Genomic DNA, 104,476 nt, shown 5'->3' with positions numbered 1-104,476 from the left:
GCGCGAACGAACGAGCCGACCATTTCCTTGGTGCCGACAGCGGTCGTCGATTCGTTGTAGAGCCAGTTTTCGCCCGAGAACGAAGCCGATTCGGAGATCGAAGTCAGCTGCGCCTTGAGTTCCGTCAGTTCCTTGTTGATCTTTTCCTTGTCAACGCCCGGTTCGCGAGCAGCAACCAGCTTGGCCTTGATTTCGGTGACGACTTCGATCGCGGCTTCCATGCCGGTGTAGGCCGTGTCGGTCTTGGCAGCGCCGAGGCCGAGAGCGTCTTCGACAGCCGAGAGAGCCTTGTTGTCCGAACGCATGGTGGTGGCGATCGACCAGTAAGCAGCGTTGTCGGAAGCCGATTCGACGCGGTAACCGGAAGAGACGCGGCTCTGGGTTTCGTTGAGGCCGGCGTTGATCGAACGCAGGGTGTCAAGTGCTGCAATTGCAGCGGTGTTCGTCATGATACTCGTCATAGATACTGCCCCTCGTGAACAGGATATGGGAAAGGGACATTCCGGGTCTAACTACCGGCAACGACAGCCTGCGTCATGCAATTAACCTTTGTTTACAGTTGGTTAATCCGTCGTTTTAATGATCCTATTGAACCCGATTAAGGTTAATAGGTTCTGAAGTGGACGACGGAATTTGAAAATATCTGTTCAACTGCCCAAAAAGGCATCGGGCCGCGCACCTTCCGGTGCACGGCCCGACCTGTCTGCGGACGAAGAAAAGTCTTGGTTTGCCGGGCTTTACTTGAACAGCGAGAGCACGTTTTCGGAGTTGGTGTTGGCGATCGACAGCGCCTGGATGCCGAGCTGCTGCTGCGTCTGCAAAGCCTTGAGGCGGGTCGATTCCTCGTTCATGTCGGCATCGACGAGGCGGCCGACGCCGGTGTCGATCACGTCCATCAGGTCGGCGACGAAGTCGGCCTGCATCTCGACGCGCATGTTGATCGCACCAAGGGTGGCGGCCGCATCGGTAATATCCATAAGCATAGCTTCGACTGCGCTGATCATGCCTTCCACCTCGTCATCCGTGGTTGCGCTTGAAAGTTCCACGACGGAGCCGGAAGTGCCGGTGCCGCCGGCATTAACCAGGTAGTAGGTCATGGTGGTACCGGAGGCCGTGCCGTCGTCGACCGCGACCGAATAGTCTTTGGTCAGCAGGCCGCGGGTCGCATCGACGGTGTCGATCAGGACGGAGTCGGCAGTGTCGAAGGTCAGCGTCGAGACCGAGACCGTGCCATCGGCGGAGCGAACGAAGGAGCCGGACATTTCCTTGGTGCCGACGGCGCCGGCAGTCGCGTTGAAAAGCCAGTTCTCGCCGGAGAAGGATGCCGATTCAGAGATCGAGGCCAACTGCGCCTTGAGTTCCAACAGTTCCTTGTTGATCTTGTCCTTGTCGACGCCCGGCTCGCGGGCTGCCACGAGCTTGGCCTTGATCTCGGTGACCACATCGACGGTCGCCTCAAGACCGGTGTAGGCAGTATCGGTCTTTGCCGCGCCGAAGCCCAGAGCGTCCTCAACGGCGCCCAGAGCCATGTTGTCGGAGCGCATCGTGGTGGCGATCGACCAGTAGGCGGCGTTGTCGGAAGCGGTTTCGACCTTGTAGCCGGAGGAAACGCGCTTCTGGGTTTCCCCGAGGCTGGCGCTGATCGAGCGAAGGGTGTCGAGTGCCGCGATTGCTGCGGTGTTGGTCATCAGGCTGGTCATTGAATGCCCCTTAGGTTCCAGTATGGAGGGACATGCCGGTCAGTGCTTCCGGCCGCGGTGGGGCGACTTCATGCCAATTAATTCGTGTCTGAGTTAGAAATTAATCCACCGCTAATGACTGCACTTGACCGCATCAGAGTTAACAAAACCTAAATGCAGCGCGTGATTTTTATCAATCCGTTAACAAAGGTATCCGGCCGTTAACGAAAAGAAGGGGCCGCGCCATGGCTGGCGCGGCCCCTTCCGATCCCTGCCGGCCCAAGAAGGCCGGTGCCGTTGCTCCGATTAACGGAACAGCGAGAGGATGTTTTCCGAGTTGGAGTTGGCGATCGACAGCGCCTGGATGCCGAGCTGCTGCTGCGTCTGCAGAGCCTTGAGGCGGGTCGATTCCTCGTTCATGTCGGCATCGACGAGGCGGCCGACACCGGTGTCGATTACATCGCGAAGGTCGGCGACGAAGTCGGTCTGCATTTCCAGGCGGCTGTTGGTGGCGCCGAGGGTTGCAGCAGCGTCGGTCATGTCGGCGAGCATGGCGTCGACGGCCGAGATCATGCCTTCGACTTCGTCGTCGGTCGTGGCCGAGGACAGTTCGACGACCGAACCGGACGTGCCGGTGCCGCCGGCATCGATCAGGAAGTAGGTCGCGGTGGTCGCGGTGCCCGAGCCGTCATCGACGGAGACCGAGTAGTCCTTGGTCAGCAGGCCGCGGGTCGCGGTGTTGGTGTCGATCAGGACCGAGGTGGCGGCATCGAAGGACAGCAGTTCGACCGAGACGGTGCCGTCGGCAGCGCGAACGAACGAGCCGACCATTTCCTTGGTGCCGACAGCGGTCGTCGATTCGTTGTAGAGCCAGTTTTCGCCCGAGAACGAAGCCGATTCGGAAATCGAAGACAGCTGCGACTTGAGCTCGGTCAGTTCCTTGTTGATCTTGTCCTTGTCAACGCCCGGTTCGCGAGCAGCAACCAGCTTGGCCTTGATTTCGGTGACGACTTCGATCGCGGCTTCCATGCCGGTGTAGGCCGTGTCGGTCTTGGCAGCGCCGAGGCCGAGGGCGTCGGAAACGGCCGAGAGAGCCTTGTTGTCCGAACGCATGGTGGTGGCGATCGACCAGTAGGCAGCGTTGTCGGAAGCCGATTCGACGCGGTAACCGGAAGAAATACGGTTCTGGGTCTCGTTCAGGCCCTTGTTGATCGAGCGGAGCGTGTCGAGCGCTGCGATAGCAGCGTTGTTGGTCATGATGCTAGTCATTGGTGTGTCCCCTTGGAAACAGAATACGAGAGAGGGACATGCCGGGTTATAGATCCGGCAGAGGGGGTCGACGTCATGTCAATTAATTGGTCTGTGAATTAATCCGCCTCTGACCCCTAAAAGACAGCAGGGACTTTAACGTCGGCTGAAGCCAACTGGTTAAAAAATCGTTTTCAGCCGCATTTCCGTGAAAAAAATGCGAACTATTTTCAATCTATTGAAATATATGGGTTTTTTCTGACTTTTCGGAGGATTGGCCGAGCGGGATGGTTAATTCCGCCATCCAGAAACGGGACGAGACATGAGCTCCGACGCTCACCTGGCCATGCGCATCAGGTCAGGAGAAGGAGCGTACCAGGCTGCCGACGAGCAGGTTCCAGCCGTCGATCAGGACGAAGAACAGGATCTTGAACGGCAGCGAGATCGAGGTCGGCGGCAACATCATCATACCCATGGCCATGGTAATCGTCGCGACGATCATGTCGATGACCAGGAAGGGCAGAACGATCAGGAAGCCGATCTCGAAACCGCGGCGGATCTCCGAGAGCATGAAGGCCGGGACGAGTACGCGGTAGTCGACCTTGTCGCCGACCACCGGCGTCTGGCCGCGCTCATTGGCGATGTCGACGAAGAGCTTCAGGTCCTTGTCGCGGGTATTGGCCGTCATGAAGGTGCGGAAGGGCTCGGCAATGGCCGGGACCGCCTGGGCCTCGGTCATGCGGTTCTCCAGCAGCGGCTGGACGCCCTCCGTCCAGGCGCGGTCCATGGTCGGCGACATGACGTAGAAGGTCATGAACAGCGCCAGGCTCGTCAGGATCATGTTGGACGGCGTCGAGGAGAGCCCCATGCCGGATCGCAGGATGGAAAAGGCGATCACGAAGCGGGGAAAGCTCGTGACCATGATCAGGATACCGGGCGCGACGGACAGGACCGTCAGCAGGCCGAAAGTGCGGATGATCCAGGCGGCGACCGAGCCGTCGATCGGCGTGTTGAAGAGGTCCGTGGGCAATTGCTGCGCCGCGGCCAGTTCCGGCACCATCATCATGACGGCGGCAAGAAGGAGGAACCGAATCATTCGATTACAAAAGTCCTGAACATCACCTTCGATACGCGCCCTTCGGAGCGAAGGTCAACACGCTCCTGGATGTCATCCTTCAGATACTGGAAGCCGCGCGGCCCCTCGATCTGCTGCAGCGAAACGGTCCGCAGATAAGCCAGGATATCCTGGTGGACGTCCTCGGCGATCTTCACGTCCGTCGCGCCATTGAACATCAGCGCCACTTCGAGGCGTATCCAGTTCTCGGAAGGATAGGCGAGATTGGTGGTGATCGGCTCGAGCTGGACGATGCCGTTCGCCTCGGTGGCGACGTGGGGAAGCCCCTCCTCGGGTTTGCTCTCGCCATGGCCGCCGGCCTTGGCAGCCTTCTCGGCTTCAGCCGCCTTGTTCGCCTCCTCCACGGCCTGGATCTTCGGCGCGAGCATGGAGCCGATCACCCAGCCCCCTCCCCCGCCGACGAGCGTCAGGACGGCGATCGCCGCGATAAGCATCACGGTTGCCGACTTCTTCTTCTTCTCTGTGCCTTCGGCCTGTTCCATCTGCTCTGCCGTTCCTTCCAGCTTGCCGGGTTGCGTGCGTCAGATCGGCGAGAAGAGGTCGACGACCTGCTGGCCGACCGGTGGCTGCTGGACTTCCGTCAGGCGACCGCGGCCGCCATAGGAGATACGTGCTTCCGCGATCCGCTCGTAAGAGATCGTGTTGTCGGCATCGACATCCTGCGGACGGACGATACCGGCGACGTTGAGGATGCGGATCTCGTGGTTGACGCGCACTTCCTGCGAACCGCTGATCAAGAGGTTGCCGTTCTCGAGAATGCCGGTGACGACAGCTGCAACGAGAAGCGTCAGCTTTTCCGAACGCTCGGTCGAGCCCTTGCCCTGCGTGCTGGTGTCGGAGCCCGAACCGAGCTCGCCGGTCGTTTCCGGCGGCTTGTAGCCGAAGAAGTCCGCGCTCGTCGACCAGTTCATGCCGCTCTTGTTGGTGCGGCTGCGGTCGGTCTCGTTCTCGAAGGACGCCTTGTCGTTGATCTGGATGTTGACCGTCAGGATGTCGCCCACGTTCAACGCACGGGCGTCCTTGAACAGCGCCGACTGGCTGTCGCTCCACAGCGAATAGCCGCTTGCCATGGCGCGCGGCTGTTTCGGATAAAGCGCCATCTGCGGCGTCTGGCTGTAACGCAGGCCGCTGCCGATCGGGCTCATCGACGGTGCGTTGCCGATTTCCTTCAGGGTCTGGCTCTGGCATCCGGCGAGGAAGAGGACGGCCAGGACTGCCGGGGAACGCTTGATCATGACGGGTCCTTCGAAGTATTCGGGTCGGCGGCACTCGACATGATGGCCGCGACCATGGCCGCCTTTTGGGCTTCCATTTCGCTGAGGATGAGGCTCGACTGGCGGGCCGGAAGTTTCATGATGACGGCGGCGGCGAGGATCGGATCGATCTCCTCGAGCTGCGGTGCCGCCGCATCAGGCTTCATCTTCTTGTAGATCTCGACGAGATTGCCTTCCGCCTGCTTCATGAAAGCATTGCGGCGGGTCAGCCAGTCCTCGTATTCGGCGCGGCGCTGCTCGAGCACGGCGATGCGCTTGTCGACATCGGCCTGGAGCTTTTCCAGCTCCTGCTTCTGCAGCAGGTAGCGCTGGTCGCGCGCCGGGTCGGCGATGCTGGTGCAGAACTGCTGGATCTCGGCCTGCGATGCCGTATCCGGCGCCGGCTTCTGCTCCTGGGCGCTGCCGGAAGCCAGCGGCAGAAGCGCCATGCCGGCAACCAGCAAGAGATTGCGCGGGCGGAGGGAGAAAATGGTCGAGGTCATGGACGTCATTGCAGGACAAGCTCCGCTTGCAGGGCGCCGGCCGACTTGATGCCCTGCAGGATGGCGATGATGCCGTCTGGCTTCACGCCGATATTGTTGAGGCCGCTGACGAGAGTGCGCAGATCCGGCCCGTCGACGATGGCGACATTGCCGCCCTCTTTCTGGGCCAGGATGTCGGTCTGGTCCTGAACCGCGGTCTGGCCGCGGGAGAAGGGCTCCGGCTGGATGATCTGAGGGGTCTCGGTGACCTGGACGGTCAGGGTTCCGTAGCTGACGGCGACCTTCGAGACACGGACTTCGGCGCCGATGACGATCGTGCCGGTGCGCTCGTTGATCACGACCTTGGCCGGCGAATCGGTCTCGACCAGCAGGTTTTCGATGTCGGCCATCAGGCGGGCGAGGTCGGCGGTGCGCGGCTTCTGCACGATCACTTCCTGGCTGTCGCGCGCCTCGGCGATCGGCGCGCCAAAGGCCGCGCGTGCGAACGCGTTGACCGTGTCGGCGATGCGGATCGAGGTCGTGAAGTCGGGGTTGCGCAGTTGCAGGACGAGATTGACCGAATCCTTGAACTTCGACGGCAGCTCGCGTTCGATGATCGCGCCGTTCGGCACGCGGCCGGAGGTCGTGATGCCTTCCTGGAGATTGGCCGCCTGCCCCTGGGCATTGAAGCCCGAGACGATGACCGAGCCTTGGGCCACGGCATAGATCTGGCCGTCGGCGCCGGTGAGCGAGGTCATGACCAGCGTGCCGCCGCGCAGCGAGGTGGCGTCACCCAGCGAGCTGACGGTTGCGTCGATCCGGCTGCCGGGGCTCGAAAAAGGCGGCAGCGTCGCCGTCACCATGACGGCAGCGACGTTCTTCGCGTTCGACTGGCCACCCTGCGTCGAGATGCCGAGGTTCTGCAGCATGGCGCGCATCGACTGGTCGGTGAACGGCGATGAGCGCAGGCTGTCGCCCGAGCCCTGCAGGCCGACGATCAGGCCATAGCCGATCAGCTGGTTGTCGCGTCCCGACTGCAGCGAGGCGATGTCCTTGATGCGCGAGCCTGCGGCTTCGGCCCCGATGCCGGGCCAGAGCATCGCCGCGAGCACGACGAGTGCGATCCTGGACAAGCGGAAAGTCTTCATTTCGCCATCACCTGTACTGTTCCGTCCGCCAGCACCGTGCCGGTGACGATGACGCCGGAATCGAGATTGCGGACCTTGATGACGTCGCCCACCGACGCGTCGGAGAGCGGCGTGCCGGAGGCGGAGATCGTCATGCTGCCGAGCGTGAAGGTCAGCCGGATATTGGCGCCGCGGTTGATCGCATAGGGCGGTCTCAGGCTGGCAACGGGAATGGTCCGTCCCGGCAGCAGCGTGCGCTTGGAGATCATGCCTTCGACCTCGGCGATCGACTGCGCATAGCCGCCGGCGATGTTCGGATTGGTGACAGCGACTTCCTCGAGCTGCGATGCAGTCAAGGTTTCGCCGGGATAGACCGTCTGGGTCGGCACGACCGCGAAAGCCTGCGCGTACGCGGCTTGCGGCGCTGCCCACAGGGAAGCGGCGACGGTCGCTGCGACCGCCGCGCTGGCCAGGTATCTCGTGATCCGGCGAAACGTCATGTTTGCCTGCCTCCGTCCTTACTTCAGATTTTTGCTGACGATCTGAGCCATCTCGTCGGCGGTCTGGATGACCTTGGAGTTCATTTCATAGGCGCGCTGGGCCGAGATCATGTCGGTGATCTCCTTGACGGAATCGACGTTCGACGATTCCAGGTAGCCCTGCTTGATGTAGGCGAAACCCGGATCTTCCGGAGCCGCGACGATGGCCTCGCCCGAGGCGGCAGTCTGCGCGAACAGGTTGTCGCCGAGCGGCTTCAGGCCTGCCTCGTTGGCAAAGTTGGCGATCGTCAGCTGGCCGAGATCGGTGAAGTCAGAGCTGTTGCCGATGCGGGCCGAAACCTGGCCGGTCCGCGAGACGACGACTTCGCTGGCGTCCTGCGGCACGGTGATGCCGGGAACGACGGCATAGCCGTCGATCGTCACCAGCTGGCCGTCGGCATTGGTATTGAACGCACCGGAGCGGCTGTAGAGCGTCGTGCCATCCGGGGATTCGATCTGGAACCAGCCGCGACCGACGAGCGCCAGGTCGAGTTCGTTCGAGGTCTGGGCGAGTTCGCCCTGGGTGTGGATGTTGCGCACCGCTGCGGTCTGCACGCCGAGACCGATATTTGCGCCTTCCGGCACGATCGCCTGGTTGGCACGGTTCGGCACGCCCTGAGCGCGTTCGGTCTGGTAGAGCAGATCGGTGAACTCGGCGCGTGCGCGCTTGTAACCGGTCGTGTTGATGTTGGCGATGTTGTTCGCAATGACCTCAAGATTGGTCTGCTGGGCATCCATGCCCGTGGCTGCGATGGCGAGCGCTCTCATGTGTTCGTCCTCAAATTCGCTAAATCTGCATTTTCGTTATTTCGAGATAGGCCGAGACGATCTTGTCGCGGAGCGCAATCGCCGTCTGCAGGGACTGTTCCGCCGCAAGGACGGCATCGACGACTTCGCGGGTGTCGGCCTTGCCGGTCATGCCCTCGAAGGAGGCGACTTCCGCCTGCTTGATGTTGTGTACCGTCGAATTCGCCATGTCGCCGAGGACGCTGGCGAAGCTGACGCCGGTCGAACTGCCGGGCGTCGCGCCGACGCTGGTCGTCGTCGAGGAGATGGCATCGGTGGCAATGCTGTCGAGGCCAGTCACCTTGGAGAGCGAGCCGACGTTCTGGATTTGATCGATCATTGCGAGGCCTTCAGAAGTGAAATGGTCTGGGACAGCAGCTCACGGGTCTGCTTGATGGTCTGGAGATTGGCTTCGTAGGTGCGGTTCGCTTCCCGCATGTCGCCCATCTCGATCAGGATGTTGACGTTCGGCATCTTGACGACGCCGTTCTCGTCGGCAGCCGGATGGCCCGGTTCGTATTCCTCGATGTAGTCGGAATCATCGACGCCGATCGTCTTGACCTTCACAACGTCGGTGCCGCTTGCGCGGTCGAGTTCGGTGCCGAAGGTCACCGTCTTGCGGCGATAGGGATCGGCACCCGGCGTGTCGCCGGTCGAACGGGCGTTGGCGATGTTTTCGGAAACGATGCGCAGGCGGGTGGACTGGACTTCCAGTCCGCTGCCGGCGATCTTGAGGGCTGCACTCAGAGGATCTGTCATTTTATCTCTTCACCGTCATCAGCATCATGCGATGGAAGGAAGCGACGAGGTTCGTATTGAGCTCGTGCTGCCGCTTGATTTCGCCGGTCTTGGTCAGCTCCTCGGCAATCGAGACCGAATTGCCGGACTCCTGCATGCCGATCTCGTCGTTGAGCTCCGATTCCTTGACCGCAATGTCTTCGTCGCTAAGATCGCTCAGCGCCATGTGATTGGGATTGGTCCGCGCCATCTGCACCGTCGTCGTGGTATCGAGGACCGCGCTGAAGGGGGTAATGTCCTTGGCCAGGTATTTCGGGGTGTTGGCGTTGGCAATGTTGCTCGCCACAACCTCCTGACGTACAGCTAGCCAGTCGGCCTGTCTGGCTGCCAGTTGGAAAAGCTGGATGGGTTGCATGGACTTTTCTCCGCCATTTTCTGTCCCGAACCTAGAGCGGTAAACTTGCGTGGGACTTACGGAGGGGAAGATCGGATATTTCCGGCCAAAAACCGACGAGGAGGCATGCGGGACCCATGTCGTTCAACAACCGAAAAGAGGCCGGTGAACAGCTTGCCGACGCGCTGCAGCGCTTCCGCAAGGCCGACGCCGTGGTCATCGCCCTGCCGAGGGGTGGGGTCGAGGTGGCATTGCCGGTGGCCCGCCGCCTCAAGGCGCCGATGACGCTGCTGCTGGTGCGCAAGCTTGGCCTGCCCAGCCAGCCGGAACTTGCCATGGGAGCGATCGTCGACGGGGAGAAACCGTTCACCGTCCGCAACGACAACGTGATCGACTTTTCGGGCGTCGCTCCGGCCGCCTTCGAAGCGGTCGCAGCCCGTGAACTGGCGGAGATCCACCGGCGCAACAAGCTCTACTTCAGCGGCCGGGATCCCATAGCCATCGAAGGCCGGGTGGCGATCGTCGTCGACGACGGCATTGCCACGGGAGCGACGGTCAGGGCCGCCATCAAGGGCCTGAAGGCGCAGAAGCCGGCCAGGATCGTGCTCGCCGTGCCGGTCGCCTCGCAGGATGCGCTTGATATGCTGAGGGGCGACGTCGACGAGGTCGTCGTCCTCGAGGGCCTGAGCGCCCTCGGCGCGATCGGGTTCAGCTACCGGGATTTTCCGCAACTCACCGATGCCGACGTGATCGCGGCGCTCAACGAGGCGGAAGCGGCTCGAAGGAGACCATGACCGGCAAAGCTTCGCCGGGTTTTCCGGTCAGTCGTTCTGGTAGACTTCACCCGTGGATGTGACGATCACCCACTTGCCGTCGCGCTGTTCGAGCGTCGCTACCCGGCTGTTGTCCGGCAGGATGGAGCCGACGCGAACCATGTACATGCCCGAATTGTCTTCGATCAGCGCGCGCCCGTTGGCGACGTGGAGCAGGCGGAAGCCGCTGCGGCCCGGGAAAGGCTGGGCCTCGGGCATCTCGTCGCCCGCGAGCTTCTCCGCGCCGAGCTTCGAGACCGTGGCGGTTACCAGCGGATCGACCGCCGTGCCCGACGACTCTCCACCGCCCTCGTCGTCATTATCGACCATCGCCAGCGGCGAGACGCTGAAAACATTGCGGCCGGGGCCTTCGGGAAGGTCGCGGGTGTGCTTCCAGTCGGCCACCTGGATGCCGAATTTCTCCTCGTTGAAGAAGACATACCAGGGAAAGAAGGCCGCCGCGCAGGCAAGCGCCACGCCGGTCAAGCCAAGCACACGGTCAGTCGTTGAAATCCGGTTGCGCACCGAAGGCTTCGGCGGCGCTACAGGTTCGTCGGCGTCGAAATCGGTCACGGTCACCCTCTCGTTCTTGCAGCCGCGGCGGGCTGGTTGCCGCCCTGGGCGGCCTTCAGCGCATTCGCCAGATCGGCATAGGCATCGGCGGCCGGCCTCTCGCCGGGCGTCTGTTTCAGGACTTCATAGATCACCGGCACCTGCTTGATCGCCATATCGAGGTCAGCGTCGCTGCCGGGACGATAGCCGCCAATGAGGCGCAGGTCGCGGGTCTCCTCGAAGCGATGGATCAGCGCCTTGAGCCGCGAGACGAGCTTTTCCTGCTCGCCCGTCCAGGCCTTGCGCGCCAGTCGCGAGATCGAGGTGAGCGGATTGATCGGCGGATAGCGGCCCTCGTCGGCAAGGCTGCGGTCGAGCACGATGTGCCCGTCGAGAATGCCGCGGGTGGAGTCGGCGATCGGATCGTTGTGATTGTCGCCGTCGACCAGGATGGAGATGATCGCGGTGATCGTGCCTGTGCCTTCCTCTCCGGGGCCGGCGCGCTCGAGCAGGCGCGGCAGCTCGGTGAACACCGAGGCCGGGTAGCCGCGCGCGATCGGCGGTTCGCCGGCGGCGGTCGCCACCTCGCGAATGGCATGGGCGAAGCGGGTGACGCTGTCGACGATGAACAGCACGTTCTCGCCCTGGTCGCGAAAATGCTCGGCAATGGTGATCGCGGTCAGCGGCGCCATCTTGCGCAGCATCGGGCTTTCGTCGCTGGTGGCGACGACGGCCACGGACTTCGCCATGTTCGGCCCGAGCGTATCCTCGATGAATTCGCGCACTTCGCGGCCACGTTCGCCGACCAGCGAGATCACCACCTTGTCGAAGGCATCGGCGCGCGCCAGCATCGACAGAAGCGTGGACTTGCCGACGCCGGAGCCGGCGAAGATGCCGAGACGCTGGCCGAGGCACAGCGGAGAGAAGAGATCGATCGCCCTGACCCCGGTGCGGAAGCCCTTCTCGACGCGGCTGCGGGTCATCGAAGGCGGGGCGCTGTTCGAGATCGCGCGACGAACGGAGCCCGGCGAAAGCGGCGCACCGCCGTCGATCGGATCGCCGAGCGCGTTGATCGTGCGGCCGCACCAGCTGTCGTCGGGGGCGATGCGGAAGGCGCCCTTGCGGATCACCACGTCATGGATGCCGATCGGCTCGCCCGGCTCGATCGGGCAGACATAGGCGAGATCCGGTTCGACGCGGATGACCTCGCCCAGATGGATGCCGGTCCGGCTGCGATGAGCGACGAATTCGCCGAGCCGCAGGTGGCGCGACAGGCCCGATACCGTGTAGTGGCCGGCGGCGATCGTGCGGACGTGCCCGCCCTGGGTGACGGAGTATTCCGGATTGGCATAACGGGCGGCGAGCCCGGCCATCTGGGTCAGTTTTGGGGACAGCTCGGGCATCTGCGACATCTCTTCCGCCAGAAATTGAAGACTTCAGGTTCAGCTTGAGCCGCCGAGAACCTTGATGGCGTTGCTGAGCGAGGACTCGCTGTCGCGCATCAGCGAGCTGATGCTTTCGAAGGCGCGATTGACCTGGATGAGCTGGGTCATCTCGCCAATGCCGTTGACATTGGAATTCTCGACATAGCCCTGCATGACGGACACTTCCGGATTGTCCACGACCGGCTGCGGCTGGTCCACCATCGAGACACCGCTGTTGTCGTAGCGGACGAAGCCCTTGGTGATGTCGGCGGTGAAGAGACCGATGGTCGCCACCTGGCGGTCGTCCTGGATGACCTTGCCGTCGGCGCCGACCGTCGGCGGGCCACCCGCACGGTTCAGCTGGATTGGTGCGCCACCGGCGTCGAGTATGGGATAGCCACGCACGGAGACCAGTTCGCCGGTTTCCTTCATGGTAAAGCGGCCATCGCGGGTCAGCACCTGGCCGATCGGCGTATCGATGGCGAACCAGGCATCGCCCTTGATGGCGAAGTCGAGCGTATTGCCGGTATTCGCCAGTTCGCCGTTCTTGGTCGACAGGTAGTCGTTACCCTGGTTGACGAAGGCGATCTTGGCGTTGATGTCGTTCTGCGTCTTGCTCAGCACCTCGTCGAACTTGACCTCGGTGGAGCGGAAACCAACCGTGTTGAGGTTGGCCATGTTGTCGGCGATCGTCGTCAGACGGCGTTCGAGCGCCATCTGCGACGAAAGGGATACGTATAATCCGGATTGCACTTAGCTGCCTCCGAGCTTCAGGGAATTGATGGAAATGAGAAGGTCCGGCGAAATGCCGTAACCGGACGAGGAACCGAAGACCGCCAGCGGATCGTAGTTTTCCGAAGGGTTCTCCATTTCCCACATCGCGGTGAAGCGCTCCAGGAACTTGCCGGTCTTCTCGGTGTCCTGGAAATCCTCGATGTCGAGCACGCGCTCGAGAAAGTCCGCCTGCTGGTCGATGTCCGCTGCCGCGAATTCGACGGGCAACTGCAGCGTGGTGCGAACCACCTGGGCCAGGGCGTCGTCGGCGAGGATGTCCATCGCGGAGGTGATCTTGGAAGCGTTGCGCTCAAAGTAGAGCGCGAGGCGAACGCCGGTATTGTCGTTGCCGGCTTCCTGCTCCAGCGTCTCGCGCATGTAGAGGTCGACCACGCCCTGCTGGGCCTTGTCGAACGACGTCGCGGCCGTGCCATGCGCTTCGAAGTTGAGCGTCGTGGCGAGGTTGGCGTAGCGGCTGTCGGTCAGCTGGTTGGCGAAGGCATCGTCCTTGGTCACGCCTTCCGTCAGAACCTTGCGGATGAAGGCCTTGGCATAGGCCATGTCTTCCAGACCGTGCGCCTTCAGCGCATAATTGTAGAGGCGTGTATCGGCCATGAATTCGTCGACGGACTTGATGTCGCCGATGTTCGACAAATAGTATTCGGTCTCGCGCGCCGCGTCCGGTGCCTGGGCGACGCGCTCGATCGATTTGTCGATGTTCTGCGTAATCTGCTGGTAGCTCGTGTAAGTCGTCGTCACGGTCGTTGCGCCTTTCGATATGGACAATCGGAAAATGCGTCCGTTATCGCTCTTCTTGAGGCAAAAGGCTTGCGCGAAGCTGTCTGTAGGTTCACAAACCGTCAACGCCCGGGGTTCAGCCTCACGCAAGGCAGGGTCCGTATCGCTTGTGCTGAAAAGCAACGTTCAGATGCGGGCACGAAATGAATATCATTATTGGATTTGTCATAACCATCGGCTGCGTCCTCGGGGGATTCATGGCCATGGGCGGCCATGTCGACGTTCTCGTGCAGCCGTTCGAGCTTATGATCATCGGCGGCGCCGGTGTCGGCGGCTTCATCATGGCCAACCCGATGAAGGTGGTCAAAGACACCGGCAAGGCTCTGGGTGAGGCCTTCAAGCATTCGGTTCCCAAGGAGCGTGCCTATCTTGACGTGCTCGGCGTTCTTTATTCGCTGATGCGCGACCTTCGCACCAAGTCGCGCAACGAGATCGAAGCCCACATCGACAATCCGGACGAATCCACCATCTTCCAGGCTGCTCCGAGCGTCCTGAAGAACAAGGAACTGACCTCGTTCATCTGCGACTACGTCCGCCTCATCATCATCGGCAATGCCCGCAGCCATGAGATCGAGGCCCTGATGGACGAGGAAATCAACACCATCCTCTACGACAAGATGAAGCCCTATCACGCGATGACGTCCATGGGCGACAGCTTCCCGGCCATCGGTATCGTCGCGGCGGTTCTCGGCGTTATCAAGGCGATGAGCAAGATCAACGAATCGCCAGAAGTTCTCGGCGGCCTGATCGGCGCCGCACTTGTCGGCACCATGCTCGGCATCTTCCTTTCCTACTGCCTCTGCAACCCGCTGATCACCCAGATCAAGACCGTGCGCACGAAACAGCATCGTCTCTACATCATCGTCAAGCAGACGCTGCTCGCCTACATGAACGGCTCGGTTCCGCAGGTGGCCCTCGAATACGGCCGCAAGACGATCTCGGCCTATGAACGGCCCTCGATCGACGCGGTCGAGCAGGAAATGATGAACCCGGGTGGCGAGAACAAGGCGGCATGACGATGACCGAGCTCGAAACCAATCCCGCTCCCCCGATCGATCAGGCCCTGCTGGCTCGGCTGACCGGTGCACTCGGCGACCGAGCGACGCTCGCGAAGCTCTGCTCGGAATTCGGCGATCTCTACGCCGGGTTTCTGCCCGACATCTTCCACAGCGAGACCGGCCTGGCGATGGAAGTCGCTTATGCCGGTCACGAGACAGGCCTGATGAGCGATCTGGTTGCGGACCTGGGCGACAACGTCGTCCTGGCCGACACGCAATTGCGCAACTGGAGCCCGCATTTCGTTCTTGCCTGCGGCAACAGCTTCATCATCACCTTGATGGAGAACCTGCTCGGCGCACTTCCCGAGACGATCGAGGAGCCGATCCATCGGCCGCTGTCGCGCATCGAGCTCGATCTTTCCTCAATGGTGTTCGACAAGATCGCCAACGTGCTGCGTTCCGGCGTCAATGCAGCCGGCGGGTTCGAGCCGCTGATCGACAAGCCGCACAATGCGGAAGATCGCCCGAAGCCTGAGACCGATCATGTCGACCAGTTCGCCGCGACCATCAAGATGCGCATCGACCTCGGCACCGTGTCGTCCGAATTCTATCTCGTCGTGCCGCAGAAGGCGCTGCTGAAGACCGTCGTGACGGTTCCGAAGTCCAAGAATCAGATGTCGCGCAACAAGAAGGAATGGGCCGAGCAGATCGCCGAGCAGGTGCGGCGCTCGCAGGTCACGCTGCAGGCGAAGATCCGCCTCCAGACCCTGACGCTGAACACCATTTCGCGACTTGCCGCCGGCGACGTCATTCCTTTCCGCGACAAGGGCGACGTGACGGTCGACGTCAGCGCCAACGGCAAGGAAATGTATCGCTGCGAATTCGGCCGCGCCGGGGAACATTATACCGTGCGGGTCAAGGACAACATCAGCAGCGAAGACGAGATATTGAAGCATTTGATGGGCTAAGCCATTCGACCCACTTTGGCGACAAGGCAGGTTGAGGCAAGTTTCAACGGGAATAATCAATCCATGGCTACGAAGAAGACACCTATTATCGAAGACGACGCGCTGGCGATGCCCGGCAGCGACACCGATTTCGACCAGGCGATCGACGACCTGCGCGGCGTGCTGAAGAACGATGCCGAGGGCACACTGCCCGACATCGGCTCCGATTTCGGCGGCGGCCTTGGTGACGACTTCGCCATGGGCGACGGCAAGGCCGACCCGCTGTCCGCATTCGAGAGCGATTTCGGCGGTGGCGCGCTCAACGCTCCATCTTCCGATTTCGGCGGTGGCGACGCGTTCGGCAGCAGCTCCTTCGGCGACACGTCCTTTGGTGCAGCGCCTAGCGCGTCAGCCGAACCGGGCAGTGCGCTGACCGCCAATCTCGACCTCATCATGGACATTCCGATCGACGTGCAGATCGTCCTTGGTTCGAGCCGCATGCAGGTCTCCGGCTTGATGAATCTCGAGGAGGGCGCCATCATCGCGCTCGACAAGAAGATCGGCGAGCCGGTCGAGATCATGGTGAACGGCCGCCGCATCGCGCGCGGCGAGATCACCGTCCTGGAGAACGACGATACGCGTTTCGGCGTCAAGCTGATCGAAGTGATGGGTAGCAAGATGTCCTGACCCGCTCCCAGGGCCAGAGAGGAAAGACCATGATGGACTTTGACGATTTCGGCGGCCCAATGACGGGCAAACCTCTGTCCCAGGCAGACAAGGCAGCCGCTGTGCTGCTTGCCATGGGCAAGGGTGTGGCCGGAAAGCTGCTGAAATACTTCACCCAGGCGGAACTGCAGACGATCATCGCGTCTGCGCAGACGCTGCGGACCATCCCGCCGGATGAGCTGCAGGGTCTTGTCAACGAATTCGAGGACCTGTTTACCGAAGGTACAGGCCTCATGGACAATGCAAAGGCGATCGAGAGCATTCTCGAGGAAGGCCTTACGCCGGAAGAAGTCGACGGCCTGCTCGGCCGCCGCACCGCCTTCCAGGCCTACGAATCGTCCATCTGGGACCGCCTGCAGGACGCCGACCCCGAATTCATCGCCAAGTTCCTCATGCGCGAACATCCGCAGACGGTCGCCTACATCCTTTCGATGCTGCCGTCGTCCTTCGGCGCCAAGGTGCTGCTCAAGCTTCCGGAAAGCCGGCGCGCCGACATCATGAACCGAACCGTCAACCTCAAGGGCGTCAGCCCGAAGGCGGCCCAGATCATCGAGAACCGGGTCCACGACCTGATCGCCGAGATCGACGCCGAGCGCAATTCGACCGGTTCGGCCAAGGTCGCGGAACTCATGAACGAGCTGGAAAAGCCCGACGTCGATACACTGCTCAATTCGCTCGAATCGATCAGCAAGGAAGCCGTCAACAAGGTTCGTCCGAAGATCTTCCTGTTCGAGGATCTGCTGGCCATGCCGCAGCGCAGCCGCGTCATGCTGCTCAACGACATCTCCGGCGACATCCTCACGATGGCGCTGCGTGGCGCCAGCGCAGAGATCAAGGAATGCGTGCTCTCGGCCATCAGCCCGCGCTCGCGCCGCATGATCGAATCGGACCTGCAGACGGGAGCCACCGGCATCAATCCGCGCGAAATCGCGATTGCCCGCCGCGCGGTCGCCCAGGAGGCCATCCGCCTCGCCAATGCCGGCCAGATCCAGCTCAAGGAGACCGAAGGCGACCAGCAGGCAGCCTGAGGCCCGAGCGACTGTTGAAAACTGAAGACTTGCAGCGCCCGCCGATTGTATGCCAATCGGCGGGCGTTTAGCGTCTAGAGGCAATTGGCGCAGTTTCCGATCGCCGGCCACCGGCGAAACGGCGGGTGTATCAAATCGGCCGGACCAGGCCGCGGGCGGACGACGGCATCCGCCCTCTGTCCGCATTCCTGGCAAACGAGGGAAAAGGCGTGTCCGACGATCAGGACAAAGACAGTAAAACAGAAGACCCGACAGAGAAGAAGATGCGGGACGCAGCGGAGAAGGGTAACACCCCCATATCCCGCGAAGTCCCGATCTTCGCTTCCGCGCTCGCCTTCTATCTGTACCTCGTCTTCTTCTTGCCGTCCGGCATGGCGCGCATGGGCGAGAGCCTGCGCGATCTGTTCGAGCAGCCCGATCAGTGGAGCATCAACTCGGCGACCGACGTCGTCTCGCTGTTCACCCATCTCGCCTGGGAAGCAAGCGCCCTGCTGCTCCCCGCGGTCGCCCTCATCATGCTGTTTGGCGTCGGATCGAACGTCCTGCAGCACATGCCGAGTTTCGTGCTCGAGCGGATCAGACCGCAAGCCTCTCGCGTGTCGCTTTCCAAGGGCTGGGAGCGGATGTTCAGCGTCACCGGCCTGGTCGAATTCGGCAAATCGCTGTTCAAGATCATCATCGTCTCGACCATCATGGTCTTCGCGCTGAAATCGGAATATTTCGGCACGCTCAACGCGATGTTCTCCGACCCGCAGGTCATCTTCTTCAAGTTCGCGACGATCATGAAGAAGATCATGATCGTCATCCTTCTGGCGACCTTCGTGCTGGCGGTGGTCGACTTCTTCTGGACGCGGCACCACTGGTACACCCAGCTGCGCATGACCAAGCAGGAAATCAAGGACGAACACAAGCAGTCGCAGGGCGATCCGATCATCAAGGCGCGCCAGCGCTCGATCGCGCGCGATCGTGCGCGCCGCCGCATGATCAACAACGTACCACGCGCAACGCTCGTCATTACCAACCCGACTCACTACGCGGTGGCGCTGCGCTATGTGCGCGAGGAAAACGAGGCGCCGGTGGTCATCGCCAAGGGCCAGGACCTTGTCGCACTGAAGATCCGCGAGCTTGCCCGCGAAAACGATATCCCCATTTTTGAGGACCCACCCCTCGCGCGCTCCATGTTTGCGCAAGTCTCGGTGGATAGTGTCATCCCGTCGATATTTTACAAAGCCGTCGCGGAACTCGTTCATCGGGTATACGCCGCGAAGGCGCAGAAGAGACGGGTGCGCTAACTGCGATGAAAAAATGCCCCTACACCACCCAGCGTGAACGCATCGTGGCCGAAGCGATCAGCCCTGTGGCCACCGAATTGCGCCTGCTCGATGCGGCGGACCTGATTTCCCTGCTGCGCTTCGAGCTCTACGGGAACATCGCGGATCTGGTCTCCTCGGCGGCCGAGCTTTACTTCCACCCGGGAACCGTCAATTTCGGCGCGGGCGGCGAATACCGTCTCGAATGGGGCGGCGTTCCGGAAGTTGTTCTCGACCTCGAGATCAAGCCGAAGGACGTGACGATCTACGCCCAGCTGAAGCTCGCCAACGAGCATGCCGGCATCGAGATCAACCACATCGCCTTCCAGCAGCCGTCGGGCGATCCAGACGAGAATACGCGCATGCTGGAACGCCGGCTGCGCGAGGCGCGCTTCGTCAAGTCGCGATCCGATTCGCTCTATTCGTGAATTGCGTGACAGCGCTCAGGTGATGTAGCCGAGGCGGATCGCCTTGGCGATCGCCTGGATGCGGTTGACCGAATCGAGCTTGATCGTCGCCGATCCCAGATAGGCGTTGACCGTGTGCACCGAAAGCTTGAGGTGATCGGCGATCTCCTCGCTGATCCGACCGTCGCCCGCCAATTGCAGGCAGGCGATCTCCCGCTCGCTCAAGGCTTCCGACGGCATGGTCCGGCGTTCGTCGAGCTGCAGGATCTCGGTCATCAGCTTGCAGCATCGCCCATGCACGTCGAGGATCACCTCGCCGGGCAGATCGACCGTGCCGGTCGTCGGGAACATCACATAGCCGTTGCCGACCGCGCCGAGCCGCACCGGAAAGGCAATGCCCGAATAGGCCAGCACGCGCGGCTCCAGTTGCACGACGAACGGCACGAAATCGGATGCCTCGGCGAAGCTGTCACTTTCCTCGGCGCTCCACAGGACCGGCAGCAGAGATGTCTCGATATGGCCGAGCAGCGTCTCGCCATAGGCGGCGATGAAAGGCTCACAGCTCATTCCGTGCGCGGCAGGCCAGTTCTCGTATTCGGCCGTCAGGCGACGCTTCGAAGCCATGCCGGCACCTGTCACCCGCAGCACGGCGAAGCCCCGTGCATGAAGGGCTCGCTGCAGGGAAACAAGCTTCGGGAAGATGTCCGAGCGGGACGTTACCTGACGGGAGGTCGAGGCCTTCAGATCCTCCCGAACGGTTTCGAACGGCCCTTCCGGATACGCCATGCCTGCCATTCCCTTGTTTTTAGACGAGATTGTTGCGGACCGCATAGGCGATCGCTTCGGAACGTGTCTTGGTCGCCGTCTTGCGCATCACGCTGGTGATGTAGTTATTGATCGTGTTGCGCGAGATGCCGAGAATGGTGGCGATCTCGTCGCTGGTCTTGCCCTCGGCAATCCAGAACAGACATTCGAGTTCCCGTTCGGTCAGCTCGAAATCGCGATCGCTCTTCTGCGCCTTGCGGGTCGACAGGCTGATGCAATAGCCGGCGAGCAGGCCGACTTCGCGCAACAGCTCCGGCGACAGGACGAAGTTTTCCTCGAACAGCAGCATCAGCGCGAAACGGGTGCGGCCGACGCTCACGGTCAGAGAGCAATACTGCCGGCTGATGCCCGCCGGCACGGCGGCATCATCGGGAAGCAGGCCGAACTTGGGCTGCAGCACGGAAATGCACTTGTCCAGCTCCGTCGAGCGCGAATAGGTCGCCGCGATCTCGCTTTCCAGTCGGCGGACCAGATCGAAGGGCCAGTTGGACGATACGACGAAATCGAGCCCGTGCTCCTGCACCAGGTCATAGCGTGCCAACAGGAAATGGGAGGCGCCGACATAGTCGTTAAGGACGACAAGGCTGGCGCTCATGTGACCGGCCTGCGACGCGATCGCCAGCTTGCGAATCAGCTGATCGCGCGACGAAAGCCGAGGAAGTGCATCGGCCGCCGCCGCAGGCGCCTTTCTGCTCCCGACCTTATCCCCGGATAGCTCCACGTCCATTCTGTTGCCCCCTCAAGGACGAAACGTTCGATCGCTTGGTTCGCGACAAACACCCGGAATACCGCCGTCCTCCGAATGCCGCTTTGCTCGTTCTTGTCAGCTAACGAATCACAGTCATAGTAGAAGATAAAGAGCCAAAGATCACAGCCTCGAATCGTTGCACCCCAAACTTGGCGAATTCGGCGGTCTTATGGCGAGGGGTCGCGATGGAGCGGTGCGCCCGACAGATCGGCGCTCCTTGCATGCGCCTTCGTATCGCCCGAACCGAGGCGTCGATCCCTGCGCATGACAAAACCGCGCCGGGGGTACCGACGCGGTCTCTTCATCTCTGTGATCCGTCTCAGGCCGCCCTGTCGATGGCCCACTTGCGGAGAATCTTGGCGGCGCGCTCTTCCGAGATTTCCACCATCCGCGACAGCCGGCGTTCCGGCCCTTCCTTGACCCGGCGGTTGAAGCCGCCATTGGCGTCGTCGTCCATGGTCAACAGGTCGTCGGTGCTGTCGAAGCCGAAGTCGGCGCCGAAGCCCTCCATCAGCGAGCTGCCGCCCGATGCGCCGCCGAGTGCCGGCGAGAAGTCCGGCAGTTCCAGGCCGGCAGCCTCTTCGGCACCGCCGGCAATCGCCGTTGCGGATCCACCACCAGCGGCCCGGACCATCGGACGGATACCCATCCAGACGATCAGGAAGGAAACGGCGACGAAGGCGAGCGAGTTGATGATGCCGCCCAGGTTGCGGTTCAGCGTCTCCATCAGGCCGGGGCCGGATGCGGATTCCTGAAGCAGCTGGTTCTCAAGGAAGTCCATGGCGGTCAGGTTCACAAGGTCGCCACGGGCGGTGTCGAGGCCGGCGGCGGTCGAGACGATCTTCTGCATCTCGGCGAGGTAGGCATCGATCTTGGCCTGGTCGGCCGGTTCGCCGACCATCGTGGCAATGCGCCCCTTGTTGACGACGACGGCGACCGAGATCTTCTCGACGGTATAGCTGTTCTTTACAGTCGCAACCGTCTTGCTGTTGATCTCGTAGTTGGTTTGCTCTTCCTTCTTGTCCTGCTCGTCGGAAGACTGCGGACCACCGGTCGCGCCCTGGACATCGCCCTGCGGGATGTTCTGTTCGACGGTTGCGGCCGAATCAGCCTGCTTGCTTTGCGACTTCTGGTTTTCCTTGGTAACGCGCACGGAACGCTCGACGCGCGATTCCGGATCGTAGATGGTTTCCTGGATCTGCTGCGTGTCGGTGTTCAGCTGGGCCGTGACCGACGAGCGGAAATTGTCCATGCCGAGGAAGGGCGCGAGCGCCTTGTCGATGTTGGATTCGATCTCCTGCTGCACCGACTGCACCACGCCGAGCGAGCGGTTGGCGGCGCCGCCGCTTTCGTCGCCCGAGGCGAGAAGCTGGCCGGTCGAATCGAGAATCGTCACGTCCTCGACGTCCAGGCCCGGGACGGAGGAGGCAACGAGGTGGCGGATCGACGCTGCCGACTTGCGGCCGGTCTCGGTCGAGGCGCGAACCATGACGGACGCGGTCGGCTTCTGGTCGCCGCGGCGGAAATTGCCGACGTCAGGCATGACGATATGAACGCGGGCGGCGGCAATGCCGCTGATCTGCTGGATGGTGCGGGCGACTTCACCTTCGAGGGCGCGGACCCGGGTGACTTCCTGCATGAACGAGGTCAGACCAAGCGAGCCGACATTGTCGAACAGTTCGTAGCCGGCATTGGCACTGTTCGGCAGGCCTCGCTCGGCGAGCAGCAGGCGGGCCTTGCTGGTCATGCCGACCGGAACCTGGACGCTCTTGCCGTCGGTGCCGACCTCGAAATCGATGCCGGCTTCCGCAAGGGCGATGCTCACCTGATTGAGATCGGTGGTCTCGAGACCAACATAAAGGGTTTCGTAGGCGGGCTTGTTGACGAAAATCGCGGCAGCGATGACGAGCGAGAAAGAAACGACGGCGACACCGGCCATTGCCAGGAGCCGGGTCTGGCCCAGCGACGCCAAGTTCTTAAAGACTTGAAGTAATTGATTTAACAGATTCATTCTGTCTCGCACCATCAACAAGAAGGGTCTTGGGGCATTTGCCCTTGGCGAGACATTAGAAAGCGAAACTTGTGCGAACGTTTCGTGGCGAGCGAAATGCCGGCGTCATGGCGGCAAATCGTCCCAAACCCTCAGAAATCAATGGCGAGGCGCAGGCGCCCGGCGGTCAGAAGAAGTCGAAGTCGCCTGCCGCCTTGCTGAGCGGCTGGGAGTGGCCATGGCGCAGTCCGGCGCCGAGCGCCTTCTGCATTTCGGCAAGCTTCACCAGGCTGAGCGCCGTGCTCATGTCGACCATCCATTCCGAGGGGATGGACCCGGTGATGGTGTCGATGAACTCGGCCAGGCCGCGTGCCTTCTGCACGGCAAGATCGATGCCCTGCAGAACCTTGATACTGTCCGGATGCTGCAGCACGTTGGTGCCACCAAGCTCCAGAAGCTGCGGCTCGATACGCTCGATGAGATAGGCCACGTCGTGCAATTCCGACACCACCCGCATCATGATTTCCGGCAACGCCTCTTCCACGATAGCCTTCTCCGCTTTGTTTTCTTTTGGCATCCGGATTCCAATACTTAAAAAAACTCGATTGAACTCTCGACAGGCTTCGACACCGGCGCCGGACGCTGCTCGAGCGCCACGGTCTTCTGGGTCTCCGCACCCGTTAGCGGATACTGCCTTGCCCGACCGCTGACCGGCCAGAACTCCAGTTTTCGACCATGCTCTCCGCCCGTCGACGAACCGACGACCTTGATGCCTTCGTCGCGCAGGAACTGCATGGCAAAGGCGGCATTCTGTTCGCCCACGTTCGAGAACGTGGCGATCGTCTTGGCGCCGCCGAACACCTTGGCCTCAAGCCGTTCGCGTCGGGCACCCTGCTTCAGAAGACCGTTGATCAGGAGTTCCATCAGATGGACCCCGTAGCGGGTGGCATCCCCGCCCCCGGATCCCGGGTTGGCCGAACCGGGCAGCAGGAAGTGGTTCATCCCGCCGACACCCGCGATCGGGTCCCGCAAACAGGCAGCCACGCACGAGCCCAGGATCGTGGACAACACGGCGTTCGGGTCGTTGAGGACCTTGAACTCACCCTGGATAATATGAACGCGCCTGACTGCACCGTCCTCTGTCATTTCAGCGCTCCGAATACCGCTTCGATAGCCGCCTTCATCTTTTCGATCGTGAACGGCTTGGCGAGGACATTGTTCGCACCGAGCTGGGCTGCCTTCTGCACCAGCGCACGGTCACCCTGCGCCGTCAGAATAATGAAGGCGGCCTTCTTGGTGCTCGGGTTGGTGCGGACGTGCTGCAGGAAGACCAGTCCGTCCATCTTCGGCATGTTGAAGTCGGAAATTACCAGATGATGGGGCTGCTGCTCCATGATCTTCATCCCCTGCTCGCCATCGCCGGCGGCGGTGATCTGCTTGAAGCCGAGCTGGGTCAAGGCGTCACTCAACAGCAGGCGGCTCGTCACCTGATCGTCGACGATCAGAACTTTGATTTTTTCGGCTAGAGACATTTATTCGATACCTTCTTTTCGGGCGGCAGTAAGTTTGAGGATTTCCTCCCCAATGGAACCAAGCGGCAATTGCTGCTCGACGGCGCCTAGTTCATGGGCGACGCGGGGCATCCCATAGACAACGGAGGTCTTCTCGTTCTGTCCGAGGGTGCGCGCACCGGCGTGGCGCATCTTCAGCAGTCCGGAAGCCCCGTCGCGGCCCATGCCGGTCAGGATGACCCCCACAGCATTTCGACCCGCCAGTTCCGCGACCGAATCGAACAGGACGTCCACCGAAGGACGGTGCCCGTTCACCGGCGGTCGATCGACCAGCCGGCAGCTCGGTGCGGAGGCGTTGACCACCTGCAAATGGCGGTCGCCGCCTGGGGCGAGATAGATCTTGCCGATCTCAAGTCTGGCTCCGTCGGTCGCTTCCTCCACGACCGGGGCGCAGAGACGATTAAGCCGTTCTGCGAAACTTTTGGTAAACGTCGGCGGCATGTGCTGCGTAATTACCGTCGGCGGGCAATTGCGCGGGAATTTCTGCAGGACCGTGATCAGCGCCTCCACGCCGCCGGTGGATGAACCGATGGCAACGATCTTGCGGCCGACCTTGAAGTCGTTCGCAGGCGCCGGGGCCGCCTGGGTGGCCTTCGCCACCGCCTGGTAGCGGTGCTGCGACCGCGCGGCTGCCTTGACCTTTTCAGCGAGATCGCCGAACGGACGGGAATCGCCCGGAACAGGCTTGCCGACGCAATCGAAGGCGCCGATTTCCAGCGCGGCCAGCGTTGCCTCGGCGCCACGGTGAGTCATGGTCGACACCATGATCACCGGCATCGGCCGCAGCTTCATGATCTTGTCGAGGAATTCCAGGCCGTTCATGTTCGGCATCTCGATGTCGAGCGTCACGACATCGGGATTGAGCTGCTTGATGGCGGCGCGAGCTTCCATCGCATCGCCAGCCTGACCGACCACGTTGACTTCCGGATCGGAGTTGAGCACCGCCGTGATCAGGCCGCGCATGGTTGCGCTGTCATCGACGACGAGGACGCGGGCGGGATTGCTCATGCGCGCGCCCCCACGTATTTGCCGGTATAGCGGTAGGTCGTGATACCGATATTGTCGAAATGGTTCTTCGAATCGCCCGAAACCCGCTCGGAATGGCCGATATAGAGATGGCCGCCTTCCGGCAGCAAACCGGCAAAGCGCCCCCAGATGCGCTGCTGCGTCGGCTCGTCGAAATAGATCACGACGTTGCGGCAGAAGATGACGTCGAACTTGCCCTTGAAGGGCCACTGGGCCATCAGGTTGAGTTCGTTGTAGGTGATCAGGCGCTTCAGGCGGTCGTCGACCTGGAACTTGCGGCGCCCGCCGATCTCGACTTCCTTGAACCACTGCTTGCGCATGACCGGGGAAACGGTCTCCAGAGCTTGCTCGTCATAGGCGCCCTGACGAGCGATCGCCAGGATCTTCGGATCGATATCGGTCGCGAGGATCTTGAAGTCGTAGTCGAGCACGTTCGGGAAGGCCTGGAACACGGTCAGCGCGATCGAATAGGGCTCCTGCCCGTCCGAGCTCGCGGCCGACCAGATGCGGACACGGCCGCCGGCCTTGGCGCGGGCGATCAGGCCCGGCAGAACCTCGTCGCGCAGATGCTCGAAATGATGGTTCTCGCGAAAGAAGCGGGTGAAGTTGGTGGTCAGGTGCGACAGCATTTCGCGCCGCTCCTGGGCCCCTTCCGGCGAGGCGACCAGGCTGCAATAGGCGCGAAATCCCGAAAGACCCAGATTGCGGATGTGCTTCGACAGACGCGAATAGACCAGGGAGGCCTTGGATTCGTTGAGCGATATCCCGGCATCCGAATAGATCATCGCCGCGATCTCGTTCAGGTCCCGGCGCGACAGCGGGTACTCGCCGCTGGCCAGAACCTCGTCGTCCGAGTGGCGGGAAGATGTATTGATGGCAACCGTCATGCGGCCTCGCTTTCGGCGTCAGGGAACAGTGCACCAAGCTCGATGAGACAGATCATCCGCTTGTCGATCGCGAGAATGCCGCGGGCATATTGCTTCTCGAGGTCGGAGGTCACCTCCGGCGTCGGCTGTATGTTGTCGTCGTTGACTGTCAGGATGTCGGATACGGCTTCGACCAGCAGGCCCACCACCTTCGCGCCGACCTGGGCGACGATGATGACGTGCCGGGCTTCCGGTTCGACCGGCTTCATGCCGAGTCGGATCGAAAGGTTGATGATCGGCAGCACGACGCCGCGCAGGTTGATGACCCCCAGAACGTAGGATGGCGAATGCGGCAACGGCGTCGCGGGGGTCCAGCCACGGATCTCGCGCACCGACATGATGTTCACGCAGAACTCCTGATCGCCGATACGAAAGGCAATCAGTTCACGCGCTCCTTCAACCAAGTTCTTCACCGCATACGACATAGTACTAACCTGCGACAGCTAAAGACATTTCCTGTTTGAGCGACTGGCCGCGCGAGGCAGAGACGACGGCATCGACGTCGAGGATGAGCGCGACGCGGCCATCTCCGAGGATCGTTGCCGCGGCGATGCCTGGCACATGGGTGTAGTTTGCCTCGAGACTCTTGATGACGACCTGACGCTGACCCTGGATGGCATCGACCATCAGGGCACGCTGGCCGCCGCCTTCGGATTCGACCAGCAGGGCAACGCCGTCGATCGGGTTGGCCTGGGTATTGCGGAAGTTCAGGATCCGACCGACATCGACCAGCGGGCAGAAGCTGTTGCGGATCGAGATGAGGCGCTGGTTGGCGCCGAAGGAATGGATGTTCTGCGCTTCCGGCTGGAGCGTTTCGACGATTGCTGTGAGCGGAACGACGAGCGTCTGGCCGGCGACGGTGACCACCATGCCGTCGAGAACGGCGAGCGTCAGCGGCAGGCTCATGGTGAAGGTCGAGCCATGGCCCGGGCGCGATGTGATCGAGATACGACCACCGAGAGCCTGGATCGAGCGCTTGACCACGTCCATGCCGACGCCACGGCCGGAGATGTCGGAGATCTTGTCAGCAGTCGAGAAGCCCGGCGCGAAGATCAGGTTGTCGATTTCTTCGTCGGTCAGGTTGGAGTCGGCGGCGATCAGTTCGTTGTCGATCGCCTTCTGCTTCACGCGCTCGCGGTTGATACCGGCACCGTCGTCGACCAGTTCGATGACGATACGGCCGGAGCGATGCTTCGCGGTGAGCTTGATGGTGCCTTCCGGGTCCTTGCCGGCGGCGGCGCGCTTCTCGGGGCTTTCAATGCCGTGGTCGACGGCATTGCGGATCATGTGGGTGAGCGGTTCGGCAAGCTTGTCGATGACCGTCTTGTCGACTTCGGTGTTTTCACCTTCGGTGACGAGGCGGATCGACTTGCCGACCATGTCGGCCACTTCACGAACGATACGCGACATGCGCTGGAAGACCGGCTTCACAGGCTGCGCGCGGATCGCCATGACCGAGTCCTGGATTTCGCGCGTCAGCTGTTGCAGTTCCTCGAGGCCCATGTTGATGGACGAGGTGCCGTTGTTGTCGTTCTCGATGACGCTCTGCGAGAGCATCGCCTGGTTGATGACCAACTCGCCGACGAGGTTGATCAGGCGGTCGACGCGATCGAGATCGACGCGGATCGTCTGGCCGGCGGCGGCGTTGTTCTGGGCGGCGGCAGCGGCGGCAGCGGCGGCCGCAGGCGTTTCCTTCTTCTCGTGCTTGGCGGCGCCAGCGGCGAGCTTAACCACGTTGCTGGCCGTTTCGGCCGCTTCGACAGCCTCCGCAACCGCATCTTCGCCGGGGCTGTCGAGGATCGACAGATCGAAGGGAACCGGGATCATCGGCGGCTCTTCGCCGGCCGACGCATCCTTGGTTTCCTCATGCAGCTTGATTTCGAGGTCGCAGTCCCACTCGGCGAATTCGAAGACCGAGCGGACGCCCTCCTCGCCCTTATCCGTGGTGATCTGGATCTTCCAGGAGAAATAGGCGGCTTCCGGATCCAGGTCCTCAAGCGAGGGCAGGCTGTCCGTGTCGCAATGGATGCTCATCTCGCCGATGCGCGAGAGATCGCGCAGCAGAAGAGCGGCCTCGTTGCCCTTGGCGTAGAGGTCATGACGCGGTTTGAAGGAAATGTCGAAGGTCTGTGCAGCGACCGGCGGCTCGCCGCCGAAGTCGTCGTCGAACGAGAACGGGATCGGCTGGAAGCCGCTGTCGTCGCTCGGCGCCGGGGCCGCAGCAGCCTTGGCGACCGGCTTCGGGGCTGCGACCGGAGCGGGAGCGCTGGCATGTGGCATTTCGCCATTCGCCAGCGCCTCGAGTTCCTTGACCAGGCCGCTGGAGCGGGAAGGCTCGACGCTGCCGCCGTCACGGGCGGCATTGGTCAGGTCAGCCAGGACGTCGGCCGACTTGAGCATGACCTTCATCACTTCAGGGCCAGGCTCGAGCTTATTGGATCGAACGCAATCGAGAGTCGTCTCGAAGACGTGCGCGAATGCCACAAGGTCATCCAGACCGAAGGCACCAGCGCCGCCCTTGATCGAGTGCACGGCCCGGAAAACGGCATTGATCGTCTCCGGATCGTGATCCCCGTCATTCATTTTCAGAAGACCGGACTCCAGTTCGGCGAGCTGCTCCTCGCACTCCTGGAAAAAGATCTCTTTGATTTCGTTCATATCCATAGGAGAAATTCCCGGCTTAGGCGGTTACACGCTCGATGGCATCGATCAGTTTGGTCGGATCGAAAGGCTTGACGATCCAGCCAGTCGCCCCGGCCTGGCGGGCGCGGTTCTTCTTTTCCGCGTCGCTTTCCGTCGTCAGAACGAGGATCGGAATGGCACGGTATTTTTCGTTGCGCCGAACACCTTCGATGAAGCCGAAACCGTCGAGGCGCGGCATGTTGATGTCGGTGACGATCACATCGGGATTGCATTCTTCGAGGACTTCCAGGCCCTCGACGCCGTCTTCGGCCTGAATGGTCTCGAAACCCGCATTGTTGAGGGTAACCAGCAGCATGTTCCGGATGGTTCTGGAATCATCCACGGTAAGCACTTTTTTCTTCATTGCCGGATCTCCTTGGCGAGCAGATGATCTATGTTCACGCCTATCAGTTGAAGTGTCTTGAGGAAGGCATCGGATGCCTTTGCATAGGAGAAGGGCTTCTTGTCCGCCTCCCATGCCTTGGCTCCGGCCACCAGGATCTGTGCGCACTGGGCGCCGATACGCTCAACGCCCGAAGCGTCGATCGCCAATCCGGCACCGCGCATGGACATGAGATTGGCCTTGAGATTCGAGGCCTCGTTCAGGTCGAGCACAGCGGACAGTTTCAAGCTCTTCTGTTCGCCTTTCTTAGCAGCCATCAGTTCTTTCCTTGTCTTGCGGGACCGCCGCAACCCGACCGTGGTGCTCGGGCGGCGGAACCCTTGTCCGCCCTCCCGATGGTCGCATTGCCCGCCCAATACTTCCTGTGTATCTGAAGTTGGTAAACAATCCCCTCAACCTCCAAGACCCGCGATATGGACCGGGAAGCTAAATTCGTCGTCGAAAGCGTAATTCTCCGGTTCCGGCAGACCGGCCGTCGCGGAAGTCGAGCGCGGCGCGGTCGGCGAAATGCGGATCTGCGGGCTGGCCGGCATCGGCGCCCTCGACTGCCGCTCGAAATGGAATTCCCGTACCGTACGGCCAAGCTCAAGGATGACCGTGTGCAGATCGTCCGCCCCGCCGCTTGAGCGACGGGCGAAATCGGCGCTCTCGGCAACTTCGCCGCCGAGACCCGCTACGATCCCCGCCACGGAAGCCAGTTCCGCAGCCTGGCTGTCGGTTGCCTGGGCAATGTCAGAAACCGTCTCGCTGATACCGCCAACCTGGACGACGATATCGCCGATCGCCTTCTGGGTGCGTCCGACTATGTCCACGCCGGTATCGACCTGTGACTTGGTGGTCGCGACCAGTGCCTTGATCTCGCGCGCGGCCTCGGCCGACCGTTGGGCCAGCGCGCGCACTTCCTGGGCCACGACGGCAAAACCGCGGCCGCTGTCGCCGGCACGGGCGGCCTCGATGCCGGCATTGAGCGCCAGAAGATTTGTCTGGAAGGCGATTTCGTCGATCGAGCCGATGATATGGCCGATCTGTTCGGCGGAGGCCTCGATGTCGGACATGGCGGTGATCGCCTGGCCGGCGACCGTGCCGCTCGCTTCGACCGCCTTTTGCGTCACCGAGACCCGTTCCTCGGCCCGGCGCGTCTTTGCCGCGCTGTCGCGCACGCCGCCGGTCAGGGCTTCGAGCGAACGGGAGGCATCGTCGAGGCGGGTGGACTGGCTCTCCGCACGGCCGGCATAGTCGTTGGCAGCGCCGGCAATAGCCTGCGCGCCGGTCAGGGACGTCTTCAGCTTTTCTTCCGTGTCGAGCAATGCCGACTGCATCTGCTCTATCGCCGTGTTCAGCGAGGTGGCAAGCTCGACATAGTGTTCGGGCACATCGGCGATGGTACGGGCGGTCAGGTCACGGCCGGCAAGCGCACGAAATACGGGGCCGAAGATCTCCTCGACCTCCAGCCGGTCGCGCTCGCGCTGTGCCGCGAGATCGCGGTGGTGCTTGACGCGCAGTTCGTTGAACCGCAGCGATACGGCGATTTCGACATCCACCATGACCAGCCGGACGATGGCGCCGACGAGATCGGCGATTTCGCGCTGCCGCTTGCGGTTTCCGGGCAGCAGGCCGCGGCCGGCCAGATCGCCCATTACCGCCTGCAGCAGGTGCTCCATGACCACCGCATGGCCGGCAATATGCCAGCGCGGATCGAGACCCATGCGGCTTTCGGTGTCGGAGAGCACCTTGACCCGTTCAGCGTAGAGCGCGTCGAAGCGCGCATCGGTGAGGACGTCCCAATGGGAGGACAGCAGGTCGTGCAGCCGATCGAACTGCCGCTCGCTGGAGAAATTGCGCGCCGCATCGGGAAGGGTCTGGAGGCGCTGGAAAAGATCGCGAATGCCGGTCTTGAGGTTGGGCTCGAGAAGGTGGCGATACCGGCGCAGCAGATCGCAATCCGCTTCGCCAAGGCCGGCAAAGCGCAGCCGGTCGCGCAGGCTACCCGCCTGTGCGCTTGCCGCCCGATCTGCCGGCGAAACCTGCCCCACTGCCAATCCCCGCACACGGCCGCTCCTTGTCTGAAGGCGGCCAATTAAACTTCCCCAGGCATGTCGACGAGATTGCGGAAATGAAGCGTGCCGAAAGCGGCGAGACAACCAGATCCGCTTTCACCGAAGATTGTTCCGGGAACCACTTCAATGAATGCTTCATACCGGATCGAAACCGGTACGGCGGGACGGCGTCATGCCCGACGGAAACCTGCCTTGCGCAGATCCCACTCCGACGTATTCATTAATCTGTATGGCTAATTTCTTGCGCGAAGGTTAATAAATCTTCAACGAATGGCACAAACCCCGTAATCGCAAGGGAAAACCGTAACCACCGGGGTTGCAGGGCCCGATTGCTGCGCGCCTGAGTGTAGCGTTTCCTCACTCCGGCGAACAGGGGCCGGAAAACAACGGCAACCGGACAGTGAAACGCGCGCCGCCACGCGGCGCGTCGCTGACCGTGATGCCGCCCCCCTGCGCCTCGACAAGGCTGCGCACGACCGCCAGGCCAAGCCCGGCGCCACCGGTCTTGCGAGCCCGCGAGGCTTCCAGCCGGACGAAGGGTTCGAACAGAAGTTCGCGGTCCGCCACGGGAATTCCGGGTCCATCGTCATCCACGGTCAGGACGATCCATCGGGCCTCGACATCAAGCACGACATGGGCTGCGCGGCCGTACTTGATCGCATTGCCGACGAGGTTGGACACGATGCGGCGTAGCGCCAGCCGGTCTCCGATCAGCATGGCCGAGACCGCCGCCGGCCGGATCGCGAGCGTCCGGTTCTCGAGCGGAATGTCGCTCTCGAATATCTCGCCCTCGACGATCGGGGCGATCTCCAGCAATTCCTCGTCGAGCGATCCGACGCCCGCCCGACCGGCGAGCAGCGCATTGTCGAGCAACTGGATCATGTCGCCGATGTCGGCGATGGCGCGATCGCGCTCCGCCTCATCGGGGATCTGTTCGGCCCGTAGCCGCAGCCGTGTCGCAAAAGTGCGCACGTCGTGCTGGATGCCGCCGATCAGCGCCAGCCGCGCCGCGATCATCGCATGCAGCCGCGTCTGCAGCCGCGCGAAAGCCTGGACCAGCGTGCGCGTCTCCGGCGCGCTGAAGCGGACATCCGGCACGGGCACGGGTGCCGCCGCCGGATCCATCTCGTCGACGGCGGCGGCAAGGCGGCGAAGGGGTCGCAGTTCGCGATGCAGGACAAGGACGGCGACCAGTGCGAACAGCGAGCCGACCAGGCCGGCCCCGAGCCCGACCGGCAGGCCGAACCAGGCGACCAGAAATGGCGTGCGGGTTTCCAGAATGAGCACATGGGCGCCCTCCAGCGCCACGGCGAATTCGATGGGATTGCCGTCCCCCCCGAACAGGCGCGGCATCCGCGACCGCTCGCCGTTGAGCGCCAGCATGGTCACGGCCAGCAGGTTTTCACCCAGCGCCCGGCGATAGGGTTCGAAGCGCTCGTCCGACATCACGTCGACGTCGATACCGGCATTGGATCCCGCCAGGTCGTCCTCGAGCCTGAGTTCGAGGATGGCCGAGTTGAACGCCTGGATCAGTTGCGGGCGTATCGCGGGTTCGGCCCGTCTGACGATATCGACGATCGCCGCGACCTGCGCCGGCGCCGGCAGGGCTGCGGCGCTGCGCAGGCCGTTCGTCAGGTAGATGGACGACAGGAGCATGACCCAGATGGCCAGCAGTGCCGTGCCGACGATGGCGACGAGCCGGGCGGAGAGGCTGAACCTCACCATTACGGCACCTGCCGGACCATCGCGGTCAGCAGATAGCCGTTGTTGCGCACCGTCGTGATAAGCCCGGTGCCGGGACTAGCCGCATCCAGCTTCTTGCGAAGCCGCGAGACGAGAATGTCGACCGTCCGGTCGAAGGGATCGGAGAGGCGCCCGTGGGTCCAGTCGAGGATCTGGTCGCGCGACAGGACGCGGCGCGGACGGGTGACGAAGCAGGCGAGCAGGTCGAATTCGCTGCTGGTCAGCGGAACCGGCGCTCCGTCATCCAGGGTCAACAGGCGTGCGTCCAGATCGACGAGGAAACGATCGAAAGCGAAGCGGCGGGTCGCCGCCGCGCGGGGCTTCTGACCGGCGCGGCGCAGCAGGGCGCGGATGCGCGCCAGGAGTTCCCGCGTGCCGAACGGCTTGACGAGATAGTCGTCGGCACCGAGCTCCAGGCCGATCACCCGGTCGGTCTCGTCGCCCTTGGCCGTCAGCATCAGGATCGGGGTGTCCTGATCGGTGCGGATGCGTCGGCAGAGGCTGAGCCCATCTTCGCCCGGCAACATGAGATCGAGGACAAACAGGTCGACCGACGTCCGGCGCAGCACGACATCGAGTTCGGCGCCGTCTTCCGCCAGCTCCACGCGGTAGCCTTCACGACGCAGGAGATCGGCCACGAGCCGGCGGATATCGGCGTCGTCGTCGACAATCAGGATAGTCTGCGGCTGGTTGATCGGGTGGCTTGTCATCGGGCCAGAATGCGGGGAAGACCGTTCCCGATCAAGAGGTTCGAGCCCTCTGTTACAAAATGCAACATGGCGACAGCGCTTCGTTACGAAACGACACCCGGCCGAAAATCAGCCCCTACATTCCACTGCCAGTCTTGGATCGTCATCACTTGCCGAGCTTGGTCGGCGCACAGGACGAGGATCACACCATGATGAAGCAGATTGCCACTGGACTGATCGCCGCGACGCTGACGGTCATGACCGTCTCCGAGGCCGGTGCCTGGAGCCGCAACCGGACCGTTACCACGAACCAGGGCACGTCAACGATCAACGGCAGCGGTTCCTGCAGCGGCAACAGCTGCAGCCGCAGCGTCACGCGGACCAGCCCTTACGGCAACACCGCGACGCGCACCGGCTCCGTCACCTGCGATCCGTCCACTCATTCCTGCCAGGGCTCCAGCACCACCACGGGGCCGAACGGCGGGACAGTCTATCGTGAAGGCGAAGTCCACTGGTGACCCCCGCCCGCCTTCATGATGTCCGGCGGCGGGTCTCTCTCCACCGTACCCGCCGCCGGATCCGCCTCAGCGAAAAGCCAACTCCGAACGGAAGGAACACAACCATGCATGAACATCTCCCCCGCCGCCTGCCTGCGCTTGCGGCGCTTGCGGCCACCCTGACCCTTTGCGCCCTGCCGGCTCATGCCCAGACCCAGCCCACGCCAGAAATGCGGGCCAAGGCCTACAAGGTGATCCGCGTGTGCAAGGCCGATATCCAGCAGTTCTGCAAAGGCATCGAATATGGCGGCGGCCGCGTCGCCCAGTGCCTGCAGCAGCACGAGGCGTCGGTCAAGCCGGAGTGCCGGACGGCGCTGACCGAGGCGATGACGCCCTGACCCGTCACGGCAGGCCGCCCCTTGGCGGCGTGCCCTATAGGCGGGAAATCCTGTACCCGAACTTCGGCATGGGTTTGCACCGCGTGCTGCGCAAGCGCATCGACCGCTTGCAGGGCATCGTCAACGGCATCGACCAGGATGTGTGGAATCCCGCCGCGGACGCCTACCTGCCCGTCCCCTATGATGCCAAGACGCTGGGCAACGCGAAGAAGAACACACCGGCCCTGCTCGAACGGTTCCGGCTGGAGCCGGGGAACGGCCCGCTCTTTTCCGCCGTTTCATTGTTCCCTTACGCGGGTATCAAGCCCACGATGACGGCGACATCAAAAAGGAGCGAGAGATGACCGATCTTCCAAGGCAGGAAATCGAAGGCAAGCTGAACGCCCACCGGGAGATTCTCGTCTCCCTGCTGGCTGCGGTGATGATGGGACCGGACACGGTCGCCGGCATCGTGCAGAATTTGGAACAGGACGTATTCCCGACCGACGGCGCGGAGGATCCCGGCCTCACCCCGTCTGCGGGCTATGCCTCGGGCGCGGAGAAATCGGGTGAGATCCGCGCCATCCTGGCCGCAGCGCGAGAACGAGCCACGGCGATCAAGCGTCTTCGCGGCGAGAACGCTGGCGGTTCGTCTTCCTGACCGCTCATTCGTGGCCGGAATGGTCGGTCGGATCGTAGTTCAGATCCCAATCCTTGGGCGGGTTCGTCTTTCCCGGCGGCCATTTGTTGACGGTCGCATCCTCGGAGCCGGTGATGACGGTCGGCTTGGCGCTTGCCACGCCGTTGTTGTCGCCGCCGTGCCGGGTGCCGACGAACTGCGGCGCCGCATCCTTGCGGATGTCGCCGGCCGCGTCATAGGCATAGGGTTTCTTTCGCATGGGAACCTCGCATCGATCCGCAGAGCGCATCCTGTTTGACGGGCGCGCCTGAACCGGCGCATGGGATCAAACACGCAACCGATGGCAAAGGTTCCAGGTCAAGAAGGCCGGCATGGGCAAGGCGTTCTACGCGTGGTCGCCGTGGGCGAGCGGGTTCTCGATGCCGGAAAGCGGCGCGGTCAACGACCAGCGCAGGCCGCTTTCGTCGAAATCGATGACCACCTTGCCGCTGAAGGCCGCGGCCGCGTGGCGCTCGATCACCGTGGAGCCGAAACCCTGCCGCGACGGCTTCACCACCGGGGGGCCACCTGCCTCGGTCCAGCGCAGGCCCAGATCCTTCGCCCCGTCCTCGCCATCCACAACATCCCATTCGATCAGCACGCGCCCATCCGGGACGGACAAGGCGCCGTATTTCACCGAATTCGTAGCCAGCTCATAGAAGACAAGACCGAGATTCTGCACGGCATTGGCGTTGGCCAGCAGATCCTCGCCGCGCGTCTCGATCCGGCCCATGGAGCCCGCAACCGCCGACAACTGCAATTCGATCACCGTCGATAGCGGGATGCCGCCCCATTGCTGCCTGGCCAGCGCCTCGATCGACTGCGCAAGGCCCGCCAGCCGGCCGCCGACAGCCTTCTGCAGCTCGTCGACGCTGTCCGTGCCGCGGGCCAGCTGACGCAGCATCGCCTGCACGAGAGACAGGATATTCTTGGTCCGGTGGACCAGTTCCTGGAGGATGAAATGCACGCGCTCTTCCGCCTCGGCGCGATCGAAGGAGGCATTGGACAGCGCGATCGCCACCTGGTTGGCCTCGGTCACCTTGGTCATTTCCGGAGAGACGATCTCACCGCGGCCGATGCGCTCCGCCATGCTGGCGATCTGGCGGATCGAACGGCGCAGCTGGTGAGCCGCGGCCAGCACGATGCCGAGACTTGCGGCGAGCAGGGTCACGCTGCCGTAGAAGAGGCTCTGCCAGGTGCTGGCGAGCGAGGCCTGCGCGCTCGACACCGGCCCCCAGATGGCAACGCGCCAGGGCCATTCCGCAACCCGCGCATAGCCCAGCATGACCTGCTCGTCATCGACGGTGGTGGCGATGGCGCCGTTTGAGCCGGTGATCAGCCTTGTCAGGTTTTCGGGGAAGGCGCCGCCGGAGGGAATATTGTCCGGTCCACTCGACACGATGACCTTGTCGTCGGCATCGATCACGGCAGCCGACCACCCGGGCGGCAGGATGTCGGTGGTCGTCATGCTGACCAGATCGCCGGCGTTCTGGGTGAGCACCAGGGCAGCGCCGGAGGTGTCACGCCACTGCGGCGACAGCGGCATGATGAGATTGAAAACCCATTGCCGGCTCGTCGCGCCGAAGAAGATGCCCGACGCCTCGATCTCCCCGGAGGTCAGTGCAGCCTTCAGCGTGGAGAAATTCGACATCGGCTTCAGCGGCGAACCATAGGGAACGCGGGTATTGAGCATCTGGTTGCCATCGGCATCGACCAACAGCACGTAGAGCGAACCGGCGCCAAGGCTCGAGGCGGTGCGCTGGTGGAAAGCGCCGAGGTCTCCCGCCGCGAGTTCGGCTGCCCCGGACAGCAGCCGCAGCGTCGTCGACATGTCCTCGAGCTTGCGTTCGAAATTTCGGCTGATCGTCTGCGCATCCTGTGCCGCTTCCTGGCGCAGCGCTTCGTATTCGCTGCGCTCCAGCTCGTACAGAAGAAAGACCACGAAGCCGAGCAAAGGCAATGTCGCGAGGATGGCCATCGCGACGAGATAGGACCCGATCGAGGCCGTCGGGAACAGGCGCACCAGCCTACCCATGCGTGCGCCACATCCTCGACAGGCTCACCGATGCGGGCCGGCCTTCGTCGTGTGCCATCGTCCGCCCTCCCAATCGCAACACTTCTATCTCATTGAGTGATATAGCAGGTTCCGGGCGATGCCAACCGACCACCGCGGCTGCGGCAATATTATCCTGCCGCTCCCGACCCCTCACGGACAATCGGCGCGCGCAGCTCCGCCCGTAAGGCCTGTCGCAAGAAAGGCGGATCGGACAGTGCGCCGTGGCCTTTATCTGCCATGCTTCTCTTCCCCGTTCCGTAAGATCCGCGGAAGGACGATACGCGGCGACCGCCGCCCTCGAACTAAAAACCTCGGCCGCGCCGGCGAACCAAAAGGCGCCTCGCGCGTTAGGGCGCATACGCCGCGCAAGGAGGACACCATGGTATTCAAGCCGCAACGCTTTCACGACGAAAAGCCGGTCGTGGAACTCGAGCACCAAAACGAAGAACCGCTGGAGACTGCGGTCGCCCGGCAATTGGCGATATCGCAAGGCATAGACGCGTCCCGCCTGACGGTGACCGCATCGGGATCCACCATCTTTCTGTCCGGCACGATGACGGACGAGGCGGAAATCGACCGCGCGCTCGAAATCGTGCTGGCCGTGCCGGGGGTCGAAAAGATTACCCACGATCTCCAGGTCGGCTGAAGACGAACGCGCCCTGTCGTCGAACGACCCGAACGAATCAACCCCAGCCATCCGCGCGGATGGCCGGGGTACATTGTTGAATGGCCGCCACCTGCGTGGCATGGCCTAGCGAGCCTCGGTCACACCCGGGACCTGGCGGGGCAGACAATAGATCGAGACATCGCCAATCCGCTGCATGCGCCCGTTGAGACCCTGCTCACGCAGGATCATGGCGCGGCGCTTTCCCACACTCTGCATGTGACGGTGCGCTGCCTCGACGGCGAGCCGATAGCTCGGATAGGCCGGCGACTGGCCGCCGTCCGAGAGAAACACCCATCCGTTCGCGTGGGGAACGACGTCGCAATAGATTCCATCCATGACAAACTCCTCCTCATCGCAACAAACGACTGGAGGGAGCGCATGGTTCCCGCCGCCGGACGGTTTTTTACGCCGTGGCCTTAGCGCTGCCTTGCCGCTGCAGCCGCCAACAGGATTTTGGCGCTCACCGCAACAGGGCGGCCCGCAGCCGCGGCGCGGCGAAATCGAGGAAGGCCCTGAGCTTCAGCGGGATCAGCCCCTGCGACAGATGGACGAGGTGGACGGGAGTGGCCGGCTGTTCGAACGCCTCGAGCAGCGGCACAAGCAAGCCGCCCTCCACCGCACGCCGGGCCTGATAAGACATGACCCGCGTGATGCCGAGGCCGGAGACGGCCGCATCCACCGCCGCCTCGGCGGTGTTCACCGACAATCGCGGCCGCACCGGCACGACGATTTCCTGCCGGTCTTCCTCGAAGGTCCAGGACTGGGCCGACAGGATGCCCTCGAAGGCAACGCAGTCATGGGCGGCAAGGTCGCGCGGATGCAGCGGCGCCGGATGGCGCAGCAGATAGTCGGGGCTCGCATAGACGGTGCGGCGGATCGAACCGATGCGGGTGGCGATCAGGTTGTTTTCCGACAGCGGACTGATCCGCAGCGCCACGTCGATATGCTCATCGGCCAGGCTGACATTCCTGTCGCTCATCGTCAGCCGCATGTTGATGTCCGGGAAGGCCTTGAGGAATTCGGTGATCACCGGCAGCACATGCAGCCGACCGAAGACGATCGGCGCCGTCATGGTCAGATCGCCCTTCGGCGCCAGATATTCGCCGGCGGCCCGCCGTTCGGCCTCCTCGACCCGGCCGAGGATCTCACGGGCCGCGCCGACATACCCTTCTCCGGCCTCGGTCAGCAGGATCCTGCGGCTGGTGCGGGTGACGAGGCGAACGCCGAGATGCGCTTCGAGCTCCGAAATCTTGCGGCTGACGGTCGGCAGCGGCGAATGCAGGGCACGCGAGGCGGCCGACAGGCTGCCGCCTTCGACGACCGCCAGGAGAACCCGCATGGCATCGAGCCGATCCATCGCCCATTCCGATAATTGAGAGGATAACTTCCGAAACCGATATCTACTACAGGAAACTGGAACCAGCTAGTCCTTGGCATGTCTTCAAACCGCCCCCTGCAAAGTCCAGCCAAGGAACCGTCATGAAACTCTATCACTATCCGCTCTCGGGCCACGCCCACCGCGCCGTGCTCTTTCTCTCGCTGCTCGGCGTGAAGGCAGACCTCGTCGAGGTCGACCTGCCGAACGGCGAACACAAGTCGCCGGAATTCCTGAAGCTCAATCCGTTCGGCCAGGTTCCGGTTCTCGAAGACGAGGGCGTGGTGGTCAACGATTCCAACGCCATTCTCGTCTATGTGGCCACCAAGCTCGGCCGCAAGGACTGGCTGGGCGACGATCTCGCGACGGTCGCGAAAGTGCAGAAATGGCTGTCGGTGGCGGCCGGAGAGATCGCCTATGGTCCGGCCGCGGCGCGTCTGATCACTGTCTTCGGGGCGAACTTCCGCGCGGACGAAGTCATTGCGCGCGCCCACCGCATTCTCAAGCTGATCGAGGCGGAGCTTGCCGCGCATCCCTTCATTGCCGGCAACCGACCGACGATCGCCGACGTCGCCCTCTACAGCTACATCGTCAATGCGCCGGAAGGCAATGTGGACCTTGCGCCCTATGGCGCGGTGCGTGACTGGCTGGCGCGGATCGAGGCCCTGCCCGGCTTCCTCGGCTTTGCCAAGACGCCCGCCGGTCTCGCGGCCTAGAGCATTTCCGGCGAAAACGGAGTCGCCTTAGATGCTCTATGTCTTTGTTTTCACGCAGTTCCGGACGCAAAACCGCTTCGCACTTTTGCTGGAACTGCTCTAGCGGTCAATCGGCGGCCGGGGCTCCCCGGCCGCTTTTCTCACAGGAGGCGACCATGGTTGACGACTTCGAAAGGCCAGCCTCGCCCTGGCATCAGGGCGAGCGGGAACTGCAGCGCGCGGTCGGCGTTGCAGCCCAGATGGATCCGATCGGCCGTAAGGTGCTGCGTCCCTTCCTCCTCGACCAGCACCGCGAATTCTATTCCCTGCTGCCCTTCATCGTCATCGGCGCCGTCGATCCGGAGGGTGCGCCCTGGGCGACCATCCGCGCCGGCACGCCGGGCTTCCTGCATTCGCCGGACCCGCTGACGCTCGTTGTCGAGGCCCGGCGCGATCCGGTGGATCCAGCCGAACGCGGCATGGAGGATGGCGATCTGGTGGGTCTCGTCGGCGTCGATCTCGTCACCCGCCGGCGCAACCGGCTGAACGGCACGATCAGCCGGAGTTCAGACGATCGCTTCGCCGTGAGTGTCGGCCAGAGCTTCGGAAACTGCCCGCGTTACATCCAGAACCGCCACTTCCGCTGGGCTCGCGATCCCGCGGCTCCGTCCCCGCCGACCGCGGTTCTGTCGGATCGGCTGGACGACGACGCCCGCCGGATCATCGAGGCGGCCGATACCTTCTTCGTCGCCTCCTATGCGGATCGCGACGATTTAGGGCGGCAAGTGGACGTCTCGCACCGCGGCGGCAAACCGGGTTTCGTCCGCATCGATGCCGACGGCGGCCTCACCGTGCCGGACTTCAACGGCAACCTGTTCTTCAACACGCTCGGCAATTTCATCGTCAATCCACGCGCCGGACTGCTGTTCGTCGATCACGAAACGGGCGGGATGCTGCAGGTGACGGGTAAGGTCGAGGTCATTCTCGATTCGCCGGAGATCGCGGCCTTCGAAGGGGCGGAGCGGCTGTGGCGGGTAATGCCGGAGAAAATTGTCTGGCGTCCGGACGCCCTGCCGCTTCGCTGGACTTTCGCACAGGGCGGATTATCGCCGAGCAGCCTGGCGACCGGCAGCTGGCCCGAGGCCGAACGCAGGCTTCGGGCGACTTCGAAGGCGTAGAGACGGCGGCGGTTCGGTCGAGCGGACGATCGATCATCGGCGAGCCCCGCGCCCCTATTGCACCTTCAACTGGAAATCCGCTGGCCGCCCGAGCGCAACGTTTTTGTGTTCAAGGCCAGGGATAGTCGGCGATCGCCACGCCGCCGGTCTTCAGCCTCTGGACGATCTGGCGTCGATAGGCGACGACGTCGCTCACCGGAATGGCCTTGCGCCGCGTCACTTCGGCTTCGGTGAATGGTTCGATCCGCGACGGGTCGCCCCATTCATCAATGACGTAGTTGAGGACCGCAGCGATCTCGGCGTCGTTCAGGCCGGTCGCCACGACGCCCGGCACGTGTGTGATGTAGGTTCGTCCGTCATCGTCGCCGGCAAAGGCATCGATGTAGCCGGGCAGCGCCGGGATGCCGGCGCGCGGCAGGCCCGTGCCGTCCCGGTCGTGGCAACCGGAACAGCGTAAGAGGTAGTTGAACTTGGCGGAATGGCCATCGGCCGCGGCCGGCACGGCCGATGCCGAGAGACAACCGGTAAGGATCAGGCTTTTCCAAGACATGAGGCGGCGCATCTCATTCCCCCTTGCGCAGGGCGCGCAGTTCCTTGTGGCTCGGCGGCGCGGCAAGCGCCGCCTCGACTTCGGCCTTGTCGGGGCCAGCCGGCAACCCGTTGAGATCCTTGAGCACATAGGCCGCTATGGCCACCAGGTCGTCGGCCCCCAACTCGGCCTGGGTCGGCATTACCAAGCCGATATAGTCTATCCCGTTCGCCGTGATCTTGCCGCTCATGCCGCCGGCCATCACGCCGGCAATGTAGCGCGGGGCCTTGTCGCCGAGCGCCTGCCAGAGGGCGGGATCGACGAGCGGCGGCGCCAGACCTTCGGTGCCGACGCCCTTGTCGCCATGACAGGCGGCACAGACCGATGCGAACTTCGCCTCGCCCGTCCCATCGGCATGCGAAACGGACGGGGATGCGGTCAGGAGAAGGGCGGCCGTCGCGGCCGCCCAGCCGTTTCGTCTATTCATCGGCAAGCCCGACAAGAACAGCGACCGTGCAGTGATAGCCCTTGTCGTCATTGGCCATGCACCAGTTGATGTCGTTGTAGAGACCCATGCGATAGCCGGGGCGCTCGCGCTCCGAGGTGAAGCAGAAGGTCGCGCCGGTGACCTGCGCCTTGCCGCAGCAGTCGTTGTAGGACACGAGGTAGTCCTTGCCGTCATTGGGGTTGAGGCAGGTGCCGACCCACGAGACCTTGGAGGCCGACGAGCCCGGCGGGCAGGATGTCGTAGTGCCCCCGGACGTGTTGCAGAGGTTGCCGTCGAGCGCGCAATAGCGCCAGTATTCGCAGGCCGTCTCGTCTTCGCTTTCAGCGGCGAAGGCACTGCCAAAGGTGCGGTCGAAGGGCAGGATCGGCAGCAACGCCCCGCCGATCAGGGCGGCGCCGGTCTTGGCCAGCAGGCTGCGGCGGCCATATTGACGGGCGGCCTGACGGGTGCCTTGTTCGGCGACCTTGTCGATCATGCGAAGCAGGCCATCAATGAGGTTGATCATCGGTTCTCTCCAGTGGGGCTAGAAGATCAGGAATGTGCCGCAACCGGCGCGTTGAGGAAGTTCTGGATCGAGCTGACGCCCATCTCCGCGGCATTGAACAGGCTTTCGAGCTGCTCCCGGCTGTTGATCAGTCCCTTGGCGCGAACGATGCCCTCGCCGTCGATCAGCACGGCGAACGGCAGGCGGGAGACGCGGTAGGTGATGCCCAGCTCGGGCGACAGGGCATAGGGGAAGTCTTCGAGCCCGGCCTTCTTGATGAAGGCCATGTGCTTGTCCATGTCGCCGTCGCTGGCGAGCACGACGTCGAGCCACTTGCCTTCGCTCGCACGCATCGACTGCAGCACCGGCAGCATCTTCTTGCAGATCGGGCAGGTGGTCGACAGGAAGAACACCAGCGTGCTGCGCTGGCCGCGCGGACCGATATAGATCGCTCCGCCGTTGAGGCTGGCGAGCGTGAAGTTCGGCGTTGCCTCGCCGATCTTGGGGCCGGACTCGTTGACCAGCGCGCCGACCGGCGAGATGCGTTCGAACAGGATGCCGATCTGGCGGGCGAGCGCGAAGACCACGCCGATCAGCACGAGCACCAGGGCGAACAGGACGACGACGGCGAAGATGAGTGCATTCATGGGTTTACTCGGCTTTCTGCTATTTTTCCGGCCTTTGCACCGCCGCCCTAGAGCGAGAGGCGCATATGGCCGTCATTGGCCAGCAATTGCTCGATCACGTTGTAGACGAACCAGGTCAGCAGGCCGGCGGCGACGGCAACTGCGGCTTCGGCGAACCCAAGAGGGCTGGCGCCGAAGATCGCCGGCAGGAACGCGATGGCCGCCAGCAGGGCGTTGCGCGCCAGGAGCGCCGGCGACAGGCGCTGGGCCGCACCGCCGCAACCGCATTCGATCCGCGTGCGCCCCCTCCCGATGTTGACCGCCATGGCGACCCCGTAGAGGCCCAAGAGGGCGACCGCGAGCATCGCTCCTGCCCGCACGGTCGGGGGGTAGACCAGCAAGACCACCGCCAGGAACTCCAGGGCAGCGAGCCCCTTGGCCGCCGGCTCGACGAGGGCCTCCGGCAGCAGCCGATAGTCAGCCACATAGCCGGTAAAGGTGCCGAAATCGGCGACCTTGTGCCAGGCCGCGCGCAGGAGGACGAGAACCGTGAAGGTCGTCGCCGCCGCTGCCGCCATGGAGGTGAACCAGCCGTCCATCACTCACCCGCGTAGACGAGCGGTGCGAAGGAACCCATGTCCTCCAGCTTGCCGGTCAGCTTGGCGGCGAACTTCGCCTCCGGATCGACGGCGTAGCGCGTCAGGATGCCTTCGTCGTCGTTGAGCGCGAAAAGCGTCGGAGCCTTGCCCTGGGTGACGGCGATCGACTTCACGCCCTCGACCGCCGAGCGGTAGAGCACCTTCTTGGCCTTCATGTCGACCGGCCAGATCTCGGTCGCGGCATCCTTGTGGCTGCCTTCCTTGGCGTCCGGATGCATGGTGACGAACAGCACGTCGTTCGGTTCGTTGTAGGCGATGACCTCGACGCCGCCCGGCGCCCAGGCCCCCTCGACGCCTTCGGTGATCGAGAACTTGTCGACGAGCTTGGCTGCACCGTCCTTGTCGGCGATCGTGTAGACGTTGCCGTTGAAGGAGACGAAGATCAGCTTGTCGCCGGCGCGTTCACCGACGACGTAGAGCGGGTCGGTGTCGGCATCGAAGATCTTCTCGCTCTTCGAAGGTGCTGCGAACTTTCCGTCGGCACCGACGGTGAAGGTCTGCAGCGTTCCGTCACCGCACAGCGTCGAGAACTGGATGCCGGAGAGCGCCGGATGGATGGACCAGCAGCCCGGCGTCGGTACTTCGGCGATCTCCTTGCCGGCGGCCAGATCGACGACGCTGACCGAGGTTGCCGGAGTGGCGTTCTGGACGAAGGCGTATTTCTCGTCGGCCGAGAGCGCCAGCAGGCTCTTCTGCGGTGCGACCTGCGCCATCTTCGGCGAGACGATGATCTCGCGCTTCACCGACATCGTGTCGATGTCGAATTCCTGCAGCACGGCTTCGGTCGGGCCATAGGTGATGCGCTTGGCATAGGCCGAGGCGGTGTAGGCGGTCTTCCTGTCCTTGGTCAGGACGAACTGCGTCACCAGGCCGACGCTCAGATTGCCCTTGCGATCCAGTTCGCCGGCACCAACGACGTTGATCCGGCTCGCGCCGGTCCAGCTCTGGTCGACGGTGAAGACGTTCGGGCCGGGCTTGATCCGCTCCTCGACCGTGATCTTCTCGGGAACGAATTCCTCTTCGGCGAAAGCCTGGCCCATGGCGAGCGTACTGACCGCAGCGGCCAGACATGTTCTCAGAAACCGCATCGTTTAGTCTCCATTCGATTGCCGTCTGAACAGTCCTAGCGACTCCGTCGAGCCCGATCTATCCACCCGCGCGCCGGCATGTGCCTAAATTTTAGGCTCCAACATATTTGCCCTTTTTGATTGCAACGCACAGCCCCCGGTTCTATTATGCTGCGGCTGCGAAGGCTGGATGCCGGCAGCGCGCCCTATCTGGAAAATCAACCATGATGTTCAGCGAGACCGCGTTCGAAGACGTATCGGAACAGGAAAAATCGCTTCCCGGTTGGAGCCAGGAATATCGACAGCTGTCGCCGGGACCGTTCCAGGGCAAGGTGGCGACGCTCCAGTTTCCCGGACTGACCATCATCCGCGAGCGGATGAACGCTGCCGTCGAGCAACATTATTCAGCCCCCGACGACAGCCTGATCTTCTTCGCCCAGTCGGCCGAGTCCGGCGGCGTTCGCATCGACGGGCGGTTCTTCGGCGGCAACACGATCGGCTTTGGCCACCACTGGCACGAGCGGCTTTCCGTCAGCGCGCCGATGAGCGACTATCTGCTCGCGGTGGTGAAGCTCGACGACCTTCCGGAGGATGCGCCGCTCAAGACCGGCATCCTGAAGGGGTCGGCGGCCATGCAGGCGGAAAGCCTCTATCAATGGCTGAATTCCCTGCTGGAAGTCCATATGAGCGACCCCGCCGGCCTGCCGTCGCAGTTGCGCAACCTGCTGCCGGACATGATCCGCGACCGGCTGGGCCTGTTGCAGGAGAGCTGCACGCCGGAAGACGAGCCCTCCGGAGACACGCAGGCGTCTGAGTTCTGCATCTACCGGGAAATGGAGCAATGGCTCGAGGACAATGCGCGCGAGCCGATCACCGTTACCGACCTTGCCAGACAGATGAAGCGACCGAGCCGCACGCTGCGTGCCTCATGCCAGCACGTCATCGGCTATCGCCTGGACGACGTCCTGCTGATCCGCAGGCTGAACCATGCGCGGCGCGACCTGATCGCCGCACGCGATGCACCCCGCCGCGTCTCGGACATCGCGCTCGACTGGGGATTCTTGCACTGGGGCCGGTTTTCGACCCGCTATCACGCCATGTTCGGGGAAACACCGTCGCAGACCATGCGGGTCCGCAACTGACCGACGCTGTCGCTCGAGCCTCTGCGATGCAGATCGGCCGCCCGCATTGGCAAACCAAAGCCCCTGTCGCCGCAGACTTCCCGATCACAGAGACGGCCCTATTGCACGAGAACCAGGTGATCCTCGCCGACGCTCAGATACTCGCTCGCCGCCGGCCGATAACCCACGGGGCGGATCGGGGTCTTGCGCTCGATCTGGGCGGCTGAGGCGCGCGCGCGGCGGCGGTTCGGATCGGCGACCGGAACCGCATCGAGCAGCTGGCGCGTGTAGTCATGCCGCGGTCGCTGCAGGACGTCGTCAGTTCCACCAATCTCGACGATCCTGCCCTGGTCGAGCACGGCCACCCGGTGGCTCATCTTCTCGATGACGGCAATATCATGCGAGATGAAGAGATAGGCGATCCCGTCCTGGCGCTGCAGTTCCTGCATCAGGTCGATGACCTCCGCCTGGACCGAGACATCGAGCGCCGACACCGCCTCGTCCGCGACGATGATCCGAGGCTTCGACGAGAGCGCGCGTGCGATGCAGATCCGCTGACGCTGGCCGCCGGAGAACTGGTGGGGATAGCGGTCGATGCTGTCGGCCGGCAACCTTACCCGGGCCAGCAATTCCGCCGCCATGTCGCGCCGTTCACGCGCATTGAGGGCGGTGTGGATGATGAGCGGCTCCGTTACCAGCTCCGCCACGGACATGCGCGGATTGAGGCTGGCATAGGGGTCCTGGAAGATCATCTGCAGGTCGCGCCGCATCGGCCGCATGTGGCGGCGCGTCAGCGGCATGAGGTCCCTGCCGCCGAAGAGGATCCTACCGCTCTGCGGCTCGACGAGCTTGAGAACCGAGCGGCCGATGGTCGACTTGCCGGAGCCCGACTCGCCGACCAGGCCGAGCGTCTCGCCGGCGCGCAGGGTGAAGCTGACATCCTCGACGGCATGGACCCGTGCGACCAGGCGTTTCAACATGCCTTTGTGGATCGGAAAGCGGGTGACGAGGTTGTTGACCTCGAGCACCGTTGCGTCGGCCCGGCTTGCATCATTCCCGCGACCCTCTTCGCCCGCCCCTGATCGTGGCGCGGCATAGACGGGTGCGCCAGAGCCGAGCTTCGGCACGGCATTGAGCAACTGGCGCGTATAGTCGGCGCGCGGCTGGCGAAACAGCGCGCCCGTTTCGGCCGTCTCGATCATTCTGCCGTGGCGCATGACGACGACCCGGTCGGCGATTTCGGCAACCACCCCCATGTCGTGGGTGATGAAGGCCACCGCGGTGCCACAGGTCTGCTGCAACTCGCGAACGAGATCAAGGATCCCGGCCTGGATGGTGACGTCGAGCGCGGTCGTCGGCTCGTCGGCGATCAGCACGCGCGGCGAACAGGCAAGCGCCATGGCGATCATCACACGCTGGCGCATGCCACCCGATAGCTCGTGCGGATATTGCGAAAGCCGGCGGCCGGGATCGGAGAGGCGGACGCGGTCGAGAAGATCGCGTGCCTCGCGCAACGCCTGGCTTGGCGACAGGCGCTTGTGATGGATCAAGGTCTCGCAGATCTGGTCGCCGATCGTCAGCACCGGATTGAGCGAGGTCATCGGCTCCTGGAAGATCATCGAGATGGAATTGCCGCGGATGCCCTGCAACTGCGCTTCGCTGCTCGCTGCAAGATCGACGACGCCGGCGTCATCGAGCCGGAAGGCGATGCGGCCCTTGTCGAGCCGCCCGCCCTCCCGCTCGATGAGGCGCAGGATGGAAAGGGCGGTGACCGACTTGCCGGAACCGGATTCGCCGACGATCGCCAGCGTCTCGCCGGCAAAGAGATCGAAGGAAAGATCCTGAACCGCGACTGAGGGCCTGTCTGCCGGGCCGAACGAGACCGACAGGTTCTCGACCGAGAGCAACGGGGTTCTGGTATTGGCGGTCATCGTCATACCTATTCGGCGGCTTGCTGGAGATGGCGAAGCCGGATTTCCGGATGTTCGTGGAAGGGCGGCAGCGGCTCGATCCAGCGGCGTGCGGTCTCTTCGGCATCGAGCGAAACCCGCATCGAATCCTTGCCGAACACGGTCCAGTCGATCCGCTCGGAAAGCTCGAGCAGCGCATAGGAACCGGCGGGCTCGGGATGGGTGGTGAAGGTCTCGGTCAGCGATTGCAGGGTGAAGTGCGGCTGGCCATTGACCATGGTGAGCGTGTTCCAGTGCACATGGCCGGCAAAGCAGGCAACCGGCACGCGGGCTCCGGCGAGAATGGCGCGCACCCGCTCGGAAGCCCCCGGATAGGTCGAGGCATCCGGATTGCGCTGGAAGTAGTAATTGCCGGCCTGGGAATGGCCAGAGACCGGAACGTGGCTGAAGATCGCCAGCGGCCGCGTCGCATTGCGGACAACGCCGGCAAGCCAGAGCAGGTCGGCCTCCGGCAGGATGAAGCCACCCGGCCGGTGGATCTTCGCGTCGGCCCGCCAGATCACCAGCGTCCAGTCGCCCATGTCGACCGTCGTGCTGGAGAGATCCTGGCCGAGGATGGCGGCGTTCTCGTCGACGCTGAGATAGTCACGGTCGTGATTGCCGCAGATATGGAAGCGCGGAACGTTCATGCCGGCGAAGATCGCCGCGACATCCAGCTCCAGTTGCTTGTCCGTCTGCTTGTCGCAATCCGAGATGCGGTCGCCCATATCGATGACGGCGTCCGGCCTGGTCGCCTCGACGAAACGTGAGAATTCCTCGAGCAGGGTGAGCGCCGAGGAACCCTTCTTGGTGAAGTTGTCCTTGCCGTGATGGATGTCGGTGACGATGCAGAGGCGTGTCGTGGCCATGGGAGTTCCGCTTGTGAATGGGAGTGGAACCGGGCGGCGAAGGCGCCGCCCGGCAGTATCGGGTTTTAGTTGGAAGCGACCGAGATCGAGCCGGCACGGAAGTCGAGCACGTAAGGGATGTGGCCCGGCTTCGGAGCCCACTGAATGCCCTTCTGCATCGCCCAGGATTCGTAGGGCTGATAGAGAACGAGCATCGGCGGGTCCTGCTTGATGCGGTCCATCAGCTCGGCATAGGCGGCCTTGCGGTCCTCGACCTTCTCGGAGAAGCGGAACTTCTCCCAGGTCTTGGCATAGGCTTCGTCGGTCTTGAAGCGGCCCTCGCCTTCCGACGGGCCCCCCGGTGCCCACATCACGCCGAACGAGCCGAAGGGGTCGGCGAAGTACATCGGATTCGACCAGTTGCGCACCATCATGGTCGGATCGCCGCCCGTCCACTTGTCGTCGACATTGATGCGGGTCTTGATGCCGATCGCATTCCACATTTCGGCGACCGCCTGCATGGCGAGCAGGCCATTGGTGTAGTAGCCGGCCGCGGTATCCATGCGGATCTCCTCGCCCTTGTAGGAGGATTCGGCCAGCAGCTTCTTGGCCTTTTCGAGGTCGTATTCGAAGGTCTTGACGTCCGGCATGTAGAGTTCGCCGAACTGCTTGTAGGTGTGGGTCGAGGGGACCACGGCCTTGCCGAGCCACAGCGCCTGGTTCAGCGTTTCGCGGTCGACCGCATAGCTGATCGCCTGGCGGAACTTCGGATCCTTCATCACCTCGTTCTGGGTGTTGAAGATCAGGATGTGAAACAGCGGCGTGACGTCGCTGGCGATCTTCAGATTGCCGTCGGCCTCGATGGTCGACAGCTGGTCCGGCGGCACGTTGGTGATGATGTCGACTTCCTTGTTCTTCAGCGCCGTGATGCGGCTCGCCATTTCCGGAACGTAGGAGACCGTCACCTTCTCGAAGGGTGCCTTGTCGCCCCAGAACGCGTCATGGCGCTCCCAGACGAGCTTTTCGCCGGGCACGAACTGCGAGATCTTGTAGGGGCCGGTGCCGACGGGGGCGAGCGAGAAGGCTTCGAAGTCGGCGTCCTCGGCGACGTTCGGATCACCGGTGAGCGCCTTGGTGTATTTCTCCGGCATGATCATCAGCTGCTGCATGTTGATCAGCGTTTCCCAAAGCGGCTCGGGGCGCTTGGCGACGATGCGGATCGTGTGCTCGTCGACCTTCTCGGCGCGGTCGAAATTGCCCAGGCGATCCTTGGCGCGGACGATATAGGGCTTGAAGGTCGGCTTGAGCATGCGGTTCAGCGAGAAGATGACGTCGTCGGCTGTCATCGGGTCGCCATTCTGGAACACCACGCCCTGACGCAGCTTCAGCTCCATCACGGTCGGCTCGACGAGCTTCCATTCGGTCGCGAGGCCCGGACGGAACGTCGTTTCGGCGGATTCAGCATCCTTGTCGATGAGGACGTCGAAGCTGTTGTAGTAGAACTGCGAACCGACATTGGAGTGGTCGCGGCCCGGATCGAGATAGGACGGCATATTGGCCGATCCAACCTTCAGTTCAGCGGAAAGGGCACTGCCGCTCATGAGCGCTAGAAGCGTCGAAGCGATGATCATCGTGGTCTTCATGGTGGTCTCCGTTGCAGGGCTTAAAAGGTCCGTCGGCTTGTCACGCCGCCGGCAATCTGTTCGGCGGCGGACCGCCGCTCATCGTCTTGGCGCTCAGCGGTCCCGCAGGCGCACGTCCATGCGATCGCGCAGCCGATCTCCGAGCATCTGCACGACGAAGGTGATCGACAGGATCAGCAGGGCCGGCGCCGCGACGATCCAGGGGGCGGTATGCATGTAGTCCCGGCCGATGCCGACCATGGAACCAAGCGTGGCGGTCGGCGGCCTGAGGCCGAGGCCGAGGAAGGAGAGGCTCGATTCCAGCAGCACGATGTTCGAGAAGTTGAGCGTGAACATCACGACAAGCGGCGAAATCACGTTGGGCACGATGTGCCGGAAGGCGATCCTGAGCGGTGAAGCACCGGCCGCCCGCGACGCCTCGATGAAGGGCATTTCGCGAAGCTTCAGCACCTCGCCGCGGATGATGCGTGCATACTGTTCCCAGTAGGCGATCCCGAGCACGATGATGAGCACCTGGATGTCGCTGCCGAAGACGGCAACGGCCAGCAGGGCAATGAGCGTGAAGGGGACGGCGATCTGGATGTCGACGAGCGCCATGACCAGGGCATCGGCCCGTCCGCCCGCAGCACCAGCCAGAAGGCCGAGCGTTCCGCCGATCAGCATTCCGATGACCGCCCCGGAAAGGGCGATCGACAGCGTCATCCGCAGACCGTAGAGGCAGCGCGACAGCACGTCACGGCCGAGTTCATCGGTTCCGAAGAGATGGCCGGCCTTGGCGCCGACAAAGCCGATCGGCGGCTTCAATCGCGAAAGCAGGCTCTGCGCATTGGGTTCATAGGGCGAAATGAGGGGTGCAGCCAGGGCGGCAAACACCAGCAGGACGGCGAGAACGAGAACCAGCCGCATCGGCCAATCCAGCCCGGCCCAGACGCTGCCAAGCTTGCGGGGCATTCGCAGCCGGGCGAAAAGCGGGTTGCCGGTCGTTTGCGGCAAGGAATCAATCGCGGTATCGGACATCTTTCACCCTTCTCACGCGTTCTTTCCGAGGCGGACCCTCGGATCGGCAAGGCCGTAGGCAAGATCGACCAGCAGGTTGATGACGATGACGGCGAGCGCGACGGCAAGCACGCCGAACTGCAGGACCGGATAGTCCCGGCGAATGGCCGAGGAGACCAGAAGCTCGCCGATGCCGCGCCAGGAAAACACCGTCTCGATGACGACGCTGCCGGCCGCCGCCAAGCCGGCGATCTGCAGGCCCAGCACCGAGAGGATGGTGATGTTGGCGTTGCGCAACGCATGCTTGAAGATGACGACCCGCTCCGGCAGCCCCTTTGCCCGCGCCGTGCGCAGGTATTCCTGGCTGAGCACGTCCAGCATGGCGTTGCGCGTGAAGCGCGTCATCCCGGCGATATAGAAGGTCGAAAGCGCCGTGACCGGCATGACGAAATGCAGCCAGGTGGAATTGCCGGTCGACGGCAACCAGCCGAGCCAGAAGGAGAAGATCAGCAACAGCAGGATGGCGAGGACGAAATTGGGAATGGCATAGCCGAAGAAGGCTCCCCCCATGATGACATTGCCGATCCATGAATTGCGATAGATCGCGGCGGCAATGCCGGCCGGTACGGATATGACCATGGTGACCAGCACGGCGCCGATGAGAAGCTGAAGGGATGGCCAGACCCGCTCGGCGAATATCAGCGCCACCGGACGCCGCTCGATCAGCGACAGGCCGAAATTGCCGTCCATCAGCGAAGCGAGATAGCGCACGAACTGCTCGCCATAGGAACCGTCGAGCCCGTAGTACTCGATGAGCAACTGGCGATCCTTGGCCCCGAGACCCTCGCCGGCCAGGAAATCGATCGCATTGCCGGAAAGCCGGGTGGCGAAGAAGACCGCCGTGACGATGACCGCAACGGTCAAGCACATGCGCAACAATCTGCTGATGAGGAATTCGAACATTCGCTCCGTCCCTTAACTTGTCTAGACTGTATGGACATGTTCTGTTACAGCGATGTTGCCGGCTCATGATTTTTTTGTGACGCGGCTTGAGCCGGCTGGAAACACCGGACAAAGAGGGAATACGGCGCGCAACGCCGCGATTTCGGTCCGACAAGGGTCAGCGAATGGACATTTCGAACAACCCCATGTGGCGCGACCGGGAACTGCCGGTCTGGAGACAGATCGAGGCGGACCTGGAGGTCGACATCCAGACCGGCGTGTTCGGCGCGGGCGAAAGGCTACCGAGCGAGCATGAACTGACGGCAAAATACGGCGTCAATCGTCATACGGTGCGCCAGGCGCTCGCCAGTCTGGCGCAGAAGGGCATCGTCAAGGCGCACCAGGGCAAGGGCGTCTTCGTCGCCGACGAACCGTTCGAATACCGGCTCGACCGCAACGCCAAATGGAGCGAGGTGGAAAAACGTTTCGACGGCGGCTCCGGGGGACGGCTTCTGGACAGCTACGAGCAGCCCGCCAGCCAGGCGATCGCGCGCGCGCTCCAGCTTGAGGTCGGCACGCCGCTGATCGTGACGGAAACCCTGCGCACGGTCGGTCCCGGCATCACCACCTATGGCTACCACATGTTTGAAAAGCAGCGGTTCGACGGAATGGCCGCGGCCTTCGAGGAGACCGCGAGCTTCACCAAGGCCCTTGCCACCTTCGGCGTCGATGCCTTCTTCCGCGCTTCGACCTGGATCGACTGCCGCATGCCGCGGCCGCGCGAGGCGGCGACCCTTGCGATCTCGATCTCGCTGCCGGTCATGATCATGACCTATGTCGACACCGACGGCGCCGGGACACCGATTCTCTATGGCCACGGGGTTTTCCCGAAACGCATGATGCGGATCAGGATCGACACCTGACCGCGCCAATCCGCGGCCATCTCATGACCGCGCAGCCATCTGCGCTTCGTCGCTGACAGCGCGCGGTCTCGACCGTCGATGCGGAAGCTTCACACGGGACCCGTCGTCGGCGTGAAGGGGTTCCGATCGGACAGGACCAGGGTCTCAGCCGTCAGCGCGCGGCATGCAGTATGCTCAGCAGTCCGGCGCGATCGAGCCGGACCGGATTGCCGCCGGCGCAGGGATCCACTTCCGCCATCGCCACGACCCTGTCCTCGTCGATATCGGCAAGCCCCATCGCGCCGAGCGTCGGCGGCATCTCCAGGGTCTCGCGCAGATCGAAGATCCACTCGATCACTCCGGCCGCAGTGGGCACCGGCAGGTCGAGCAGCCGGGCCAGCAGTTCCAGCTTGTCCTTGATGGCCGGCGCGTTGAATTCCAGCACATAGGGCATCAGGACGGCATTCAGCAGACCATGATGGGCGTCATGCAGGGCCCCCAGCGGATGCGCCAGCGCGTGGATGGCGCCCAGCCCCTTCTGTAGCGCGACGCAGCCCATGCCCGACGCGACCAGCATCTGGCCGCGCGCCTCGAGGTTCTGGCCCTCCGCCACCGCCACCGGCAGCCAGGTCTTGATCAGCCGCAGGGCGTTCAGCGCGACCCCTTCGGCCATCGGGTGGAACGTCGGCGAAGACAGCGCCTCCAGGGCATGCGAAAGGGCATCCATCCCGGTTGCGGCCGTGATGTGCGCCGGCAGTCCGGTCGTCAGCTCCGGGTCCATGATGACGATGTTCGGCATCATCCGTGGATGGAAGACGATGACCTTGCGATGCTCTTCGTCCTGCGTGATGACGGAGGAGCGCCCGAGCTCGGAACCAGTACCGGCCGTGGTCGGCACGGCGATCACCGGCACCAGGCGGGAGGTGTCGACACGCTTCCAGTTGTCGCCGATGTCTTCCAGATCCCACATGGAGATCGTCTGGGACGACATCAGCGCGATCGCCTTGGCCGCATCCAGCGCACTGCCGCCGCCGATCGCCACGACCAGGTCATGCCCTCCGCTGCGCAGAGCCTCGACACCGTCCGCGACGTTCCGGCCGGTCGGATTGGGTTTCACATTGAAGAACAGCCCCGGTTGCAGTCCCGCTTCGCGAAGCGCTTCCAGCGCCCTTTGCACCGGGAACAGATCTTTCAGCCCGGCATCGGTCACGACCAGCGGCGACGACGCACCAAGGGCGCGAACGGCGGCTCCGATCTCCCGGATCCGGCCATTGCCGAAGCGGACGTCGGTCGGGAAGCTCCAGTTGCTGGCCACGGCATGGGTGTGGATCGTCATTGATTATTCCTCGGTGGATGGCATGGACTGGCGCTTCAAAGCCCGGCGGCGAAGCAGTTCACCGAGCGCGACCAGAATGAGTGCCGGAATGAAGTTGAGCGTCGCCAGTGCCGGGTAGATCGGCGAAGAGCCGACCGCGATGCCGCTGTAGACGAAGATCGGCAGCGTTCTGGCCGTTCCGGCGAGCGAATAGGAGACGTAGAAGTTCCCCCAGGACAGCAGGAAAGCGAAGATCGCCGCGGAGAAGATACCCGGCCACAGAAGCGGGAAAGTGACCTCGCGAAACACCTCCCAACCGTTGGCCCCCGCATCACGCGCGGCGTCCTCCAGCGTTTCGTCAAAGCCGTAGACCTGTACCGCGACGATCACGAGCGCGAACGGCGTGACGTAGACGACATGGCCGATGATCACGGTAGCAAGACCGGTCGAGAAGCCGAGCCAGTTGCCGAGCACCGAGAACCACAGCAGCATGACCACGCCGAGCAGCAGCTGCGGGAAAAGCAGCGGGGCGAAGGTGACGAGCCGGAAGGCATTCTGCAGGCGAAAACGGTAGCGGATCCAGGCGATCGCGCCGGCCGTCCCGAGGATCGTGGCAAACACGGTCGATACCGCGGCGACCATGGCGGAATTGGCGACAGCCGGGAGAAAGTCCGGCTTGCGGAACAATTCGCCGTACCAGTCAAACGAGAAGCCTTCGATCGGAAGGGTCAGCACCCTGCTCGAGGTGAAGGAGAAGGCGACCAGGGTAATGATCGGAATGTAGAAGAACACCAGCAGCAGAGCGAGGCTGCCGATCAGGCCCGTGTCGATCAGCCGATCCTTGAGACGATGGGAGATCATGCGCTGGGCCTCCTCAAGGCGGGAGAGCGCTTCATGGCCAGCAGGCCGGCCAGCGCCAGGGTCAGAGCCCCAACGGAAATCAGAACGATGGTCAGCGCCGCACCCAACGGCCAGTTCACCCGGGTCTCGAAGCTCTGGCGGATCAGTTCAGAGGCGAGCGGCGATGTGCCACCGCCGAGCACCTTCGGCTCGAGAAACGCACCGAGGCTCAGAACGAAGACGAGGACGCCCCCCGAATAGAGCCCGGGCCGGGAGAGCGGCAGGGTGACTTCGAAGAAGGTCCGAAGGCGCGACGCACCGGAATCATAGGCCGCCAGCAAGAGGTCGCGGTCGATCCGGACCAGCGACAGATAGAGCGTGAACATCGGATAGACGACCAGGTTGTAGACCATGCCGACCATGGCGCCGACCGGAGTAAACAGGATGTCGAGGCTGTCCGGAGCAAAGCCCACCGCCCCCAGCATCCAGTTCGCCACGCCGTTGCGGTCAAGGACGAGGATCCAGCCGAAGGTCTTCAGCACCGCATCCGTGAGGAAGGCGAAGACGATCATGATCTGGATCTGAGTATTGTAGGCTTTGAGCCGCGTCGCGAGCGCGTAGGCCGTCGGAAATGCGATCAGCAGGCAAAGCCCGACGCAGATGACCGCCATGACGATCGTTCGGCCGATGATCGTCCAGTAATGGGGCTTGGAAAAGACCTCGGTCCAGACCTTCAGGTCCCAGCTCCAGACGAGACGATAATATTGCGTGGTCTGGAAGGTCAGCACCACGGTCATCGCCAGCGGCACCAGGAAGAAGACCAGCATGACGATCGCCAGCGGTGCAACGGCTGCGATGAGCACCGGGTCCTTCCATGTCTTGTGCTCGATGTTCATGGTCACTCCGACAGCAGGAAGGCGGAGGCCGGATCAAAGCAGATCCGGACGGACTGTCCGACCTCGGCCGGCAGGACGATCGATCCGGGCAGGTCCATCACGACAGGAGCAGCCAAACCGTCGACGCGCACGCGGTACTGGGTCGACGAACCCTTGATGAAATACTCGTCGACCGTTCCGGCCATCACCCACAGGTCCGGGGAGGCGTCGCCTTCGACGAAACCGATGGTTTCCGGACGCACGAGCAGTGCCGTGCCCGAAGACGTCAGATGTTCTGAGACATGCTCGCCCTTCAGCCGCGCGGGCAATCCCGCCACCAGTTGCGACGTCACCATCGCTGCGCCATCGCCTTCCCTGACGACCGACACCGGCATGAAATTGGTTTCGCCGATGAAGCCGGCGACGAAGGTATTGGCCGGCCGGTAATAGATGTCGGCGGGCGTGCCGATCTGGATGACATGACCGGCCTGCATTACGCAGATCCGGTCGGCCAGCATCATCGCCTCCTCCAGATCATGCGTCACCAGAACGAAGCTGGTGCCGAGCTCGCGGTGGAGCTTCTTCAGCTCGGCCTGCAGGGATTTCTTCAGCTTGGCGTCCAGCGCGCTCATCGGCTCGTCGAGCAGCAGCACGCTGGGACGGGAGACCAGCGCACGCGCCAGCGCGACGCGCTGCTGTTCGCCACCGGAAAGCTGGGCGGGGTAGCGGTCGAGATATTCCGGCTTGAGGTGCATCAGATCGATCATCGCGCGAACACGCTCATCGATCTCGCTCCGGTCCACCTTCTTGAGCTTGAGCGGGAAGCCGATGTTCTCCGCCACGGTCTTGTGCGGGAACAGTGCCAGCTTCTGGAACACCATGCGCGTCGGCCTGCTGGCCGCGGGCACGCCCAGCATGTCCTGCCCCTGGATTTCCAGCCGCCCTTCGGTCAGTTCCTCGAAGCCTGCGAGTATCTTCAGCAGGGTCGTCTTTCCGCAGCCGGACGGGCCGACGAGAGCGACGAATTCCCCCTCCCCGACCTCCAGCGACACGCCATGCAGCGCGCGCGCGGAGCCGTAGTCTTTGACGATATTCAAGGCTTCAATGATTGGCACTGGCAAGGTAGGCGTCCCCGACTCCTGGAGGGTTGTGCGGGCCGCCGTCCGGGACGGCGGCCCATCTAGGACCTGGTTCAGCGGGCAGCGAGCTCTTCCTGCCAGATCGCCAGCATGTCGTCGATGTTCGGTGCGACGGTGTGGAACTGGCTGTTTTCCCAGGCCGTCCACATGTAGTCCATCTGCAGCGCCTTCTTCTCGGCGTCGGAGAACAGCGCCTCGGCCTTCTGGCTGGGCACGAGGTTGCAGGTCGCCTCGGTGATCGCCAACTGCTTGGCCACCTCGGGTGAGACGATGTACTTCAGGAAGTCGGCCGCGACTTTGGAGTTCTTGCCGTTGTCGACGAGGCCCGTCGCCTCCATCCAGATGATGCCCTGCTTGAGGCCATTCTTCGGATCCGGGACGATCGACTGGATATAGTCGTGGCCCTGCAGGCGGAGCGCCGAGGTGCAATAGGTGCCCCCGCCGATCAGCGCGCGGAACGAGCCGTCGATCAGACCCTTCTGGGCAATGGCGAGGTCGGCGACGATCGCGCGGGTATTCTTGAAGGCGGCGCGCAGAACCTTGCGGACTTCGCCGAGAGCCGCTTCGTCCAGCTCTTCATAGGGATTGATGCCGGCATAGAGAGCCAGCGGCATGATCGGCCAGTCACCCCAGTCGAGCAGGCAGATCTTGTCCTTGTAGGCGCTGTCGAAGACCGGTGCATAGCTCGACCAGGATTCGAGCTTGTCGAACTTGGTATTGACGGTCGGGCCGACCCAGCCCCAACGTGTCGGCAGGCCGGTCGCCTTGCCCTCGTGCTGGAGCGGAGCGAAGGGCGCGCGGAACTGCGGATAGAAATCGGCGTACTGCTCGGCAAAATCCGCGTCATCGAGGAACCGGCAGAAGCCGGCCGGGCCCATGCGCTGGATCCACGGGCTGTCGGACGAAACGAGATCGAACTCGCGCGAGGCGCCGGCTGCGAGTTTGGCAAATCCACCGGCGGAGTCGGTGATCAGGTCGACGGAAATCGTCGCCCCGGTCGACTTCTGGAAGGGCTCGAGAATGCTGGGGGCGTTGTAGCCTTCCCAGCACATGTAGTTCAGGCTTTCTGCCGCGGCAGCATTGCGCGGAAAGCCGACAAGGCTTGCGCCTGCGGCTGCCATGCCCACTCCGCCCATGCCCTTGAGGACCGAGCGGCGACTGATGTTTGCTGTTCCCTTGATCATTCTTGTCTTCCCCTTTTTTTGATCTGCTTGAAGACGGGATTTCAGACGACGCCGAGATAGCGCCTGATCTCCCATTCACTGACCTGCTTTTGATAGTGCGAGAATTCCACTTCCCGGCTTTCGACGAAGCTCTCGACGAAATCATCACCGAAGATCGTCCGCGCCAGCGGGCTCTGCTTCAACCGCTGCGCGGCATCCCAGAGATCGCGCGGGAAGGCAGCGTCAGCAGAAGGCGTCGCGGCATAGAAATTCTCCGCGCTGCTCGGGGCCGGCTCGATCTCGTTTTCGACACCGTAGAGACCGGCGCCAATCAGCATGGCGAGCGCCAGATAGGGATTGGTATCGGCGGACGGGACACGGAATTCGAGACGGGTCGCTTCCTTGCTGTCGTTGATGACGCGGACGGCGGCCGTGCGGTTCTGCACGCCCCAGTTCGCCGAGATCGGCGCCCAGGCGCCCGGCACGAGCCGCTTGTAGGCATTAACGGTCGACGAGCACATCGCCAGCAGTTCAGGCATCAGCTTGAGCACCCCGCCGATGAAATGGCGCGCCGTGCGGGAAAGCCCGTCGGGGCTATCCGGATCGGCAAAGACCGGCTTTCCGTCCCTGTCGCGCAGCGACAGGTGCAGGTGACCCGACTGGCCGGACAGCGCCGGCGACAGCTTCGACATGAAGCTCACGGTCAGGTCGTTGCGGGCGAAGTAGGAGCGGGCGAAGTTCTTGAAGAGGAAGGCGTCGTCCGCCGCCTTGATGCCCTTGGCGTAGGTCAGCGGAGCCTCGAAGCAGCCTGGACCGAGTTCCGTGTGGATGGCATCGAGCTTCACATCCATCGCCGTCATGGTCTCTTCGAGACCTTCGAGCAGGTCGCCGTAGAGGGCCGATGTCTGGAGCGAATAGGTCCGGTTGCCCTGGGCGAAATGGGTGAGGTCGCGGTAGTTCTTCGCCTTCATCGTCTCGGCCGTCTCGTCGAAGACAAAGAACTCGAACTCGAAAGCCGACAGCACATCCCAGCCACGGTCCGCGGCGCGTGCGATCTGTTCCAGGCAGACATTGCGCGGCGAGCGGCGGCCGAAGTCGCCGGCGAAATCCGCCAGGCAAAGCGCGGTATCCTCGGCGAAGGGATAGCGCCGCACGGTATCGGCGAAGAGCGTCGCGGGACGATCGACGAACGCACCGTCCCGGTAGGTGTTTTCCGCAATGTCCCAGAAATAGAGCACTTCGCAGAACGGGTAGCCGTCCTTGGCCAGCTTGATCGCCTTGTCGGCGGAAACCAGCTTGTCGCGAAACTCGCCTTGCGGATCGACCATGCCGATATGGAGCGCCTTCGCACCCATTTCCCGGACTGCTTTTTCGAAATCGGAAGCGGAACAGTTATCGTTCGTCATGGCACCCTTCTCAGAATTAACTTGAGGTTAGGCATCGCCTTTCGGTAAGGAAATATCCCCAAGGGGATAGGCCGTGGTGCAATGTTGCGGAAGCGCCTCGATCGGACTGGAAGGGTAAGGGACTTGGAAAAAGGTTTCGCCGCCTGGAACAAGACATTGGCAGGCGCCATCACGTCCTTGGGCGAGCCTGATTTTCCCGCACGCATCGAAACCGCGCTCCGCGCAATGCTTGATTTCGACGTGTTCATGATCTTCGGCTATCTTGGCGCATCGCGGCCGATCGCGCATTACTACAACATCGATCCCGGCCGGGCCGCCACCGTCATCGACGCCTATGCCGCCGGACCCTATTTGCTCGACCCGTTCTATGCGGCAGCCACCGACCCGGCCGTGACCGGGGTGCGGCGGCTCCGGGACATGGCGCCGGACCAGTTCTACAGTTCGGAGTACTTTCGACAGCATTACGGCCTGACGGGCATCCGCGACGAAGTGGGCATCATCGCCCGTCCCGGCCCGGACTACGGCGTGGTCGTCAGCTTCACGCGTCCCGATGGTTCCTCCGCCTTCGGCCGGCGCGACCTCGAGACCGTCAATGCCGTCGAACCGGTGATCCGGCTGCTGATCGAGCGCCACTTTGCCTCCGGCGCAGAGGCCGATCGACATCACGCTCACGGCCGTTCACAGCCGGACGCCATCAATGCGACCCTGGGCAAGATGACCAATGGCCTGCTGACGCCACGCGAAATCGAAATCACGTCGCTTATCCTGCGCGGACACTCCAACATGTCGATCGCCGAAACGCTTGGCATCGCCGAGGGCACGGTGAAGATCCATCGCAAGAACATTTACCACAAGCTCGAAATCTCTTCGCAGGCGCAACTGTTCGCACGCTTCATTTCCCGGCTTTCGGCCTAGCCGGGGTCAATGACGCGTCGGTCTGGCGCGTTACGTCGTTCCACGGACGCCGATCCCCGAGGCGACCGCCTCCACCGCGCTGGAGAATTCCGCGGTCCGCATCAGCGCGCGGCACCGCGCAAAGCGCCCGTCGGCATAGACGCGAAAATCGTCGGCCGGATTGTCGTTGGCGAGCTGGATGAGACCCCAGAGCGTCCACAGGAGATCGCACATCGCCTTGTAGATGATCATGCGCCCGCGTTCCGACGGGTCCGGCTCCCGGCCGAAATAGGCCTGCAGCAGTTCGGCATCCTGATCGGGTCCGAAGCCGCCCTCGACGGAGAGATCGCCCAGGTCCCACATGGGATCGTTCATGCCCGAATATTCCCAGTCGACGATCCACACACGCTCGCCGTCGTCGAGGAAGTTCTCGCATAGCGGATCGCAGTGGCAGGCAACGTTGGGAAGCGGGTGGGCGGACAGTGCCGCCCGCACCGTCTCGGCCTCGTTCAACACGCCATGATAGCCCTCGGGAAGTTCGACATCCTTGGTCGAGAGGATCGCAAGATAGCTGTCGATCATGGCGAAAAGCTCGAAGCGGGCCGGGAAGACGGCACCGCTGCCATGCAGCCGGCGAAAGGCCTTGGCCGCCCGCGCCGGGGCACCGGGCACCTGCCTGAAACGCTCCGGCGTCATGGTCGCAGCCCCCTCGATGAAACGCGAGACGAAAACGCCCGTCTCCGCGTCGGCATAGAGGATTTCCGGCCCGACGCCGGCGTCCGCGACGAGTTTCGTCGCCACCAGCTCGTTGGCCCGGTCGATGTATTCCTCGGTGCCCTTGCCCGGGATCCGCAGGCAATGGTCGCCGATCCGGAAGACCATGTTGGTGAGCCCGCCCAGTCGCTCGATCGGTCCGGCATGGTGGCTGAGCAAGGGGATGCGCTTGATGGCCTCGCGCGCCAGGGCGAGTTCAGCCTCTGCCGTCATGCCTTGAGCCTTTCCATTCGGGCGTCATAAAGCGTGCGGGCACCGCGCCGGGCCTTGTAGACGCGGCCGAACGACTCGATCTCGAAATCCTCGCGGCCGGCAAGGTCGCTCGGCAGGTAGCCGAAGGCGATGGTCTTGCCGAGCGTATAGCCGTAACCGGTGCTCGCGGTCGATCCGACCACACGGCCGTCCAGCATGACCGCCTCGCCGCCGTGGAAGGGGGCGAAGCCGTCCACCGTGTAGGAGACGAGCTTGCGCTCGACGCCCTTCGCCTTGATCGCCACGAGCGCCTCGCGGCCGATGAACTCGCCCTTGTCGAGGGCGACGCAGAAGCCGAGGCCGGCCTCGTAGGGGCTGTAGTCGGGATTGATGTCGCCGGACCAGTAGAGATAGCCCTTCTCCATGCGGCAGGCATCGATGGCGCGGTATCCGGCATCGGCGATGCCGAAGGGCTCGCCCGCCGCCTTCAGCGTCTCGTAGACATGGGCGGCATAGTCCTGCTCGACATAGAGTTCATAGCCGAGTTCGCCGACATAACCGATGCGCACGGCAAGGGCGCGTGCCGCGCCGACCTCGATGCGCCGGGCCGCAAGGAAGGGAAAGGCCTCGTTCGACAGGTCGTCGTCGGAGACGGCTTGCAGGATCTCGCGGGAACGGGGGCCGCACAGGTTGATGGTGGCAAAGGCGTTGGTGACGTCGCGCAGCATCACGCCTTCCGGCAGATGGCGCGACACCCAGTTCGAATCGCGCACGCCGAAACCCGAACCGGTGATCATGTAGAGCAGATCATCGGCAAGATGAACGATCGTCACGTCCGCCTCGATGCCGCCCCTCGCATTGCAGAGCTGGGTATAGACCGCCTTGCCGGCCGGGCCTGCGAGATCGTTTGCGGCGATCGCCTGCATGGCGGCGAGCGCGCCCGGTCCGCTGATCTCGAACTTGGAGAAGGAGGACTGGTCGATCAGGGCCGCCCGCTCGCGGATGGCGCGGACCTCCTCGCCGACAGCATCGAACCAGTTCGGCTTGCCTTCGAACGATGGAATGTCGCGCCGCTCCGTTCCCGCCGGCGCGAACCAGTTGGGTCGCTCCCAGCCGAATTTCGAGCCGAACACGGCGCCGTTGCCGGCCAGCGCCTCGTGCAGCGGCGAACGCCGCAAACCGCGGACAGCTTCCGCTTCCTCGCCCGGCCAGTGGACCTTGTAATAGGCGCCATAGGCCTCGATCGCACGCTGTTCGAGATAACGTCCCTGGGCATGGACTGCGCCAAAGCGCCGGACGTCGAAGGGCCAGAGGTCCATGCCGGCATCGCCGTGCAGGATGAGGTTGGAGAGCGCGAGCCCTGCCCCGCCGGAGGCCGCGATGCCGGCGGTGAAACCACAGGCGACATAGAAATTGTCGAGTTCCGGTGCCTGCCCCATGATCGGCTCGCCGTCGAAGGAGACCGGGATCGGGCCGTTGATGATGGTCTGGATGCCGATCTCGTTCAGCACGGGCAACCGATCCGCGGCCGGCAGCGCAAAGAGTTCCAGCCGGTCCATGTTCGGCTCGAACAGTTCGCGGCCGAAATCCACCGGCGGCTTGCCGCGCCAGCAGCCCTTGGTGCCGTCCTCCCAGCCGCCGATGGCGAAGGAACCGGTGTCGGGCTTCAGATAGAAATTGTTGTCGGGATCGCGCAGCGTCGTCAGATCCGGCGGCAGGGTCAGCTTCTTCTCGGTCAGGAAATACTGGTGCTCCACCACGCCGGCGGCGAGCGGCACGCCGGCCAGTTCACCGACGCGCTTGGCCCAGAGGCCGGCGCAGTTGACGAGGATGTCGCAGGAGATCGAGCCGCCATTGGTGACGACACCGACGGCGCGCCGGTTGTGGAGGACGATTTCCTCGACGCAGACGCCTTCCTCGATCTTCGCGCCGAACATGCGCGCGCCCTTGGCATAGGCCATGGTCAGCGAATAGGGATCGATATAGCCGTCGCCGGGAATGAAGGCCGCCCCCTCGATGCCGTCCTTGACGATGTAGGGGAAGCGCGCGGCGGCCTCCTCGGCCGACAGCGAATGGCATTCGACGCCGAAGCTCTTGGCCTGGGTCATCGAACGCCGGATCTCGCTCCATCGCTCGGGGCTGCCGGCCAGGCGAAGCGAGCCGACCTTCTTCCAGGCGATGTGCTGGCCGGTTTCCGCCTCCAGCCGGTCGAACACGGAAACGGAATTCTGCATCAACCGGGTCAGGTTGCGCTTGCCACGCAATTGCCCGACCAGGCCCGCCGCATGCCAGGTGCAGCCATGGGTCAGCATGGCCTTTTCCACCAGCAGCACGTCCTTTGCCCCGTCACGGGCAAGATGGTAGGCGACGGAGGTGCCGATGGCCCCGCCGCCGATGATCAGAATATGCACGTGGCGATCCGCGCGGAATGTCATCTTCAAGTCCTCAGGCCTTGATCTTGTCCATGGCCGGGTCGAACATCGGCCCGAAGTGAAGGGTCGCCGGCGTCTTTTCTGCAGCAACGACGAGTTCGTAGGTTCCGCTGGCGAGATAGTCGTCCGTCACGCCGGCCGCATTGCGGACGTATCCGAAGCCGATGTTCTTGCCGAGCGTGTAGCCGAAGCCGCCGCTGGTCAGGTAACCGACGGGTTCGCCGTTCCGCAGGATCGTCTCGCGGCCGACCAGGACGATCTCCGGGTCGTCGACGGTGAAGCCCATCAGGCGTTTTTTCAGCGTCTCTCCCTGGAGCGTCTCGAGCGTGCGGCGGCCGAGGAAATCGGTGTTCTTGCGCAGCTTCACCGCCCAGCCGAGACCCGCCTCGAAGGGCGTGTCGTTGGGCGTGATGTCGGAGCCCCAGGCACGGTAGCCCTTTTCCAGCCGCAGCGATTCCAGCGCGCGGTAGCCGATCGGACGGATATCATGCGGCTTGCCCGCTTCCATCAGCGCACCGAAGACCTCGCCGAGAGCTGCGATCGGAATGTGCAGTTCCCAGCCGAGCTCGCCGACATAGGTGACGCGCAACGCCCGCACCGTCGTGCCGGCAATGGCGATCTCCCGGACATGGCCGAAGGGGAAGGCCTCGTTCGACACGTCGGCGGTGGTGACGGCGGCCAGCACCGCACGGGCCTTGGGCCCCATCAGCGACAGGGTGCCCCAGTCCTCGGTGATGTCGACAAAGCGGCAGTCGAGGCCGGCGGGAATGTGGTCGACGATCCAGCCGAAATCATGGGTACGGAAGCCGGTGCCGGTGACGATGTAGAACCGGTCCTCGGCGATGCGCGCCACGGTCAGATCCGCCTCGATGCCGCCGCGGGTGTTGAGGAGCTGGGTGTAGGTCAGCCGGCCGACGGGCTTCGATACGTCGTTGGCGCAGATCCAGTCGAGCGCCTTGAGGGCATCGGGACCGGAAAGCTCGTATTTCGAGAAGGAGGACTGGTCGAAGACGCCGACCGCCTCGCGGACATGGGCGTGCTCCTCGCCGACCGGTCCGAACCAGTTCTGCCGGCCCATCGAATAGACGTCCTTCGGCTCGGTGCCGGCCGGGGCGAACCAGTTCGGGCGCTCCCAGCCGAGCTTCGAGCCGAACACGGCGCCACGGCTCTTCAGCCGCTCATAGAGCGGCGAGACGAGGCGCGGTCGGCCGCTTTCATATTCCTCATGCGGAAAGCCGATCGTGTAGTGCTTGCCATAGGCTTCCAGCGTGCGGTCGAGCACCCATTGACGGTCGCGATGCATGCCGGCGAAGCGGCGGATGTCGACCACCCAGAGATCGAGCGGCGCCTCGCCGTCGACGACCCATTGCGCCAGCACCCAGCCGGCGCCGCCGCCCGACGCGATGCCGAAGGCGTTGAAGCCTGCGCCGACGAACATGTTCTTGCATTCCGGCGCCACGCCGAGGATGAAGTTGCCGTCCGGGGTGAAGCTCTCCGGCCCGTTGATCATCTGCTTGACACCGACCTTTTCCAGCGCCGGAATGCGTTCGATGGCCTGCATCATATGCTGTTCGAAATGGTCGAAATCGTCGTCGAACAGTCTGAACGCCCATTCGTTCGGCACGTCGCCGGTGGTCCAGGGCTGAGGGTTCGGCTCGTAGCCGCCCATGACGAGGCCGCCGACCTCTTCCTTGAAATAGGTCCGCCGGTCCGGGTCGCGGATCGTCGGCGCGTCGGTCGACAGGCCCTCGATCTTTTCGGTGATGATGTACTGATGCTTGACCGGCTGCAGCGGCACGTTGATGCCGGCCATGTCGCCCACCTGCCGCGCCCACTGGCCGGCGCAATTGACCACCTTCTCGCAGGCGATGTCGCCGAGCGTCGTCTTCACCTTGAGGATGCGTCCGTCCTTCATCTCGAAGCCGGTGACGCGGACATTCTCGACGATCTTCGCCCCATGCATGCGGGCGCCGCGGGCGAGCGACTGGGTGATGTCGGAGGGGCTCGCCTGGCCGTCGGTCGGCAGCCAGCTGGCGCCGACCAGATCGTCGACATTCATCAGCGGCCACATGCGCTTGACCTCTTCCGGCGAGACGAGATGCATGTCCATGCCGAAGCTGCCGGCGGTGGTGGCCAGCCGCTTGAACTCGGTCCAGCGGTCCTGGTTGGTCGCGAGTCTGAGGCACCCGGTCATCTTCCAGCCGGTGGCAAGCCCGGTCTCGGCCTCCAGCCCCTTGTAGAGATCGACCGAATATTTGAGCACCCGGGTGATCGAGGCGGACGAGCGCAACTGGCCGACGAGCCCCGCCGCGTGCCAGGTCGAGCCGGATGTCAGGCCTCCCTGCTCCAGCAGGATCACGTCCGCCTTGTGGTCGCGGGCGAGATGATAGGCGGTGGAGCAGCCGATGATGCCGCCGCCAATGACGACGATTTGGGCGTGGGAGGGTAAGGTCATGACGCGTGTTTCCCGTAGATCGTGTGATAGTGATCGAGCGCTTCTTCGAGGCGCTTCAGATTGTCCGCCGTGTATCCGACATAGTCGGCCCCGGGCGCGTCGAGGTAGAGTTCGGAGACCATGCTCCACATCGCCTCGCGCAGAAGCGAGGCGCATTGCATGGCGGCCATGGAGCGGCGCATGCCGGCCGATGGCGCGCCGTCGAGATAGCTCTCGAGGAATTCTTCCGATTGCTCCGGTGTCAGCCCCGCATTGGAGGTGGCGCCGGCAAGGTCGAACATCGCGGTGGAAAAGCCCGCATATTCGAAGTCGATCAGCCAGAGACGGTCGCCATCGTCGAGGATGTTCGACGGCAAGAGGTCGTTGTGGCCAAAGACGATCGGCAGCGGGATCTGGGCCGCCTCCAGATCCTGCGCCAGCGCTAGATAGCGGGGCAGCTCCGCCGTCATGCGGCTGCCGCCGGCCGCAAGGGTCCGCGCATAGTCGCGGATGACATGGAAGGACCAGAACATGAAGCCCGGCCCGGAGACGTGGCGCGGCATTTCGGCGTGGAAGCGCCGCAGCAGCCGCGCGATCTCCCGATGCCGGGCGGCCACGCCCTCGCCGGACAATGTCCTTGCCGTCAGGAACTGCGTGACCATGACGCCGGGTGCCGCATATTCGACCCGCGGGGCAAAGCCCGCTGCATGGGCGGCCTGCGCCGTCATCGCCTCGCGATCGCGCGAGACATGGTGAAACGGATAGTCGATGCCGAGGCGGACCACGTGGCGACCGGCGGCATCGGCGACCAGGAAGCTTTCGTTGCTCAAGCCGCCATGCAGCGGCTCGATCGAGATCGAGCCGTTCCAGCAAGGCAGGCGGTGAATGCGATCTTCGGTCCTGGTGTCCGTGTGCGTCATGCGGCGTCCAGCGCCTCGCGGCCGGTCGTCTCCCAGATCTCCATGGCGACGTGCCGATTACCGGATTCGAGCCCGGCGAACTGGGCGAGGTAGTCGGCCTGGACATATTCGACCGAATATCCGGCCTTGTTCGGCACTTCACCCATCCGCTGCGTGGTGATCAGCTGGCCGGTCCAGTCGTGCAGCGTCAGCTTGATAGGGTCTGTGGATTCCTGTGCGATTGCCGGCGCGGCCAGGCCGGCGCTCGCGAGCATCAGGCATGTGGCGGCGGTTCTCGGCAGGCGAGTTGGATCGAGCATGCGAGTTCTCCCGGTAGAGCCCGTTGAAACATGATTGAAACTGGCTGGGCACCGGGTCGTCGTTCCCCGTACTTTTCGTATCTCGTGACGACGGTGCGCACGACAATCTCATGCCAGCGCCCGGTGGATGTCAATGTTGTTTTGTGGTATTTTGTGTTTTTATGACCGAATATGGTGCGATTGCCGGATGCGCCCGCCTCGGCTATCAGCTTTGCCATATGCAGGGGCTGGACCATGACACCATCGAAACGACATCGCGACATCTTCCGGCTGCTCCAGCGCGACGGCACGATCACCGTCGCAGAACTGGCAAGCAAGCTCGGCGTCTCGCTGGAGACCGTGCGCCGCGACCTGAAGCCGCTGGCCGGAAACGGCTCCGTCGTCAAGATGCACGGCGCGGTCGGCCTGCCTTCGGTCGCGGGGGAGGCCCCGTTCGAGAAGCGCATGCGCGAGAACAGCGAGGCCAAGAAGACGATTGCCGCGGCGGTCGCCGCGACCATTCGCGACGGCGATTCCATCATGATGGACACGGGCACGACCACGAGCTTTCTCGCCCGCGAGCTTCTTTCACGCCGCCGTCTGACCGTGGTCACCAATTCCTCCGACATCGCCCGCACGCTGGCGACCGTCAACGACAACAGGGTCTACATGGCGGGCGGCGAGCTGCGCAGCGACAATGGCGCGGCCTTCGGGACGACGGCGATCGAATTCGCCAGCCGCTTTTCCGTCACCCATGCGATCATCTCGGCCGGCGCCGTCAACGCCCGCGGCGTCATGGACTACGATCTAGAGGAAGCCGAATTCGCCCGCATGGTGCTCAGCCGCGGCAAGCGGGCCATCGTCGTCACCGATTCCTCGAAATTTGGCCGCGAGGGCCTGGTGCTCGTCTGCGGCTTTGCCGCCATCACCGAACTCGCCACCGACAAACCGCCCCCGAGCGACATTGCCGAAGCCCTCGACACCGCCGGCATCGACCTGTTGCTCGCCTGAGGGACGGGCAAAGCCGGGGACTGGGGATGGAGCGGGCGACAGCTGCAAGGCGGCTCCAGCAATTTTGATTTCATTGGGAAAAATGGTGCCCGGAGGCGGATTTGAACCACCGACACGCGGATTTTCAATCCGCTGCTCTACCAACTGAGCTATCCGGGCATCAGGCCTTTTGACAAGCCATCCGGCGGATGGTTCCGACCGGCGGGGGAGAAGTTTCCCCCGGAAGCGAGGGCGTTATAGCATCTTGTTTCGGCATGTCCAGCGCCTTTCGGCACTTTTTTGACAGCTTTGCGAAAATGCCGGAAAAGCCAATCAATTGAACGGCTTCCAGCCCATTCACCCAGCCGCCCCCGCACCCCTGTCAGTCGAACTGGTCGTCCTCGGCCTTCGATTCGTCGTCGACGACGGGAATGGCATAGGAGCCTTTGAGCCAACGCGACAGGTCGAGGTTGCGGCAGCGCTCGGAACAGAAGGGATAGTGCTCGCGCTGCGAGGGCCTGCGGCATTCCGGGCACGGGCGTGCCTTGCGCAGCGGCTCCACCTTGGCGGAGCGGCCGGTGTTGTCGGACCCTTGCATCGCTCAGCCCTCCGTCCAGCCGGACTGCACGGTGAAGCCCTCACCCGAGAGCAGTTGCAGCGTCTCGAACAGCGGCAGGCCGACGACATTGGTATAGGAGCCGACGAGTTTCTGCACGAAGCAGCCGGCAATGCCCTGCACGGCATAGCCGCCGGCCTTGCCGCGCCATTGGCCCGATGCGAGGTAGCTTTCGATGTCGAGGCCGGACAGGCGCTTGAAGCGCACCTTGGTCTCGACGATCTTCTGGCGCACCGTGCCGCCCGGCGTGATCAGGCAGACGCCGGTGAAGACCCAGTGGCTGCGGCCCGACAGGAGATGCAGCGACGAGGAGGCCTCTTCCAGATATTCCGCCTTGGGCAGGATGCGGCGGCCGACGGCGACGACCGTGTCGGCGGCGACGATATAGCTGTCGTTCCACACCGGATCGCGGCGGATCTCGCCATAGGCGGCCTTGGCCTTGTCGGTCGACAGGCGGCGCGCCAGCGAGCGCGGATGCTCCGACTTCTTCGGCGTCTCGTCGAGGTCCATCGGCATCAGGCGCACGGGCTCGATCCCGACCTGCTTCAGCAGGTCGAGGCGGCGCGGCGACCCGGAGGCCAGTATCAGCTTCTGTCTCAGTTCCATCGACCCTCTCGCAGCCTTGCCCGGCAGCCGGCGACTACTTGAAGCGATAGGTGATGCGGCCCTTGGTCAGGTCGTAGGGGGTCATCTCCACCAGGACCTTGTCGCCGGCGAGCACGCGGATACGGTTCTTGCGCATGCGGCCCGCGGTATGGGCGATGATCTCGTGCTCGTTTTCCAGCTTCACCCGGAACGTCGCATTGGGCAGCAATTCGGTGACGACGCCGGGAAATTCGAGGACTTCTTCTTTAGCCATTGAACGCTTGTCTTTCTTGAGGTTTGGTCGGGACGCCGGTCGGGGGCCCGAAAATGTGGGCGGAAACTACACAATCACCGCGGTTTTGTGAACCTTGTAGATCGGGCTTTTCGAATTTGTTTCAAAGCGGGGCCGCCGAAGGCCTTTCGCGGGACAGCAGGCGCTCCTCGATCAGCCGTTTCAGCCGGTCGCGCACCTCCCGATAGGCGCCCAGGATCTGCTCGCGCGTGCCGGTCGCCACCGTCGGATCGGGCATCGGCCAGTAGACCACCTCGACAGCCGAGGAACGGGTGAGTTCCAGCGCCGCATGGTGCGCCTCCGGCGCCAGCGTCACAACCATGTCGAAATAGTCGTCCTCCAGTTCGTCGAGCGTCTGCGGCTGGCGCCTGCCGAGCGTGAGGCCCATCTCGTCGAGCACCGCATCGACGAAGGGATCGCGCTCGCCGGCCCGAACCCCCGCCGAGGCGAGATAGGTGCCGGCCGGCAGCAGGGTCCTGGCGATCGCTTCGGCCATCGGCGAGCGGATCGCGTTCATGCCGCAGACGAACAGGATCGCCCCCGGCAAACGCCCATGGGTCTCAAGATCCGGGTCCGTGGCCATCAGGCTACCCGCGCCAATAGAGAACGCAGACCAGGGTGAAGAGCCGTCGGGCCGTGTCGAAGTCGAGCTTGATCTTGCCGGACAGCCGATCCATCAGCGTCTGCGAACCCTCGTTGTGAATGCCGCGGCGCCCCATGTCGATCGCCTCGATTTGCGACGGCGTCGAGGAGCGGATCGCCTCGTAATAGCTCTCGCAGATCATGAAGTAGTCCTTGATGATCCGCCGGAACGGGGTCAGCGACAGGATGTGCGTGGCGACCGCCTCGTCGCTTTCGGTCCTGATCGAGAAGACTAGCTTGCTGTCGACCAGCGACAGGAGCAGCCGGTAGGGACCGCCCGGATGGCCGACCGGCTCGAAGGTGTTTTCCTCGATCAGGTCGAAGATGGCGACGGCGCGCTCGTGCTCGACGTCCGGCGTCGAGCGGCCGATCGTCTCGTCGAGCACAACATCGCAGAGCCTGAAGTCGCCCTTCGCCATCGGTCAGCCTTCGAGGTTCAACCGGATGGCGACGGAGCGCGCATGGGCATCGAGCCCCTCGCTTTTCGCCAGCGCGATCGCCGCCGGGGCGAGCTTGCGCAGCTGTTCCGGCCCAAGTCTCAGGATCGAGGTGCGCTTGACGAAATCGAGCACCGAGAGGCCCGAGGAGAAGCGCGCCGAACGTGCGGTGGGCAGAACGTGGTTGGAGCCGCCGACATAGTCGCCGATCACTTCCGGCGTATGGCGGCCGACGAAGATGGCGCCGGCATTGCGCACGCCCGCCATCAGCGCATCCGGATCGTCGACGGCAAGCTCGAGATGCTCGGCGGCGATGCGGTTGGCGAGCGGGACGGCGTCGGCGAGCGACTTGACCAGGATTACGGCGCCGAAATCGCGCCAGCTGGCCGCCGCCGTCTCGGAGCGGCTCAGCGACTTCAGCTGCCGCTCGACGGCGGCCACGACCGCGTGGCCCAGCTCGGCATCGTCGGTGATCAGGATCGACTGGGCGCCGGGATCATGCTCGGCCTGGGCCAGCAGGTCGGCGGCCAGCCAGTCGGGATTGTTGTTTGCGTCGGCGATCACCAGCACTTCGGACGGCCCGGCGATCATGTCGATGCCGACGGTGCCGAAGACATGGCGCTTGGCTGCGGCGACATAGGCATTGCCGGGACCGACGATCTTGGCGACGGGGGCGATGGTCTCGGTGCCGTAGGCGAGGGCCGCCACCGCCTGGGCACCGCCGATCCGGTAGATCTCCTCGACGCCGGCGATCTTGGCGGCCGCGAGCACCGTCGGATTGATCGTGCCGCCGGAGGCCGGAACGACCATGACGATGCGCTCCACGCCGGCGACCCTCGCCGGCACGGCATTCATCAGCACCGAACTCGGATAGCTCGCCGTGCCGCCCGGCACATAGAGGCCGACCGCCTCGATCGCCGTCCAGCGCGAGCCCAGCCCGACACCGAGCGCGTCCTCGTAAATATCGTCCTTCGGCATCTGGCGGGCATGGTGTTTTTCGATGCGCTCGGCGGCGAGCCGCAGGGCATCCATCACCTCGGGCGAAACCTGGGCTGCCGCCGCGTCGATCTCCGCCGGCGTGACACGCATCGGCGTATGGGAAAAATCAATGCCGTCGAAACGCAGGGAATATTCGGCGAGCGCCGCGTCGCCGCGCGTCCTGACATCGGCGATGATCGCCCTCACCACGTCATTGACGTCGTCCGACACTTCGCGCTTCGTCGTCAGGAAGGCGGCAAACGTCTCGCCAAAACCTTCCGATGCCTGATCCAACCAGATCGCCACGTCCCCTGCTTCCTTCCTGCCCCGCCTTCACGCACTTTTCCGGCCAAGCCGGTCAATTGCCCGGATGACCGGGCTTGTGGCTGGTTTCCCATGCTCCGCCGGTATCTGCAAGCTGTGCTTCTATACATTCGACATCGAGCGCGATCATGCCGCCGCCCGACAGCACGAGTTCGACCACGCCCTCCGGTCCTTCGCCCTCCATGCGGAAGCGGATGGCAAGCAGCGAGAGCACGTCGTTACCCTTGCGGCGATCGAAACCGATCGAGCGCACCGCGCTGACGCGCTTGAAGGACAGCATGGCGCGGCGGCGCTCGTAGCTCCGGCGCTTTTCGCCGGCCCCTTCCCAGACGAAGCGGTTCACGGCAAGGGCGAACAGGCCGGGCTGTGACTTGAAGGTGATGTCGGCGACCTTGAACACTGCGTCCTGCATATGGGCGGACATCACCGCGAGGTCGTCGGTGTCGAGAGCGAGGAGCTTCAGGCTTGTCATGTCATCATTGTCCGATTGGCCAGCAGATCACGCGCGAGACCGGGTGAAGGCGGAAAGGCTGACGCCTGGCCCGCACCGATCACGCATCATCCTTTCGACATAGGTCGCCGCAATGCAAGAGGCAACCGGTCGCAGTCAACCGGACCTCAAGAAACTCAGTCGGTAATGCGTTCGACCACCGCGCCGCAGCGGGTCAGCTTCTCTTCCAGCCGCTCGAAGCCGCGATCGAGGTGATAGACGCGCGACACGGTGGTCTCGCCCTCGGCCGCAAGGCCGGCGATGACCAGCGACACCGAGGCGCGCAGATCGGTCGCCATGACGGGCGCGCCGCGCAGCCGGGTCACACCCTCGATCCGCGCCGTCTGGCCCGACAGGGTGATCTTGGCGCCGAGACGGGCGAGTTCCTGCACATGCATGAATCGGTTTTCGAAGATCGTCTCGGTGACATGCGAGACGCCGTTGGCGCGCGTCATCAGGCCCATGAACTGGGCCTGCAGGTCGGTCGGGAAGCCGGGATAGGGCTCGGTCACCACGTCGACGGGGCGGATGGCGTTGCCGTGGCCGACGACGCGCAGACCCGACGGTGTCACCGTGATTTCGGCGCCAGCGCGGCGAACGGCTTCGAGTGCGGTGTCGAGCAAGGCAAAATCGGTGCCCTCAAGCGTCACGTCGCCGCCGGTCATGGCGACCGCCATGGCATAGGTACCGGTCTCGATGCGGTCCGGCAGGACACGGTGGCGGGCGCCCGACAGGCTGTGCACGCCCTCGATGGTGATGGTCGAGGTTCCGGCGCCGGAGATCTTCGCGCCCATGGCGTTCAGGCAGTTGGCGAGGTCGACCACTTCCGGTTCGCGCGCCGCGTTGTTGATGACGGTCGTGCCGCGGGCCAGCGAGGCCGCCATCAGCATGACGTGGGTCGCGCCGACCGAAACCTTGGGGAAGGTATAGGTGCCGCCGATCAGGCCGCCCTTCGGCGCCGTGGCATTGATATAGCCGCTATCGATTTCCATCGTCGCGCCGAGCGCCGTCAGGCCCTCGATGAAGAGGTCGACCGGACGCGTGCCGATGGCGCAGCCGCCCGGCAGCGAGACGCGCGCCCTGCCCTCGCGGGCGAGAAGCGGGCCGATGACCCAGAAGCTGGCGCGCATCTTCGAGACCAGTTCGTAGGGCGCGGTCGTATCGACGATGGTGCGGCAGGTGAAATGAATGGTGCGCGAATAGCCCTCGTCCTGGCGCTCGCGCCGGCCGTTGACCGAGACGTCGACGCCGTGATTGCCGAGGATGCGCAGCAGAAGCTCGACGTCGGCCAGATGCGGCACGTTCTCCAGCGTCAGCGTGTCGCTGGTCAGGAGCGAGGCAATCATCAGGGGCAGAGCGGCATTCTTGGCGCCGGAGATCGGGATTACCCCATTGAGCTCGTTGCCGCCGACAATCCTGATACGATCCATGTAAGCCTACGTTACGGGTGAAGACCCGCCTTTCCTGATAATGGGTGGAAAATCCGCCACCCGGCCGGGTGGGCTCTTTAGACGAAAAGCGCGGCGGGTTCAATTCGCCCGTTCAGCAACGGTTAATCATCGCGATTCGGCGAATTTACGGCAGGCAGGCCATCCGTCTCGTCGGCCTGGCCTTGCCGGCGGGAGCGCTGCTGGAGTTTGCGCCGCAGGAGGTTTTCCCGCAGCGTGTTCGCGGCGCGCGCCTTGCGCTGCGCGGCCGCGATATCGGCGTGGCGGAGGCTCCGCTCGCCAGCGGTCGCGGCGGCATCCTCTGCCCCCTCGCCCGCCTCGGCCCTAGGCCTTAATTCGTCCCGCTCTTTGTTCATGTCGGGGTGATAGCCGAAATCCACCTTTTCCGGAAGTGTTCTGCGCGCGAGATGGTTTTCTTCAAACGAAGTTCGTTTTGCGGCTTGCATCCCCCCGGAAGCTGTGGCAATAGGCGGCTCGCTTGAGACGGCGCAAATGCACCGGGCCTCGCAAGCTGCTATAGCTCAGTGGTAGAGCACTCCCTTGGTAAGGGAGAGGTCGAGAGTTCGAGTCTCTCTAGCAGCACCATTCCCTCCCCTTGATTTCATCGAATCTCTTGATTTTCCGGGTGGTGACGCAGCACTGCAGGATCTGATCGGCGACAGGATCGAGCGTTATCGCAGGCTCGGCAATACGACCGCCATCGATGGCACGGACGAATGGCGTACCGTCGCTCGAGCGATCTGGAGGCCCTGGGACGTGTAGCCGAACGCGATGAAGGCGACGTTTCGGGGACACCTCGTCATCCATTGATCGCGAATGCCCGGCCAGTGGTGGAAGATGTGCCGCCCATTCTCCTTCGCGATCTGTTCGATCGATATATGAACGAACTCAAAGCCGATGGACGAGGCCACGGCGCAGATAAGCGCTGGCGACCTGTTATCGACGACCTGATCGCGTTCGCCAGGACAGGAGATGCACGTAAGCTCACGAAGAAGACGCTGCTCGAGTGGAAGGACGAGAAACTTCGACTGAACGCCTCGCCACGCACCGTGAAGGACGTCTATTTGACCGCTGTTAGTGCCGTTTTGAACTGGGCTGTCTCGAATGACCTTCTCAAGGGCAAGGCAGCAAAGAGGTCAAGATAAGGTTGCTGCTTGCGCCAACTGTTCAACTGCGCCTTCAATCCACCCCTGGGACGTGTCTTGAAACAATCGAAACATAAGCGATTCTGCCCGAAATCGGAGTGAAACAGAGCGTTGGTATCGAACGGCAACTCAAATCTTGGGAAGCTCCTCCGATGTCGAAGACAATCACCACTGCCCAGACCACCACATTGAATGTAGACGCCTCGAACGGAAACTGGGTGGTCGATTTTGGCGGTTCAATCACTGTCGCCAATGGCCACGGCATGGCCAACAGTATGGCATTCCACGATAGCCTCATGACGACGTCCGGCGCTATCGTCGCCGATGGAATGTTCAAATCGGGCATGTTTTCCGAAGGTCTCAATGCCATCCTTCAGGTCGATACGGGCGGCACGATCCACGCCTATAACGGCATGGCCTTTTACGGCGAAGGCACAGAGGCCGAAAACCTCGGCGCGATCACAGCGGCAAATATCGGCATCTACGGCAATGCCAAGGATATGGATATCGTCAACACGGGAACCATCGACGCGCACATCGGCCTGTATGTCGAAAATACATACAGCAGCATGTCCGGCTTTTACAATTCCGGAACAATCACCGCTGACATGGGCATCGTCACCGTCAACGGTGGTCTGCGCATTACCAATACGGCTGCCGGTGTCATTGACGCAACAACGACGGCGATCACACTCGGTTTGGATCAAAGCGGTCAGGCGAACGTCTTTAACGACGGCCTGATACACTCCGATGACATGGCTATCCTCGGAAGCACGGGAAGAGATTTCATTACCAACACAGGCACGATCGAAGGACGCATCGAGCTCGGCGCCGGTAACGACACTTTCAGGAACACAGACACCGGAACGATAGACCACGCCGTCGACGGCGGACTGGGAGACGACACCTACGGGTTCTTTGCCGGCGCATTCGATATCATCGACGCTGGGGGCCAGGATACGATCGAGACGACCATCACGCGCAGTCTCGCGCCCTACGCCAACATCGAGAACCTGACACTTGCTGGAACAGGCAATATCAACGGTACGGGCAACACACTGGCCAACATAATACTTGGCAATGACGGCAACAACACTCTTGATGGCGGCAACGATAACGTCATCGACATATTGGTCGGCGGATCGGGAAACGACACCTACATCCTCGGCTCGCACAACGATGATGTTTACGAGTCGGCGGCGAACCCAGATCCCTTCAGTACAGCAGGCGGCGGCATCGACACTATTGTCTCGACGATCAGCCGTTCGCTTGCCGCTTACGCGGAGGTCGAGAACCTCAAGCTGCTGGGCAGCGGCAACATCAATGGCACCGGCAATTATCTCGCTAACATCATCACCGGCACGGCTGGCAACAACGTTCTTGACGGCGGCGTCGAGGACAGCCCTCAAGGCGCGAAGATCGACACGCTCGTCGGGGGCGCCGGTAACGACACCTATGTGCTCGGCTCCGGTTTCGACAAGGTCATCGACACCGCCGGCATCGACACCATCACATCCGAAATCAGCCGCAACCTTGCCAGCTATCCGACCATTGAAAACCTGACCTTGCTCGGCCAGGCCAATCTCTCCGGAACGGGCAATGCGCTCGTCAACACCATCACCGGCAACACCGGCAACAACGTCCTCGACGGTGGCATCGACACCGTTGTCGATACATTGATAGGTGGTGCAGGCAACGACATCTACATTCTGGGATCGGGCGTCGACAAGATCGTCGACACTTCGGGTAGCGATACGATCACATCAACAATCTCCCGCAGCCTGGTGTCCTATGCCTCAATCGAAAACCTGACGCTTCTCGGCTCCGCGAATATCAACGCCACCGGCAATGCGCTGAACAACGTGCTGACCGGCAATTCCGGCATGAACACGCTGAACGGCGGCGCCGGCAACGATATCTATATGCTGGGTTCGGGCGCCGACAACGTCGTTGATAGTGCCGGAACCGACATGATCACCTCGCTGATCTCGCGCAACCTCTCCACCTTCGCGACCATCGAAAACCTGAAGCTTCTCGGTGTCGCCAATATCAATGGCACGGGCAATGCGCTGGCCAATACGCTCACCGGCAATTCCGGTATCAACATACTTTCCGGCGCCGCCGGCAACGACCTCCTGATCGGTGGTGCAGGCGCAGACAAGCTGGATGGCGGCGCCAATAGCGACACCGCCTCCTATGCCGGCGCATCCGCTGGTGTTATTGCCAATCTTGCCACAGCGTCGGCCAATACCGGCGATGCCAAAGGCGACACCTATGTGTCGATCGAGAACCTGACAGGCTCCAGCTACAACGACATTTTGACCGGAAACTCCGCAGCCAACGTGCTGTCGGGCTGGACCGGAGCCGACAAGCTCACTGGCGGTGCCGGGGCGGACATCTTCCTGTTCAAGTCGGCCGGCGACACGACCGTTGCCACGGCGGGGCAGGACACGATCTACGACTTCACCCACGGCCAGGGTGACAAGATCAGCCTCTCCGGCATCGACGCCAACAGTGTGATCGCCGGCGATCAGGCTTTTGTCTTCAAGGGCTCGGCCGCCTTCTCTGGCTCATATGGCGAACTGCGCTTCGACAAGCAGGCATCCGACACCTATGTCTACGGCGATATCAATGGCGATAAGATCGCTGACTTCGCCATCCATCTCGACGATGCCATCGCCTTGCAGGCAAGCGATTTTCTGTTCTGATACCGCAAACCGGGAACCCGAAATATCGGGCTCCCGGTGGCCATGCTGCATGAATATCCGGGCACGGTTTCTCCCTGAATATGGAAGCGCGAGTGTGACTGCTTTGGCCATCACAGTCTCAAGATAGAAGCTCTGTCCGACCCCGAGAATCGTCGTCAATGGTCGAGGGTGCTGCCGTCCAGGAGGCGTGTGCGCCGGATGCAAGGGGCAGTATTGCTGCTCGTTGTTACCGCACCCAGCCGAAAGAAGTATTCGCCTGGCGGAAGCTGACCACTTATGGCGCTTCGATGGTCAGGTCGGCGATCACAGATACGGAAGGCCGGGAATGGTTTGCCTATCGGGACAGATCATTCGAAAGAGCGCTGTCGTCGTCATGCAGCTACCTTCTTGCATATCGGCCGTGTCCATGGGCTGCTTCCATGTTTGCCAGGTTCAGTCGCAACTCTGGAAACGCACTTCCGCGGGTTCGACTGCTTCGACTATTTCACAACATTGGGGCGGGGTTGTCTTTACCGGATATCGGCCGGTCCCGGCAGCGACAGGCCGTGCATGACGGGGGAGGCTATGGTCGATACGAGCACCACGAGATCGGCCTGACGCGCCGTTTCGGTCTTTGCATAGATCCGGCTGAGATGCGTCTTCAGCGTATTTTCGGTAATCGCAAGTGCCGACGCACACTGCGCTGGGCTCACCCCCCTACCAATGTGCAGCGTGACGCGCGCCTCGGCCGGCGTGAGGTCGTAGAGCGCAATCAGCACGTCTTCCGGTGGCGGCGAGGCGGATATTTTGGTCGATATGAACACGGCAGCGCACGCGGGCCTGAAGACAGCCCGCGCCGTCCCCTCGCTTAAAGGCAGGACGTAAGCGACAGCGGGAGGTTGCCCTTGAGCCGAAATGGGCAGGCCGATGCCGCGCGACCCAAGCATGGTGTCTACGCGGGCTGCAGCGGAGATCGCTTCCAGCAAGGCGCGCGAAACGGCCGGCGTCTGCGCCTGAAGCACGCCGTTTCGCGAATGCAGAAGCATTTGTTCGGCGAGCATCTGGGCGGCAGGGGTGTTGGCATGAAGAATCGTGCCTTCTGCGCCGGTGAGAAGGACCGGAACCGCGAGGCTGTCAAGCGCGCCACGGTAGAGGCCGGCCGTCACGCGCGTCTGGTCGAGCAGATCGCCGATCAGGGACGCGCGCCGCAGATGGGGCGAAAGCAATGCCAGAAACCGCTGTTCTTCGACGCTAATCGGCGGACGGTTCGCCCATGTTGTCGTACTGAACAAACCGATCCGGTCGGCGGTATGGACGAACTTCGTCGTGCATCCCTCGCGTAGTCCTTGAGGTTTGGCCCATTCCTGGAAAAATGCCGATCGATCGAGTTCCGCCTCGCTGACAACGGACAATGTCCTCAAGGGAAGATCGACATCACCGATGACTGCTTCCCGAAGGCCCGGTATGGCATCAAGCTGGTACTCCTGCAGCGCCCGCATCTGCTCGGGATCCCAAGGGGACTGCGCTGCGAACCTGCCTCGACTGTCGGTAATGCTGGTCAGTGCAATGGTCGTGTAGGCGGCATCTATCGTTTCAGTGATGCGGCTCATGACCCCCGTCCAGCCTTCCGGGCTCAATGCGCAATCGTAAATGTCACCTATGATCGAAGACAGGATTTCGTCGTTCAGCCTGCTCATTGCACCCTCTTTGCAACCGCCCTCACCTCTCCCGCCGATACAGTGGCAGGAACAGACAGAGATATGCAACCAAACGCTCCCGGCCGAACAACTTATGTCGAGAGGTGCAACTAATACATCATACTTGCGGGTGACGACGGCGGCTGCGGCGTGGCTTAAGCGTGTTCGCACACGGCGCGCGGCGCAATCTTTCGCAGAACCAGACATGATTTCGGAGAGCGTCGATGGATGTCCTGCCCCTCTATCAACCCCGTCTAATCGTCGTCGACGACGAAGTCGGTCTGCGTGAGATGGTCGCCGAATATCTGGAACGGGATAATTGTTCGGTGCGCACCGCCTCCAGCGGCAATTCGCTCGATGCGCTTCTCAACCAAGAGGATGCCGATCTGATCGTCATGGATATTAACATGCCGGGCGAAGATGGATTGTCGATCCTTCAACGGATCCGTCGGACGCGCAGCACACCAGTCGTGATGCTGACCGCCGCCAGCAATATCGCCGACAAGATCGCCGGGCTGGAAATGGGCGCGGACGACTACATGACCAAGCCCTTCGATCTCCGGGAACTGAAGACGCGGATCAAGGCCGTCCTGCGCCGACAGCCGCCGGCTGGCAACACAGTGAACGAGGAGCACGCAATCGCGCCCCCGAAGAACATCCGACCTTTCGGAAAGATGTTCGTCGATCTGGAAGCCCGCAGCCTGGTGCATGGGAACGGTGCGTGTGAGCCTGTGACGGCGATGGAATTCGACCTGCTTCAGGTGTTTCTGCAAAACCCGGATCGAGTGCTCACACGCGACAGGCTTCTCGATCTGGCCCACAATCGCGACAACGATTCCTTCGATCGCAGTATCGACGTCCGTATCGCCCGTATTCGCAAGAAGGTGGAACACAATCCATCCAAACCGGAGGCTCTCAAGACGGTACGCGGCGTCGGGTACATCCATACTCCGGCCAGGCGGACGGCATGACGGACGCGCCGCTGGAGTTTTTCGAAAGAAGACACGTCCGCAGCGGAACCAGTTTCAATTACCTTTCCGCAGGCGAGATTCCGTTCCTTGAGGCGTTGCTGGTTGGGATTTTCGACTGTGCCGCGGTCATCGACCTCTCCAGACGCTATCTCTACGTGAATCAGGAGTACGTCGATTTCGTCGGCAAGCCGGCGTCCGAGATCATCGGCAAGACGATTCTGGATGTGCTCGGAGACGCCCTCGACAACTCCTACCGGATGGCTATTGCGACTCTGCCGACTGGCGGAAGTATCGGCCGCGAAGGATGGATTGACTATGGTGCGCTTGGCCGGCGCTACATCAAGCAAACGATTACCTGCTATCCGCAAGGGAGCGGTCCCGTCGCCGGCCACATCATCCTGTCACGCGACCTGACGGACCTGAAAGTCCAGCAGCTCGAACTGGAATGGCGGATCGAAGCCCAGACGCAGGCCGATACCTATCACGCAGTGATCGTCAACAACGCGCTAGACGCAATCGTCGTGATCGACGAGACCGGCGCCGTCGTCGATTTCAATCCGGCCGCCGTTTCGATCTTCGGTTACAGCCGTGACGAGGCGATGGGCCGCCAGATTGGCGACCTGATTATTCCTGAGACACTTCGCGCCGCTCATGATCGCGGACTCTCGAATTACCTGCAAAGCGGAATGACCCGCATTCTTGGACGGCGGCTGGAGCTTGAGGCACAGCGCGCAACCGGCGAACAGATACCGATAGAGCTGACGATTACCGAGGTCAGGCTCGGCACCAAGCGGCTGTTTGCGGCACATCTGCGTGATCTCGCCGCCGTTCGCCGGGCCCAGGAGGAGATCGAGCGTCAGCGCGAAGCCCTGCATCAAAAAGACAAGCTTGCGGCACTCGGCTCCCTTCTCGCTGCCGTCGCCCACGAACTGAACAACCCGCTGTCCATCGTCATCGGCCAGACGATGATGCTGCGGGAGACACTGGCAGGCATACCGATGGCCGCCGACCTGGTACAACGCAGTGCCAAGATCGAGATCGCCGCACACCGCTGCGCCCGCATCGTGCGCAGCTTTCTCGACATGGCGCGCCAGCGTAAGCACGAGCGCAAGAGCGTTCTGATCCCCGATATCGTCAAGGCCGCGCTTGGACTTCTGAGCTACAATCTGAAAAGCTCCGGTGTCGAGGTTGATATCGACCTCCCGAAGGATCTGCCCGTGCTCTGGATTGACGCCGACCAGATCCATCAGGTCATCGTCAACCTCGTGGTCAATGCCTACCAGTCGCTTGAGGAAAAGACCGAAGGCCTGCGCCGGATCCGGATATCCGCCGATCACGACCCACGCGCCAAAGCGATTTCGCTGAGGATATCAGACAACGGAACGGGAATTCCGCCCAGTATCCGTTCACGTATCTTCGATCCCTATTTCACCACCAAGCCGCAGGGTACAGGAACAGGAATAGGACTTGCTGTGTCGCGCGGCCTCATCGAATCGCATGGCGGTACCCTCGATCTCGATCCGAGCCCAAGCCTGGGTGGCGCCGGTTTTGTGATCGTTCTTCCCATCGACGACACTGGCGCGGATCCCTGCACAGAGGATAAGCCGGAGGCCGCGTTTCAGGCAGAGACGACCGGACGGCACGTGCTCATCATCGATGACGAGATCGAAATCGCCAACCTACTCGCGGACATGGTGCGGAAACTTGGCTTCAGCGCCTCGGTGGCCACCGGCGGCGACGCGGCAAAGGCTCTTTTTGAAGGGGCCATCCAGCCTGTGCACGCTATCCTCTGCGACATCCGCATGCCGGGCGGGGACGGACCCTCCTTCTTCGACTGGCTACGCCAGAACCATCCGCACCTGACGGAATGTGTCGGCTTCATCACGGGCGACACTCTGGGACCTGCCGCCGGCCGGTTCTTGGCCCGATCCGGATGCCCCGTTATCGAAAAACCGTTCATGCCTGACGATATCCAGCGCATTCTCAAAACCTTGGTCAAAATGGATGCCCCGACCTGAAGCAGAGGCATCCGGCAGACAAAGTGTCGGCGGCGATGCCCCCTCTGAAACAATTGGAACATTCACAATTGGCCCTGCGACCTCATCCGGAAACATTGGATCGCTAGATCTCCTCTCCAGAGACATTAACCGGAGTTGAGATCATGCAAGAGACCGAAATCGTCATGCTGGAAGAGAGCTTTGCGGAAGTCGCGGCAGTGCGAGAGCAGGCGGCAGAACTCTTTTACGAACGGCTGTTCGTTCACGACCCGTCGCTTCGGTCGATGTTCGAGAATGCCGACATGAAGGAGCAGGGTCGCAAGCTGATGGCAGCTCTTTCCCTCGTCATCGCCTCGTTGCGCAAGCTCGATACAGTCGTGCCAACCCTCGAAATGCTCGCCGTCAAGCATATGGCTTACGGGGTGCGCGACGAGCATTATGCAACGGTGGGCAAGGCACTGATCGAAACTCTTTCGCTGTTTTTTGCCAATCGTTTCACGCTCGAATATCGCCGCATCTGGATCTCCGCCTATGAGACGGTTGCCGGCGTGATGATGGCCGCCGCCAATGCCAGTGCCACGCAGGAACCCTTGAAGCGTCTCTCCTGATCAGGTGGCGATGATCGTCATCACACGGAAGGCGTCGGACTTGCGGTCAGGGCACGCATTTCCCCTTGGTCTTTGCGCATTCTTTCTTTCTGGTGGCACCGTTGCCGGAGCCCATCGGGAAGACCGAAGTTGTCGGAACCGCTTTCCTGCATACATTTGCAGGTGGTCGGGTTATCGAGGGCAAGGAACTTGCGGGCGTGGCCCTATCGCTACTTCCGGCATGGCGATACACGTGTTCACCGCGTGCGCATTGATCGTGCTCTTCTTTGGCTCGAAATTCTATCGTGTGTCATTGATCAAACCGCGCCAGCAATGCACGCTCGATCCTGCGCGCCTTCCCATGCCGGCTCGAATCGCTGGCGCCACAGGTGGGCTTGTCAGGCATCTTCTCGATCATCGCGCTTGAACTGGGTTGGCAGCACCATTCCTTCCCCCTCCGGAAATACTCATTTTTGGAGCTTTAGGGCCTCTTGCATCGTTCTTTTGGCACACGAGAACGGTACACTGAGCCTTGGTCCAAGGCAGCAGATGCGGCGGTGTTTACCGGCTCCGCAAGAAAGCTCCTCTGGACCGCCAAAAACAACTTGCTATGAAGGCGCCTGAGCCGGGAACAACTGCATCCTATTGTTTGAAACGATAGGGTGGGGTGAACGAACCGCCGCACTCCCCCCGCTGATCGAAACCGCAAAGCTCAACGGCCACGATCGCGAAGCAGAAGTCGCTGACGCTTGTTCTCGTCCGCCCCGTCAAAACCGGCAGAGGTGTAAACTCAAGCCTCCACCGTTTCACTCACGTCATCGAACAGGAAGTGAACCACGACGTACTTTGTCGAATACGGTCGGCCACTATCCGAAATGTTTTCAACAGTTCCTCCGTCAGCCGGGTGCCACTTGCTGTAGTGAGGATTATTGGCGATCAGCGTAACTGCCTTTCCCGCAAATTTTCCCTGAAGCCGATGACGTGCCTCCGCGAATGGCCAGATACGCTCGTAGTCCTCCTGGGAGAGGCGGACTTTCAACGCCTTCCGATGGATCGCCTCACCGGCTGATCCGTCCTCGCGTTCAGTCGCATCACTATCAAGCATTACTTCCTCCGCTTCGTCGAAAATGAAGCGGAATTCATCGGGCCACATGCGTCTCATCAAATTGCTCCTCCCGAGCGTTGCCTTCGCAAGTGTATCGCGTCTGGCAATGGAAACAACGCATGAATGCAGCGACTTGCTTCTACGCACCGGAGAATCGCAGCCGACCGCCGGGTCGGTCTCGCCAATTTCTTGCGTCTCGCCCACCGGCCCTCGAGCCCCGCAGGTGCACGGCGCGATCCTGAGGCAGATCTCCAGCCTCAGCTATCGGGCAAGTGCCTTTTCCAGTCAGCGACTCGGCGCGCGACGTAAATGCCGACGCCTGTCGACAATTCGCGGCTATCGCATTGGAGCAGAAAGCTGGTTGAATGCGCGGTGCGGCACTGTGAACCTGCGGAGACAACGCCCGGCTACAATCGGTCCCCGCCGACCAGTGACGATCGTTTGCGAGACAGGTAGGCCCCCGTTCCGCTCGAGCCGACCACCCCGTCTTTCATGATCGTTCTGCCGCGCACGAGAAGCTGTGTGGGCCAGCCTCGCACCTCGATCCCCTCATAGGGCGTGTAGTCCGCGCCATGCTGCAGGAGATCGTTGGTCAAGGTTACCCGCTTGTCCGGATCCCAGAGCGCGATGTCGGCATCCGCACCAATCGCGATCGTGCCTTTCCGGGGATAAAGACCATAGAGCTTGGCGTGATTGGTCGATGTGAGGGCGACGAAGCGGTTGATGTCGATCCGGCCCTTCATCACGCCCTCGGAGAAGAGGATCGGCAGGCGCGTCGCGACGCCCGGAATGCCGTTCGGGATCCAGCGGAAATGGCGCTTGCCCTTCTCGTTCAGCTTGCCTTCCGGATCGTCGAAGCGGAACGGGCAGTGATCGGAGGAGAAGAGGTCGAAGACGCCCTGCTCCAGACCTTCCCAGCAGGCATCCTGGCTTGCCTTGTCGCGCGGCGGCGGCGAGCAGACGAACTTCGCGCCCTCCAGCCCTTCGAGGTCGAGATCGTCGGTGGTCAGCATCAGATATTGCGGGCAGGTCTCACCGGCGATCTTCTGGCCGCGCCTTCGCGCGCGGCGGATCTCCTCCATCGCCTCGCGGTTGGAGACGTGGACGATGACGATCGGCACATCGACGATTTCGGCCAGCGACAGCGCCCGGTGGGTTGCCTCGCGCTCGGCGGCGATCGGCCGGGTGGTGGCATGGTATTTCGGCGCGAACCTGCCCTCCTCCTCATGCCGGCCGATCAGGTAGCGGATGGCATCCTCGTTCTCGCAATGGACCATGACCAGCGCGCCGGTGCGCCGTGCAGTGTCGAGCGTGGCCAGGATCTCGTCGTCGCGCAGGCGCAAACCCTCATAGGTCATGAAGACCTTGAGCGAGGTATAACCGTCCTCGACCAGCGCCGGCAGTTCCTGGCCGAGCACGTCCGCCGTGGGATCGGTGATGACGAGGTGGAAGGAGATGTCGACATGGCATTTGCCTTCGGCCTTCTCGTGATAGACCTTCAGCGCCTCGCGCAGCGTCTGACCCTTCTCCTGCATGCAGAAGGCCAGAACCGTGCTGTTGCCGCCGATCGCCGCCGAGCGGGTGCCGCTGTCGAAATCGTCGGCCATGACGATGCCCTCGCCCGAGGGTTGATCGAGATGCACGTGGCTGTCGATGCCGCCGGGAAGCACGAACAGCCCGGTCGCGTCGATCACCTCGTCGGCTTCGTCCAGACCGAGCGCAAGGGCTACGATGCGGCCATCCTTGATGCCGACATCACTGACGAACGTGTCGCTCGCCGTCACCACCGTTCCATGCCGGATCACAGTATCGAAGCGCATGCCCTGGTCCTTACCTGTCTCGTGGATGCTTTCAGCCCGCCTTGGCAAGCCCTGCCTCGCCGGACAGGATCCGGTCGAGCGCGGCCGTGAAGCGGTCGACTTCCTCGATCGTGTTGTAGTGAACCATGGAAACGCGCAGCATGCTGCCATGGTCGGTGAGACCGAGATATTCGGCCAGACGGCGCGAGTGGAAATCGCCGAAGCGCATGGCGATCTTCTCCGCATCCATCGCCTTGCACAGCTCGCCGGCATCGCGGCCATCGAACCGGAAAGCAATGGTCGGCACGCGGTCTCCGTCGCGATTGAACGGCTGGCCGACGATGCGGCAGTCGTTACGCGATCGCAGATAGGCGAGCAGGCGCTCGGTCAGGGCATACTCCTGCTCGGTGATCGCGCCATAGGCGGCCACGATCTTCTGGCGAACCGTGCCCGTCTCGCCCGCCTGCTCGCCCAGCGTGGTGAGGTAGTCGACGATACCGCAGGTCGAATAGGCGAGTTCATAGTTCGGATTGCCCGGCTCGAGCTTGCCCGGCACTTTGTCCTTGCCGTAGAAATAGTGATAGAGCGGATCGAGCTCGAGCAGCAGGTCGTACTTGCCGTACATCAGCGCATAGTGCGGACCGTAGGTCTTGTAGAGGCTGAAGACATAGTAGTCGACGTCGAAGGCCTGCACATCGACCGCACGATGCGGCGCATAGGCAACCGCATCGACGCAGATCTTCGCGCCGCGGGCATGGACGAAATCGGCGATCTCGCGGATCGGGTTGATCGAGCCGAGGATGTTGGAGCAATGGGTGACGCAGACGAGCCGGGTCCGTTCGCTCATCAGCGGCTCGAGATCGGCCAGCTCGAGCGTCAGGCTTTCCTTGTCGAGCGGCCACATCTTGAGCACGATACCGCGCTCCTGCAGGCGATCCCAGGTGCCTATATTGGATTCGTGGTCGGCAACGGTGACGATGATCTCGTCGCCGGCGGTAAGCTGGCTCTGCATCGCACGGGCCAGATTCTGCAGGAGCGCGGTCGTCGAACTGCCGAAGACGATTTCTTCGGGCCGGTTGGCATTGACGAGATGCATGGCGGCGGTGCGAGCCTCATAGAGCGCGCCCGCTGCGGCCTGCGACACCTCGTAGGAGCCGCCGATCTGGACGTTCTTCTCGATCAGGAAACGGTTGATGCGCTCCAGCGCACCCTTCAGGATCTGCGATCCGCCGGCATTGTCGAAGAAGGTCCAGCCACGGTCGAGTCCGGGAAACTGGCTGCGCACGAAATCGAGGTTGAGCGGTGATGTATTGGCCATCCTTGTGGTCCTCCGAGGTATTTTTCTTGTTCAGTGATTGAGGACAGCGCGCAGGAATCCGCGCGTCCGTTCTTCCTTCGGTGCGTCGAAGATCTCCGCGGGCGAGCCGGCCTCGACGAGGCGGCCGCTGTCCATGAAGATCACCCGGTCGGCGACCTGGCGTGCAAACCCCATCTCGTGCGTCACCACGATCATGGTGACACCGGTGCCGGCAAGCTTGCGCATGACGTCGAGCACTTCGCCGACCATTTCCGGATCGAGCGCCGAGGTCGGCTCATCGAACAGCAGGACGCGCGGCTCCATGGCAAGGGCACGGGCGATTGCGACGCGCTGCTGCTGGCCGCCGGAAAGCTGACCTGGATATTTCTCCGCCTGTTCGGAAATGCCGACGCGGGTCAGCAATTCGCGCGCCTTGCGTTCGGCCTGCGCCGGTGACGTCCCGCGCACGCGCATCGGGGCCAGCATGACGTTCCTGAGCACCGTCATATGCGGAAAGAGGTTGAAGGACTGGAACACCATGCCGACCTCGGCGCGGACCTTGGCGAGCGCCGGCCCCGGCTCGACGCGGATGCCATCGACGACAATGCGGCTATCGGGCTCAAAAGCCTCGAGGTGATTAATGCAGCGGATCAGCGTCGACTTGCCCGAACCGGAGGGACCGATCACGCAGACGACCTCGCCCTCGGCAATATCGAGGTCGATGCCGTGCAGCACGGTGAAGGTGCCATAGGCCTTGGTAAGGCTGCGGATGGAAATGAGAGGATTGACCGGTTGCTGCATCAGCGTTTCCCCCGGCTGAAATGTTTCTCGAGACGCGAGACGATTGCCACCATCGGCCAGAGCAGCGCGACGTAGATGAGGGCGGCGCCGATCAGCGGCGTCGGATTGGCGCTGAGCGCCTGGGCCTGCGTTGCCTGCTTCAGGAGGTCGGGCATGGCAACGACGGAGGCGAGCGCCGTATCTTTCATGACATTGATGCAGTTGTTGGTCAGCGGCGGGATGACGACGCGGATAGCCTGCGGCAGGATCACGTCGATCATCGTGTGCCGGTTGGAGAGGCCGAGTGCTGCAGACGCCTCGAACTGGCCGTGCGGGATCGCCTCAATGCCGGCGCGAAAGATTTCCGCCGTATATGCGGCCGAGACAAGCGACAGGGCCGTGACCGCCGAGAGAAAGGGCGACAGGCGAATGCCGACGAAGGGCAGAGCGTAGTAGACGACGATCAAGAGCACGAGCAGCGGGATCGAGCGGAAGATGTCGACATAGATGCGGATCAGGAGCTTGAAGAAGCTCGGCGCATAAAGCCGGGCGACCGCCAGGAAAAGCCCTCCGGCGAGGCCCACCAGGATGCTGGTCACGCCGATCTGCAGGGTGACGACGAGGCCCCACAGAAGTGCTGGCAGGCTGTCGGCCAGCACCTGAAGATTGAAGAATGTGTTGAGAAGTGTCATGCCGTGTCGGCTCCCCTGGCAAGCCGACGGGACAATTGATGCCCCGCCGGATGCGTCATAGGCCTTACTTGCCCTTCGGCATGTCAAGCACGGCAACGGTCGAGGTGGTGTCTTCGGCCTTGGCGCCGAACCAGGTCTCATGCAGCTTGGCGACGAAGCCTTCCTGTTTCAGGGTGGTGATGACAGCATTGACCTCGGTTGCGAGCGGATCGTTCTTGTTGAACATGATCGAATATTTCTCGCCCGTCGGGATGCGCTCGACGACCTTCAGGTCCGGCTTGTCCTTGACGTAGTAGAGAAGCGCCGGGATGTCGGAGATGTAGCCGTCGACGCGACCTGCGACGAGGTCGAGCATGGCCGGCTGCAGGCCTTCGAAGCGGCGGATCTCGCCGAGCTTGTATTCACCCTTGTGCGCGTCGGCCCACATGTCGCCGGTCGAGCCGGTGTCAACGCCGACGACCTTGCCGCCCATGTCCTTCAGGCCAGTGATACCGGAGGCGGCGGTGACGGTGAGCGACTGGTCGCTGTCATAGTAAGGCTGGGCAAAGGTGACGGATTCGAGACGCTTTTCGGTGATCGTGATCGAGGAGATCGCCATGTTGATGCGGCCCGACTGAACCGCGGGGAAGAGGCCGTTGAACGGCGTGTTGACGAATTCGACCGTCTTGCCGAGGCGCTTGGCGATCTCGTTGACGAGGTCGACCTCGAAGCCGGTGACCTTGCCGCTGGCATCCTCAAACTCCCAAGGCACGTTGCCGATATTGGCGCCGACCGTCAGGTCTGCCGCCTGGGTGCCAGCGGTTGCAAAGGCGGCGACGAGACCCGCCAGAATCGTCGTCTTGAGGCTAGATGAATGTGTCATGATCGTTCCCCTTGTCTTTTGAACCTGACTCAATTTACATTGGTCTAACTGGTCTGACCAGTCAGGCCAAAAAAGCATGATGCTTTCCGCTTGGCAAGATGGCGGAAGAAAAAATACATTGGCCGCGAACGGCTCGCTGGGAAGGTAATGCATGTTGAACAAGACGCTCGTCCCGCAATCCGTGGCTCGCGAAATCCAGACCATGATTCAGACCGGCCAACTGAAGGCGGGGGAGAAAATCCCGTCGCAGCGCGAGTTCTCGCAGAAGTTCGGCATTAGCCGCGCATCGTTGCGGGAAGCACTGCTGACGCTCGAAACACTCGGACTGCTGAAGACCGAGGCAGGGCGCGGAACATTCGTGGCTGCCTCAGGCGATCGCAACCAGGCCAATCACATGGCGCCGTGGCGCTATTCCGACAGCTACTCTGCCTTCGACGTTTTCCAGACACGCATCCTGCTCGAAGGCGAGATCGCGCGGCTGTCGGCCGGCCGGCTGACCCAGTTGCAGTTGGAGAATATGGAGGCCGCAACGCGGGTCATGGAGCATTCCTGGGCCAACCAGGACCTGCTGGCCAATGTCGAGGCCGATCTCGACTTCCACAAGACCATCGTGTCAGCCTGTTCCAATGCGATGCTGAAAGCTCTCTACCAGACGGTGCGGGACCAACTCACCGAGACCCAACGCCAACCCATTCCGATCACCGATCCGGAACGCATGACCCAGTCGATCGCCGAGCATCGCCGGATCATTGCAGCACTCAGGGCCAATGACGCGAATGCAGCACGCAACGAAATGGAGACGCATATCCGTAATACGGCACGATGCGCCGGGCTCTCTCCCTGATGCTCACGTTGACCACGATGCAGGACGGACCGAAGAGCTCCATGTGATTCCTCCTGTCCGTCATCACAGAAGCCGCCCGGCGGACGTTCGCGTGCGGCTGATGAACGAACGGCCCGGGCGATGCGCCCGAGCCGTGGTGAACTTCTAGAATCGGTGGTTTGCCGCGCCTCAGCCGCAGGCGTTGCGGGTATAGATCTTGCCGGCGTCGCGCTTCAGCACCCAGCCGCGATAGGTTCCCATCTCGATCTCGCACCAGATGGTGGTGCCGTTCTGCTCGACGCAGCCGATGACGGTGACGCACTGGTTCTTGTCGAGCTTGCCGAGCACGGCGCCGGAGCGATCGGCCATGGCACGGATGTTCATGCGGGTGAGCGCCTGGATCGAGGTGACGCCGGCGGCGACGTCCGGGGAGTCGACATCGCTCGGCTCAGCGCAGCCACCATCGACATAGGTCGGGCAAGAGCCTGCGGGCGTAGCGACCGGACGCGGCGCCGGCTTGCCGCCATCCTGGATCAGCGTCAGTTCTTCGCCGTCGCCGATGACGCCGACATAGTGCCCCGGCTCCTCCATGTCGGCACGGCCGACCATCGTCAGGCCCTCGTTCGTCGAATAGAGGATGATCGTGTGATCGCCGTTGTTCATCGAATAGCCCGTCACGGGATTGGCGAGGTCGAAGCACGACCCGTCATGGAAGAGCGTCGAGAGAACCCCTTCCGCGACCGGATCCTCCTCGAAGGACAGCCGGCAGCTGCCCTGGGGCGTGGTCATCGTCCAGATCTCCTGATCGGCAGAATAAGCCGGCACGGCAACCAGCAGCGTGGCGGCGACAAGCAGTCCTTTGCGGACATCGATCTTCAACATGGGCGGGCATCCTCCGGTCGGGCGTGAAATGCGGCCAGCTAAGGAACCGTCCGGCCCCTCGTCAATCTTCGACATCGCCGCTTCCATGGCGTGCCCAGAATTGGACGCTTCCGCAAAACGCCCCTGCCCGCGGCGCTGCCACCGAATGGTGATGACAGGCCTCGTCGCGATGTCACAAAGTCGCAGGATAAGTATACGTGTCCCAAACCAATTCGTGGCATAAGCACGTCACAACCGCACTGCAATAAAGGTCTCCATGCCGAAGGGCGACGACAAGGATACGAGCGGACTGCGCGGCACCCCGCCCAAGCCCGCGCCGCCGAGGAAGAGCGCGATGCTTCTCTTCGCCGTGCTGCTCGTCGCCTTTGCCCTGGCGATCGCCGCCACGCTGCTGCTGGCCAACGACCGGCGCAACCTGCGCATCCTGCTCGACCGCTACGAACTGAACTGGCTGCTGGAACCGGCGACGGACGAGCCGCGCGGGACCCGGGCCCTGCGCGGTCGGCGGCTGGCACCGGTTGCGATCTCGATCCCCGCCCGCTACTTCGCCGGCCCGGAGAATGCCGCGATCGGCGCGTTCGTGCGCGAAGTGCGCGCCAGCGGCGGCGAATTATGCGCCGCCTTCAAGGCTGCCGGCGTCGACAATGGCGGCTGGTTGCCCAGTCAGTTCGACAGCAAGACCTATGAATGCCTGTCCGAAACGCTTCTGCCGGCGACCGAGGAAGGCGGGCAGAACGCCTCGTTCTTCTTTATTGCCAAGGGCACGCCCGAGGGCGAGGTCGGATCGATCCGCATGAAGCTCGTCGCGCCGGAGACCGGGGACGGCGAGACCGTGCATCGTCTGCTGGTCAAGGCGCTCGAACAGCTGATCGAGCAGGCGCGGTGGCTCGATCTCGCCCCCGCCATCGCCAGCGCCGAGGCGCTTTCGGATTTCACCGCGGTGCGCTTCGGCGTCTCCTTCCGCTTTACCCACGAATTCACCGCGCCCAGAAGCTATAATCTGATCGTCCTGCCGACCTCGAAGGATCCGGCCGTCAAGCGCAGCCGCGCCTATTTCGATACGCTGCAATGGCTGCCGCTTCCCTCCGTCATTGCCCGGCTGCCCGAATATCTGCGGCCGCATGTCGTGGCGACGAAGCCTTTGTCGTCCGCGCCGCCGCCCGAACCCGCATCCGCATCCGCGCCTGCGCCGGCGGCCCCGAAGACAACCCCGCCGGCCCCCTCTCCCGCCCCCGCACCCTGATGCCCCGCGCCGGCGCTTGAATATACATATAATTATCATTATGTGTCTGATGGAAAGGCGATGAGCTGTCCGTCATCCGCTCCGGGTTGCGCCAAGGTCAGCGCCAAACACATGCGCCAAGCCTCCCAACGAAGGAATCCCGCCGATGCATATCCGTCCCGTCACGCACAATTATCACGTCACCGGCCAGCTGAAGCCGACGGACCTCGGCCAGGTGGCCGAAGCGGGCTATGCCGCGGTCATCTGCATGCGCCCGGACGGCGAAGGCTGGGGCCAGCCGAAATTCTCGGCGATCGAGGAAGCAGCCAAGGCGGCCAATCTCAAGGCCTATTACCTGCCGGTCGGCGGCTCGGCCGTGCCGATGGAACAGGCCCGCAAGCTGCGCGGCCTGCTCAAGGAAACCGAAGGTCCGATCCTGGCCTTCTGCGCCTCCGGCGCACGCTGCGCGGGCCTCTACCAGATGGCCGAGCAGATCGGCGGCTGAGGCGGCCGGCTCAGCGCTTCCCGACTGCTAAGCCTCGCGCCAGTTCGGCCGCTTAAGCAAACAAGCAGCTCGGTGCCCGACGATTCGCCGGTCGTATCGTCAGCCCGAAGCGCCTGTTCAGCCCCTTCCGCGCACGATCCCGCGGAAGGGGCATTTATGCGAGGCCGCCATGCCCAAACTATCCGTCTGCATTCCCGTCGAACCCGGCCAGCCGGCCCCGACCTATCTGGTCAACCGGCTGCTGGAGGAGCCCGAATCCAGCATCGAGGTGATCGTCGCCGCCTGCGGCGTGCGCGAAGGGGCATGGCCCTATCTGGAGGCCCGCGCGGCAGAGGATCCGCGGCTGCGTGTGCTGCCCACCGCCCCGGCCGGACTCTCCGCCGCCAATCTGTGGATCGGCACGCTTGCTGCGGCCACGGGAGACTGGGTCTCGCTGGTCGGCCCCGAGGACATGATCCAGCCCGACCTGCCCAAGCTCGTCGCCTATGCCGAGGACAAGCATCCCGATGCCGACACGCTCGGCTGGAACGCGTTTTCCATCGCGCCCGATGCGCCGCGCACGATCAGCACCACGGTCGCCGTGCCGATCGTCCACCACCTCGCCGACATCGAAAAATCCCGCATGCTGGAAGCCTTCTTCCAATGGACCGGCAGCCAGAACACGCCCCGTATGCCGTTCGGTCTCTATCACGGCGCAGTCAAGCGCTCGCTGCTCGAAACCGTTCTCTCCTCCTGCGGCCAGCTCAGCTGGCTCACCCCGCTGCCGCGTTGGGAATGGGCGGCGCGCGTGCTGATCTTCTCGCAGGGACTGCTGTTGTCGCACCGGCCGCTTTCCGCGATCAGCGCCACGCCGTTCCGCCCCGTGCCGGTGCCTTCGGCGCTCGAAGGCTTCCCTTTCGACGCGCGCATCGGCCTGACCGCCACGATCGCCGAGGTCCAGGCCCGTGTCCTGCACGAGCTCGGCGCCAGCTGGGCCGGCTTCAACGAGGATTTCGTCAAGGCCTGCGTGGTCGACTGCATGCGCGAGCATGACGAGGCGGCGTTCCAGCAGAAGGGTCAGGCCTATTTCGAGGCGATCCGCCGCATGCCCGGCGGCCTTGCGCTGTCCGAACAGTTCCGGCCGCAATATTTCCCGCAGCCGCCGGAGGATACCCGGCGCGGCCTGCATGCGCAGATGCTGCTGGTCGATCGCTTCATCGGCAATGCCCGGACCGCCCAGGAATTCTACGAGGTCGTCGACGCGATGCTCGCACCGATCTTCGTCATCACCGACTTCGTCCCCATCCGGGAAGACTAGGGCCGCGTCTTCGTCGGCCCTCAGCGGGCCGCAAGCGCCAGCAATCCCGGATCGTCCGGGAAGGTCGCGAGGAAGTGGTCGATGCTGCCCTTCGACAAGGCGCCGCCAGCGGCAAACATCCGTCCCTCCCCGCTTGCCCGATCGCGCTGCTGCGTGGAGAGGAACCAGTCCGCCGGCTCGGAGCCGAGCAGGCCGGCAAAATCGATGCGCGTCTTCGGTTCTCCCATCAGCGCGCGGTAGTGTTCTTCGAGCAGGCCGGCCGAACGGCGCGGCTGGTATCGGTCGCGCGCCGTCGTCCGAGCAGCCGCGGACAGGCGTGCCCGCTCGTCCGAGTCCTCCAGCAGACGCCCGAGCCTTGCCGCCATATCGGCCGGATCGGCCGCGACCACGCCGTTGACGCCGTCGGTGACGATCGCGCATTCGGCCGGATTGGCCAACACCACCGGCACCAGCCCCAGCGACATCGCCTCGATCAGCGCATTCTCCGCCGTACCGTAGTGATCCTCGCGAAGCGGATAGAAGAAGATGCCGGCGGCCTGCAATGCGGCGCGCGGATCCGCCGTCTGGCCTTGGAGCTGCACCCGTTCGGGATGGCGCATGGCGCGGGCGCGGCGGGCCGGCTCGCCTTCGGGGTCGAAGCCGCCCCAGACCGACACGCGAATATCGGCATTGTCCACCGCGTCGATAATGTCGAAGAAGGCGGGATGCATCTTCACGAAATCGACCGTGCCGAGATAGGCGACCGCTGCCGACGTCCCGCTCGCCGGCATCGCATCCGCGGTGCGCTCATCCTCGAAGCCAAAGCCGGAACCGACGACACCGAGACGCGCGCGCACCGCGCCCGGCAGGGCGGCAATGTCCGGGGACTGCAGCGAACAGGGAGAGGTGAAGACGAAACGCCCGGCGGCGGCGATCAGGCCGGTCGGAATGTAGGGCGCACAAAGCCCCGAGACATGGGCCCAGAAGAGGCTCCGCATCGGCGGCAGGTCGGCGGTGGCCAGAAGATGGTAGAGCCGCGGATGGTTCCACCATTCGATCTGGACGATGTCGGCGTCCTCGATCAGCTCCGCGAGCGAAACGCCCTGGCCGGCATGATGGAGGCGGCCGCCCGCCTGCTCGACGAGGTCGGCATAGCGGCGGTCGCGGGGTTGTTCGAGAAGATAATAGGCGCGCCCGACCACCGGGTCGGTCGCGCCCTGGATGGCCGCGTGGGCCTTGCCGACACCGCCGCCGAGATGCGGCGTGATGTGCAGGATTTTCATTCGGCGGCGATGGGAGCCATCGGCTTGAGACCGCCCGGCGCCTTGACGGCCGGGTTGATCGTCACCTTCTCGCGGAAGCGCTCGAGCAGCATTTCGCGGTGGTTGTCGATATTGTCCGGCAGGCAGTGCGTGAGCTGGCCGCAGCTGCCGCAGACCTTGTTCTCGCAACGACGCCCTTCGAGGTGCTGCAGGCGCAGCGCGTTCATCGCGTCGGAGGTCCAGATCTGGCTGAGCGGCGTGGTGCGCACGTCGCCGATGATCAGCTTGCGGCCCCAGTCGAGGAAGCAGGACGAGACGAGGCCGTCGGCGTTCACGCTCATGGCATAGAAGATGTAGGGGCAGGTATCGGTCGGCTTCAGTTCCTGCTGGTAGATGCCGACTTCGCCGATCTTGATGCCCGAACGTTCCTCGACGTCGAATTCCGGCCAGCATGGGGCGAAATTCTCGATGAAGATGCGGTCGCAATAGTCGCCGAAGGTGTCGAAGAATTCCTGGCGCTGCGCCTCGGTGATGAGCTCGCCGGGGATCTTGATCGACACTTCCATGTCGCCCTTGTTGGCGTCCAGCCACTTCACGCCGGCGACGAACTTGTCGAAGTCGAAGTCGAAGCCGGTGAACTCCTGATAGGTTTCCCGGGTCATGCCGTCGACGGAGATGTTGATCTTGTCGAGGCCCGCCTCGATCACCGGGCCGAGGCGCTCCGGCGTCAGGAAGGTGCCGTTGGTGGTGGTGTCGATATAGTCGACATAGCCGCTCTTCTTGGCATAGGCGATCATGTCGGCGAGGCGCTTGTTGAGGAAGGGCTCGCCGTCCTTGTACATGCGCAGCACCTTGATCGGCTTGCCGAAGCCGGCCAGGTCGTCGATCGTCTTGGTGAAGACGTCGTATTTCATCGCGCCCTGATAGCGGCCGGTATCGGCGATCAGCTGGCGGTGACCCGTCGGACAGAAGGTGCACTTGAAATTGCAGGAACTCGCCGGATCGACAAAGACGATGAAGGGCGTTTCGAGCGGGATGACGGTCTCGAGCGGGGTCCGGTCATCGAGATTGATCCGCGGCTTCAACTGGGCTTTCATTCAGCGTCTCCGGCATTCGGGTAGGAGTGATCGCATTGCATAGACCGACCACAGCCGCCGGATCGGAGGGATGGATCGCGGCCGTTCCGAACTCCAGCAGGTCGCGCCTGCCGTATTCGTCGGCGATCCGTTCCGCCAATTGGCGTATCGTCGTCGGGATACCAGAACAAATGTTGATTGCGCCAGGCTGACCTGTCTCAACCACATCGGCGATCATCGCCCCAGCCTGCCGCACGTCGAGAAAGTCCCGAAGCTGCGTTCCCGCGGAAAGTCTTGCGACTTCGCCGCGACCAAGCCGTTCGCGGATATAAGGCACGAGACGGGCGGCATATTCCCCCTCGCCATGCAGGTAGAAAAGCCTGCACCAGGAGAAGGTCGCCTCCGTCTTCGCGAAGTACTCTGCCAGCATCTGGTAAACGGAAAGTTTACACGCCGCATAGAGTGTCGCCGGCTCAAGCGGCGCGTCGATCGTCAGCCGCTCCGACGGCAAGCGGTATTCCATGCACGTACCAACGCCGATGAAATGGCGGATTCCGGCATCCACGGCGCCCCGGGCGAGCGCCAGCGTGCCGGTGACGCAATCGAGATTGAGCGGGGAATCGAGATATTTGCCCGGCTCGACATACCAGGCGGCGTGGATGACCACATCGACCCCTTCCAGCCGTTCCGCCCACCAGTCGGCGGTCTCGGCAAAGAGATCGGACGTCAGGATAGCATGCTCGGCCCTGGCGCCTTCCAGCAGTCGCGCCGCACTGCCGGGCCGAAGCACCGGAACGACGTCATGGCCGGCCTCGGCAAGCCGGCGATGGATCTGGCGGCCGACGAAACCGGTGGCACCGGTCAACACGATCCTTGTCATGACAAGCTCCGGGAAAGGTCACGCCTGATAGATGGCATCAAAGACAGGCGGACCGGCAGGTTGTTCGAATCATCCGGGATGACAGTTTAGACGAGCCGGGCGAATTGCGGACGGAAATGATCGAAGCCAAGCAGACAGGGGCACAGGTGCCGGTCGCGGCATCGCCGGAACGACCGGCGGTGATTGCGCGCGCCTTCGACGCCCTGCCCGACCGGTCAACGTCGCTCGCCCTTCTCCGCACCATCGCCGACGAGACCTGCACGCCGGGCCCGGTTGCCCCACGCCAGCCGCTAGCACTCTATGGGGCGGGCAATCTCGGACGACTGGCGCGCGACCATCTGCGCGCCGTGGGCGAGGATTTCGCCCTGGTCGTCGACCGCAATGCCGAGGCCCTGGCGGCCAGTGGCGAATGGGCCGGCACCCGGCTCGTCCATCCCGACGCCGTCGATATGGACACCAAGATGCGAGCCATGCTCGCGGTCAGCATCGTCACCAGCCCCTATATGCCGCTCCAGGCCGCCCTTGCAGCTGCCGGCTGGCGCGACATCGTGCCCTTCTACGACATCGCCGAGAGCTTCCGCGACCGCCACCCGCTGTCGAACGGCTGGTTCGCCGAGCCCTTCTCCAACGATGACGTCGCAGCCATCGGCGCGGTTCTCTCGGCCTGGGACGACGACCTGTCGCGTGCGCACCATCTGCAGTTCATCGCCTGGCGCCGCCTTCGACAGGAATGGAGCTTTGACCGCGCGCCGGTGACGATCGACGACCGTTTCTTCATTCCGCAGATCCTCGACGTGCTCAGACCGAACGAACGTTTCCTCGATGCCGGCGCCCATCACGGCAGCGTCACGGCACGTTTCATCGCGGAAACCGCCGGTCAATTTGCCTCGATCCTCGCGATCGAGCCGGACGAACAGAGCCGCACCGTGCTGGAACAAACCATCGGCGGCCTCGCTTCGGATCAGCGAAGCCGCATCACCGTCAGCGACGCGCTGCTCGACAGCGAGCGCCGCACGGTCCGCTTTCATCACGGCCTCGGCTATGCCTCGCAGATATCCTCGACCGGAACGGACGAACGCGTAACCCTTACGCTCGACGCACTTGGCGCTGCCCCGAGCTTCGTCAAGCTGCATCTCGAAGGCGGTGAACTTGGCGCCCTCAAGGGCGGCATCGCGACGCTGCGCAAATATCGCCCGATCATCGCCGCGACCGTCTATCATGACGCCGACGGAATCCAGGCCACGCCCGCCTGGCTGATGGACAATCTCGACGGTTACCGCTTCCTGTTCAGGCTGCACAGCTGGTGCGGCACCGGCGCCGTCGTCTACGCCATACCGGAAGAACGGCAATGACGATCATTCCGAGCCTTGACCAGCTTGCCCGCACCTCAGCCGACATTCGCGCCTTCGCGCTGTCGCTGCCCAACCCGCAGCGTCCGCGCACGGCGATCTACGGCACCGGCTTTCTCGGCGCCTGGGCCTGTTCCTGGCTGAAGGACAACGGCTTCGACCTCGTCGCCTGCTTCGACGGCAATCCCGACCGCGCGGGCACCCAATTCCAGGGCCTCCCTGTCCATGCGCCGGAGACAATCGGCGAGATCGGCCCGGAGCTGACGCTCATCACCGCGCGCCATGCGATCGGCCCGGTCAGCGCCCGGCTCGAAACACTCGGCGTCGCCAGCCTGTCCTTCGACGCATTCTATGGGGCGCTGCATTTCGAGGCCTTTGCCGCGGTCCATGAGCTTCTCGACGACGAGCGCTCGCGCGACGTGCTGCGCGCCGTCCTCGCCGCAATGCTGACCGGCGAGAAATCCTATTGCGAGGCGGTGTTCGAGAAGGACCAGTATTTCTGCCTGCCGCGCTTCTGCGGCGTGGAGAAGGAGATCTTCGTCGATGCCGGCGCCTATGTCGGCGACAGCGTCGAGCGCTTCATCTGGACGCATTACGGCGTGTTCGCCAGGATCCATGCCTTCGAGCCCGGCGCGCGCCAGCACCGGGCGCTGAAGGCGAGGACCGATCGGCTCATCGAGGAATGGGCGCTCGATCCGCAGGCGATCGTCATCAACCGCAGCGGGCTTGGCGCCGGCGAGGCGCAGATGGCCAGCGCCAGCCAGAGCGGTCAGTTGCAGAGCCTGGCACTCGGCACGGCGGGTGCAGGCCCGGATGCGGTCGCCGTGACTTCGCTCGACCGCTATCTGGACGGCGCGCCGGCCAGCTTCATCAAGGCGGATGTCGAGGGCATGGAGATGGCCCTGCTCCAGGGGGCGGCCGAGACGATCGCGCGCTGCCGCCCGAAGCTCGCCATCTGCGTCTATCATTATCCGTCCGACATACCGCAAATCTCGAGTTACCTGAAATCGCTGGTGCCGGACTACCGGTTCGCCCTGCGCCATCATTCCCCGCAACTCATGGAAACCGTGCTTTACGCCTGGACCGAGTGAAGCGGCCATTCAAGAGGAGTTACCCATGGATCCTGTCGAACACTTCCGCGACTACGTCGCCAACAATATCCGGGAAATCGGCGAGGACCGGGATTTCATCGGCCTGTCGAACATCTGGGTGCGGGAATCGATCCGCCACCGCTATGCGCAGAATTTCACCTGGCTCGGCCGGCCGATCATCCAGGTGCCGCAGGACACCTATGCGATCCAGGAACTGATCTGGACCTGCCGTCCCGATCTCGTCATCGAGACCGGCATCGCCCATGGCGGCTCGCTAGTGATGAGCGCTTCGATGCTCGCCATGCTCGACTATTGCGACGCCGTGCAGTCGGGCACCGTGCTCGATCCGAAGGCCAGCCGCCGCAAGGTGGTGGGCGTCGATATCGACATCCGCGCCCATAACCGCGCCGCGATCGAAGCCCACCCGCTGACCCACAAGATCCACACCATCCAGGGCTCCTCGGTCGCCGACGACGTCTTCGCCCAGGTCAAGGCCCATGCCGAGGGCTATGACCGGGTCATGGTCTTCCTCGATTCCAACCACACGCACGAACACGTGCTCGCCGAGCTCGAACTCTACGCGCCGCTCACCTCGAAGGGTTCCTATTGCGTCGTCTGGGACACCGGCGTCGAAGACCTGCCGGCCGACATGTGCAACGACCGCCCCTGGGGCAAGGGCGACAACCCGAAGACCGCGGTCTGGGAATACATGAAGCTGCTGGAGAGCGAAGGCCGCACGGCGCGCGACGGCGAGCCGCTGAAATTCGCCTATGACAAGACGATCGAGAACAAGATCACCATTACGGCCTCGCCGGACGGCTTCCTGAAGCGCGTCTGAGGCTCGGCGAACGTCGGTCCCGAAAACAACAAGGCCGCGGTCGTGACCGCGGCCTTGTTGTTTCTGCTTCGGCCGTCAGGGCCTTCAGCCGGGTTCAGGCGATGCGCTTCTGGGTCGTCTGGATCGGCCGCTTCTCGCCGACGGGCGTCATCAGTTCCTCTTCCCAGGGGAAACGCAGGCCGTCCGGCCGGACTTCTACCTGATCGGCCGGGCGGATCAGGCCATTGATGACGTCGAGCAGTTCAACCGGCGTCTTCACGCCGGCGATGTCGGAGCGGATGAAGGTTCCGGCGAGGTTCGAGCCGCTGATCTGCAGGCTGAAGCGCATGTCCTTGAACACCGGCTGGAAGTGTTCGAGGAATTTCCCCCTCCGCCAGTTCCTGAAGGCGGTCGCATAACCCTCCCGGACGATGTTGAACGATTCCTCGTCGCGGAACATCTCGGTATTGAGGGCGCAGGACTTGGCAAAATTCTTTTCCCATCCATCATAGGTCAGCTTGTACTTGGCGCGGAACCATTGCTGGCAGATGCCGATGGAGGCCGTGACCCCCAATATGCTCTGGAAGGGAAAGTCCCGCAGGAGCGGGTCGTCGTCGAAGTTGCGGCCGAGCTCGGCCATGAAGATGTCGACCTTCTTCTTGATGTCCGCGAGCTTGCCGATCGAATAGGAATTGCTCTCCGGACAGCTTCCCATGACCGAGAAGGTCCTCTGGCAGAAGGCGAAATGCTTGCCCTCGACCATCACCTTCATCGCCATGTCATAGTCGATGACCGGGTGTTCGAAATAGCGCCCGCCATATTTGCGGCGGATCCGGTCGAGCAGCTGGCGCGAGACCGCCGAATGGTAGATCGAGTAACCCGAGGTCGGAACGGTGGTCGCCTCGAACCAGCCGAACATGCGCTTGAGCAACTGGTCGCGCGGAACCTTCACCACAAAGGAATTGAACGGCACATGGATGCTGGTGTTCCTCTGGCCCGGCGACGGCCAGCTATAGCTCGCGACACCCCAGGCGAAGGCCTCCGTCTCCGGATTGGCGGCCAGCACCTTCTTGAGCACGATCATGACGTCGGGGTCGATATAGTCGTCGTCGCCGATCACGGTCACCCAGTCGCCGGTCGCAGCCGCGAGCGTGCGTTCCCAGTTCTCGATCATCGGCAGCGTGCGGTCGGTCGACGGCAGATAGACGATGCGCGGATCGCCGGCATGGGCGCGCATGTAGTCGTTCATCACCGACGGATCGTCGGAATTGTCGACGAAGACGAATTCGATGTCGTCGCGCCCGGTGCGCAGCAGGCCTTCGATGGTCTTCTGGAAGTAGTATTGGCGATTGCGCGAGGGCACGCAGATCGACAGGCGCGTCTTCTCAGCCATGGTCTTCTCCGCTCCTATTCCTTCGGCGGCTCCGCTTGTTGGTCGGCGGCTCGCCGCCCGCGACGCCGTCACTCCGGCCGGAGCGTTCCGCGCATCGGCGGTGTCGCAACCTTGATGGTCGGGGCATCGCCTTTGGGCAGCGGTTCGATCAGGGGTGAACCGTCAGTGTCGGCACCGCCGTCACGAACTTCCCATCCCAGCCGGTTATATACGAAAGCTGTCGCTTGATTTCTGTCTGAAGATTCCATGGCAGTATCACCACCCTTTCAGGCTTTTCGGATTTCAGGACGTCTTCGGATACGACCGGAACCCGGCTGCCCGGCAGGAAGGTGCCCTGCTTGGCCGGGTTCTTGTCGACGACGAAGGCGAGGAGATCCGGCTTCACGCCGGCGAAGTTCAGAAGCGTGTTGCCCTTGGCCGCCGCGCCGTAGGCGGCGACCCTGAGGCCCTGGCGCTGGCAGTCGATCAGGAATTCCAGGAAGTCGTTGCGCACGCGCTGTGCGGTGGCCTGGAAGCCGGCATAGAAGGCAGATTCGCGCATGCCCGCCGAAGTCTCGGTGGCCAGCATGGCGGCAACGCTCTCGCTCACCGGATGGGCTGCCGTATCGGCGCGGTCGGCGAAGACCCTCAGGCTTCCGCCATGCCAGGGCGTGGTCTCGACGTCGAACACGCGCAGGCCGTTGGCGGCGAAGATGCGCTCGACGGCGGTCAGCGACAGGTAGGAATAGTGCTCGTGATAGGCGGTGTCGAACTGCGCTTCCGTCACCATGTTGAGCAGGTGCGGGAACTCGAAGGTAGCAACGCCCGTCGGCTTCAGCAGCCGGGCAAAGCCGGCGACGAAATCGTTGATGTCAGGCACATGGGCGAGCACGTTGTTGGCTGCCATCAGGTCGGCACCCCAGCCCTCGGCCGCCAGGCGCGCGGCAAGCACAACGCCGAAGAAATCCTCGACGATCTCGATGCCCTTTTCGCGCGCCGCCGTCGCCGTGCTGGTGGTCGGTTCGACACCGAGGCAGGGAATGCCGCGGGCCTTCACATATTGCAGCAGGTAGCCGTCATTGGCGGCGATCTCGACGACGCGGGAGGCGGCGTCGAGCCCGAAGCGCTCGGTCATGGCCGCGACATAGGCCTCGGCATGGCCGAGCCAGGAGGTCGAGAACGAGCTGAAATAGGCGTAGCTCTCGGAGAAGAAGGTCTCGCGC

General features: G+C 63.1%; 110 protein-coding genes and 2 tRNA genes (1 of these 112 cut by a window edge). 31 read left to right on the top strand and 81 right to left on the bottom strand.

The genetic code is table 11. From position 1 onward, the window contains the following. From L867_RS0123045 to flgB, 13 genes are all read right to left on the bottom strand, one after another. The coding region (locus tag L867_RS0123045; RefSeq protein ID WP_028739020.1) for a flagellin N-terminal helical domain-containing protein at positions 1 to 461 on the bottom strand (461 nt) is incomplete at its 3' end. A gap of 276 nt (positions 462 to 737) precedes the next feature. Beyond that, positions 738 to 1,700 carry a flagellin N-terminal helical domain-containing protein gene (locus tag L867_RS0123040; protein ID WP_028739019.1) on the bottom strand — a complete coding sequence of 321 codons (963 nt, stop codon included), beginning with the start codon at positions 1,698 to 1,700 and terminating at the stop codon, positions 738 to 740. Positions 1,701 to 1,985: 285 nt separating this feature from the next. Next, positions 1,986 to 2,948: a flagellin N-terminal helical domain-containing protein gene (locus tag L867_RS0123035; protein ID WP_028739018.1), complete on the bottom strand. Its 963-nt coding sequence runs from the start codon at positions 2,946 to 2,948 to the stop codon at positions 1,986 to 1,988. Between the two features lie 337 nt (positions 2,949 to 3,285). Then, positions 3,286 to 4,023: a flagellar type III secretion system pore protein FliP gene (gene fliP, locus L867_RS0123030; protein WP_028739017.1), complete on the bottom strand. Its 738-nt coding sequence runs from the start codon at positions 4,021 to 4,023 to the stop codon at positions 3,286 to 3,288. Continuing rightward, positions 4,020 to 4,544, bottom strand: a complete 525-nt coding sequence (locus L867_RS0123025) for a flagellar basal body-associated FliL family protein (RefSeq protein WP_028739016.1) — start codon at positions 4,542 to 4,544, stop codon at positions 4,020 to 4,022. The genes fliP and L867_RS0123025 overlap by 4 nt, the downstream gene beginning before the upstream one ends. Before the next feature lie 39 nt (positions 4,545 to 4,583). After that, positions 4,584 to 5,297, bottom strand: coding sequence for a flagellar basal body L-ring protein FlgH (gene flgH, locus L867_RS0123020; protein ID WP_028739015.1), 714 nt, complete (start codon positions 5,295 to 5,297; stop codon positions 4,584 to 4,586). After that, the gene (locus L867_RS0123015) at positions 5,294 to 5,827 is read right to left on the bottom strand and encodes a MotE family protein (protein ID WP_028739014.1); all 534 of its coding nucleotides are present in this window, start codon (positions 5,825 to 5,827) and stop codon (positions 5,294 to 5,296) included. The genes flgH and L867_RS0123015 overlap by 4 nt, the downstream gene beginning before the upstream one ends. After that, complete coding sequence (locus L867_RS0123010) at positions 5,824 to 6,897, bottom strand: flagellar basal body P-ring protein FlgI (protein ID WP_051439190.1); 1,074 nt, start codon at positions 6,895 to 6,897, stop codon at positions 5,824 to 5,826. The genes L867_RS0123015 and L867_RS0123010 overlap by 4 nt, the downstream gene beginning before the upstream one ends. Before the next feature lie 44 nt (positions 6,898 to 6,941). Beyond that, positions 6,942 to 7,424, bottom strand: a complete 483-nt coding sequence (gene flgA / locus L867_RS0123005) for a flagellar basal body P-ring formation chaperone FlgA (RefSeq protein ID WP_028739012.1) — start codon at positions 7,422 to 7,424, stop codon at positions 6,942 to 6,944. Between the two features lie 18 nt (positions 7,425 to 7,442). Then, entirely contained in the window at positions 7,443 to 8,231 is a 789-nt protein-coding gene (flgG, locus tag L867_RS0123000; RefSeq protein ID WP_028739011.1) for a flagellar basal-body rod protein FlgG, read from the bottom strand. A gap of 19 nt (positions 8,232 to 8,250) precedes the next feature. Further along, positions 8,251 to 8,589 carry a flagellar hook-basal body complex protein FliE gene (locus L867_RS0122995; RefSeq protein ID WP_028739010.1) on the bottom strand — a complete coding sequence of 113 codons (339 nt, stop codon included), beginning with the start codon at positions 8,587 to 8,589 and terminating at the stop codon, positions 8,251 to 8,253. After that, positions 8,586 to 9,008, bottom strand: a complete 423-nt coding sequence (gene flgC / locus L867_RS0122990; RefSeq protein ID WP_028739009.1) for a flagellar basal body rod protein FlgC — start codon at positions 9,006 to 9,008, stop codon at positions 8,586 to 8,588. The genes L867_RS0122995 and flgC overlap by 4 nt, the downstream gene beginning before the upstream one ends. A gap of 1 nt (position 9,009) precedes the next feature. Further along, positions 9,010 to 9,402, bottom strand: a complete 393-nt coding sequence (gene flgB / locus L867_RS0122985) for a flagellar basal body rod protein FlgB (RefSeq protein ID WP_028739008.1) — start codon at positions 9,400 to 9,402, stop codon at positions 9,010 to 9,012. Positions 9,403 to 9,518: 116 nt separating this feature from the next. On the opposite strand from flgB, the gene L867_RS0122980 reads away from it, so the two are divergent. Continuing rightward, on the top strand, positions 9,519 to 10,175 hold the full coding sequence (locus L867_RS0122980; RefSeq protein WP_037174240.1) for a phosphoribosyltransferase: 657 nt from the start codon (positions 9,519 to 9,521) through the stop codon (positions 10,173 to 10,175). Between the two features lie 27 nt (positions 10,176 to 10,202). On the opposite strand, the gene L867_RS0122975 is transcribed toward L867_RS0122980, so the two are convergent. Genes L867_RS0122975 through L867_RS0122960 form a run of 4 tightly spaced genes read right to left on the bottom strand, consistent with a single transcriptional unit; the run spans position 10,203 to position 13,702 of the window. Further along, entirely contained in the window at positions 10,203 to 10,766 is a 564-nt protein-coding gene (locus L867_RS0122975) for a hypothetical protein (RefSeq protein ID WP_028739006.1), read from the bottom strand. A gap of 2 nt (positions 10,767 to 10,768) precedes the next feature. Then, positions 10,769 to 12,148, bottom strand: a complete 1,380-nt coding sequence (gene fliI, locus L867_RS0122970; RefSeq protein ID WP_232363995.1) for a flagellar protein export ATPase FliI — start codon at positions 12,146 to 12,148, stop codon at positions 10,769 to 10,771. A gap of 39 nt (positions 12,149 to 12,187) precedes the next feature. Then, positions 12,188 to 12,922 carry a flagellar basal-body rod protein FlgF gene (flgF, locus tag L867_RS0122965; RefSeq protein WP_028739004.1) on the bottom strand — a complete coding sequence of 245 codons (735 nt, stop codon included), beginning with the start codon at positions 12,920 to 12,922 and terminating at the stop codon, positions 12,188 to 12,190. Next, positions 12,923 to 13,702 (bottom strand): DUF1217 domain-containing protein, encoded by a 780-nt coding sequence (locus L867_RS0122960; RefSeq protein ID WP_028739003.1) that lies wholly within the window; start codon positions 13,700 to 13,702, stop codon positions 12,923 to 12,925. It abuts the gene before it with no gap. Positions 13,703 to 13,884: 182 nt separating this feature from the next. Here L867_RS0122960 and motA point away from each other — a divergent pair, with 182 nt between their 5' ends. The 6 genes from motA to L867_RS0122930 all read left to right on the top strand — a co-directional run bounded on the left by motA (position 13,885) and on the right by L867_RS0122930 (position 19,178). Continuing rightward, positions 13,885 to 14,757 carry a flagellar motor stator protein MotA gene (gene motA / locus L867_RS0122955; protein WP_028739002.1) on the top strand — a complete coding sequence of 291 codons (873 nt, stop codon included), beginning with the start codon at positions 13,885 to 13,887 and terminating at the stop codon, positions 14,755 to 14,757. Then, on the top strand, positions 14,754 to 15,707 hold the full coding sequence (locus tag L867_RS0122950; RefSeq protein ID WP_028739001.1) for a FliM/FliN family flagellar motor switch protein: 954 nt from the start codon (positions 14,754 to 14,756) through the stop codon (positions 15,705 to 15,707). The genes motA and L867_RS0122950 overlap by 4 nt, the downstream gene beginning before the upstream one ends. Before the next feature lie 63 nt (positions 15,708 to 15,770). Next, a complete protein-coding gene (gene fliN / locus L867_RS0122945) occupies positions 15,771 to 16,373 on the top strand; it encodes a flagellar motor switch protein FliN (protein ID WP_028739000.1) in 603 nt (200 codons plus the stop codon). 29 nt (positions 16,374 to 16,402) lie between these two features. Continuing rightward, positions 16,403 to 17,440: a flagellar motor switch protein FliG gene (gene fliG / locus L867_RS0122940; protein WP_028738999.1), complete on the top strand. Its 1,038-nt coding sequence runs from the start codon at positions 16,403 to 16,405 to the stop codon at positions 17,438 to 17,440. A 209-nt stretch (positions 17,441 to 17,649) separates the two neighbouring features. Further along, positions 17,650 to 18,732 carry a flagellar biosynthesis protein FlhB gene (flhB, locus tag L867_RS0122935; RefSeq protein WP_037174356.1) on the top strand — a complete coding sequence of 361 codons (1,083 nt, stop codon included), beginning with the start codon at positions 17,650 to 17,652 and terminating at the stop codon, positions 18,730 to 18,732. A 5-nt stretch (positions 18,733 to 18,737) separates the two neighbouring features. Continuing rightward, positions 18,738 to 19,178, top strand: coding sequence for a hypothetical protein (locus L867_RS0122930; protein ID WP_028738997.1), 441 nt, complete (start codon positions 18,738 to 18,740; stop codon positions 19,176 to 19,178). A gap of 15 nt (positions 19,179 to 19,193) precedes the next feature. Here the strand turns inward: L867_RS0122930 and visR are convergent, their stop codons facing one another. The 15 genes from visR to L867_RS0122855 all read right to left on the bottom strand — a co-directional run bounded on the left by visR (position 19,194) and on the right by L867_RS0122855 (position 33,838). Further along, the gene (gene visR, locus L867_RS0122925) at positions 19,194 to 19,943 is read right to left on the bottom strand and encodes a transcriptional regulator VisR (RefSeq protein ID WP_028738996.1); all 750 of its coding nucleotides are present in this window, start codon (positions 19,941 to 19,943) and stop codon (positions 19,194 to 19,196) included. A gap of 19 nt (positions 19,944 to 19,962) precedes the next feature. Beyond that, complete coding sequence (visN, locus tag L867_RS0122920) at positions 19,963 to 20,709, bottom strand: transcriptional regulator VisN (RefSeq protein ID WP_028738995.1); 747 nt, start codon at positions 20,707 to 20,709, stop codon at positions 19,963 to 19,965. Between the two features lie 340 nt (positions 20,710 to 21,049). Beyond that, positions 21,050 to 22,741, bottom strand: coding sequence for a flagellar basal-body MS-ring/collar protein FliF (gene fliF, locus L867_RS0122915; RefSeq protein ID WP_028738994.1), 1,692 nt, complete (start codon positions 22,739 to 22,741; stop codon positions 21,050 to 21,052). Between the two features lie 166 nt (positions 22,742 to 22,907). Beyond that, positions 22,908 to 23,297, bottom strand: coding sequence for a chemotaxis protein CheT (gene cheT, locus L867_RS0122910; RefSeq protein ID WP_051439176.1), 390 nt, complete (start codon positions 23,295 to 23,297; stop codon positions 22,908 to 22,910). A gap of 14 nt (positions 23,298 to 23,311) precedes the next feature. Next, positions 23,312 to 23,866 (bottom strand): chemoreceptor glutamine deamidase CheD, encoded by a 555-nt coding sequence (gene cheD / locus L867_RS0122905; protein WP_028738992.1) that lies wholly within the window; start codon positions 23,864 to 23,866, stop codon positions 23,312 to 23,314. After that, complete coding sequence (locus tag L867_RS0122900) at positions 23,863 to 24,252, bottom strand: response regulator (RefSeq protein ID WP_028738991.1); 390 nt, start codon at positions 24,250 to 24,252, stop codon at positions 23,863 to 23,865. Before L867_RS0122900 ends, cheD begins: the two co-directional genes overlap by 4 nt. Then, complete coding sequence (cheB, locus tag L867_RS0122895; RefSeq protein ID WP_028738990.1) at positions 24,253 to 25,299, bottom strand: protein-glutamate O-methylesterase CheB; 1,047 nt, start codon at positions 25,297 to 25,299, stop codon at positions 24,253 to 24,255. It lies immediately after the preceding gene. Then, positions 25,296 to 26,204: a protein-glutamate O-methyltransferase CheR gene (gene cheR, locus L867_RS0122890; protein WP_028738989.1), complete on the bottom strand. Its 909-nt coding sequence runs from the start codon at positions 26,202 to 26,204 to the stop codon at positions 25,296 to 25,298. The genes cheB and cheR overlap by 4 nt, the downstream gene beginning before the upstream one ends. Next, positions 26,201 to 26,668 (bottom strand): chemotaxis protein CheW, encoded by a 468-nt coding sequence (locus tag L867_RS0122885; protein ID WP_028738988.1) that lies wholly within the window; start codon positions 26,666 to 26,668, stop codon positions 26,201 to 26,203. The genes cheR and L867_RS0122885 overlap by 4 nt, the downstream gene beginning before the upstream one ends. Positions 26,669 to 26,672: 4 nt before the next feature. Continuing rightward, positions 26,673 to 28,907: a chemotaxis protein CheA gene (locus L867_RS0122880; RefSeq protein WP_028738987.1), complete on the bottom strand. Its 2,235-nt coding sequence runs from the start codon at positions 28,905 to 28,907 to the stop codon at positions 26,673 to 26,675. A 16-nt stretch (positions 28,908 to 28,923) separates the two neighbouring features. Continuing rightward, positions 28,924 to 29,289: a chemotaxis response regulator CheY1 gene (cheY1, locus tag L867_RS0122875; protein ID WP_028738986.1), complete on the bottom strand. Its 366-nt coding sequence runs from the start codon at positions 29,287 to 29,289 to the stop codon at positions 28,924 to 28,926. Next, positions 29,286 to 29,585, bottom strand: coding sequence for an STAS domain-containing protein (locus tag L867_RS0122870; protein WP_028738985.1), 300 nt, complete (start codon positions 29,583 to 29,585; stop codon positions 29,286 to 29,288). The genes cheY1 and L867_RS0122870 overlap by 4 nt, the downstream gene beginning before the upstream one ends. A 135-nt stretch (positions 29,586 to 29,720) precedes the next feature. Continuing rightward, on the bottom strand, positions 29,721 to 31,361 hold the full coding sequence (locus L867_RS0122865) for a globin-coupled sensor protein (protein ID WP_028738984.1): 1,641 nt from the start codon (positions 31,359 to 31,361) through the stop codon (positions 29,721 to 29,723). A gap of 381 nt (positions 31,362 to 31,742) precedes the next feature. Continuing rightward, on the bottom strand, positions 31,743 to 33,110 hold the full coding sequence (locus L867_RS0122860; protein WP_028738983.1) for a sensor histidine kinase: 1,368 nt from the start codon (positions 33,108 to 33,110) through the stop codon (positions 31,743 to 31,745). Then, a complete protein-coding gene (locus L867_RS0122855; protein WP_037174234.1) occupies positions 33,110 to 33,838 on the bottom strand; it encodes a response regulator in 729 nt (242 codons plus the stop codon). The genes L867_RS0122860 and L867_RS0122855 overlap by 1 nt, the downstream gene beginning before the upstream one ends. Positions 33,839 to 34,026: 188 nt before the next feature. Between L867_RS0122855 and L867_RS0122850 the strand changes: the two genes are divergently transcribed. From L867_RS0122850 to L867_RS26215, 4 genes are all read left to right on the top strand, one after another. Then, the gene (locus tag L867_RS0122850; RefSeq protein ID WP_028738981.1) at positions 34,027 to 34,335 is read left to right on the top strand and encodes a hypothetical protein; all 309 of its coding nucleotides are present in this window, start codon (positions 34,027 to 34,029) and stop codon (positions 34,333 to 34,335) included. 104 nt (positions 34,336 to 34,439) lie between these two features. Further along, entirely contained in the window at positions 34,440 to 34,712 is a 273-nt protein-coding gene (locus L867_RS0122845; RefSeq protein ID WP_028738980.1) for a cysteine rich repeat-containing protein, read from the top strand. Positions 34,713 to 34,780: 68 nt separating this feature from the next. Further along, on the top strand, positions 34,781 to 35,056 hold the full coding sequence (locus L867_RS0122840) for a hypothetical protein (protein ID WP_028738979.1): 276 nt from the start codon (positions 34,781 to 34,783) through the stop codon (positions 35,054 to 35,056). After that, a complete protein-coding gene (locus L867_RS26215; RefSeq protein ID WP_051439175.1) occupies positions 35,053 to 35,352 on the top strand; it encodes a hypothetical protein in 300 nt (99 codons plus the stop codon). Before L867_RS0122840 ends, L867_RS26215 begins: the two co-directional genes overlap by 4 nt. Positions 35,353 to 35,356: 4 nt before the next feature. Here the strand turns inward: L867_RS26215 and L867_RS0122830 are convergent, their stop codons facing one another. Beyond that, positions 35,357 to 35,590 (bottom strand): hypothetical protein, encoded by a 234-nt coding sequence (locus tag L867_RS0122830; RefSeq protein WP_051439174.1) that lies wholly within the window; start codon positions 35,588 to 35,590, stop codon positions 35,357 to 35,359. A 126-nt stretch (positions 35,591 to 35,716) separates the two neighbouring features. Beyond that, positions 35,717 to 37,405 (bottom strand): sensor histidine kinase, encoded by a 1,689-nt coding sequence (locus L867_RS0122825; protein WP_028738977.1) that lies wholly within the window; start codon positions 37,403 to 37,405, stop codon positions 35,717 to 35,719. A 400-nt stretch (positions 37,406 to 37,805) separates the two neighbouring features. Here L867_RS0122825 and L867_RS0122820 point away from each other — a divergent pair, with 400 nt between their 5' ends. After that, on the top strand, positions 37,806 to 38,072 hold the full coding sequence (locus L867_RS0122820) for a BON domain-containing protein (RefSeq protein WP_028738976.1): 267 nt from the start codon (positions 37,806 to 37,808) through the stop codon (positions 38,070 to 38,072). A gap of 105 nt (positions 38,073 to 38,177) precedes the next feature. On the opposite strand, the gene L867_RS26210 is transcribed toward L867_RS0122820, so the two are convergent. Next, positions 38,178 to 38,429, bottom strand: coding sequence for a hypothetical protein (locus L867_RS26210; protein ID WP_051439173.1), 252 nt, complete (start codon positions 38,427 to 38,429; stop codon positions 38,178 to 38,180). 124 nt (positions 38,430 to 38,553) lie between these two features. Further along, complete coding sequence (locus L867_RS0122810) at positions 38,554 to 39,450, bottom strand: LysR family transcriptional regulator (RefSeq protein WP_028738975.1); 897 nt, start codon at positions 39,448 to 39,450, stop codon at positions 38,554 to 38,556. Between the two features lie 122 nt (positions 39,451 to 39,572). Between L867_RS0122810 and L867_RS0122805 the strand changes: the two genes are divergently transcribed. Further along, positions 39,573 to 40,184 carry a glutathione S-transferase family protein gene (locus tag L867_RS0122805; RefSeq protein ID WP_028738974.1) on the top strand — a complete coding sequence of 204 codons (612 nt, stop codon included), beginning with the start codon at positions 39,573 to 39,575 and terminating at the stop codon, positions 40,182 to 40,184. Positions 40,185 to 40,339: 155 nt separating this feature from the next. Further along, the gene (locus tag L867_RS26205; protein WP_051439172.1) at positions 40,340 to 41,341 is read left to right on the top strand and encodes a pyridoxamine 5'-phosphate oxidase family protein; all 1,002 of its coding nucleotides are present in this window, start codon (positions 40,340 to 40,342) and stop codon (positions 41,339 to 41,341) included. Between the two features lie 109 nt (positions 41,342 to 41,450). Here L867_RS26205 and L867_RS26625 read toward each other — a convergent pair whose 3' ends face one another. Genes L867_RS26625 through L867_RS26195 form a run of 6 tightly spaced genes read right to left on the bottom strand, consistent with a single transcriptional unit; the run spans position 41,451 to position 45,235 of the window. Next, positions 41,451 to 41,891 carry a c-type cytochrome gene (locus L867_RS26625; protein ID WP_146086609.1) on the bottom strand — a complete coding sequence of 147 codons (441 nt, stop codon included), beginning with the start codon at positions 41,889 to 41,891 and terminating at the stop codon, positions 41,451 to 41,453. Positions 41,892 to 41,904: 13 nt separating this feature from the next. Next, positions 41,905 to 42,357, bottom strand: a complete 453-nt coding sequence (locus L867_RS0122790) for a c-type cytochrome (protein WP_051439170.1) — start codon at positions 42,355 to 42,357, stop codon at positions 41,905 to 41,907. Continuing rightward, positions 42,350 to 42,883 carry a methylamine dehydrogenase light chain gene (locus L867_RS0122785; RefSeq protein ID WP_028738971.1) on the bottom strand — a complete coding sequence of 178 codons (534 nt, stop codon included), beginning with the start codon at positions 42,881 to 42,883 and terminating at the stop codon, positions 42,350 to 42,352. Before L867_RS0122785 ends, L867_RS0122790 begins: the two co-directional genes overlap by 8 nt. A gap of 26 nt (positions 42,884 to 42,909) precedes the next feature. Then, positions 42,910 to 43,509 (bottom strand): redoxin domain-containing protein, encoded by a 600-nt coding sequence (locus L867_RS26200; protein ID WP_037174231.1) that lies wholly within the window; start codon positions 43,507 to 43,509, stop codon positions 42,910 to 42,912. A 47-nt stretch (positions 43,510 to 43,556) separates the two neighbouring features. Beyond that, positions 43,557 to 44,087 (bottom strand): MauE/DoxX family redox-associated membrane protein, encoded by a 531-nt coding sequence (locus L867_RS0122775; RefSeq protein WP_084638698.1) that lies wholly within the window; start codon positions 44,085 to 44,087, stop codon positions 43,557 to 43,559. Further along, positions 44,087 to 45,235 carry an amine dehydrogenase large subunit gene (locus L867_RS26195; protein ID WP_084638697.1) on the bottom strand — a complete coding sequence of 383 codons (1,149 nt, stop codon included), beginning with the start codon at positions 45,233 to 45,235 and terminating at the stop codon, positions 44,087 to 44,089. The genes L867_RS0122775 and L867_RS26195 overlap by 1 nt, the downstream gene beginning before the upstream one ends. A 203-nt stretch (positions 45,236 to 45,438) precedes the next feature. On the opposite strand from L867_RS26195, the gene L867_RS0122765 reads away from it, so the two are divergent. Beyond that, complete coding sequence (locus tag L867_RS0122765; RefSeq protein WP_028738969.1) at positions 45,439 to 46,356, top strand: helix-turn-helix domain-containing protein; 918 nt, start codon at positions 45,439 to 45,441, stop codon at positions 46,354 to 46,356. Between the two features lie 98 nt (positions 46,357 to 46,454). Here the strand turns inward: L867_RS0122765 and L867_RS0122760 are convergent, their stop codons facing one another. From L867_RS0122760 to L867_RS0122740, 5 genes are all read right to left on the bottom strand, one after another. Continuing rightward, the gene (locus tag L867_RS0122760) at positions 46,455 to 48,266 is read right to left on the bottom strand and encodes an ABC transporter ATP-binding protein (protein WP_028738968.1); all 1,812 of its coding nucleotides are present in this window, start codon (positions 48,264 to 48,266) and stop codon (positions 46,455 to 46,457) included. A gap of 8 nt (positions 48,267 to 48,274) precedes the next feature. Then, complete coding sequence (locus L867_RS0122755) at positions 48,275 to 49,153, bottom strand: metallophosphoesterase family protein (protein WP_028738967.1); 879 nt, start codon at positions 49,151 to 49,153, stop codon at positions 48,275 to 48,277. Positions 49,154 to 49,218: 65 nt separating this feature from the next. Further along, positions 49,219 to 50,775 (bottom strand): ABC transporter substrate-binding protein, encoded by a 1,557-nt coding sequence (locus L867_RS0122750; protein ID WP_028738966.1) that lies wholly within the window; start codon positions 50,773 to 50,775, stop codon positions 49,219 to 49,221. 93 nt (positions 50,776 to 50,868) lie between these two features. Next, on the bottom strand, positions 50,869 to 51,792 hold the full coding sequence (locus L867_RS0122745; protein ID WP_028738965.1) for an ABC transporter permease: 924 nt from the start codon (positions 51,790 to 51,792) through the stop codon (positions 50,869 to 50,871). 12 nt (positions 51,793 to 51,804) lie between these two features. Beyond that, on the bottom strand, positions 51,805 to 52,701 hold the full coding sequence (locus tag L867_RS0122740; protein WP_104368116.1) for an ABC transporter permease: 897 nt from the start codon (positions 52,699 to 52,701) through the stop codon (positions 51,805 to 51,807). Between the two features lie 197 nt (positions 52,702 to 52,898). On the opposite strand from L867_RS0122740, the gene phnF reads away from it, so the two are divergent. Beyond that, the gene (gene phnF / locus L867_RS0122735) at positions 52,899 to 53,636 is read left to right on the top strand and encodes a phosphonate metabolism transcriptional regulator PhnF (RefSeq protein WP_028738963.1); all 738 of its coding nucleotides are present in this window, start codon (positions 52,899 to 52,901) and stop codon (positions 53,634 to 53,636) included. 151 nt (positions 53,637 to 53,787) lie between these two features. On the opposite strand, the gene L867_RS26190 is transcribed toward phnF, so the two are convergent. From L867_RS26190 to L867_RS0122705, 6 genes are all read right to left on the bottom strand, one after another. Continuing rightward, entirely contained in the window at positions 53,788 to 54,951 is a 1,164-nt protein-coding gene (locus L867_RS26190) for an iron-containing alcohol dehydrogenase (RefSeq protein WP_037174228.1), read from the bottom strand. 3 nt (positions 54,952 to 54,954) lie between these two features. After that, complete coding sequence (locus L867_RS26185; RefSeq protein ID WP_051439168.1) at positions 54,955 to 55,791, bottom strand: ABC transporter permease; 837 nt, start codon at positions 55,789 to 55,791, stop codon at positions 54,955 to 54,957. Next, the gene (locus tag L867_RS0122720) at positions 55,788 to 56,666 is read right to left on the bottom strand and encodes an ABC transporter permease (protein WP_028738962.1); all 879 of its coding nucleotides are present in this window, start codon (positions 56,664 to 56,666) and stop codon (positions 55,788 to 55,790) included. Before L867_RS0122720 ends, L867_RS26185 begins: the two co-directional genes overlap by 4 nt. 2 nt (positions 56,667 to 56,668) lie before the next feature. Continuing rightward, positions 56,669 to 57,742: an ABC transporter ATP-binding protein gene (locus tag L867_RS27615; protein ID WP_169734111.1), complete on the bottom strand. Its 1,074-nt coding sequence runs from the start codon at positions 57,740 to 57,742 to the stop codon at positions 56,669 to 56,671. Between the two features lie 95 nt (positions 57,743 to 57,837). Beyond that, positions 57,838 to 58,968, bottom strand: a complete 1,131-nt coding sequence (locus L867_RS0122710; protein ID WP_028738960.1) for an ABC transporter substrate-binding protein — start codon at positions 58,966 to 58,968, stop codon at positions 57,838 to 57,840. Positions 58,969 to 59,009: 41 nt separating this feature from the next. After that, the gene (locus L867_RS0122705; RefSeq protein ID WP_028738959.1) at positions 59,010 to 60,353 is read right to left on the bottom strand and encodes a glutamine synthetase family protein; all 1,344 of its coding nucleotides are present in this window, start codon (positions 60,351 to 60,353) and stop codon (positions 59,010 to 59,012) included. 123 nt (positions 60,354 to 60,476) lie between these two features. On the opposite strand from L867_RS0122705, the gene L867_RS26180 reads away from it, so the two are divergent. Further along, the gene (locus L867_RS26180) at positions 60,477 to 61,268 is read left to right on the top strand and encodes a helix-turn-helix transcriptional regulator (RefSeq protein ID WP_051439167.1); all 792 of its coding nucleotides are present in this window, start codon (positions 60,477 to 60,479) and stop codon (positions 61,266 to 61,268) included. A gap of 30 nt (positions 61,269 to 61,298) precedes the next feature. Here the strand turns inward: L867_RS26180 and L867_RS0122695 are convergent, their stop codons facing one another. The 5 genes from L867_RS0122695 to L867_RS0122675 are packed head-to-tail and all read right to left on the bottom strand — an operon-like array spanning position 61,299 to position 68,298. Continuing rightward, on the bottom strand, positions 61,299 to 62,234 hold the full coding sequence (locus L867_RS0122695; protein ID WP_028738958.1) for a choline/ethanolamine kinase family protein: 936 nt from the start codon (positions 62,232 to 62,234) through the stop codon (positions 61,299 to 61,301). Further along, the gene (locus L867_RS0122690; protein WP_028738957.1) at positions 62,231 to 64,648 is read right to left on the bottom strand and encodes a GcvT family protein; all 2,418 of its coding nucleotides are present in this window, start codon (positions 64,646 to 64,648) and stop codon (positions 62,231 to 62,233) included. Before L867_RS0122690 ends, L867_RS0122695 begins: the two co-directional genes overlap by 4 nt. Positions 64,649 to 64,658: 10 nt before the next feature. Then, positions 64,659 to 67,100 (bottom strand): GcvT family protein, encoded by a 2,442-nt coding sequence (locus tag L867_RS0122685; protein ID WP_028738956.1) that lies wholly within the window; start codon positions 67,098 to 67,100, stop codon positions 64,659 to 64,661. Next, complete coding sequence (locus L867_RS0122680; RefSeq protein WP_028738955.1) at positions 67,097 to 67,999, bottom strand: phosphotransferase family protein; 903 nt, start codon at positions 67,997 to 67,999, stop codon at positions 67,097 to 67,099. The genes L867_RS0122685 and L867_RS0122680 overlap by 4 nt, the downstream gene beginning before the upstream one ends. Next, positions 67,996 to 68,298 (bottom strand): glycine betaine ABC transporter substrate-binding protein, encoded by a 303-nt coding sequence (locus tag L867_RS0122675; protein ID WP_028738954.1) that lies wholly within the window; start codon positions 68,296 to 68,298, stop codon positions 67,996 to 67,998. The genes L867_RS0122680 and L867_RS0122675 overlap by 4 nt, the downstream gene beginning before the upstream one ends. A gap of 234 nt (positions 68,299 to 68,532) precedes the next feature. On the opposite strand from L867_RS0122675, the gene L867_RS0122670 reads away from it, so the two are divergent. Next, positions 68,533 to 69,288, top strand: a complete 756-nt coding sequence (locus L867_RS0122670) for a DeoR/GlpR family DNA-binding transcription regulator (RefSeq protein ID WP_028738953.1) — start codon at positions 68,533 to 68,535, stop codon at positions 69,286 to 69,288. Positions 69,289 to 69,371: 83 nt separating this feature from the next. Here the strand turns inward: L867_RS0122670 and L867_RS0122665 are convergent. The 10 genes from L867_RS0122665 to L867_RS0122620 form a co-directional block, all read right to left on the bottom strand. Beyond that, a tRNA-Phe gene (locus tag L867_RS0122665) sits at positions 69,372 to 69,447 on the bottom strand. A 202-nt stretch (positions 69,448 to 69,649) separates the two neighbouring features. Then, positions 69,650 to 69,865, bottom strand: a complete 216-nt coding sequence (gene yacG / locus L867_RS0122660) for a DNA gyrase inhibitor YacG (protein WP_028738952.1) — start codon at positions 69,863 to 69,865, stop codon at positions 69,650 to 69,652. A gap of 3 nt (positions 69,866 to 69,868) precedes the next feature. Beyond that, positions 69,869 to 70,489, bottom strand: coding sequence for a Maf-like protein (locus L867_RS0122655; RefSeq protein WP_028738951.1), 621 nt, complete (start codon positions 70,487 to 70,489; stop codon positions 69,869 to 69,871). 34 nt (positions 70,490 to 70,523) lie between these two features. After that, positions 70,524 to 70,742, bottom strand: a complete 219-nt coding sequence (gene infA, locus L867_RS0122650; RefSeq protein ID WP_004435948.1) for a translation initiation factor IF-1 — start codon at positions 70,740 to 70,742, stop codon at positions 70,524 to 70,526. Positions 70,743 to 70,863: 121 nt separating this feature from the next. Then, a complete protein-coding gene (locus tag L867_RS0122645; RefSeq protein ID WP_028738950.1) occupies positions 70,864 to 71,343 on the bottom strand; it encodes an arsenate-mycothiol transferase ArsC in 480 nt (159 codons plus the stop codon). A 4-nt stretch (positions 71,344 to 71,347) separates the two neighbouring features. Continuing rightward, complete coding sequence (locus L867_RS0122640) at positions 71,348 to 71,821, bottom strand: UPF0262 family protein (protein ID WP_028738949.1); 474 nt, start codon at positions 71,819 to 71,821, stop codon at positions 71,348 to 71,350. A gap of 3 nt (positions 71,822 to 71,824) precedes the next feature. Then, positions 71,825 to 73,123, bottom strand: coding sequence for a histidinol dehydrogenase (gene hisD, locus L867_RS0122635; protein ID WP_028738948.1), 1,299 nt, complete (start codon positions 73,121 to 73,123; stop codon positions 71,825 to 71,827). A 52-nt stretch (positions 73,124 to 73,175) separates the two neighbouring features. Further along, the gene (locus L867_RS0122630; RefSeq protein ID WP_028738947.1) at positions 73,176 to 73,613 is read right to left on the bottom strand and encodes a DUF2948 family protein; all 438 of its coding nucleotides are present in this window, start codon (positions 73,611 to 73,613) and stop codon (positions 73,176 to 73,178) included. A 155-nt stretch (positions 73,614 to 73,768) separates the two neighbouring features. Further along, positions 73,769 to 75,061, bottom strand: a complete 1,293-nt coding sequence (murA, locus tag L867_RS0122625; RefSeq protein WP_028738946.1) for a UDP-N-acetylglucosamine 1-carboxyvinyltransferase — start codon at positions 75,059 to 75,061, stop codon at positions 73,769 to 73,771. 122 nt (positions 75,062 to 75,183) lie between these two features. Then, the gene (locus tag L867_RS0122620) at positions 75,184 to 75,435 is read right to left on the bottom strand and encodes a hypothetical protein (protein WP_028738945.1); all 252 of its coding nucleotides are present in this window, start codon (positions 75,433 to 75,435) and stop codon (positions 75,184 to 75,186) included. Between the two features lie 154 nt (positions 75,436 to 75,589). On the opposite strand from L867_RS0122620, the gene L867_RS0122615 reads away from it, so the two are divergent. The 3 genes from L867_RS0122615 (at position 75,590) to L867_RS26620 (ending at position 78,932) form a co-directional block, all read left to right on the top strand. Next, a tRNA-Thr gene (locus tag L867_RS0122615) sits at positions 75,590 to 75,664 on the top strand. A gap of 131 nt (positions 75,665 to 75,795) precedes the next feature. Next, complete coding sequence (locus L867_RS0122610) at positions 75,796 to 76,224, top strand: hypothetical protein (RefSeq protein WP_146086612.1); 429 nt, start codon at positions 75,796 to 75,798, stop codon at positions 76,222 to 76,224. A gap of 152 nt (positions 76,225 to 76,376) precedes the next feature. After that, on the top strand, positions 76,377 to 78,932 hold the full coding sequence (locus L867_RS26620; protein WP_051439166.1) for a beta strand repeat-containing protein: 2,556 nt from the start codon (positions 76,377 to 76,379) through the stop codon (positions 78,930 to 78,932). A 509-nt stretch (positions 78,933 to 79,441) separates the two neighbouring features. Here L867_RS26620 and L867_RS0122600 read toward each other — a convergent pair. Further along, on the bottom strand, positions 79,442 to 80,608 hold the full coding sequence (locus L867_RS0122600) for a helix-turn-helix transcriptional regulator (protein ID WP_028738943.1): 1,167 nt from the start codon (positions 80,606 to 80,608) through the stop codon (positions 79,442 to 79,444). A gap of 224 nt (positions 80,609 to 80,832) precedes the next feature. On the opposite strand from L867_RS0122600, the gene L867_RS0122595 reads away from it, so the two are divergent. The 3 genes from L867_RS0122595 (at position 80,833) to L867_RS0122585 (ending at position 84,184) form a co-directional block, all read left to right on the top strand. Next, the gene (locus L867_RS0122595) at positions 80,833 to 81,579 is read left to right on the top strand and encodes a response regulator (protein ID WP_028738942.1); all 747 of its coding nucleotides are present in this window, start codon (positions 80,833 to 80,835) and stop codon (positions 81,577 to 81,579) included. Beyond that, positions 81,576 to 83,597: a PAS domain S-box protein gene (locus L867_RS26165; RefSeq protein WP_037174219.1), complete on the top strand. Its 2,022-nt coding sequence runs from the start codon at positions 81,576 to 81,578 to the stop codon at positions 83,595 to 83,597. Before L867_RS0122595 ends, L867_RS26165 begins: the two co-directional genes overlap by 4 nt. 143 nt (positions 83,598 to 83,740) lie before the next feature. Next, positions 83,741 to 84,184, top strand: a complete 444-nt coding sequence (locus L867_RS0122585) for a globin family protein (protein WP_028738941.1) — start codon at positions 83,741 to 83,743, stop codon at positions 84,182 to 84,184. A gap of 769 nt (positions 84,185 to 84,953) precedes the next feature. Here L867_RS0122585 and L867_RS0122575 read toward each other — a convergent pair. From L867_RS0122575 to L867_RS0122550, 6 genes are all read right to left on the bottom strand, one after another. Then, complete coding sequence (locus tag L867_RS0122575; RefSeq protein ID WP_028738940.1) at positions 84,954 to 85,316, bottom strand: hypothetical protein; 363 nt, start codon at positions 85,314 to 85,316, stop codon at positions 84,954 to 84,956. Positions 85,317 to 85,675: 359 nt separating this feature from the next. Next, positions 85,676 to 87,088, bottom strand: coding sequence for a dihydropyrimidinase (gene hydA, locus L867_RS0122570; RefSeq protein WP_028738939.1), 1,413 nt, complete (start codon positions 87,086 to 87,088; stop codon positions 85,676 to 85,678). 31 nt (positions 87,089 to 87,119) lie between these two features. Further along, the gene (locus L867_RS0122565; protein ID WP_028738938.1) at positions 87,120 to 88,385 is read right to left on the bottom strand and encodes a cysteine desulfurase-like protein; all 1,266 of its coding nucleotides are present in this window, start codon (positions 88,383 to 88,385) and stop codon (positions 87,120 to 87,122) included. A 30-nt stretch (positions 88,386 to 88,415) separates the two neighbouring features. After that, entirely contained in the window at positions 88,416 to 89,165 is a 750-nt protein-coding gene (locus tag L867_RS0122560) for an amino acid ABC transporter ATP-binding protein (protein ID WP_028738937.1), read from the bottom strand. Further along, a complete protein-coding gene (locus L867_RS0122555; protein ID WP_028738936.1) occupies positions 89,165 to 89,836 on the bottom strand; it encodes an amino acid ABC transporter permease in 672 nt (223 codons plus the stop codon). The genes L867_RS0122560 and L867_RS0122555 overlap by 1 nt, the downstream gene beginning before the upstream one ends. A 64-nt stretch (positions 89,837 to 89,900) precedes the next feature. After that, positions 89,901 to 90,698, bottom strand: a complete 798-nt coding sequence (locus L867_RS0122550; protein WP_028738935.1) for an ABC transporter substrate-binding protein — start codon at positions 90,696 to 90,698, stop codon at positions 89,901 to 89,903. Positions 90,699 to 90,849: 151 nt separating this feature from the next. Between L867_RS0122550 and L867_RS0122545 the strand changes: the two genes are divergently transcribed. Beyond that, positions 90,850 to 91,542 (top strand): FadR/GntR family transcriptional regulator, encoded by a 693-nt coding sequence (locus tag L867_RS0122545; RefSeq protein WP_028738934.1) that lies wholly within the window; start codon positions 90,850 to 90,852, stop codon positions 91,540 to 91,542. 168 nt (positions 91,543 to 91,710) lie between these two features. Here the strand turns inward: L867_RS0122545 and L867_RS0122540 are convergent, their stop codons facing one another. Beyond that, positions 91,711 to 92,403, bottom strand: a complete 693-nt coding sequence (locus L867_RS0122540) for an SH3 domain-containing protein (protein ID WP_028738933.1) — start codon at positions 92,401 to 92,403, stop codon at positions 91,711 to 91,713. 334 nt (positions 92,404 to 92,737) lie between these two features. Here L867_RS0122540 and L867_RS0122535 point away from each other — a divergent pair, with 334 nt between their 5' ends. From L867_RS0122535 to L867_RS0122525, 3 genes are all read left to right on the top strand, one after another. Further along, a complete protein-coding gene (locus L867_RS0122535) occupies positions 92,738 to 93,646 on the top strand; it encodes a DUF6030 family protein (RefSeq protein WP_156951584.1) in 909 nt (302 codons plus the stop codon). Between the two features lie 145 nt (positions 93,647 to 93,791). Next, entirely contained in the window at positions 93,792 to 94,130 is a 339-nt protein-coding gene (locus L867_RS0122530; protein ID WP_028738931.1) for a beta-lactamase hydrolase domain-containing protein, read from the top strand. A 169-nt stretch (positions 94,131 to 94,299) separates the two neighbouring features. Further along, complete coding sequence (locus L867_RS0122525) at positions 94,300 to 95,427, top strand: glycosyltransferase family protein (RefSeq protein ID WP_028738930.1); 1,128 nt, start codon at positions 94,300 to 94,302, stop codon at positions 95,425 to 95,427. Positions 95,428 to 95,447: 20 nt separating this feature from the next. Here the strand turns inward: L867_RS0122525 and L867_RS0122520 are convergent, their stop codons facing one another. The 3 genes from L867_RS0122520 to L867_RS26160 are packed head-to-tail and all read right to left on the bottom strand — an operon-like array spanning position 95,448 to position 98,624. Continuing rightward, complete coding sequence (locus L867_RS0122520) at positions 95,448 to 96,689, bottom strand: glycosyltransferase family 4 protein (protein ID WP_028738929.1); 1,242 nt, start codon at positions 96,687 to 96,689, stop codon at positions 95,448 to 95,450. Next, complete coding sequence (locus tag L867_RS0122515) at positions 96,686 to 97,765, bottom strand: radical SAM protein (RefSeq protein WP_028738928.1); 1,080 nt, start codon at positions 97,763 to 97,765, stop codon at positions 96,686 to 96,688. Before L867_RS0122515 ends, L867_RS0122520 begins: the two co-directional genes overlap by 4 nt. After that, on the bottom strand, positions 97,728 to 98,624 hold the full coding sequence (locus L867_RS26160) for an NAD-dependent epimerase/dehydratase family protein (protein ID WP_051439165.1): 897 nt from the start codon (positions 98,622 to 98,624) through the stop codon (positions 97,728 to 97,730). Before L867_RS26160 ends, L867_RS0122515 begins: the two co-directional genes overlap by 38 nt. Positions 98,625 to 98,740: 116 nt before the next feature. Between L867_RS26160 and L867_RS0122505 the strand changes: the two genes are divergently transcribed. The 3 genes from L867_RS0122505 to L867_RS0122495 are packed head-to-tail and all read left to right on the top strand — an operon-like array spanning position 98,741 to position 101,902. Then, the gene (locus L867_RS0122505; protein WP_028738927.1) at positions 98,741 to 99,976 is read left to right on the top strand and encodes an FkbM family methyltransferase; all 1,236 of its coding nucleotides are present in this window, start codon (positions 98,741 to 98,743) and stop codon (positions 99,974 to 99,976) included. Then, on the top strand, positions 99,973 to 101,064 hold the full coding sequence (locus L867_RS0122500; RefSeq protein ID WP_028738926.1) for an FkbM family methyltransferase: 1,092 nt from the start codon (positions 99,973 to 99,975) through the stop codon (positions 101,062 to 101,064). Before L867_RS0122505 ends, L867_RS0122500 begins: the two co-directional genes overlap by 4 nt. Before the next feature lie 25 nt (positions 101,065 to 101,089). Beyond that, complete coding sequence (locus tag L867_RS0122495; protein ID WP_028738925.1) at positions 101,090 to 101,902, top strand: cephalosporin hydroxylase family protein; 813 nt, start codon at positions 101,090 to 101,092, stop codon at positions 101,900 to 101,902. Between the two features lie 94 nt (positions 101,903 to 101,996). Here the strand turns inward: L867_RS0122495 and L867_RS0122490 are convergent, their stop codons facing one another. Continuing rightward, a complete protein-coding gene (locus tag L867_RS0122490; protein ID WP_028738924.1) occupies positions 101,997 to 103,274 on the bottom strand; it encodes a glycosyltransferase family 2 protein in 1,278 nt (425 codons plus the stop codon). Between the two features lie 148 nt (positions 103,275 to 103,422). Then, positions 103,423 to 104,476: the 3' portion of a class I SAM-dependent methyltransferase gene (locus L867_RS0122485; protein ID WP_028738923.1), read on the bottom strand. It continues 176 nt past the right edge of the window; only the last 1,054 of its 1,230 coding nucleotides appear in the window; its start codon lies beyond the right edge, outside the window; the stop codon is at positions 103,423 to 103,425.

It is taken from the genome of Paenirhizobium selenitireducens ATCC BAA-1503, assembly GCF_000518785.1.
In the GTDB taxonomy this organism is placed as follows: Bacteria; Pseudomonadota; Alphaproteobacteria; order Rhizobiales; family Rhizobiaceae; genus Allorhizobium; species Allorhizobium selenitireducens.
The sequence above is the reverse complement of the archived record's forward strand: the minus strand, read 5'-3'. Positions and strand labels throughout refer to the sequence as shown.

Coding starts and splice junctions, on each gene's coding strand:
- L867_RS0122980 (WP_037174240.1), top strand. CDS start 9,519: ATGTCGTTCAACAACCGAAAAGAGGCCGGTGAACAGCTTGCCGACGCG.
- L867_RS0122545 (WP_028738934.1), top strand. CDS start 90,850: ATGTTGAACAAGACGCTCGTCCCGCAATCCGTGGCTCGCGAAATCCAG.
- L867_RS26190 (WP_037174228.1), bottom strand. CDS start 54,951: ATGACGATCCACACCCATGCCGTGGCCAGCAACTGGAGCTTCCCGACC.
- flgC (WP_028739009.1), bottom strand. CDS start 9,008: ATGACAGATCCTCTGAGTGCAGCCCTCAAGATCGCCGGCAGCGGACTG.
- L867_RS0122575 (WP_028738940.1), bottom strand. CDS start 85,316: ATGTGGCCCGATGAATTCCGCTTCATTTTCGACGAAGCGGAGGAAGTA.
- L867_RS0122855 (WP_037174234.1), bottom strand. CDS start 33,838: ATGACAAGCCACCCGATCAACCAGCCGCAGACTATCCTGATTGTCGAC.
- L867_RS0122805 (WP_028738974.1), top strand. CDS start 39,573: ATGAAACTCTATCACTATCCGCTCTCGGGCCACGCCCACCGCGCCGTG.
- L867_RS0122845 (WP_028738980.1), top strand. CDS start 34,440: ATGCATGAACATCTCCCCCGCCGCCTGCCTGCGCTTGCGGCGCTTGCG.
- visN (WP_028738995.1), bottom strand. CDS start 20,709: ATGGACGTGGAGCTATCCGGGGATAAGGTCGGGAGCAGAAAGGCGCCT.
- L867_RS0122540 (WP_028738933.1), bottom strand. CDS start 92,403: ATGTTGAAGATCGATGTCCGCAAAGGACTGCTTGTCGCCGCCACGCTG.
- visR (WP_028738996.1), bottom strand. CDS start 19,943: ATGGCGTATCCGGAAGGGCCGTTCGAAACCGTTCGGGAGGATCTGAAG.
- L867_RS0123040 (WP_028739019.1), bottom strand. CDS start 1,700: ATGACCAGCCTGATGACCAACACCGCAGCAATCGCGGCACTCGACACC.
- L867_RS0122515 (WP_028738928.1), bottom strand. CDS start 97,765: ATGAAAGCCCAGTTGAAGCCGCGGATCAATCTCGATGACCGGACCCCG.
- L867_RS26210 (WP_051439173.1), bottom strand. CDS start 38,429: ATGGATGGAATCTATTGCGACGTCGTTCCCCACGCGAACGGATGGGTG.
- L867_RS26625 (WP_146086609.1), bottom strand. CDS start 41,891: ATGTCTTGGAAAAGCCTGATCCTTACCGGTTGTCTCTCGGCATCGGCC.
- L867_RS0122565 (WP_028738938.1), bottom strand. CDS start 88,385: ATGGCCAATACATCACCGCTCAACCTCGATTTCGTGCGCAGCCAGTTT.
- L867_RS0122690 (WP_028738957.1), bottom strand. CDS start 64,648: ATGACATTCCGCGCGGATCGCCACGTGCATATTCTGATCATCGGCGGC.
- L867_RS26620 (WP_051439166.1), top strand. CDS start 76,377: ATGTCGAAGACAATCACCACTGCCCAGACCACCACATTGAATGTAGAC.
- L867_RS0122530 (WP_028738931.1), top strand. CDS start 93,792: ATGCATATCCGTCCCGTCACGCACAATTATCACGTCACCGGCCAGCTG.
- L867_RS26215 (WP_051439175.1), top strand. CDS start 35,053: ATGACCGATCTTCCAAGGCAGGAAATCGAAGGCAAGCTGAACGCCCAC.
- L867_RS0122745 (WP_028738965.1), bottom strand. CDS start 51,792: ATGTCCGATACCGCGATTGATTCCTTGCCGCAAACGACCGGCAACCCG.
- cheD (WP_028738992.1), bottom strand. CDS start 23,866: ATGACAGAGGACGGTGCAGTCAGGCGCGTTCATATTATCCAGGGTGAG.
- fliP (WP_028739017.1), bottom strand. CDS start 4,023: ATGATTCGGTTCCTCCTTCTTGCCGCCGTCATGATGATGGTGCCGGAA.
- L867_RS0122750 (WP_028738966.1), bottom strand. CDS start 50,775: ATGAAGACCACGATGATCATCGCTTCGACGCTTCTAGCGCTCATGAGC.
- L867_RS0122585 (WP_028738941.1), top strand. CDS start 83,741: ATGCAAGAGACCGAAATCGTCATGCTGGAAGAGAGCTTTGCGGAAGTC.
- L867_RS0122555 (WP_028738936.1), bottom strand. CDS start 89,836: ATGACACTTCTCAACACATTCTTCAATCTTCAGGTGCTGGCCGACAGC.
- L867_RS26160 (WP_051439165.1), bottom strand. CDS start 98,624: ATGACAAGGATCGTGTTGACCGGTGCCACCGGTTTCGTCGGCCGCCAG.
- L867_RS0122505 (WP_028738927.1), top strand. CDS start 98,741: ATGATCGAAGCCAAGCAGACAGGGGCACAGGTGCCGGTCGCGGCATCG.
- L867_RS0122840 (WP_028738979.1), top strand. CDS start 34,781: ATGGGTTTGCACCGCGTGCTGCGCAAGCGCATCGACCGCTTGCAGGGC.
- L867_RS0122695 (WP_028738958.1), bottom strand. CDS start 62,234: ATGACGGCAGAGGCTGAACTCGCCCTGGCGCGCGAGGCCATCAAGCGC.
- L867_RS0122790 (WP_051439170.1), bottom strand. CDS start 42,357: ATGAATAGACGAAACGGCTGGGCGGCCGCGACGGCCGCCCTTCTCCTG.
- L867_RS0122655 (WP_028738951.1), bottom strand. CDS start 70,489: ATGGAACTGAGACAGAAGCTGATACTGGCCTCCGGGTCGCCGCGCCGC.
- L867_RS0122765 (WP_028738969.1), top strand. CDS start 45,439: ATGATGTTCAGCGAGACCGCGTTCGAAGACGTATCGGAACAGGAAAAA.
- fliG (WP_028738999.1), top strand. CDS start 16,403: ATGATGGACTTTGACGATTTCGGCGGCCCAATGACGGGCAAACCTCTG.
- L867_RS0122610 (WP_146086612.1), top strand. CDS start 75,796: ATGGCGTACCGTCGCTCGAGCGATCTGGAGGCCCTGGGACGTGTAGCC.
- L867_RS0122830 (WP_051439174.1), bottom strand. CDS start 35,590: ATGCGAAAGAAACCCTATGCCTATGACGCGGCCGGCGACATCCGCAAG.
- L867_RS0123010 (WP_051439190.1), bottom strand. CDS start 6,897: ATGCTCTGGCCCGGCATCGGGGCCGAAGCCGCAGGCTCGCGCATCAAG.
- L867_RS0122595 (WP_028738942.1), top strand. CDS start 80,833: ATGGATGTCCTGCCCCTCTATCAACCCCGTCTAATCGTCGTCGACGAC.
- yacG (WP_028738952.1), bottom strand. CDS start 69,865: ATGCAAGGGTCCGACAACACCGGCCGCTCCGCCAAGGTGGAGCCGCTG.
- L867_RS0122640 (WP_028738949.1), bottom strand. CDS start 71,821: ATGGCGAAGGGCGACTTCAGGCTCTGCGATGTTGTGCTCGACGAGACG.
- infA (WP_004435948.1), bottom strand. CDS start 70,742: ATGGCTAAAGAAGAAGTCCTCGAATTTCCCGGCGTCGTCACCGAATTG.
- hydA (WP_028738939.1), bottom strand. CDS start 87,088: ATGCGCTTCGATACTGTGATCCGGCATGGAACGGTGGTGACGGCGAGC.
- L867_RS0122775 (WP_084638698.1), bottom strand. CDS start 44,087: ATGGACGGCTGGTTCACCTCCATGGCGGCAGCGGCGGCGACGACCTTC.
- L867_RS0122860 (WP_028738983.1), bottom strand. CDS start 33,110: ATGGTGAGGTTCAGCCTCTCCGCCCGGCTCGTCGCCATCGTCGGCACG.
- L867_RS0122600 (WP_028738943.1), bottom strand. CDS start 80,608: ATGAGCAGGCTGAACGACGAAATCCTGTCTTCGATCATAGGTGACATT.
- L867_RS0123015 (WP_028739014.1), bottom strand. CDS start 5,827: ATGACGTCCATGACCTCGACCATTTTCTCCCTCCGCCCGCGCAATCTC.
- L867_RS0122520 (WP_028738929.1), bottom strand. CDS start 96,689: ATGAAAATCCTGCACATCACGCCGCATCTCGGCGGCGGTGTCGGCAAG.
- fliF (WP_028738994.1), bottom strand. CDS start 22,741: ATGAATCTGTTAAATCAATTACTTCAAGTCTTTAAGAACTTGGCGTCG.
- flgG (WP_028739011.1), bottom strand. CDS start 8,231: ATGAGAGCGCTCGCCATCGCAGCCACGGGCATGGATGCCCAGCAGACC.
- L867_RS0122685 (WP_028738956.1), bottom strand. CDS start 67,100: ATGACCTTACCCTCCCACGCCCAAATCGTCGTCATTGGCGGCGGCATC.
- flgH (WP_028739015.1), bottom strand. CDS start 5,297: ATGATCAAGCGTTCCCCGGCAGTCCTGGCCGTCCTCTTCCTCGCCGGA.
- phnF (WP_028738963.1), top strand. CDS start 52,899: ATGGACATTTCGAACAACCCCATGTGGCGCGACCGGGAACTGCCGGTC.
- murA (WP_028738946.1), bottom strand. CDS start 75,061: ATGGATCGTATCAGGATTGTCGGCGGCAACGAGCTCAATGGGGTAATC.
- L867_RS0122490 (WP_028738924.1), bottom strand. CDS start 103,274: ATGGCTGAGAAGACGCGCCTGTCGATCTGCGTGCCCTCGCGCAATCGC.
- fliI (WP_232363995.1), bottom strand. CDS start 12,148: ATGCCCGAGCTGTCCCCAAAACTGACCCAGATGGCCGGGCTCGCCGCC.
- cheR (WP_028738989.1), bottom strand. CDS start 26,204: ATGACGGTTGCCATCAATACATCTTCCCGCCACTCGGACGACGAGGTT.
- L867_RS0122680 (WP_028738955.1), bottom strand. CDS start 67,999: ATGACGCACACGGACACCAGGACCGAAGATCGCATTCACCGCCTGCCT.
- L867_RS0122630 (WP_028738947.1), bottom strand. CDS start 73,613: ATGACAAGCCTGAAGCTCCTCGCTCTCGACACCGACGACCTCGCGGTG.
- fliN (WP_028739000.1), top strand. CDS start 15,771: ATGGCTACGAAGAAGACACCTATTATCGAAGACGACGCGCTGGCGATG.
- cheY1 (WP_028738986.1), bottom strand. CDS start 29,289: ATGAAGAAAAAAGTGCTTACCGTGGATGATTCCAGAACCATCCGGAAC.
- L867_RS0122550 (WP_028738935.1), bottom strand. CDS start 90,698: ATGACACATTCATCTAGCCTCAAGACGACGATTCTGGCGGGTCTCGTC.
- L867_RS0122900 (WP_028738991.1), bottom strand. CDS start 24,252: ATGTCTCTAGCCGAAAAAATCAAAGTTCTGATCGTCGACGATCAGGTG.
- L867_RS0122810 (WP_028738975.1), bottom strand. CDS start 39,450: ATGGATCGGCTCGATGCCATGCGGGTTCTCCTGGCGGTCGTCGAAGGC.
- L867_RS0122950 (WP_028739001.1), top strand. CDS start 14,754: ATGACGATGACCGAGCTCGAAACCAATCCCGCTCCCCCGATCGATCAG.
- L867_RS0122720 (WP_028738962.1), bottom strand. CDS start 56,666: ATGAACATCGAGCACAAGACATGGAAGGACCCGGTGCTCATCGCAGCC.
- L867_RS0122825 (WP_028738977.1), bottom strand. CDS start 37,405: ATGGGTAGGCTGGTGCGCCTGTTCCCGACGGCCTCGATCGGGTCCTAT.
- L867_RS0122645 (WP_028738950.1), bottom strand. CDS start 71,343: ATGGCCACGGACCCGGATCTTGAGACCCATGGGCGTTTGCCGGGGGCG.
- L867_RS0122705 (WP_028738959.1), bottom strand. CDS start 60,353: ATGACGAACGATAACTGTTCCGCTTCCGATTTCGAAAAAGCAGTCCGG.
- L867_RS0122755 (WP_028738967.1), bottom strand. CDS start 49,153: ATGGCCACGACACGCCTCTGCATCGTCACCGACATCCATCACGGCAAG.
- L867_RS26165 (WP_037174219.1), top strand. CDS start 81,576: ATGACGGACGCGCCGCTGGAGTTTTTCGAAAGAAGACACGTCCGCAGC.
- L867_RS26195 (WP_084638697.1), bottom strand. CDS start 45,235: ATGCGGTTTCTGAGAACATGTCTGGCCGCTGCGGTCAGTACGCTCGCC.
- motA (WP_028739002.1), top strand. CDS start 13,885: ATGAATATCATTATTGGATTTGTCATAACCATCGGCTGCGTCCTCGGG.
- L867_RS0122885 (WP_028738988.1), bottom strand. CDS start 26,668: ATGTCGTATGCGGTGAAGAACTTGGTTGAAGGAGCGCGTGAACTGATT.
- L867_RS0122670 (WP_028738953.1), top strand. CDS start 68,533: ATGACACCATCGAAACGACATCGCGACATCTTCCGGCTGCTCCAGCGC.
- L867_RS0122560 (WP_028738937.1), bottom strand. CDS start 89,165: ATGCAGCAACCGGTCAATCCTCTCATTTCCATCCGCAGCCTTACCAAG.
- L867_RS0122495 (WP_028738925.1), top strand. CDS start 101,090: ATGGATCCTGTCGAACACTTCCGCGACTACGTCGCCAACAATATCCGG.
- L867_RS0122880 (WP_028738987.1), bottom strand. CDS start 28,907: ATGGATATGAACGAAATCAAAGAGATCTTTTTCCAGGAGTGCGAGGAG.
- L867_RS0122740 (WP_104368116.1), bottom strand. CDS start 52,701: ATGTGCTTGACCGTTGCGGTCATCGTCACGGCGGTCTTCTTCGCCACC.
- L867_RS0122850 (WP_028738981.1), top strand. CDS start 34,027: ATGATGAAGCAGATTGCCACTGGACTGATCGCCGCGACGCTGACGGTC.
- L867_RS0122620 (WP_028738945.1), bottom strand. CDS start 75,435: ATGAACAAAGAGCGGGACGAATTAAGGCCTAGGGCCGAGGCGGGCGAG.
- L867_RS0123035 (WP_028739018.1), bottom strand. CDS start 2,948: ATGACTAGCATCATGACCAACAACGCTGCTATCGCAGCGCTCGACACG.
- cheT (WP_051439176.1), bottom strand. CDS start 23,297: ATGCCAAAAGAAAACAAAGCGGAGAAGGCTATCGTGGAAGAGGCGTTG.
- cheB (WP_028738990.1), bottom strand. CDS start 25,299: ATGAGCAATCCCGCCCGCGTCCTCGTCGTCGATGACAGCGCAACCATG.
- L867_RS0122760 (WP_028738968.1), bottom strand. CDS start 48,266: ATGACCGCCAATACCAGAACCCCGTTGCTCTCGGTCGAGAACCTGTCG.
- L867_RS0122995 (WP_028739010.1), bottom strand. CDS start 8,589: ATGATCGATCAAATCCAGAACGTCGGCTCGCTCTCCAAGGTGACTGGC.
- L867_RS26200 (WP_037174231.1), bottom strand. CDS start 43,509: ATGAATGCACTCATCTTCGCCGTCGTCGTCCTGTTCGCCCTGGTGCTC.
- L867_RS26185 (WP_051439168.1), bottom strand. CDS start 55,791: ATGATCTCCCATCGTCTCAAGGATCGGCTGATCGACACGGGCCTGATC.
- L867_RS0122500 (WP_028738926.1), top strand. CDS start 99,973: ATGACGATCATTCCGAGCCTTGACCAGCTTGCCCGCACCTCAGCCGAC.
- L867_RS0122535 (WP_156951584.1), top strand. CDS start 92,738: ATGCTTCTCTTCGCCGTGCTGCTCGTCGCCTTTGCCCTGGCGATCGCC.
- L867_RS0123025 (WP_028739016.1), bottom strand. CDS start 4,544: ATGGAACAGGCCGAAGGCACAGAGAAGAAGAAGAAGTCGGCAACCGTG.
- L867_RS0122820 (WP_028738976.1), top strand. CDS start 37,806: ATGGTATTCAAGCCGCAACGCTTTCACGACGAAAAGCCGGTCGTGGAA.
- L867_RS0122930 (WP_028738997.1), top strand. CDS start 18,738: ATGAAAAAATGCCCCTACACCACCCAGCGTGAACGCATCGTGGCCGAA.
- L867_RS0122785 (WP_028738971.1), bottom strand. CDS start 42,883: ATGATCAACCTCATTGATGGCCTGCTTCGCATGATCGACAAGGTCGCC.
- flgA (WP_028739012.1), bottom strand. CDS start 7,424: ATGACGTTTCGCCGGATCACGAGATACCTGGCCAGCGCGGCGGTCGCA.
- L867_RS0122710 (WP_028738960.1), bottom strand. CDS start 58,968: ATGATCAAGGGAACAGCAAACATCAGTCGCCGCTCGGTCCTCAAGGGC.
- L867_RS0122870 (WP_028738985.1), bottom strand. CDS start 29,585: ATGGCTGCTAAGAAAGGCGAACAGAAGAGCTTGAAACTGTCCGCTGTG.
- flgB (WP_028739008.1), bottom strand. CDS start 9,402: ATGCAACCCATCCAGCTTTTCCAACTGGCAGCCAGACAGGCCGACTGG.
- L867_RS0122525 (WP_028738930.1), top strand. CDS start 94,300: ATGCCCAAACTATCCGTCTGCATTCCCGTCGAACCCGGCCAGCCGGCC.
- L867_RS26205 (WP_051439172.1), top strand. CDS start 40,340: ATGGTTGACGACTTCGAAAGGCCAGCCTCGCCCTGGCATCAGGGCGAG.
- L867_RS0122675 (WP_028738954.1), bottom strand. CDS start 68,298: ATGCTCGATCCAACTCGCCTGCCGAGAACCGCCGCCACATGCCTGATG.